The 111,469-nt window shown below is 69.1% G+C and carries 115 protein-coding genes and 4 pseudogenes (2 of these 119 cut by a window edge); 67 read left to right on the top strand and 52 right to left on the bottom strand.

Translation table 11 applies throughout. The features are described from left to right. The 3 genes from FHX42_RS17690 to FHX42_RS17700 form a co-directional block, all read left to right on the top strand. A protein-coding gene (locus FHX42_RS17690) for an SDR family NAD(P)-dependent oxidoreductase (protein ID WP_182545525.1) crosses the window boundary here: on the top strand, positions 1-273 show its 3' end. The gene continues 486 nt to the left of window position 1, outside the view; 273 of the gene's 759 nt are visible here — the last part of the coding sequence; its start codon lies beyond the left edge, outside the window; its stop codon occupies positions 271-273. 119 nt (positions 274-392) lie between these two features. Then, positions 393-617: a hypothetical protein gene (locus FHX42_RS17695; RefSeq protein ID WP_182545526.1), complete on the top strand. Its 225-nt coding sequence runs from the start codon at positions 393-395 to the stop codon at positions 615-617. Positions 618-729: 112 nt separating this feature from the next. Then, positions 730-2,067, top strand: coding sequence for a GntP family permease (locus FHX42_RS17700; RefSeq protein WP_182545527.1), 1,338 nt, complete (start codon positions 730-732; stop codon positions 2,065-2,067). Here the strand turns inward: FHX42_RS17700 and FHX42_RS17705 are convergent. Beyond that, positions 1,995-3,497, bottom strand: a complete 1,503-nt coding sequence (locus FHX42_RS17705; RefSeq protein ID WP_182545528.1) for an AAA-type ATPase lid domain-containing protein — start codon at positions 3,495-3,497, stop codon at positions 1,995-1,997. The two genes, FHX42_RS17700 and FHX42_RS17705, sit on opposite strands and share 73 nt — an antisense overlap. Before the next feature lie 173 nt (positions 3,498-3,670). On the opposite strand from FHX42_RS17705, the gene FHX42_RS17710 reads away from it, so the two are divergent. Continuing rightward, a complete protein-coding gene (locus FHX42_RS17710) occupies positions 3,671-4,393 on the top strand; it encodes an iron-sulfur cluster assembly protein (RefSeq protein WP_235987451.1) in 723 nt (240 codons plus the stop codon). A gap of 96 nt (positions 4,394-4,489) precedes the next feature. Next, positions 4,490-4,975, top strand: a complete 486-nt coding sequence (locus tag FHX42_RS17715; RefSeq protein ID WP_182545529.1) for a hypothetical protein — start codon at positions 4,490-4,492, stop codon at positions 4,973-4,975. Positions 4,976-5,014: 39 nt separating this feature from the next. Here FHX42_RS17715 and FHX42_RS17720 read toward each other — a convergent pair whose 3' ends face one another. From FHX42_RS17720 to FHX42_RS17730, 3 genes are all read right to left on the bottom strand, one after another. Then, complete coding sequence (locus FHX42_RS17720) at positions 5,015-5,635, bottom strand: TlpA family protein disulfide reductase (RefSeq protein ID WP_182545530.1); 621 nt, start codon at positions 5,633-5,635, stop codon at positions 5,015-5,017. A gap of 47 nt (positions 5,636-5,682) precedes the next feature. Then, a complete protein-coding gene (locus tag FHX42_RS17725) occupies positions 5,683-6,075 on the bottom strand; it encodes a DUF5313 family protein (protein ID WP_182545531.1) in 393 nt (130 codons plus the stop codon). Between the two features lie 133 nt (positions 6,076-6,208). Next, entirely contained in the window at positions 6,209-7,192 is a 984-nt protein-coding gene (locus FHX42_RS17730) for an LLM class flavin-dependent oxidoreductase (protein WP_182545532.1), read from the bottom strand. Between the two features lie 207 nt (positions 7,193-7,399). Here FHX42_RS17730 and FHX42_RS17735 point away from each other — a divergent pair, with 207 nt between their 5' ends. Further along, positions 7,400-8,278, top strand: coding sequence for an oxygenase MpaB family protein (locus FHX42_RS17735; RefSeq protein WP_220480513.1), 879 nt, complete (start codon positions 7,400-7,402; stop codon positions 8,276-8,278). Between the two features lie 112 nt (positions 8,279-8,390). Here FHX42_RS17735 and FHX42_RS17740 read toward each other — a convergent pair whose 3' ends face one another. The 6 genes from FHX42_RS17740 to FHX42_RS17765 all read right to left on the bottom strand — a co-directional run bounded on the left by FHX42_RS17740 (position 8,391) and on the right by FHX42_RS17765 (position 13,522). Continuing rightward, positions 8,391-9,158 carry a dienelactone hydrolase family protein gene (locus FHX42_RS17740; protein WP_182545533.1) on the bottom strand — a complete coding sequence of 256 codons (768 nt, stop codon included), beginning with the start codon at positions 9,156-9,158 and terminating at the stop codon, positions 8,391-8,393. A 164-nt stretch (positions 9,159-9,322) separates the two neighbouring features. Then, positions 9,323-10,210, bottom strand: coding sequence for an NAD(P)H-binding protein (locus FHX42_RS17745; RefSeq protein WP_182545534.1), 888 nt, complete (start codon positions 10,208-10,210; stop codon positions 9,323-9,325). A 168-nt stretch (positions 10,211-10,378) separates the two neighbouring features. Further along, on the bottom strand, positions 10,379-11,386 hold the full coding sequence (locus FHX42_RS17750; RefSeq protein ID WP_182545535.1) for an alcohol dehydrogenase catalytic domain-containing protein: 1,008 nt from the start codon (positions 11,384-11,386) through the stop codon (positions 10,379-10,381). Positions 11,387-11,570: 184 nt separating this feature from the next. Next, positions 11,571-12,188: a DUF1707 SHOCT-like domain-containing protein gene (locus FHX42_RS17755; RefSeq protein WP_182545536.1), complete on the bottom strand. Its 618-nt coding sequence runs from the start codon at positions 12,186-12,188 to the stop codon at positions 11,571-11,573. Positions 12,189-12,312: 124 nt separating this feature from the next. After that, positions 12,313-12,705, bottom strand: coding sequence for a DUF2267 domain-containing protein (locus tag FHX42_RS17760; protein ID WP_182545537.1), 393 nt, complete (start codon positions 12,703-12,705; stop codon positions 12,313-12,315). Between the two features lie 421 nt (positions 12,706-13,126). Then, positions 13,127-13,522: a hypothetical protein gene (locus tag FHX42_RS17765; RefSeq protein WP_182545538.1), complete on the bottom strand. Its 396-nt coding sequence runs from the start codon at positions 13,520-13,522 to the stop codon at positions 13,127-13,129. Positions 13,523-13,968: 446 nt separating this feature from the next. Between FHX42_RS17765 and FHX42_RS17770 the strand changes: the two genes are divergently transcribed. The 3 genes from FHX42_RS17770 to FHX42_RS17780 all read left to right on the top strand — a co-directional run bounded on the left by FHX42_RS17770 (position 13,969) and on the right by FHX42_RS17780 (position 15,827). Further along, positions 13,969-14,211 (top strand): hypothetical protein, encoded by a 243-nt coding sequence (locus tag FHX42_RS17770; RefSeq protein ID WP_182545539.1) that lies wholly within the window; start codon positions 13,969-13,971, stop codon positions 14,209-14,211. A gap of 158 nt (positions 14,212-14,369) precedes the next feature. Then, the gene (locus FHX42_RS17775) at positions 14,370-14,954 is read left to right on the top strand and encodes a GNAT family N-acetyltransferase (protein WP_328796347.1); all 585 of its coding nucleotides are present in this window, start codon (positions 14,370-14,372) and stop codon (positions 14,952-14,954) included. Between the two features lie 18 nt (positions 14,955-14,972). After that, entirely contained in the window at positions 14,973-15,827 is an 855-nt protein-coding gene (locus FHX42_RS17780; RefSeq protein WP_182545540.1) for a MaoC family dehydratase N-terminal domain-containing protein, read from the top strand. 3 nt (positions 15,828-15,830) lie between these two features. On the opposite strand, the gene FHX42_RS17785 is transcribed toward FHX42_RS17780, so the two are convergent. Both FHX42_RS17785 and FHX42_RS17790 read right to left on the bottom strand, forming a co-directional pair. After that, complete coding sequence (locus FHX42_RS17785; protein ID WP_182545541.1) at positions 15,831-16,079, bottom strand: hypothetical protein; 249 nt, start codon at positions 16,077-16,079, stop codon at positions 15,831-15,833. A 105-nt stretch (positions 16,080-16,184) separates the two neighbouring features. After that, positions 16,185-16,460: a GMC oxidoreductase gene (locus FHX42_RS17790; protein ID WP_182545542.1), complete on the bottom strand. Its 276-nt coding sequence runs from the start codon at positions 16,458-16,460 to the stop codon at positions 16,185-16,187. Between the two features lie 71 nt (positions 16,461-16,531). Here FHX42_RS17790 and FHX42_RS17795 point away from each other — a divergent pair, with 71 nt between their 5' ends. Further along, entirely contained in the window at positions 16,532-17,287 is a 756-nt protein-coding gene (locus FHX42_RS17795) for a GNAT family N-acetyltransferase (RefSeq protein WP_182545543.1), read from the top strand. Here the strand turns inward: FHX42_RS17795 and FHX42_RS17800 are convergent. Continuing rightward, a complete protein-coding gene (locus FHX42_RS17800; protein ID WP_182545544.1) occupies positions 17,275-17,952 on the bottom strand; it encodes an HAD family hydrolase in 678 nt (225 codons plus the stop codon). The two genes, FHX42_RS17795 and FHX42_RS17800, sit on opposite strands and share 13 nt — an antisense overlap. A 274-nt stretch (positions 17,953-18,226) precedes the next feature. Between FHX42_RS17800 and FHX42_RS17805 the strand changes: the two genes are divergently transcribed. The 4 genes from FHX42_RS17805 to FHX42_RS17820 all read left to right on the top strand — a co-directional run bounded on the left by FHX42_RS17805 (position 18,227) and on the right by FHX42_RS17820 (position 22,494). After that, a complete protein-coding gene (locus FHX42_RS17805) occupies positions 18,227-19,186 on the top strand; it encodes a glutathione S-transferase family protein (RefSeq protein ID WP_328796411.1) in 960 nt (319 codons plus the stop codon). An 85-nt stretch (positions 19,187-19,271) separates the two neighbouring features. After that, positions 19,272-19,931 (top strand): diguanylate cyclase/phosphodiesterase, encoded by a 660-nt coding sequence (locus FHX42_RS17810; protein WP_235987452.1) that lies wholly within the window; start codon positions 19,272-19,274, stop codon positions 19,929-19,931. A 167-nt stretch (positions 19,932-20,098) separates the two neighbouring features. Beyond that, positions 20,099-20,908 (top strand): ABC transporter ATP-binding protein, encoded by an 810-nt coding sequence (locus FHX42_RS17815; protein WP_328796351.1) that lies wholly within the window; start codon positions 20,099-20,101, stop codon positions 20,906-20,908. Next, positions 20,893-22,494, top strand: coding sequence for a hypothetical protein (locus tag FHX42_RS17820; protein ID WP_182545546.1), 1,602 nt, complete (start codon positions 20,893-20,895; stop codon positions 22,492-22,494). Before FHX42_RS17815 ends, FHX42_RS17820 begins: the two co-directional genes overlap by 16 nt. A gap of 96 nt (positions 22,495-22,590) precedes the next feature. Here FHX42_RS17820 and FHX42_RS17825 read toward each other — a convergent pair whose 3' ends face one another. Further along, positions 22,591-23,904, bottom strand: coding sequence for a hemolysin family protein (locus FHX42_RS17825; protein WP_182545547.1), 1,314 nt, complete (start codon positions 23,902-23,904; stop codon positions 22,591-22,593). A 133-nt stretch (positions 23,905-24,037) separates the two neighbouring features. On the opposite strand from FHX42_RS17825, the gene FHX42_RS17830 reads away from it, so the two are divergent. Beyond that, positions 24,038-25,462 carry an MFS transporter gene (locus FHX42_RS17830; protein WP_182545548.1) on the top strand — a complete coding sequence of 475 codons (1,425 nt, stop codon included), beginning with the start codon at positions 24,038-24,040 and terminating at the stop codon, positions 25,460-25,462. A 10-nt stretch (positions 25,463-25,472) separates the two neighbouring features. On the opposite strand, the gene FHX42_RS17835 is transcribed toward FHX42_RS17830, so the two are convergent. Both FHX42_RS17835 and FHX42_RS17840 read right to left on the bottom strand, forming a co-directional pair. Beyond that, on the bottom strand, positions 25,473-26,432 hold the full coding sequence (locus FHX42_RS17835; protein WP_182545549.1) for a threonine/serine dehydratase: 960 nt from the start codon (positions 26,430-26,432) through the stop codon (positions 25,473-25,475). Next, a complete protein-coding gene (locus FHX42_RS17840; RefSeq protein ID WP_182545771.1) occupies positions 26,429-26,791 on the bottom strand; it encodes a hypothetical protein in 363 nt (120 codons plus the stop codon). The genes FHX42_RS17835 and FHX42_RS17840 overlap by 4 nt, the downstream gene beginning before the upstream one ends. Between FHX42_RS17840 and FHX42_RS17845 the strand changes: the two genes are divergently transcribed. The 8 genes from FHX42_RS17845 (at position 26,718) to FHX42_RS17870 (ending at position 32,518) form a co-directional block, all read left to right on the top strand. Then, entirely contained in the window at positions 26,718-28,061 is a 1,344-nt protein-coding gene (locus FHX42_RS17845; RefSeq protein WP_182545550.1) for an MFS transporter, read from the top strand. The genes FHX42_RS17840 and FHX42_RS17845 overlap by 74 nt on opposite strands. 51 nt (positions 28,062-28,112) lie before the next feature. After that, positions 28,113-30,014 (top strand): helix-turn-helix domain-containing protein, encoded by a 1,902-nt coding sequence (locus tag FHX42_RS17850; protein ID WP_182545551.1) that lies wholly within the window; start codon positions 28,113-28,115, stop codon positions 30,012-30,014. 174 nt (positions 30,015-30,188) lie between these two features. Further along, a complete protein-coding gene (locus FHX42_RS17855) occupies positions 30,189-30,563 on the top strand; it encodes a hypothetical protein (RefSeq protein WP_220480516.1) in 375 nt (124 codons plus the stop codon). Beyond that, entirely contained in the window at positions 30,560-30,724 is a 165-nt protein-coding gene (locus FHX42_RS25975; protein WP_220480517.1) for a hypothetical protein, read from the top strand. The genes FHX42_RS17855 and FHX42_RS25975 overlap by 4 nt, the downstream gene beginning before the upstream one ends. Before the next feature lie 90 nt (positions 30,725-30,814). Beyond that, entirely contained in the window at positions 30,815-31,087 is a 273-nt protein-coding gene (locus FHX42_RS25980; protein ID WP_220480518.1) for a hypothetical protein, read from the top strand. Beyond that, complete coding sequence (locus FHX42_RS25985; RefSeq protein ID WP_220480519.1) at positions 31,021-31,488, top strand: hypothetical protein; 468 nt, start codon at positions 31,021-31,023, stop codon at positions 31,486-31,488. The genes FHX42_RS25980 and FHX42_RS25985 overlap by 67 nt, the downstream gene beginning before the upstream one ends. Positions 31,489-31,502: 14 nt before the next feature. After that, the gene (locus FHX42_RS17865) at positions 31,503-31,991 is read left to right on the top strand and encodes a hypothetical protein (RefSeq protein WP_182545552.1); all 489 of its coding nucleotides are present in this window, start codon (positions 31,503-31,505) and stop codon (positions 31,989-31,991) included. Continuing rightward, entirely contained in the window at positions 31,988-32,518 is a 531-nt protein-coding gene (locus FHX42_RS17870; RefSeq protein ID WP_182545553.1) for a DUF3558 family protein, read from the top strand. The genes FHX42_RS17865 and FHX42_RS17870 overlap by 4 nt, the downstream gene beginning before the upstream one ends. A gap of 388 nt (positions 32,519-32,906) precedes the next feature. Here the strand turns inward: FHX42_RS17870 and FHX42_RS17875 are convergent, their stop codons facing one another. After that, positions 32,907-33,134 carry a hypothetical protein gene (locus FHX42_RS17875; protein WP_182545772.1) on the bottom strand — a complete coding sequence of 76 codons (228 nt, stop codon included), beginning with the start codon at positions 33,132-33,134 and terminating at the stop codon, positions 32,907-32,909. A 123-nt stretch (positions 33,135-33,257) separates the two neighbouring features. Here FHX42_RS17875 and FHX42_RS26755 point away from each other — a divergent pair. The 4 genes and pseudogenes from FHX42_RS26755 to FHX42_RS17890 form a co-directional block, all read left to right on the top strand. Continuing rightward, a pseudogene (locus FHX42_RS26755) lies at positions 33,258-33,458 on the top strand (helix-turn-helix domain-containing protein); the annotation flags it as partial. Between the two features lie 63 nt (positions 33,459-33,521). Further along, entirely contained in the window at positions 33,522-34,103 is a 582-nt protein-coding gene (locus FHX42_RS17880; protein ID WP_235987524.1) for a DUF5753 domain-containing protein, read from the top strand. Continuing rightward, positions 34,100-34,297, top strand: a complete 198-nt coding sequence (locus tag FHX42_RS17885; protein ID WP_182545554.1) for a DUF397 domain-containing protein — start codon at positions 34,100-34,102, stop codon at positions 34,295-34,297. Before FHX42_RS17880 ends, FHX42_RS17885 begins: the two co-directional genes overlap by 4 nt. Before the next feature lie 184 nt (positions 34,298-34,481). Next, positions 34,482-34,814, top strand: a complete 333-nt coding sequence (locus tag FHX42_RS17890) for a putative quinol monooxygenase (protein WP_182545555.1) — start codon at positions 34,482-34,484, stop codon at positions 34,812-34,814. Between the two features lie 118 nt (positions 34,815-34,932). Here the strand turns inward: FHX42_RS17890 and FHX42_RS17895 are convergent, their stop codons facing one another. Further along, positions 34,933-35,580, bottom strand: coding sequence for a TetR family transcriptional regulator (locus tag FHX42_RS17895; protein ID WP_182545556.1), 648 nt, complete (start codon positions 35,578-35,580; stop codon positions 34,933-34,935). A 242-nt stretch (positions 35,581-35,822) separates the two neighbouring features. Between FHX42_RS17895 and FHX42_RS17900 the strand changes: the two genes are divergently transcribed. The 4 genes from FHX42_RS17900 (at position 35,823) to FHX42_RS17915 (ending at position 39,121) form a co-directional block, all read left to right on the top strand. Further along, positions 35,823-36,044, top strand: a complete 222-nt coding sequence (locus FHX42_RS17900; protein WP_182545557.1) for a hypothetical protein — start codon at positions 35,823-35,825, stop codon at positions 36,042-36,044. A 362-nt stretch (positions 36,045-36,406) separates the two neighbouring features. Then, positions 36,407-37,162: an SDR family NAD(P)-dependent oxidoreductase gene (locus tag FHX42_RS17905; protein WP_182545558.1), complete on the top strand. Its 756-nt coding sequence runs from the start codon at positions 36,407-36,409 to the stop codon at positions 37,160-37,162. Positions 37,163-37,259: 97 nt separating this feature from the next. After that, the gene (locus FHX42_RS17910) at positions 37,260-38,261 is read left to right on the top strand and encodes an aldo/keto reductase (protein ID WP_182545559.1); all 1,002 of its coding nucleotides are present in this window, start codon (positions 37,260-37,262) and stop codon (positions 38,259-38,261) included. A 23-nt stretch (positions 38,262-38,284) separates the two neighbouring features. Next, positions 38,285-39,121, top strand: a complete 837-nt coding sequence (locus FHX42_RS17915) for an amidohydrolase family protein (protein ID WP_328796412.1) — start codon at positions 38,285-38,287, stop codon at positions 39,119-39,121. 29 nt (positions 39,122-39,150) lie between these two features. On the opposite strand, the gene FHX42_RS17920 is transcribed toward FHX42_RS17915, so the two are convergent. Both FHX42_RS17920 and FHX42_RS17925 read right to left on the bottom strand, forming a co-directional pair. Further along, positions 39,151-39,969 (bottom strand): SAM-dependent methyltransferase, encoded by an 819-nt coding sequence (locus tag FHX42_RS17920; protein ID WP_328796360.1) that lies wholly within the window; start codon positions 39,967-39,969, stop codon positions 39,151-39,153. A 176-nt stretch (positions 39,970-40,145) separates the two neighbouring features. Beyond that, positions 40,146-41,042, bottom strand: a complete 897-nt coding sequence (locus FHX42_RS17925) for a LysR family transcriptional regulator (protein WP_220480520.1) — start codon at positions 41,040-41,042, stop codon at positions 40,146-40,148. A 139-nt stretch (positions 41,043-41,181) separates the two neighbouring features. Here FHX42_RS17925 and FHX42_RS17930 point away from each other — a divergent pair, with 139 nt between their 5' ends. The 4 genes from FHX42_RS17930 (at position 41,182) to FHX42_RS17945 (ending at position 44,385) form a co-directional block, all read left to right on the top strand. Beyond that, positions 41,182-42,198: an aldo/keto reductase gene (locus FHX42_RS17930; RefSeq protein ID WP_182545562.1), complete on the top strand. Its 1,017-nt coding sequence runs from the start codon at positions 41,182-41,184 to the stop codon at positions 42,196-42,198. Between the two features lie 180 nt (positions 42,199-42,378). Next, a complete protein-coding gene (locus FHX42_RS17935; RefSeq protein ID WP_182545563.1) occupies positions 42,379-43,182 on the top strand; it encodes a thioesterase family protein in 804 nt (267 codons plus the stop codon). Between the two features lie 116 nt (positions 43,183-43,298). After that, complete coding sequence (locus tag FHX42_RS17940) at positions 43,299-43,946, top strand: cyclase family protein (protein ID WP_182545564.1); 648 nt, start codon at positions 43,299-43,301, stop codon at positions 43,944-43,946. 73 nt (positions 43,947-44,019) lie between these two features. After that, the gene (locus FHX42_RS17945) at positions 44,020-44,385 is read left to right on the top strand and encodes a hypothetical protein (RefSeq protein WP_182545565.1); all 366 of its coding nucleotides are present in this window, start codon (positions 44,020-44,022) and stop codon (positions 44,383-44,385) included. A 42-nt stretch (positions 44,386-44,427) separates the two neighbouring features. Here FHX42_RS17945 and FHX42_RS17950 read toward each other — a convergent pair whose 3' ends face one another. From FHX42_RS17950 to FHX42_RS17965, 4 genes are all read right to left on the bottom strand, one after another. Continuing rightward, a complete protein-coding gene (locus FHX42_RS17950) occupies positions 44,428-45,486 on the bottom strand; it encodes a zinc-dependent alcohol dehydrogenase family protein (protein ID WP_182545566.1) in 1,059 nt (352 codons plus the stop codon). Positions 45,487-45,564: 78 nt separating this feature from the next. Beyond that, a complete protein-coding gene (locus tag FHX42_RS17955) occupies positions 45,565-45,735 on the bottom strand; it encodes a hypothetical protein (RefSeq protein ID WP_182545567.1) in 171 nt (56 codons plus the stop codon). A gap of 77 nt (positions 45,736-45,812) precedes the next feature. Further along, positions 45,813-46,613 (bottom strand): alpha/beta fold hydrolase, encoded by an 801-nt coding sequence (locus FHX42_RS17960; RefSeq protein WP_182545568.1) that lies wholly within the window; start codon positions 46,611-46,613, stop codon positions 45,813-45,815. Between the two features lie 108 nt (positions 46,614-46,721). Beyond that, on the bottom strand, positions 46,722-47,567 hold the full coding sequence (locus FHX42_RS17965) for a helix-turn-helix transcriptional regulator (RefSeq protein WP_182545569.1): 846 nt from the start codon (positions 47,565-47,567) through the stop codon (positions 46,722-46,724). 99 nt (positions 47,568-47,666) lie between these two features. Between FHX42_RS17965 and FHX42_RS17970 the strand changes: the two genes are divergently transcribed. From FHX42_RS17970 to FHX42_RS17985, 4 genes are all read left to right on the top strand, one after another. Then, the gene (locus FHX42_RS17970) at positions 47,667-49,373 is read left to right on the top strand and encodes an AMP-binding protein (protein ID WP_182545570.1); all 1,707 of its coding nucleotides are present in this window, start codon (positions 47,667-47,669) and stop codon (positions 49,371-49,373) included. Between the two features lie 25 nt (positions 49,374-49,398). Further along, positions 49,399-50,202, top strand: coding sequence for an enoyl-CoA hydratase/isomerase family protein (locus FHX42_RS17975; RefSeq protein WP_182545571.1), 804 nt, complete (start codon positions 49,399-49,401; stop codon positions 50,200-50,202). A gap of 186 nt (positions 50,203-50,388) precedes the next feature. Then, the gene (locus FHX42_RS17980) at positions 50,389-50,646 is read left to right on the top strand and encodes a hypothetical protein (RefSeq protein WP_182545572.1); all 258 of its coding nucleotides are present in this window, start codon (positions 50,389-50,391) and stop codon (positions 50,644-50,646) included. A 27-nt stretch (positions 50,647-50,673) separates the two neighbouring features. Further along, on the top strand, positions 50,674-51,666 hold the full coding sequence (locus FHX42_RS17985) for an aldo/keto reductase (protein WP_182545573.1): 993 nt from the start codon (positions 50,674-50,676) through the stop codon (positions 51,664-51,666). 22 nt (positions 51,667-51,688) lie between these two features. On the opposite strand, the gene FHX42_RS17990 is transcribed toward FHX42_RS17985, so the two are convergent. Next, on the bottom strand, positions 51,689-52,864 hold the full coding sequence (locus FHX42_RS17990) for an alcohol dehydrogenase catalytic domain-containing protein (RefSeq protein ID WP_182545574.1): 1,176 nt from the start codon (positions 52,862-52,864) through the stop codon (positions 51,689-51,691). Positions 52,865-53,001: 137 nt separating this feature from the next. Between FHX42_RS17990 and FHX42_RS17995 the strand changes: the two genes are divergently transcribed. Beyond that, a complete protein-coding gene (locus FHX42_RS17995) occupies positions 53,002-53,922 on the top strand; it encodes a haloalkane dehalogenase (protein ID WP_182545575.1) in 921 nt (306 codons plus the stop codon). A 27-nt stretch (positions 53,923-53,949) separates the two neighbouring features. On the opposite strand, the gene FHX42_RS18000 is transcribed toward FHX42_RS17995, so the two are convergent. Both FHX42_RS18000 and FHX42_RS18005 read right to left on the bottom strand, forming a co-directional pair. Beyond that, positions 53,950-54,627: an acetate uptake transporter family protein gene (locus FHX42_RS18000; protein WP_182545576.1), complete on the bottom strand. Its 678-nt coding sequence runs from the start codon at positions 54,625-54,627 to the stop codon at positions 53,950-53,952. Between the two features lie 284 nt (positions 54,628-54,911). Beyond that, on the bottom strand, positions 54,912-57,626 hold the full coding sequence (locus FHX42_RS18005) for a glycoside hydrolase family 3 protein (RefSeq protein ID WP_328796365.1): 2,715 nt from the start codon (positions 57,624-57,626) through the stop codon (positions 54,912-54,914). Between the two features lie 588 nt (positions 57,627-58,214). Here FHX42_RS18005 and FHX42_RS18010 point away from each other — a divergent pair. Next, on the top strand, positions 58,215-58,910 hold the full coding sequence (locus FHX42_RS18010) for a GH12 family glycosyl hydrolase domain-containing protein (RefSeq protein WP_182545577.1): 696 nt from the start codon (positions 58,215-58,217) through the stop codon (positions 58,908-58,910). 62 nt (positions 58,911-58,972) lie between these two features. Here the strand turns inward: FHX42_RS18010 and FHX42_RS27465 are convergent, their stop codons facing one another. From FHX42_RS27465 to FHX42_RS27135, 3 genes and pseudogenes are all read right to left on the bottom strand, one after another. After that, the gene (locus tag FHX42_RS27465; RefSeq protein ID WP_328796413.1) at positions 58,973-59,467 is read right to left on the bottom strand and encodes a fumarylacetoacetate hydrolase family protein; all 495 of its coding nucleotides are present in this window, start codon (positions 59,465-59,467) and stop codon (positions 58,973-58,975) included. Positions 59,468-59,552: 85 nt separating this feature from the next. Beyond that, positions 59,553-60,059 (bottom strand): annotated as a pseudogene (locus tag FHX42_RS27470) (amidohydrolase family protein); the annotation flags it as partial. 47 nt (positions 60,060-60,106) lie between these two features. Next, on the bottom strand, positions 60,107-60,427 hold the full coding sequence (locus tag FHX42_RS27135; protein ID WP_182545773.1) for an amidohydrolase family protein: 321 nt from the start codon (positions 60,425-60,427) through the stop codon (positions 60,107-60,109). Between the two features lie 30 nt (positions 60,428-60,457). On the opposite strand from FHX42_RS27135, the gene FHX42_RS27140 reads away from it, so the two are divergent. Next, positions 60,458-60,586 (top strand): hypothetical protein, encoded by a 129-nt coding sequence (locus FHX42_RS27140; RefSeq protein WP_268898407.1) that lies wholly within the window; start codon positions 60,458-60,460, stop codon positions 60,584-60,586. 105 nt (positions 60,587-60,691) lie between these two features. Further along, complete coding sequence (locus FHX42_RS18025; RefSeq protein WP_328796368.1) at positions 60,692-61,372, top strand: LysR substrate-binding domain-containing protein; 681 nt, start codon at positions 60,692-60,694, stop codon at positions 61,370-61,372. Positions 61,373-61,447: 75 nt separating this feature from the next. Here the strand turns inward: FHX42_RS18025 and FHX42_RS18030 are convergent, their stop codons facing one another. The 6 genes from FHX42_RS18030 to FHX42_RS18055 form a co-directional block, all read right to left on the bottom strand. Further along, positions 61,448-61,960 carry a DinB family protein gene (locus FHX42_RS18030; RefSeq protein ID WP_182545578.1) on the bottom strand — a complete coding sequence of 171 codons (513 nt, stop codon included), beginning with the start codon at positions 61,958-61,960 and terminating at the stop codon, positions 61,448-61,450. A 160-nt stretch (positions 61,961-62,120) separates the two neighbouring features. Beyond that, entirely contained in the window at positions 62,121-62,570 is a 450-nt protein-coding gene (locus tag FHX42_RS18035; RefSeq protein ID WP_182545579.1) for a nuclear transport factor 2 family protein, read from the bottom strand. A gap of 153 nt (positions 62,571-62,723) precedes the next feature. Beyond that, the gene (locus tag FHX42_RS18040; RefSeq protein ID WP_182545580.1) at positions 62,724-64,265 is read right to left on the bottom strand and encodes an FAD-dependent oxidoreductase; all 1,542 of its coding nucleotides are present in this window, start codon (positions 64,263-64,265) and stop codon (positions 62,724-62,726) included. A gap of 4 nt (positions 64,266-64,269) precedes the next feature. Beyond that, on the bottom strand, positions 64,270-65,187 hold the full coding sequence (locus tag FHX42_RS18045; protein WP_182545581.1) for an AurF N-oxygenase family protein: 918 nt from the start codon (positions 65,185-65,187) through the stop codon (positions 64,270-64,272). 199 nt (positions 65,188-65,386) lie between these two features. Then, a complete protein-coding gene (locus FHX42_RS18050; protein WP_182545582.1) occupies positions 65,387-66,502 on the bottom strand; it encodes an Rv2578c family radical SAM protein in 1,116 nt (371 codons plus the stop codon). Positions 66,503-66,857: 355 nt separating this feature from the next. Next, on the bottom strand, positions 66,858-67,466 hold the full coding sequence (locus FHX42_RS18055) for a lytic polysaccharide monooxygenase auxiliary activity family 9 protein (protein ID WP_182545583.1): 609 nt from the start codon (positions 67,464-67,466) through the stop codon (positions 66,858-66,860). 508 nt (positions 67,467-67,974) lie between these two features. Here FHX42_RS18055 and FHX42_RS18060 point away from each other — a divergent pair. Beyond that, positions 67,975-69,186 (top strand): annotated as a pseudogene (locus FHX42_RS18060) (erythromycin esterase family protein). Between the two features lie 242 nt (positions 69,187-69,428). On the opposite strand, the gene FHX42_RS18065 reads toward FHX42_RS18060, so the two are convergent. Then, complete coding sequence (locus tag FHX42_RS18065; protein ID WP_182545584.1) at positions 69,429-69,830, bottom strand: four-helix bundle copper-binding protein; 402 nt, start codon at positions 69,828-69,830, stop codon at positions 69,429-69,431. 523 nt (positions 69,831-70,353) lie between these two features. Next, a complete protein-coding gene (locus tag FHX42_RS18070; protein WP_182545585.1) occupies positions 70,354-70,755 on the bottom strand; it encodes a VOC family protein in 402 nt (133 codons plus the stop codon). 874 nt (positions 70,756-71,629) lie between these two features. Between FHX42_RS18070 and FHX42_RS18075 the strand changes: the two genes are divergently transcribed. Genes FHX42_RS18075 through FHX42_RS18085 form a run of 3 tightly spaced genes read left to right on the top strand, consistent with a single transcriptional unit; the run spans position 71,630 to position 74,932 of the window. Further along, a complete protein-coding gene (locus tag FHX42_RS18075; protein WP_182545586.1) occupies positions 71,630-72,880 on the top strand; it encodes an iron-containing alcohol dehydrogenase in 1,251 nt (416 codons plus the stop codon). Between the two features lie 8 nt (positions 72,881-72,888). Continuing rightward, positions 72,889-74,256 carry a MadS family sensor histidine kinase gene (locus FHX42_RS18080; RefSeq protein WP_182545587.1) on the top strand — a complete coding sequence of 456 codons (1,368 nt, stop codon included), beginning with the start codon at positions 72,889-72,891 and terminating at the stop codon, positions 74,254-74,256. Continuing rightward, complete coding sequence (locus FHX42_RS18085; RefSeq protein ID WP_182545588.1) at positions 74,249-74,932, top strand: MadR family response regulator transcription factor; 684 nt, start codon at positions 74,249-74,251, stop codon at positions 74,930-74,932. The genes FHX42_RS18080 and FHX42_RS18085 overlap by 8 nt, the downstream gene beginning before the upstream one ends. A 92-nt stretch (positions 74,933-75,024) precedes the next feature. On the opposite strand, the gene mftM is transcribed toward FHX42_RS18085, so the two are convergent. The 4 genes from mftM to mdo form a co-directional block, all read right to left on the bottom strand. Next, a complete protein-coding gene (gene mftM / locus FHX42_RS18090) occupies positions 75,025-75,945 on the bottom strand; it encodes a mycofactocin oligosaccharide methyltransferase MftM (protein WP_328796372.1) in 921 nt (306 codons plus the stop codon). Beyond that, a complete protein-coding gene (locus tag FHX42_RS18095; RefSeq protein WP_182545590.1) occupies positions 75,942-77,462 on the bottom strand; it encodes a VWA domain-containing protein in 1,521 nt (506 codons plus the stop codon). The genes mftM and FHX42_RS18095 overlap by 4 nt, the downstream gene beginning before the upstream one ends. A 10-nt stretch (positions 77,463-77,472) precedes the next feature. After that, complete coding sequence (locus FHX42_RS18100) at positions 77,473-78,621, bottom strand: AAA family ATPase (protein WP_182545591.1); 1,149 nt, start codon at positions 78,619-78,621, stop codon at positions 77,473-77,475. A gap of 83 nt (positions 78,622-78,704) precedes the next feature. After that, positions 78,705-79,997, bottom strand: a complete 1,293-nt coding sequence (gene mdo, locus FHX42_RS18105) for an NDMA-dependent methanol dehydrogenase (RefSeq protein WP_182545592.1) — start codon at positions 79,995-79,997, stop codon at positions 78,705-78,707. 403 nt (positions 79,998-80,400) lie between these two features. Between mdo and mftA the strand changes: the two genes are divergently transcribed. The 7 genes from mftA (at position 80,401) to mftF (ending at position 86,389) form a co-directional block, all read left to right on the top strand. Continuing rightward, the gene (mftA, locus tag FHX42_RS18110; protein ID WP_182545593.1) at positions 80,401-80,505 is read left to right on the top strand and encodes a mycofactocin precursor MftA; all 105 of its coding nucleotides are present in this window, start codon (positions 80,401-80,403) and stop codon (positions 80,503-80,505) included. Further along, positions 80,495-80,809: a mycofactocin biosynthesis chaperone MftB gene (gene mftB / locus FHX42_RS18115; protein WP_220480583.1), complete on the top strand. Its 315-nt coding sequence runs from the start codon at positions 80,495-80,497 to the stop codon at positions 80,807-80,809. Before mftA ends, mftB begins: the two co-directional genes overlap by 11 nt. Positions 80,810-80,892: 83 nt before the next feature. Continuing rightward, positions 80,893-82,068: a mycofactocin radical SAM maturase gene (mftC, locus tag FHX42_RS18120; protein WP_220480565.1), complete on the top strand. Its 1,176-nt coding sequence runs from the start codon at positions 80,893-80,895 to the stop codon at positions 82,066-82,068. A gap of 53 nt (positions 82,069-82,121) precedes the next feature. Then, positions 82,122-83,318 (top strand): pre-mycofactocin synthase MftD, encoded by a 1,197-nt coding sequence (gene mftD / locus FHX42_RS18125; RefSeq protein ID WP_182545595.1) that lies wholly within the window; start codon positions 82,122-82,124, stop codon positions 83,316-83,318. A gap of 90 nt (positions 83,319-83,408) precedes the next feature. Continuing rightward, positions 83,409-84,134, top strand: a complete 726-nt coding sequence (gene mftE, locus FHX42_RS18130) for a mycofactocin biosynthesis peptidyl-dipeptidase MftE (protein ID WP_182545596.1) — start codon at positions 83,409-83,411, stop codon at positions 84,132-84,134. Between the two features lie 96 nt (positions 84,135-84,230). Next, positions 84,231-85,019: a mycofactocin-coupled SDR family oxidoreductase gene (locus tag FHX42_RS18135; protein ID WP_182545597.1), complete on the top strand. Its 789-nt coding sequence runs from the start codon at positions 84,231-84,233 to the stop codon at positions 85,017-85,019. Further along, positions 85,016-86,389 carry a mycofactocin biosynthesis glycosyltransferase MftF gene (mftF, locus tag FHX42_RS18140; RefSeq protein ID WP_182545598.1) on the top strand — a complete coding sequence of 458 codons (1,374 nt, stop codon included), beginning with the start codon at positions 85,016-85,018 and terminating at the stop codon, positions 86,387-86,389. The genes FHX42_RS18135 and mftF overlap by 4 nt, the downstream gene beginning before the upstream one ends. Before the next feature lie 141 nt (positions 86,390-86,530). On the opposite strand, the gene FHX42_RS18145 is transcribed toward mftF, so the two are convergent. Both FHX42_RS18145 and FHX42_RS18150 read right to left on the bottom strand, forming a co-directional pair. Next, complete coding sequence (locus FHX42_RS18145; RefSeq protein WP_182545599.1) at positions 86,531-88,213, bottom strand: class I adenylate-forming enzyme family protein; 1,683 nt, start codon at positions 88,211-88,213, stop codon at positions 86,531-86,533. Between the two features lie 8 nt (positions 88,214-88,221). Further along, positions 88,222-89,199: a cyclase family protein gene (locus FHX42_RS18150; RefSeq protein ID WP_182545600.1), complete on the bottom strand. Its 978-nt coding sequence runs from the start codon at positions 89,197-89,199 to the stop codon at positions 88,222-88,224. A gap of 189 nt (positions 89,200-89,388) precedes the next feature. On the opposite strand from FHX42_RS18150, the gene FHX42_RS27475 reads away from it, so the two are divergent. The 4 genes from FHX42_RS27475 to FHX42_RS18170 all read left to right on the top strand — a co-directional run bounded on the left by FHX42_RS27475 (position 89,389) and on the right by FHX42_RS18170 (position 93,422). Then, the gene (locus tag FHX42_RS27475; protein WP_328796379.1) at positions 89,389-90,306 is read left to right on the top strand and encodes a TetR family transcriptional regulator; all 918 of its coding nucleotides are present in this window, start codon (positions 89,389-89,391) and stop codon (positions 90,304-90,306) included. 229 nt (positions 90,307-90,535) lie between these two features. Beyond that, complete coding sequence (locus tag FHX42_RS18160; protein WP_182545754.1) at positions 90,536-91,813, top strand: hydroxyacid-oxoacid transhydrogenase; 1,278 nt, start codon at positions 90,536-90,538, stop codon at positions 91,811-91,813. A gap of 136 nt (positions 91,814-91,949) precedes the next feature. Continuing rightward, positions 91,950-92,654 (top strand): mycothiol-dependent nitroreductase Rv2466c family protein, encoded by a 705-nt coding sequence (locus FHX42_RS18165; protein ID WP_182545601.1) that lies wholly within the window; start codon positions 91,950-91,952, stop codon positions 92,652-92,654. 24 nt (positions 92,655-92,678) lie between these two features. Beyond that, entirely contained in the window at positions 92,679-93,422 is a 744-nt protein-coding gene (locus FHX42_RS18170; RefSeq protein ID WP_182545602.1) for a YwaF family protein, read from the top strand. Here FHX42_RS18170 and FHX42_RS18175 read toward each other — a convergent pair whose 3' ends face one another. Beyond that, positions 93,423-94,493: a DUF4185 domain-containing protein gene (locus tag FHX42_RS18175; protein WP_182545603.1), complete on the bottom strand. Its 1,071-nt coding sequence runs from the start codon at positions 94,491-94,493 to the stop codon at positions 93,423-93,425. Between the two features lie 439 nt (positions 94,494-94,932). Here FHX42_RS18175 and FHX42_RS18180 point away from each other — a divergent pair, with 439 nt between their 5' ends. Continuing rightward, positions 94,933-95,733 carry an SAM-dependent methyltransferase gene (locus tag FHX42_RS18180; protein ID WP_182545604.1) on the top strand — a complete coding sequence of 267 codons (801 nt, stop codon included), beginning with the start codon at positions 94,933-94,935 and terminating at the stop codon, positions 95,731-95,733. Positions 95,734-95,758: 25 nt separating this feature from the next. On the opposite strand, the gene FHX42_RS18185 is transcribed toward FHX42_RS18180, so the two are convergent. Both FHX42_RS18185 and FHX42_RS18190 read right to left on the bottom strand, forming a co-directional pair. Then, the gene (locus tag FHX42_RS18185) at positions 95,759-96,211 is read right to left on the bottom strand and encodes a RidA family protein (protein WP_182545605.1); all 453 of its coding nucleotides are present in this window, start codon (positions 96,209-96,211) and stop codon (positions 95,759-95,761) included. 5 nt (positions 96,212-96,216) lie between these two features. Beyond that, positions 96,217-97,383: an alpha-hydroxy-acid oxidizing protein gene (locus tag FHX42_RS18190; protein WP_182545606.1), complete on the bottom strand. Its 1,167-nt coding sequence runs from the start codon at positions 97,381-97,383 to the stop codon at positions 96,217-96,219. A gap of 226 nt (positions 97,384-97,609) precedes the next feature. Between FHX42_RS18190 and FHX42_RS18195 the strand changes: the two genes are divergently transcribed. From FHX42_RS18195 to FHX42_RS18215, 5 genes are all read left to right on the top strand, one after another. Then, positions 97,610-98,623, top strand: coding sequence for a LacI family DNA-binding transcriptional regulator (locus FHX42_RS18195; protein ID WP_182545607.1), 1,014 nt, complete (start codon positions 97,610-97,612; stop codon positions 98,621-98,623). Positions 98,624-98,751: 128 nt separating this feature from the next. Beyond that, entirely contained in the window at positions 98,752-99,990 is a 1,239-nt protein-coding gene (locus tag FHX42_RS18200; protein WP_328796381.1) for a sugar ABC transporter substrate-binding protein, read from the top strand. 23 nt (positions 99,991-100,013) lie between these two features. Further along, positions 100,014-100,976, top strand: coding sequence for a carbohydrate ABC transporter permease (locus tag FHX42_RS18205; RefSeq protein ID WP_182545609.1), 963 nt, complete (start codon positions 100,014-100,016; stop codon positions 100,974-100,976). Then, positions 100,976-101,794: a carbohydrate ABC transporter permease gene (locus FHX42_RS18210; RefSeq protein WP_182545610.1), complete on the top strand. Its 819-nt coding sequence runs from the start codon at positions 100,976-100,978 to the stop codon at positions 101,792-101,794. The genes FHX42_RS18205 and FHX42_RS18210 overlap by 1 nt, the downstream gene beginning before the upstream one ends. A 78-nt stretch (positions 101,795-101,872) precedes the next feature. Further along, positions 101,873-103,906, top strand: coding sequence for a glycoside hydrolase family 31 protein (locus FHX42_RS18215; RefSeq protein WP_182545611.1), 2,034 nt, complete (start codon positions 101,873-101,875; stop codon positions 103,904-103,906). Here the strand turns inward: FHX42_RS18215 and tnpA are convergent. Beyond that, positions 103,856-104,274: pseudogene (tnpA, locus tag FHX42_RS18220) on the bottom strand (IS200/IS605 family transposase). The gene FHX42_RS18215 and the pseudogene tnpA overlap by 51 nt on opposite strands. 44 nt (positions 104,275-104,318) lie before the next feature. On the opposite strand from tnpA, the gene FHX42_RS18225 reads away from it, so the two are divergent. Continuing rightward, complete coding sequence (locus FHX42_RS18225; protein ID WP_182545612.1) at positions 104,319-105,554, top strand: RNA-guided endonuclease InsQ/TnpB family protein; 1,236 nt, start codon at positions 104,319-104,321, stop codon at positions 105,552-105,554. Positions 105,555-105,656: 102 nt separating this feature from the next. Here the strand turns inward: FHX42_RS18225 and FHX42_RS18230 are convergent, their stop codons facing one another. The 3 genes from FHX42_RS18230 to FHX42_RS18240 form a co-directional block, all read right to left on the bottom strand. Then, positions 105,657-106,862, bottom strand: coding sequence for an MFS transporter (locus tag FHX42_RS18230; RefSeq protein WP_182545613.1), 1,206 nt, complete (start codon positions 106,860-106,862; stop codon positions 105,657-105,659). 93 nt (positions 106,863-106,955) lie between these two features. After that, the gene (locus FHX42_RS18235; RefSeq protein ID WP_182545614.1) at positions 106,956-107,993 is read right to left on the bottom strand and encodes an NADH:ubiquinone reductase (Na(+)-transporting) subunit F; all 1,038 of its coding nucleotides are present in this window, start codon (positions 107,991-107,993) and stop codon (positions 106,956-106,958) included. Positions 107,994-108,052: 59 nt separating this feature from the next. Beyond that, on the bottom strand, positions 108,053-109,273 hold the full coding sequence (locus tag FHX42_RS18240; protein WP_220480521.1) for a cytochrome P450: 1,221 nt from the start codon (positions 109,271-109,273) through the stop codon (positions 108,053-108,055). Between FHX42_RS18240 and FHX42_RS18245 the strand changes: the two genes are divergently transcribed. Both FHX42_RS18245 and FHX42_RS18250 read left to right on the top strand, forming a co-directional pair. Next, positions 109,266-109,403 carry a hypothetical protein gene (locus FHX42_RS18245; protein WP_182545615.1) on the top strand — a complete coding sequence of 46 codons (138 nt, stop codon included), beginning with the start codon at positions 109,266-109,268 and terminating at the stop codon, positions 109,401-109,403. The genes FHX42_RS18240 and FHX42_RS18245 overlap by 8 nt on opposite strands. Positions 109,404-109,566: 163 nt before the next feature. After that, the gene (locus FHX42_RS18250) at positions 109,567-110,520 is read left to right on the top strand and encodes an AraC family transcriptional regulator (protein WP_328796384.1); all 954 of its coding nucleotides are present in this window, start codon (positions 109,567-109,569) and stop codon (positions 110,518-110,520) included. 47 nt (positions 110,521-110,567) lie between these two features. Here the strand turns inward: FHX42_RS18250 and FHX42_RS18255 are convergent, their stop codons facing one another. Next, positions 110,568-111,469, bottom strand: the 3' portion of a protein-coding gene (locus tag FHX42_RS18255) for a GAF domain-containing protein (RefSeq protein WP_182545616.1). Its footprint extends 583 nt past the window's final position; only the last 902 of its 1,485 coding nucleotides appear in the window; the start codon falls outside the window, past its right edge — the gene reads right to left on this strand; it ends in the stop codon at positions 110,568-110,570.

Consider the following 111,469-nt stretch of genomic DNA (forward strand, 5'->3'; position numbering starts at 1 on the left):
GCGGCGCTGCTGGGCTTCTCCCGCGCGCTGGCGCGTGAGCTCGGGCCCTCGGGCGTGACGGTCAACTCCGTGGCACCCGGCCTGGTGGACACCGACATCACCGCGGGCAAGCTCGTCCCGGAGCGCAAGGAGGCCATGGTCGCCGACATCCCGACGGGGCGCGCCGGCACCGTCGCCGACGTCGCCGACGTCATCACCTTCCTGTGCCGCCCGGAATCCAGCTACCTCACCGGGGTCACCTACGACATCAACGGCGGATCGCACATTCACTGAAGTCGGGTGATTCGGACGAATTGTTCGTGGTGCGTCCACGCTGCACCGATCTCGATAAATCCCGGCGGGAAACAGCGGTCGCTTTTCGCGACCGAGAGGCGGGGGCCGATAGTCGGCGGATGGTGTTCGAGACTCCGGCGGTGCGTTCCGAGAAGGTGACCGCCGTGGAAATCCTCGCGGATGGCGTGCTCTTGATCGCACTTTCCTCGCAGGCAGAACAAGTTGCTGACCAGCACGGACCAATGACCGCCATGAACACGGCCTCGTCGTCGACGAACCGCGGTATCAACTCCGCCGATCACGACTCACGACAACGAGTCCCCGTCACGGGGAACACGGGCTGAAATCCCGTCATTCACGCCGGAATCAACCCGCTTCGCGTTCACCGCCGCAATCCCGGCGGTGGCAACATTGTTCACCCGCCTCGACGTCGAGGCTCACGGAAAGACACGCGGTATGTCTGATTCACTCATATTGCTGCACACCGCTCTCGCGGTGGTCGGCATCGTGCTGCTGATTGTCGTGGCACGCATCAATCCGGTGATCGTCCTGGTACTGGGTTCGCTGTACCTCGGACTGGCCACCGGCCTCGGGTTCGAGGAAACCACCACGGCCGTCGCCGAGGGATTCGGCGATCTCATGACGGACGTGGGGCTGATCATCGGATTCGGGGTCCTGCTCGGTTCGCTGCTGTCCACGACGGGAACGTTGCAGCGCATCGTCGAATTGTTCCTCCGGATCTGCGGGCGCGGCAAATCGCCGTACGTGCTCGGTGTGGCCTCCGGCGTCGTGTTTCCGGCGATCTACTTCGACGTGGCGCTGGTGATGCTGGCGCCGATCGCCAGTTCGGTGGCCGCTCGTACCGGTGTCGGGATCGCCGTGGTCGGTGGTGCCCTGGCGATCGGCCTCGAGGTCGGACTGCTCATGGTGCTGCCCGGAGCCGCTGCGCTGGCCGGTGCCGGAGCCCTGAACGTACCGCTGTCGACGATGCTGTTGTTCGGGATCCCGGTGGGCGTCGTGGCCATCGTCGTCGGTGTGTTCCTGCACAGCGTCCTGATGCGGCGGACCTGGGATCCCTCCAAGGACGAGAGCACCAACAACGGCGGCGTGGACGGCATGACCGTTGCCGAGGCCGAGCAGCCGCGCCGTCGTCTTCCCCTGCCGGTGATGCTGTTGCCGGTCCTGGTGCCCCTGGCGCTGATCGTGCTCGGCACCGTCGCCGAGACGGCCGAGCTGAGCAGCGGCCTGATCGGTTTTCTGTCCGACCCGGTCGTGGCCCTGCTGATCGGTCTGCTGCTCGCCTGCGCGATGACCGTGTACATGCTCTCGCGCGATGCCGTGGAGAAGGCGTTGAGCAAGGGGGCGGCGACCAGCGGGACCATCCTGCTGTTCACCGGTGTGGCCGGTTCGCTGGGGGAAGTGATCAGCCGAACCGGCATCGGCGACATCATCTCCGGCCTGTTCCAGACGAGTTCGTTGTCCCCGTTGCTGCTGGCGTGGGTCGTGGCGGCACTGCTGCGCCTCGCGCAGGGATCGGGATCGGTCGCCGCGATCACGGCGGCCACCCTGCTGGCACCGGTCGTGGGAGGGCTGGACGCGGCCGCCGTCCTCGTGCTTCTCGCCGCGGCGGCCGGGGCGAGTTTCGGCGGGCACGTCAGCGACAACACGTTCTGGATGTTTCGCACCCTGCTGGGCCTCTCCACGCGAGGAGCCTTCCAGGTCTACACCGTGTCCCAGTCGATCATGTCGGTCGTCGCGCTGGTCGTGGTGCTCGGACTCGGCGTGTTCGTGTGAGCCCTCGGCCGGTCGGGGACGCGTATGCCGTACTGCGTGATCTTGCGGTAGATCGTCGCTCGGCTCATGCCGAGGACCTCCGCGGTACGGGTGACCGTCGTTCCCGGCTCGGCCAGGCAGCGCACGATCTCGTCGCGCTCGAGGGTCTCGATCCGGGACAGCGTGCGGGTCGGCCCGCACAGCACCTCGGGAGCCAGGTGTCGGACGTCCACGACATCGCTCCTGGCCGCCGCCTCCAGGACGACTCGGCGGAGCTGCTCGACGTTGTCCGGCCAGTGGTAGGCGCGCAACGCGCGCACCGCCGCCGGGGTGAACCGGATCTCGCGGCTGCGGGCCCGCTCGGCGAGGTGCTCGGCCAGCGGGAGAACGTCGTTCGGCCGTCGCCGCAGCGGCGACAGCTCCACCACCGTGTCGACGTGCGGGGTCAACGCCTCCGGGATCGTCGCCGCCCCACGTGCGGTGACGGTGAGTGGTCGCCGCGTTTGCGCCGCGACGATCCCGGCGAGTTCGGTCGCGCCCCACGACGGCAGGGCGTCCACCCCGGCGGCGATGACCCCGGTGTTGTCCTTGGCCAGTTCGGGAGTCCACAGCGCGAGCCACGACTCGATCTCGCGCGGGTCCGGTGGCCGGGCGTGGAGGATCCGACCGTGCGGCTGCGCGCGTCGGAGCGCCGTGACCAGCAGCGCGGTCTTGCCGACTCCCGGTTCCCCGGCGACGCCGACCGACAGTCCCTCGGCCAGCGCCGCTTCGACCTCGGTCAGCGCGGCTCGCCACGTCTCCGACAGCTCCGGCGCGGACCCGGAACGTGCCGCGGAGACCCGGAAGACCTCGCCGCGCGGGGTGGGGCGTGGTTCCACACCGGAACCGCGGGCCCGCATCAACGCCGAGGTGTGCCCGGCCGCGGTCTTCGCCAGGGCCAGCAGCAGGTTCGCGGACCGCTGTGACCAGGTGGTCAGGTTGACGCTGCCGAGCAGCCACCCGTGCACGGGATCCAGGACCGGCACGGCCGCGCAGGTGTACTCCCACAGTCCGGTGCAGTAGTGTTCGTCGCCGCGGACCAGGGACGGCATCCGGTCGGCCAGCGCGAGGCCGAGTCCGTTGGTGCCGGCTTCCCGCTCGGAGAAGGCGAACCCGGGAGCGAGGTAAGTCCGGTCGAGGGCTCTGATCAGCGTGCGGTCGTGGCAGGTCCGGTCGAGCACGTGACCGTCGTGGTCGGTCAACATCAGACTGACCGGTTCGTTCGCGAGCGTTTCGTCCAGATCGTCCAGGACTCGCCGGCCGCACTGGAAGAACAGCGACTCGTCGTCGACGGCACCGGTGTAGACCGGATGGACCTCTTCCAGTGGTGCCCCGTAGTGCCGGCTGCGCTGCCAGGACGCGGACAGTCGTGGTGCGGAGGCGACCGGCGTGCCGCCCGCGTACTCGTCCATTCGCGCACCTCTCCTCGGCTCCACCGTGCCCGCACCAACTGTGACACAAGCGTTACATAAGGTGATGACCCCGTGTCTCAAATTGAGACGCGCGATCTCCCCGCGGTCGGGAGTCGGCTGTCTATCCTCTCCCACCGGATGCGCCGAGAGCGCCACGTGGAAAGGAGGCGGCGATGCATTCCGAGAGCGGCGACTCCTGCTTCACCGGCGATGCTCGCCTCGCGGTGTGGGACGCTCGATCGAGCCGCGCACCGCGGCGGTGGTCGGGCATGCGGATTCCCGAGCAGGATGTCCTCGTCGCGCTCGGTGCCGTTGTCGATCCCGAGCGCAACGAACCGATCACCGATCTCGACTTCGTCCGTTCGCTCGAGGTCGACGGTGGCCGGGTCACCGTGCACCTGTGGTTGCCGACCTCGTTCTGCGCGCCGAACCTCGCCTACCTGACGGCCTCGGACGTCAAGGACGTGCTCACCGACCTGTCGTGGACCCGTGCGGTCACCGTCGAGCTCGACGACCACCACGACTCCGAGGTGATCAACCGCGGGCTCGCTGCCGATGCCGGTCACCGTGGCGCGCTCGGCGCCGACGAGCTGCTGCTCATGTTCCGTCGCAAGGCCCACGCCGCCGCGCTGGAACGGGTGCTGATCGGGATGCTGCGTGCCGATCCGGGCATCGCCGAGACCGAACTGCACCGCGTCACCATCGCCGACCTGCCCGCTGGCGGCGCCACCCGCGCCCTGTTGCGTCGTCGCGCCGCCCTCGGGCTGGGGAGCGGCGGCGCGTTGCCGGTGCTGGTCGACGAGAACGGCAGGCCGTACCAGGCCGGGGAGATCCCCCTGTGGTTGCGACGGGCGCGCTTTGCCCGCGTCCCGGCAGGCAGTAGTTCCCGTTTCTGATGTCCTGGTGTCGGCAGCCGCGGCGCGCTGTCACGGCAGGGCGCTTTCCCGAGGGGTCGAACACGATTCCGGAAAACACCGTTACACTCCGTGCCCATGCGGACCGTCGCGCGAACACTGAATCGCTCCGAAGCGTCGTTGCCGGTGATGGTCGTGGCCGGGGCGGTGCTGGCCACGTGGACCGTGCTGGCGGTGTTCCTGGCGGGCGCGGTGATCCGGGCGGTTCCGGGAGGTGGCTCTGTCGGTCCCGGTGCGCTGCTCGACATAGGTGGTCTGGCTCCGCTGGTGGCCGCGCTCGTCGTCCTCGTCGGTGTCCCGATCGCGCTGCTCACCGAACGGCTGTGCCGCGGTACCGGTACCGGCGTGCTCCTGGCGGCGTTCGTGGTCGCCGGCCTCGTCGCCGGAGCCGCCACGTCGCTGCTGATCACCGGCGGAGTCCTGCACCAGTTCCTGTGGCTGGCCGCCGGAGCCGCCGTGCTCGGTCGCGCGGGGGCGGGGCCGCTGGCCACTCGTCCTCCACTGCTGGGACTGGTTGTCCTGCTCACCGTTGCGGCCACCGTGGGCAGCGCGCTCCTGCGCTGACAATTCCGTCCGCTGTGGAGTGCGCTCGCGGCTGAGCGGCTACTGGGTGTGCTCGGCGGCGATGCGGCGCACGGTCGGCAGCAGTTGCTCGCTCAGCACCGTTCCCAGAAAGACGGCCGCCACGCGGTGCTCGCGATCGAGCACGATCGTCAGCGGTGTCGTCGACAGCGGGACCCCGTCCAGGGCCAACAGCGCACGTCCCGCTGGATCGTATACAGAGGGATAGGGGACGTGGAAGTTGCGCAGGAAGTCGGTAGCGGCATCCCGATCGTCGTTGACGTTGATGCCGAGGAACCGGACGCCGTCGTCGCGGGTTTTCCGGGCGACCTCCTTCAGGTCGTCGGCCTCGGAGCGGCAGGGGCCGCACCATGTCGCCCAGGTGTTCAGCACGACGACGCGCCCGCGGTATCGCCGCACTGCCACCGTCTCCTTCGCAGCGGTGACCCTGCTACCGGAGGTACGGCCGATCGTGCCGCGCTCGGCGGGCTCGTAGAACAGCTTCGACTTGCCACCCGGCGAAACGAACGTGAACGTCCCGCCGCGATCCGCGCTCGCGCCGCTGCACCCACTCAGCGACAGCGCACCCGCGAGGACCACGACCACGACTCGTACTCCCGCGGTGACCGAACGACCCCGGAATCTTCGCGACAGCGACGACATGTCCTGAGCCTGGTGGTTACCCCGGCGGATCGGGGCTTCCGAGTCGATCAGTCGTTTCCCCGGCGGTAGATCGCGGCGTAGCGCGCGGCCTGATCGGGGTTGAGCATGCCGCGGTCCTCCTCCCGCGTCCTGCGTCCGGTTCCCACGGAATAGCCGTGCTTGGCCAGCCGGTGCTCGGCCGTTTCGTACATCCCCGAGACCGAATAGAACAGGCCCATGAGCACGCCGCCCAGCAAGGACATGGCCAGCAGCCACAGTGGCCCGGGAACGAGCAGGAAGAGCAGGCCGGGCGACATCTGCACCAGTGCCCTGAGCAGGTACCGCAGTATCCACGTGCGGCAGGTCAGGTCGTGCAGGACCCACTCGCGGCACCGGTCGGGAAGCCGGCCACCGTAGGCGTACCAGATCCATTGGAACGGATTCGGTCGCTTTCCCGACATGCCTCTCATCCTCGCACAGGCGCCGCAGCCGGTGCGGACGACCGGCTGCGGCGGTGCCGTCATCGGACCGTCATCGCTGGTCAGTGGTCTGATCGAACGATGCTGAGGATCACTCGCGAGTTCGCCGCGGCGGTCAGGCGGGGGTCATCCCGCTGACCTCGGCCAGCAGCTCGAAGGACCGCAGCCAGGCGTCCCGCTCGGGGGCCATCGAGGTGACCATCAGTTCGTCGGCCTGGGCGTGCTTGGCGAAACCGGCCAGGTAGTCCTTGACCTCTTCCGGGGTTCCGACGCCGGAGTAGGTCAGCATCTGCCGGGCCTGCTGCCCGGCCGGGGACTCCAGGGCGTCGTCGGCCTCCTCCCGCGTGAGGTTCCGGCGGGTGAGCAGCCGGAGCCTGCTGCGCTTGGCGGCCTGGAACTGCTCCCGCGCCCGCTCCTCGGTGTCGGCCGCGATGATGTTGACGCCGGCGATGACGTGCGGCTCCCGCAGCTGCTCGGAGGGGGTGAACTGGCGCCGGTAGGTCGCCACGGCGTCCTCCAGCGCGTTCGGCGCGAAGTGCGACGCGAACGAGTAGGGGAGCCCGAGGGCGGCTGCGAGCTTGGCCCCGAACAGCGACGATCCGAGGATGTACAGCGGCACGCCGGTGCCCTTGCCCGGCACGGCCTCGACTCCCTGGATCAGGGATTTCTCGCCGAGGTAGCCCTGCAGCTCCTGCACGTCCTGCGGGAAGGCCTCCGCTGCCGCCTGGTCGCGGCGCAACGCCCGGATGGTCTGCTGGTCACTACCGGGGGCTCGCCCGAGGCCGAGGTCGATGCGTCCGGGATGCAGGGTTTCCAGGGTGCCGAACTGCTCGGCGATGGTCAGCGGAGCGTGGTTGGGGAGCATGACGCCGCCGGCCCCGACGCGGATCGACCGGGTGTGCGCGGCGATGTGCCCGATGAGCACGCTCGTCGCCGAGGAGGCGATGCGCGGCATGTTGTGATGTTCGGCGTACCAGATGCGCCGGTAACCCCACTGCTCGGCTCGCTGCGCCAGGTCGATGCTGGCCCGCAGGCTGTCGTTCGCCGTTTCACCCTGACCGATGTTGGCGAGGTCGAGAATGGACAGTGGGACATCCATGGACGTCGAACCCTTTCGCTCGGGCGATACAGTACGCGCTGTACTGTTGCTCTGGTCAACCGAACGAACGCGCTGCTCGCGGCGACTATTCCCGGCGTTGCCGGGATCACTCCGTCACCGGGTCGTGCCGCACGATCGGCGGCTGGAGGGGACCGGAGGTCGGATTCTAGGATTCGTGCGTCTCCACGGTGGGAAAGGAGACCCAGGGTGACCGCCACCGCAGACCGTTCGTTCCGGCGCCCGGGCTCCGACGACGGGCTGTTCGGTCCGGACTCGGTGACCTGGCGCATCCACACCGACCCGGCGATGTGGATCGCGGCGTTCAGCGCGCTCGCGCTCCAGTCCCTGCACCCCCGGACGATGTGGGGGACCTACCAGAACTCGGCGCTGTTCCGGCGCCGCGAAGCGCTCGCCCGCCTGTTCCGCACCGCCGACTTCGTCGCCACTCGAACCTTCGGCAGCAGCGAAGAGGTCCGCGAGACCGGCGCCAGGGTTCGCCGCATCCACGCCGCGATCACCGGTGTCGACGAGCGCACCGGGGAGCGGTTCCCCGTCGACGACGCGGAGAACCTCCTGTGGGTGCATTGCGCCGAGGTCTACCCGTACCTGCTCGTCGCCCGCGCCTGCGGGATCTGCCGCACCGACGCCGAAGCCGACGCGTACCTCGACGAGCAGCGCCGGTCCGCCGCCCTCGTGGGTCTCGACCCCGAGCGTGTTCCCGGGTCGGTGGCCGAGATGACGGAGTACTTCCGACGGATGCGGCCCGAGCTGCGGCTGACCACCAGCGCGCGCCGGGGCATTCTGATGTGGCTGAACACCCCAGCTCCGAGGCGCCTCGCCGCGCTGCGGCTCGTGTACCCGTTCCTCGGGATGCTCGGGATCGGGTTGCTGCCCGGGTGGGCACGCAGGTTGTACGCCCTGTCCGGGGAGGGCGCCGCTGGTCGGGCGCTGGAGGCCGTGATGGTGCGGGTGGCGCGTGTGACGCGGGCGGTCATGGTGCGGCTGCCCGAGCGCTACACCGGTACCGCGGAGCAGGTCCGACGGATCCGGCGAGCCAAGCGGATCATGCGGGAACGTCGGAACTGAGAGCACGAGCCATCTCCGCGACAGCGCGTGCTGCCGCGGAGATCGAACCCGGGGCGTGCCGCAGTGGACTCCGAAGCGACGGGGTCCACAGCGCGACGACGAGCGCGGTCGGTTACGAACCCGCTTGGAGCGTGCGGTCGAGGAGGTCCCGGAGGGCCTTCCAGTGGCGCTCGGTGGCGTCGGAGTCGTAGGAGGCGGTGTCGGCCTGGGTGAAACCGTGCTGGGCGCCGGTGTACACTTCGCTGCGGTAACGCACCCCCGCTGTCGTGAGCGCGTTGTCGAGGCGTTCGATCTGTTCGGGCGGTAGCGCGTGATCCTGGTCGGCGTGGCCGAAGTAGAGCTCCGCGGTGATGCGGTCGGCGAGCAGGTGCGGGCTGTCGGCGGCATCGGAGGCCAGGTTCCCACCGTGGAAACCGGCCGCGGCGGCGACGCGGTCGGGGTAGGTACCGGCGGTGCGCAGCGCCAGGGCGGCGCCCATGCAGTAGCCGGTGACACCGACCTTTCCTCCGGTGGTCCGCGGGGAGGCGTCCAGCCAGTCCAGGTACGCCTCGGCGTCGCGCATCGCCAGCTCGGGCGTCAGCGACTGCATGATCGGACCGATCCGCTCGAAGATCTCCGGACGTTGGGCGGGATCGATGAACTCGGGCAGTTCGACCACCGGTGCTCGTCCGTGACGGTAGAAGACGTTGGGCACCAGCACGGTGTAACCGGCCGCGGCGAGGCGGTCGGCCATCTCCTTCAGGTGGGCACGCACCCCGAACGCGTCCATGTAGAACAGGACCGCGGGATGGGAGCCGGAGTCGTCCGGACGGGCCAGGTAGGCGTCGGCGACGCCGTCGGCGGTGGGGATCTCCACGGAAGTTCCGGACACGGTGGTCATGGGCACTTCTCCTCGTGCTGCGGGTCTGTCGACTGCGGCAGCACGTCGGGACGTGGTGTCGCAGTGGTCTTCGGTCCGGAGAACGGACCGCGCTGATCATTCTTGCACGCGGTCGCGGTCTCTCGGGTGGGAGACGACGAGCTTGCCGTCCGCCCGCGGTGTGATCACCAGGCCGTCTTCGGGGAGGGCCACCACCCGGATTCGGTGATCGGCGTGGCCGGCGATCCGGTGAGTCGGGGGACGACGTCGGTGACCGCGGACAACTCGCCGCCGGCGATGGCCTGGTACCAGGAGATCCAGGCTTCGATCTGCTCACCGCTGATGCCCAGCCGCCACCGCCGCGCGAAGGCCTCCTCCAGGGTCTCGGCCTCGTAGCGGTAGGGCCTGCCGGTGGCCGTGGCGATCCGGGGCACGGCTTCGTCGAGGGTGAGGGCTTCCGGGCCGGTGACGTCGAGAACGGCCCCGTCGTGGTCGGTGCTGTCGCCGAGGGCGACGTTGGTGATCGCTGCCGCGATGTCGTCGTGGGTGACGAAGGCGACCCGGCCGCTTTCGGGACCGCTGCCTCCGGGGCCGCGGATGACGAACTCCTCGTCGGCGAGGGCGGCCGGTGTGGAGGCGTAGAAGCCGGACCGGAAGGTCGTGTGCCGCACCCCGGACAGGTCCAGGAACTGCTCGGTCAGCCAGTGGTCGCGGGCGTTGCGGTAGGTCGCGGTCGGGCCGGCACCGATCAGCGACACGTACAGCACCCGGTCGATGCCGACCTCCATGCCGGCCTGCACGGCGCTGGCGTGCTCCTCCAGCCGCTTGCCCGTCGGGTGCGAGGAGATCAGCACGAGGGTCGAGGCACCCGCGAGCGCGGTGCGCATGGCCGCGGTGTCCTCGTAGGTGGCCGGACCGCGGTGCTGGGCCCCGGGAAGGTCGGGCAGCCGCGAGGGGTCACGTGCGACGAGCAGCTGGGACGCGCCGCGGTCGGCGAGCCGGGCCGCGATCCGGCTGCCGAGCGCTCCGGTGGCTCCGGTGACCGCCACGGTGGCGAGGTTCTGCTCTGCCATGGTTGCTCCTCTCCTTGAAACCACTGCGGACGGGACTTTTCGTCGGTCGGCGAGTGGTGTCGCCGCTCACGGGGTTCCCGGCCGTGGGGCTCGGATCTCGTGGTGATCCGGGATGCCGTTCGTCGGGCGGGCGGCTGGTGGCCGGAGTGCTCCCGACCCCTGCCACGTTCAAGGGTGCAGGACGGATCGTCCGGCGATGGCGCCGGACCGCAGTCGGGTGAGCACGTCGTTGACCTCGGACAGGGGAGCGGTTTCGGCGACCGTGGGGTCGAGGACGCCCGTCGCGGCCAGGTCGAGGGCTCGTTCGAGCTCCTCGCGGGTGTTGCTGACCGAGGTGAGCACGCGCGTTTCCGGCACGACCATGTCCAGCGGGCTGAGCTCGACGCGGTCGAAGCTGTAGCCGATGTAGACCAGGGCACCGCCGCGGTCCAGGCAACCGAGGGCCTGGGTGCCGGACTCGCGGGTTCCGACGAGTTCGAACACCGCCTGGGCACCTCCGGTGGTTCGCTGCACCCGCTGCGCGGTGTCCCCGGCCGTGGCGTCCACGGTGGTCGAGGCGCCGTGGTACTCGGCCAACCGCAGTTTTCCGGGGGAGCGGCCGACGGCGACCACGTGGACGCCCGCGTGGACGAGGATCTGCACCAGGGCGAGCCCGACTCCACCGACCCCGTACACCACGGCTGTGTCACCGGCCCTCAGGCCGGCGGTGTCGGCGGCGTGCAGGGCTGTGGTGGCGCTGCAGCACAGCGGTGCGGCTTCCCTCGTGCTCAGGGCGTCGGGGATTCGGACGAGCGCGCTGGTGGGGACCCGCACGTAGTCCGCGAAGCCACCGTCGGTGGCGAAGGCCAGGAAGCCGAGCGGTCGTTCGCAGATGTTCTCCCGGCCGTCGCGGCAGAACCGGCAGGAGCGGCACGGGTGGAAGTACTGCACCGCCACCCGGTCGCCGGGTTCGAAGCCGGCCTCGTCACCGACCTCGGCGACGACTCCGGCGACCTCGTGCCCGAGCGTGGTCGGAGTGCCGGCCGGTGTCAGCAGCCCGTCGAGGAAGTGCAGTTCGGTTCCGCACACGCCCGCCGCCTCGACCCGCACCAGCACCTGACCGGTACTCGGTCGCGGCGTGTCCACCTCTTCCAGCCGGAGCGGTTCGTTCGGTGCGTGGAACCTGGCGGCACGCATCACAGGGCCTCCTGCTCATCGGGTTCTCGCCGGTCGTCTCGCATCGCGGCGGCGGTGATCATCAGCTGCTTGACCGACGTCGCCGGCCCCGTGATGGTCGAGTGTGCACGACCCCGAACACGAGAAATCGACCACGGTCGGGCCGAAGTGACAGGAGTCTCGAAGCCTCGTCCGCGTACTGCGGCTAGGAGCGGCCGAAGAGCTTACGGCGCCGTCGGGGGTGACGCACGACGATGGAACCCATCCCGGCACGGGACACGATATGAATGTGCGGGGTCTCTTGCCGGGCGGGGGCCGTGGTGTAGTCGTGGACCGGTTCGATGCCCGGTGTCGCTTTCTCGGTGGTGATCGCGTGTCCCTCGGGCACGATCAGTTCGATGCCGGACAGGTTGGGGCGTGCGTCCACGGTCAACTCGTCGTTGGCGAACTCGGCCTCGGAAAAGTCCAGTTCGACCTCACCTCGCCCGGCACTGGCGATGATGCGGCGGGGCACCTTCCACCGGCCGTGACGGCGTGCCTTGCGCAGCGCGGCCGTGATGTGCAGCGTCTCCGGAACGGTGTGCTCGGCGACCGTGCGTTCTTCGGGTTGTTGACTGCCCGGTAGGTCGGCCAGCAGCTGTTCCAGCTCGTTGTAGTCACGGGCCTGGTGGGTGCGGGCCAGGCGGTTTTCCAGCTCCTCGGTGTCGAGTCGGCCCTGCCCGGCGGCGTTGGCCAGTGCACGCGCGATCGTTTCCCGGTCGTGTCGGGAAACGATTCCCTGCTGGTCCTGCGCGGTGTTCTCCTCGTGTGGCGTGTCCGTCATGGTCACTCCCGGAACCGTCCTCGGAATCTCGGCCCTGTGATCGGCCTCGTTGAGTCGGCCCGCGCTCCCGTGGCGCTGAACGGTTCACCGCGGACGAAGCGGTGGCGCGGGGCCGCGGGGGTCGTCATGTCAGCTCGGGGTGGTCGAACAACGGCGCGTAGCCACTCGGAAGCTGACTGAGCAGCTGGTTGAGCTCACCACCGGTGATCCCCTCGGCCAGCGTGGTCAGGACCGCACTGGCGTCCCAGCGGGCGGCTTCGGTGCTGGCGGTTCCGAGCTGCCTGGAGACCTCGCGCAGGAAATCCTCGATGCCCACCTGCACACCGCCGCTGTCCGCCTGAACGGTCAGCACCCCGGAGACCTGATCGGGTACCTGGGCGGCGAGGTCCTCGGCCTCCCCACCCCCCAGGCGCACACCCAGCACGGCCAGCACGACGCGTACGACGCGCTCGGTCTCCTCGCGCGTGTCGTACTCGCCGCTGTCGCGGACCCGTGCCAGCAACTCGTCGTGTTTCACCGCTCACCTTCCCCCGGCTCGTCTCCCGGTTCGGACAAGGACTCGGAGCGCGTGCTCGACCCCGAAACTTGATGTCCCGGAACACTCTGTTCCTACCCGGCTGCGACAGCGCGACAAACACGGCGCCACCACCGCGCGATCGGACGGTGGTGGCGCCGTGGAGGTGCGAAGCACGTTCGCGGAGCTGTGTCGTTGTGGTCAACCGGTGTGTTCGGCGTCCGGTGAGACCCGACAACGGGCGCCGCAGGCGTGGCAGACCAATAGGTCGGTGAGTCCGCGGGCGAACTCGTGCGGGCTGTCCTCCTCCAAGGCGTGTTGTCCGCAAACCCGGCAAGCCGGCCCCGTGGGCGGCGCCGGCGATGTTTCGGTCCTGAGCGAGGACAGGTACTCACGGGGATGAGGGATCATCAGCGGGCTCCTTTCAGTCGGGTGGTTGCCGCGGGCGTGGGGTGGTCTCGGCCCTGAGGTGCTCCACCGTGGGGAGGCGTCCGATACGGCCGCTCTCGGGTGTGGCTGTCACGACCTCGTCGACCGAACCGGCGTAGGTGAACCGGTCGGAGACCTCGATCAGTCCCAGAAGGCGCTCCACCGCGGGACTGGAGATCACTCGCAGGTGTTTACCGTGAATCCAGTGCCGGGTGGCGGCCTCCAGCAGGGCGACGGCACCCGTGGTGCCCGGAAGCTCACCGCCGACAGATCCGGCACCGCGCGGAGTCGGACCAGTCGTCGACGAGTCGGGAATCGACCACAGCGGGACCGTCCCGCCTCGTTCCTCGCTCGCGGCCAGTGACTTCCGCGCGAGGAACCGGCTGTTCACCCAACCAGCTCACGAATCAGAGTAGCAAAAAGTCCGACGTGGACAAGCCCGTGGAGGTGATGGCTCGGTCACACTGCAGTATGAGAATGGGTACTCTGCGTAGTTGGGTGGCCTGCGCCGGGTGCGGATCGACGCACCACCCGCGATGTCGACAGTCCCGCCTGCACCATGGGCCGGGCCGCCGAGGTGCACGGAGTCGCCCCGGCCGCCCGCGTGCGCGAAATGCTCGACGAGAGCGGGACGAGCATGCTGGTGGTAGCTTGCCGGCTGGCCAGGTTGGAAGCCGACCTGCACGCTGCCCACCAACGCATAGCCGAACTCGAAGAGCATTCCCCGGGCAGGCATCGACTGACCCGTGCTGCTGTCCGCGCCCGCACGACCGACCGGTTTCGCGACCGCACACGAGCACCGCCGCTCCGGAGCCGACACGGGAAAGGAGTCCGCCGATGATGCGCCACCGCCGTGAGGACACGGGGTTCGAGCCCGCTGCCGAAGCCCCGCCCACCGATGTCGTCGAGCAGCACCAACCGACCGACCCGCTCGATCTCGCCGAGACCGGGACCTCTCCGGCCGCGCCCCTGGAGGCCGATCCCGCCGACGCCGCCGAACAGGACGAGATCGTCGCCTTCGACGACGAGCTCCGCACCGAGGGCTCCGCGACCGGGTCCGGACCGGAAGGGCCCGTCTGAGCCACCGGTCACCGGAAAGCGGTGAGTTCGAAGGTCACCGGCGTGCTCTTCTCGGCGGCGACGTCGGGGCTGCGGTGGCTGGACGATGTAGCGGAGTGATCGCCGGACTGCTCGGAAATCGTTGGACACGCCGCGGATTGCGCGGCGAGTATCCGTCGGTGACTGATGCAGCTGATCGCCGGGGACCGATCGCCCGGAGCCCGAAGCGTGTCCGCTTCGCCGTGCTGTCCGGCGAAACGATGTCCGCTCTGCTGGGTGGAGACCTGGCCGAAGCCGGTAGAACGGCCGGGATCGCGCTGCCCGAGTACTTCGCGACCGACAGAGCACGGTGGCTGTGGCGGTTTCGGCTCGATCAGATGGCCACCGATCCCGGCCGTGCGCGGTGGATGGCGCGGCAGGCGGTCGTCGGCGACGAGGGACTCGTCGTCGGGCACGCCGGATTTCACGGACCGCCCGACGAGGTCGGCGTGGTCGAGATCGGCTACTCCGTCGCTCCCGACTTCCGCCGCCGGGGCTACGCCCGGCCCGCACTGATCGAGTTGTTGCGGCGGGTCGCTGCCGAACCTGCGGTCAAGACCGTGCGGGCGGCGATCAGTCCCGACAATGTGGCCTCCCTGGCCACGATCTCGGGCTTCGGTTTCGCCGAGGTCGGAGAGCAGTGGGACGAGGAGGACGGCCTCGAACTCGCCTTCGAGGTCGTGTCCCCGGGCGGCGCGGGCTTCGGTTTCGCCGATCGTGCCTGAACCGGGAGAGGAGGAGCGGTGTCTGACCTCGAAGCGTCACTGAAGGGGTGGGATCCCGACCCGGTGACCAGCAGCGATGCGCTGTCGCCCGACCCGGCCCTGGCGCTGGCGGCGGTGCTGGAGACGCCGCGGCCCTTCCTCGTCGACGGGGAGCTCCCCCCGCTGTGGCACTGGGTGTACTTCCTGGATTGGCCGGCGCACGGTGACCTCGGCGCGGACGGGCACCCCGCGCACGGACGTTTTCTCCCACCGGTTCCGAACCGGCGGCGCATGTTCGCGGGCGGGCGGCTGACGATCACCCGACCGCTCCGGGTGGACGGTGTCGCCGAACGGACCTCGTCGTTGTCGCACGTGGCCGTCAAACGCGGTCGCTCCGGGGAGATGGTCTTCGTTACGGTCCGCAGCGAGTTCCGGCAGGAGGGCGGCCTCCGGATGGTCGAGGAGCAGGACTACGTCTACCGCTCGGGGGAAAGCGAGACCAGGAGTTCGTACGCCACGGCGCCGCGGCAGTGGCCGGAGGCCGCGGCCGCCTGGCAGCAGCGTTTCACCGGCGACTCGGTGCGACTGTTCCGGTTCAGTGCCCTGACCGCCAACGCGCACCGCATTCACTACGACGAGCCGTACGCGCGCGAGGTCGAGCGCTATCCGGGACTGGTGGTGCACGGTCCGCTGCTGGCGATGCTGATGACCGAACTGGCACGCCGGAATCGTGCCGAGTCGCCGATCTCGACGGTGGATTACCGGCTGCGCCGTCCCGTGTTCGCCGGAACACCCACCCTGGTGACCGGTACTCCTGACGAGGACTCCGCCGAGATGACCGTGCTGTCCGCTCCGGACACGGTCGTCGCGCAGGCGAAGGTGGGTTTCGCCTGACCGTCAGGTCGGGAAGTCCTCGAACCCTCCGTGGAAGGTGGCCGCGCGCTGGGCGGCCTGCTCCCGCTGCCGCCAACGTCGTGCGATCTCGACGGCTCCGTCCCGTTCGGCACGCTCGGCACCCCAGCGGGCCAGGGTGGCGCACTCGTCCCACAGGCGTACTCGCTCGACGACGTCGGTCTGCGCGGTGGCCTGGTCCGCCACGTGGTGATAACTCGCTTCCAGCTGCGTGCACCATTCCGGACGTGTCATCGTCGTCTGCTCCCGTCCGCGTGTCCTCGGCGGTGAACCGGGCACCGCCGCGCCACGATTATCGAACTTGCGTTCGATTAGCGTGGAAGCATCGACACGTCGCAGTCAAGAATTTTCCGAGTCCATCCCTCGAACGAGGTAATTTCCCGAGAAGCGGACGAAGAACACACCCGCTCGCTGCGACGCCCCGACTTCGTGTCGTCGGTTTTCCCGACCTTCCGACCGGTGCTCGCGTAGCGCTCGCCGCGCGTGTCGGGCGCAGTGTTCGGCCAGGGCCATGATGGTGGGGGCGGTGTCGGCGGCGGGCAGGGTCGGCATGGCGGAGGTGTCGATGACGTGCAGACCTTCGACGCCGTGAACGGCCCCGGCCGGTGATACCACCGCTCGCGGACTGGTAACCGCTGACGGTCTGCCGCACCATCTCGGCGAGCCCTTCGAACGGAGGAGAGCCGGTGCTGGTCGACCCGGAGACGGTGCAAGGTCTGCAGGAGCGAGTGGGCAGGGCGCTGCCCGCCGAGCACGTCGAGTACGTCGGTGACTGGTGGCTGCGCCGTTCGGTGAGCTCCTCCTGGTGGGTGGGAACGGTGCTGCCGCACGGCTCGGCCGGTCGCGAGGAGCTGATGGGCGGGATCGCGGTGGCCGAGAGGTTCTACGCGGACTTCGGGGTGGCGACGAGGTTCCAGATCAGTCCGGGTGCGTGCCCGGGCGACCTCGATCCGGTCCTGGCGGAGCGCGGCTACCGTCGCCACAGTCCGATGTCACTGCGTACGGCCTCACCCGAGGAGGTCCGGGCGCGGGCACGACCGGGAGGGCTGAGGATCCAGCTGAACGAAGTCCCGACGACGGCGTGGTTCGACGTCTGGTACGCCGTCGGCGGCCGTGGCAGCGATCCCCGGGCCGAGTGGGACATGCTCCGCCGGGTGGATCGACCGAGCGTGTACGCCAGTGCGCTGCGCGGAGACGAGGTCGTTGCGGTGGGCCGCTCGGTCGTCGACGACGGTTGGGCGGGAGTGTTCAGCATGGCGACCCTCCCGCGGGCACGGGGTGAGGGCGCGGCCCGCGACGTGCTGGTCTCCCTGGCCGACTGGGCGAGCAGCCGAGGAGCGGACGGCATGTACCTCCAGGTCGACGGCGGCAACGACCCGGCGCTGCGCCTCTACGGCAGCACGGGGTTCACCGAGGTGTGCGGCTACCACTACCGCGGCTGAGGGGCCTCGGTGGCCTCGGACAGGGGCGTGTCGTCCAGGGCGTTGATCAGCTCCGGAAGGGATTCGAACACGGTGTCGGCGCCCGCGTCGGTGAGTTCGGCGACGGAGAAACCGCCGGTCCGCACGGCCACGGTCGGTACGTCGAGCTTCGCGGCGGCGCGGCAGTCCCACACCGAGTCGCCGACGAGGACGGCCGAGGTTCCTCCGACCTTGGCCAGCGCGGCGTGGATCAGGTCGGGGGCCGGTTTGGTGCGCTCGACGTCGTCCGAGGTGACCCGCGCGTCGGCGACGCTGTGAGCCTCGATCAGCGAGAGGGAGCGCTCGGCGTGGGCGCTCAACCCCGAGGTGGCCAGCGCGAGGCGAAAACCCCGGCTCCTGACGTCGGCGAGGAGGCGGTGCGCGTCTCCGAGCGGACGGACTTCGGCGAGGAGAGCGTCGAACTCGTCCGTGTGCGCCGCCCGGAGCGCGGAACCGTGTTCGCGTTCGATCCGGTCACCGGCGACGTGGGACACCAGTTGGTCCCCACCCATGCCGACCGCCCGGTGGAGGTGCCAGATCGGCAGGGTGATGTCGAAGCGGCGGAAGGCGCGGAACCAGGCCAGGGCGTGGTGGTAGTTGGTGTCGACGAGCGTTCCGTCGACGTCGAAGATCGCGGTGTCGGGCACGGGAGCCTCCGGCGCGGGCGAAGCTTCGCACTTTCGGCCAGCGTATCCGTTCCGCTGCCGGTGCGCAGGTACGTGGGAGCGCCAAAGCACGGCGGTTCTTCCCGATCCCCGGGCGAGTCGTGGGTTCGCGAAGTGGTCGGTCGCGGAGGACCGACGTAGGCTCGCACGTGTGAGCGAGACTTCCAAGACCGCACCGAGCACCGAAAGCACCGAGCGCGGCCAGGACGGGGACCACTCGGCCAGGGGTGGGGAGTACACCCGCGACACCAACTACATCGCGACCCGTGTCACAGCCGACGGGCGCGACGGCTTTCCCGTCGAGCCCGGCCGGTACCGGCTGATCGCCGCGCGGGCCTGCCCGTGGGCGAACCGGGCGGTCATCGTTCGGCGGTTGCTCGGGCTGGAGGACGCGATCTCGCTCGGCCTCGCGGGTCCGACGCACGACTCCCGGTCGTGGACGTTCGACCTCGATCCCGGTGGGCGCGACCCGGTCCTGGGGATCGAGCGCCTGCGGGAGGCGTACTTCCGGCGCGACCCGAACTACTCGCGGGGGATCACGGTCCCCGCGCTCGTGGACACCGCGACGGGCGCGGTGGCGACGAACGACTTCGCGCAGCTCACGATCGACCTGTCGGAGCAGTGGAGCGACCATCAGCGCGAGGGTGCTCCCGACCTGCTGCCCGCCGAGCACCGGGACGAGATCGACGCGATCAACCAGCGCGTGTTCACCGAGGTGAACAACGGCGTGTACCGGTGCGGCTTCGCGGGGGGCCAGGCCGCCCACGAGGAGGCGTACGAGCGCCTGTGGACCGCGCTCGACTGGCTGGAGGAGCGCCTGAGCGACCGGCGCTACCTCGTCGGCGACTCGATCACGGAGGCCGACGTGCGCCTGTTCCCCACCCTGGTGCGCTTCGACGCCGTCTACCACGGGCACTTCAAGTGCAACCGCAACAAGCTCACGGAGCTGCCCGCGCTGTGGGCGTACGCGCGGGACCTGTTCCAGACCCCCGGATTCGGGGACACGGTGGACTTCCAGCAGATCAAGGAGCACTACTACCTCGTCCACCGCGACATCAATCCCACCGGGATCGTTCCCGTCGGACCCGACCTGTCCGGATGGGTCGCACCGCACGGGCGCGAGGCGCTCGGCGGACGACCGTTCGGGCACGGCACACCACCCGGCCCCGTCAACGAGAACGAGCGGGTGGAGCCGGCGCACACTCCGCTGCCCTGATCGGATCGCGCCTTCCCTGCGGGCTGCCACGGCGTGTGCCAGTGTGCCGGAGAGGTGTTTCGTTCCTGGTCAGGAAGGCGATGTGATGCGTCGAGCTCCCTTGTCCGGTTTGCGGCGGGCCGTGGGCCCGCCGCGGCGGCAACCACGTCCCCTGCGGATCCCGCACCGCGCCGTCGACGTCGAGAGCGCGACGCTGCGCTACCTGCTGTACGGACTGCTGCCGGCCTGGTTCGTTCCGGCGGTGCTGGACTGGTACCAGCACCGACGCACCGACATCGAGCACACGGCGGGCACGCGGGAGTCCCTGATCCACGCGCTGATGATGACCGAGGTCGGCGTCCCGGTCATGGTGGCCCTGACCTGCGAGATCAACCCGCTGGTGCTGACGCTGATCGCGGCCGCGATCGCGGCCCACGAGGCCACGGCCCTGTGGGACGTGTCCACGGCGGTCGACAGCGGACGCGACGTGCGTCCGTGGGAGCAGCACATCCACAGCTTCCTGGAGTCGATGCCGTTCATGACGAGTTCGGCGTTGCTGTGCCTGCACTGGGAGCAGGTGCGGGCGCTGCTGGAGCAGGCCGATCACCCGCGGGCCTGGCACCTGCGGTGGAAGGCCCGTCCGCTGCCGAAGGGATATCTCGCCGCGGTCGGCGCGGCCATCACCTCGGCCATCGTCCTGCCCTACGGTGAGGAACTCCAGCGCTGCCTCAAAGCCTCCCGAAGCCCACGTCCGGTCCCGGCATAACCCGCGACCGGCGCCGCCTCGGCGCGTCCCCGGGTGGTGCGGCCGTGACGCATCCCCGATACGGATCTCCGAAAACCAGCCCCTGTGGGGGTGCCGGGCGCGATAGCCTTCCCCGGGAGATCAATCCTGCGGGGAGAGGACCGCGCCGACGGCATGGGAGTGAGAGCGTGACCGAGTTTTCCGGTGGGCCGGAGCTGATATCCGACGGGGAGGCACCCGCCACCGCCACCGCGTTGCGGTTGTCCGGGTTGTACAAGGTGTTCGGTTCCACGACGGCCGTGGATCACGTGAACCTGGAGGTGCCGAGCGGCTCGTTCTTCGGGCTCGTCGGCCCGAACGGTGCGGGAAAGACCACCGCGCTGTCCATGGCCGTAGGACTGCTGCGCCCCGACGGGGGCCGTGCCTCGATCTTCGATCACGACGTGTGGACGGACCCCACGCGGGCGAAGTCGTTGATCGGCGTGCTGCCGGACGGGCTCTCGGTGCCGGAACGGTTGACCGGCCGCGAGCTGCTGACCTACACCGGGCGGTTGCACGGTCTCCCCACGAGCGTCGTGACCCAGCGCGCCCAGGAACTGCTGAGCGTGCTGGAGCTCACCGACGCCGAGCGCACGATGATCATCGATTACTCGGCCGGGATGCGCAAGAAGATCGGGCTGGCGATGGCGCTGCTGCACGGTCCGCGGTTGCTGGTCCTCGACGAGCCCTTCGAGGCCGTCGACCCGGTCTCGGCGAGCACCATCCGCACCATCCTGGGGCGCTTCGTCGAGTCGGGGGGTGCCGTCGTGCTCTCCAGTCACGTGATGGCGCTGGTGGAGCAGCTGTGCACGCACGTCGCCGTGATCACCCAGGGGCGGGTCATGGCCGCCGGTGACGTCGATTCGGTGCGCGGGCAGCAGAGCCTGGAGCAGGCGTTCATGCACATCGTCGGTGGCGGCACCGGCGGCGGGGAGGGACTGTCGTGGCTGGCGTCCTGATCGCGATGAAGCTGCGCGTGCTCAGCCACTCGCTGCGCGGCGGTGCGCAGGTGGTGCCGCTGGTGCTGGGGGCCGTGTTCGGACTGATGCTGGCGCTGGTGAGCCTGTTGAGCGGGCTGGTCGAGTTCGTGCGGCCCGGTGCCGCGGTCGACCTGCTGTCCGCGCTGTTCGCGGTGTGGCTGATCGGCTGGGTGCTCGGTCCACTGGTGAGCGGTGGCGCGGACGATACGCTGCGCGCCGAGCACTTCAAGCTGCTGCCGATACCGCCGCGCGGACTCGCCCTCGGCTTGTTGGCCGCGAGCTTCGTCGGCGTTCCGGCGGTGGTGACGCTGCTCGCGTTCTCGGGCATGGTGGTCTACGGCGCGCAGCTCGGTGGGTTGCCGGCGCTGGTCGGTGCCGTGTTCGCCGTCCTGCTGCTGTTCGGCGTCGTGCTGCTGTCCCGGGTGCTGCTCGGCGCCGTCGGCGCGCTGATGAGCTCGCGCCGGGGCCGCGATCTCGGCATCATCATGGTGACACTGCTGGCCTTCTCCGGAGTGGCGTTCAACTACGCGGCGAACACCCTCGCTCCCGCCGTCATCGAAGGTCGAGCCACCGGGCTGATAAGCGTGTTGCACGCATTGCCGAGCGGCTGGGGGCCGGTCGCGGTGCGCGCGGCGGCCGCGGGGAACTGGATCCTGGTGTTCGGCTTGGGACTCGGCCTCGTGGCGTTGATCGCGGTGCTGCTCGCGCTCTACGGGAAGCTGCTGACCCGCCGCACCACCGTCGCGGTCTCCTCCGGAAGCGGACCGAGCCGCACCGAGTCGCGCCGTGGGGCGCTCCGCGGTCTGTTGCCCGACACGCCGATCGGTGCGGTCACGGGCAAGGAGCTGCGACTGTGGTGGAGGGACAGCAGGCGCAGGATGATGCTGATCACCGGTGTCATCATCGGTGTGGTCATCATCGTCACGCCACGGATGAGCGCTCCGGAGTCCCAGTCCGGCGGTGCCGGGATGCTGCCCTACCTGGCGCTGTTCGTCGTGGCCTTCTGCTGCTTGCAGGCCGGCAATCTCTACGGTTTCGACGGCAGCGCGTTCTGGCACACGCTGTCCGTTCCGGGTGCGGTGCGGGCCGACGTGCGGGGTCGTCAGCTCGCGTGGTTGCTGGTCATCGGCCCGCTCGCCGTCCTGCTGGCCGTCGCGCTGCCGCTGATCACGGGTAGTCCCGGGGCGCTGGTGTGGATGTTCGGGCTGTTGCCGGTGCTGCTGGGCGCGGGGTCCGGGCTGGTGCTGCTGATGAGCGTGTTCGCCGCGTTCCCGATGCCCGATCAGCGCAAGAACTCCAATCCGCTCTCGGCGGGTGGTCGTCCCGGTTGCGCGCGGGGAGCTCTGCAGCTGGCCATGGGTGGTCTGCTCGTGCTCGTCGCGGTTCCCCCGGCCGCGCTGTTGATCGCGGGCACCGTCACCGACAGCGCGTTGCTGCGCTGGCTGGCGGTGCCGGTGGGGTTGGCCGTCGGCGCCGCCACGAGCTGGTGGTGGGGCGGGCTGGCGATCAACCGCTTGCGGGCGCGCGGCCCCGAGCTGCTCGCCGAAGTCGGCAAGACGCTCTGACCGGGGATTTCGGGCCGGGTCGTGGTCGTCGGCTCGGTGGCACCGTGGCTCCGGCCGAACACCGCGACAGGACGACATCGGTGTGGCCGATGCGCCCTACCGCGATTCGTCCTCGGGGTGCCGACGCAGGAGTACCGAACTGACGGTGGACCCGTCGTGGTCCTCGACCGTCGCCCGCCAGGAGCCGATCGCGAGGTCCTCTCCGGGATCGGGAACGCGGCCCGCCGTCTCGGTGAGGTAGCCGCCCAGGGTGGCCTCCCGGTGTTCGGCCACGTCGAGGTCGAGCTTGGTGCGAACCGCTTCGAGGGGCGCCGTGCCGGGGACGCGAACCGAGCCGTCGGACAACCGTTCGACGTCGCGTTGCTGTTCGGTGTCGTACTCGTCGCGGATGTCGCCGACGATCTGTTCGAGGATGTCCTCCAGGGTGAGGATGCCGACCGCGGTGCCGTGCTCGTTGTCCAGCAGGGCCATGTGCTGGCGCTGTTGTCGCAGTTCGGTGAGCAGCTCGTCGAGCAGCACGACCTCCGAGGTCCGAAAGATCGGGGTGGCCAGCTCGGAGAGCTCCGGGGGAGCGTCGTCGATCAGCGAACCGAGCAGGGACTGGACGTGGACGAAACCAGTGGCGGTGTCCAGGTCACCGGCGGGCTCGCACAACGGCAGCCGGGTGTGGCCGCTGCTCACGGCCGTGCGCGCGGCTTCGGTGAGCGGTTGCTCGGCGGTCAGTGTGCGAATCCGTGGGCGCGGAACCATCACCTCCCGCGCGCGGCGGTCGCCGAAGGAGAACACCCCTTCGGCGAAGACCCGCTCCTCGGGGTCGAGGATGCCCTCGCGTTCGCTCTGCCCGATCAGGGTGCGCAGCTCGGCCTCGGTGTGTGGCGAGTGACCGGCCTCGCTGGCCGGAGGGATTCCGAAGGGCTTGAGCACGGCGTTGCCCATGAGGTTGAGCAGGTCCACGACCGGCTTGGTCAGCAGGTAGATCACGCGCATCGGCGGAGCCAGCACCAGCCCGGTGCGTTCGGTCCGGGCGATCGCCAGGCTCTTCGGGGTCAGTTCGCCGAGCACGACGTGAAAGACCGACACGATGGCGTAGGCCAGGGCGAAGGCCAGGGCGGTCGCGGCGATGCCCAGCCACGTCCCCCCGCCGAACAGGGACTCCAGCGCGTGGGCCACGGCGGGCTCGGCCGTGATGCCCAGTCCGACGGAGCAGACGGTGATGCCCAGCTGGCACGCCGACAGGTACGCGTCGATGTGGCGCACCGCGTGCTGGAGGGAGCCCGATCCCCGCGCGCCGCGATCGACCAGGTCGTCGACCATCGTCGACCGGGCGCTGGTCACCGAGAACTCCACGGCCACGAAGAAGAAGTTGCCCGCCAACAGCAGTACGGCGGCCATCAGTTGCACGAGCTGCATGACAGCAGTGCTACCCGTGATCGGCGATCACTATGTTCCCCCCGCCCGCGGGTGCCGGAAGGCTCGGTGACCACGGATCGGGGCTCGTGGTCCCTTGTCGCAGTACGACCGTCACGGTGAGACGGTGTCACGGGTGACTCGCCCCGCCCGCTTTCTCCGCGCAGGTCCGCTGAGCTCGCCACCGGGCTGGTTGGTGCTGGCGAGCCTGCTGGTCGCGGACACGGTCTACGGATTCCAGCAGACCGCCATCACCCCGGCGCTTCCCGTGGTGCAGCGCGACTTCGGTGCTTCGCGGGAGTGGACCACCTGGGTGTTCTCCGGATACCTGATCACCGCCTCGGTGATGCCGATCTTCCTGGGCAAGATGGCCGACCGCTTCGGCGGCAGGCGGGTGTTCGTGGCCGCCCTGACGGTGTTCCTGCTGGGCAGCGTCACGGCGGCTGTGGCGCCCTCGATCGGGATGCTGGTACTGGGCCGGATCGTCCAGGGAGTGGGCGGGGTCGTGTTCCCGCTGAGCTTCTCCCTCGTCCGCGAGCACCTCCCGTACCGGCAGGTGCGCAGGGGGATCGGGATGCTGACCGGAGGATTCGGGCTCGGCGGGCTGGCCGGCTTCAGCCTGGGCGGGGTGATCACCGAGTTCGCCCACTGGCGGTGGGTGTTCGGGGTGGGGGTCATCGTGCTGGTGCTCGCGATCGGGCTGGTGTGGCTGGTCGTGCCCGCCGACTCGCCGCGCTCGACGGCGAGTCTGGACATTCCGGGGGCGGTGCTGCTCGGATGCACCATCGCGGCGCTGATCGTGGCCCTCACGGAGGGTCCGCAGCAGGGTTGGACCGCTCCGCCGGTGCTCGGCATGTTCCTGCTGATGGTGCTCGCCGCCTGCGGCTGGGTCGTTCGCGAGCGGCGCACCAGCGAGCCGCTGATGGATTTGCGCGTGGCGACCTCCCGGACGGTGCTGCTGACCAACATCGCCGCGCTGTTCGGCGGGTACGCCGTGTTCAGCGTCAACATCCTGCTGCCCTTCCTGCTGGAGGAGACCGCGGCAGGTCCCGCGCGGACGGGGTTCGGGCTGGCGGCGGGACCGCTGCTCGCCGGGATCGTGTTGCTGCCCCGCGCGCTGGGTCAGTCGGTCGGCGGGCCGATGACCGGCCCGCTCTCCCGACACCTCGGACCGGTCGCCGTCTTCGCGCTCGGCCTGCTGGCTCAGGCGGTCAGCACCCTCGGGATGGCTCTGTGGCGCGGGCAGACGTGGATGCTGATGCTCGAACTGGGCGGGCTGGGCCTGGGGTTCGGGATCAGCATCAGCGCGGCGGGCAGCATCGTGGCGCTGGCCACGGTCGCGCAGTCCGGCATCGCGACCGCGCTCAACTCGGTACTCCGGCGGGTCGGGGGTGCCGTCGGGGCGCAGATCGCCACGGCACTGCTGACCACGATCACTCTTCCCGGCAGTCACGTCCCGGCGCCCGTCGCCTTCACGGTCGCCTTTCTCGTGGCGGCGGGCTTGTCGCTGATCGGCGCCGGCTGCGCGTTCCTCGCCCTGCCACTGCGGCGAGGCGGTTGACCGCTCCCGGTCATCCGGAGCGGATGGGCTGGACGAGATCGGTGGGGTCGGTGTTGGCGCCGCAGAGGACGACGGCGATGCGTTCGCCCTCCCGGGGCCGGTAGGCACCGGAGAGCAGGGCGGCGAGGGCGGCTGCGGTGCCGTGCTCGACGACGAGGCGATGTCGTTCCCAGAGCAGAGTGCGTGCCGCGACGATGTCGTCGTCGTCGACGAGGACCGATTCGACGCCGGTCCGAGCCGCCACCGCGTGGGCGATGTCGCCCAGGCGGCTGGCCCCCAGGGAGTCGGCGGCGACCCCGGAGACCTCCGCGTCGACCGGTTCACCGGCGGCCAGGGCCGCGTCGAGGGTGGGGGCGGTGCGGGGTTCGACGCCCACGACCCCGGAGTCCCCCTCCAGGGCGGCCGCGACCCCGGCCATGAGTCCGCCACCGCCGACGGCGAGCAGGACGGTGTCGAGCTCGCCGCGGGTCTGTTCGAGGAGTTCCCGGCCGAGGGTGCCCTGACCGGCGCAGATCTCGAGCTGATCGTAGGCGTGGCAGAACAGGGCGCCGGTCTCGGCGGCGTGCTGGGTGGCGGCCTCGTAGGCGTCGGCGTACTTCCGGCCAGCTCGTACGACGTTGGCGCCGAGCTCGTCCAGTTTGGTCACTTTCACCGCCGGTGCGGTTTCCGGGACGTACACCTGCGCGGGAACACCGTGCTGCGCGGCGGCGTGGGCCACGGCCAGGCCCGCGTTGCCCCCGGAAGCGGTCACCACCCCCGCGTCGGTCAGGTGTCCTTCCTCGGCCGCGGCCAGGATGCGGTTGAACGCACCGCGTGCCTTGAACGAGCCGGTGTGCTGCAGCTGCTCGAGCTTGAGCCAGACCTTCGCCGCGGGCGCGAACGTCGCCGGATCGGCTTCGACCAGCGGAGTCGTGCGGAGATGGTCGTGGACACGAGTGGCGGCGGCTGCGACGTCGGACGGAAGGATCATGTTTCCAGCATGACCTCCACGAGGGCGTCGGCACCAGCGAGGTGGGGTGGGGATTTCGGAGCGGCGGTGATGTCGGAAGGACACACCTGTCTGCGTTCGAGTGTGTTCGGCATACACATAGGCGTGAGGGCTGTGAGGTGGCTAACGTGTCTCGGTATGTTCGAGGACTCCGCGACGAGCTCGGCGGTATCGCTCACGCCGTCGACCCGGACGAACCGGATGCCGTCGCGCCCCTGGAAGGGGTCCACGAGAACTCCCGAGCCTCCACGGAAAAAGCGGTGACCCATGAGCCACGGTGAAAACCCGCCACAACGCTCGATCGTTCGCATCGTGGGTGCGAGCATGATCGGTACGACCATCGAGTGGTACGACTTCTTCCTGTACGGCTCGGCCGCGGCCCTCGTGTTCAACGTGCTGTTCTTCCCCGCGGGCAGTCCGCTGGTCGGGACGCTGCTGGCGTTCTCCAGCTACGCGATCGGGTTCCTGTTCCGCCCGCTGGGCGGGTTGGTCTTCGGCCACTTCGGCGACAAGCTCGGCCGCAAGAAACTCCTGATCATCAGCCTGCTGATGATGGGCGGGTCGACGTTCGCGGTCGGACTGCTGCCCACCCACGCCACGATCGGCCTCGCCGCGCCGATCCTGCTGACCCTGCTGCGGGTCGTGCAGGGCTTCGCCCTCGGCGGCGAATGGGGCGGTGCCGTGCTCATCGTCTCCGAACACGGCGACAGCGCCCGGCGGGGGTTCTGGGCCTCCTGGCCGCAGGCGGGCGTGCCCTGCGGAAACCTGCTGGCCACCGCCGTGCTGGCGGTGTTGGCGACCGTGCAGTCCAACGAGGCCTTCCTCGCCTGGGGCTGGCGAATCCCGTTCCTGCTGTCGGGGCTGCTGGTGCTGGTCGGTCTGTGGATCCGGCTGTCGGTCAGCGAGTCGCCGGTGTTCACCGCCGCCGCCCGCAACGCCGAGCAGAGCACCGAGCCGGAACCGATGCCGATCGTGCGGGTGCTGCGCTACCAGTGGCGCGAGGTCCTGATCGCCTCGGGCGCCCGGTTCGCCGAGAACGTGTGCTACTACGTCATCACCGCGTTCGTCCTCACCTACATCACCACCTCCCTGCAGCTGCCGAAGAGCATGGCGCTCAACGCGGTGCTCATCGCCTCGGTGGTGCACTTCGCGGTCATTCCGATGTGGGGAGCGCTGTCGGACCGGATCGGACGCAAGCCCGTCTACCTGCTCGGATCGATCGGAACCGGGGTGTGGACCTTCGCGTTCTTCGGTCTGCTGGGTACGGAGTCCTTCGCGCTCATGACCCTGGCGATCACCGTCGGACTGATCCTGCACGGCGCCATGTACGGCCCGCAGGCCGCGTTCATGTCGGAACTGTTCGGCACCCGGGTGCGCTACTCGGGCGCCTCGATCGGGTACCAGCTCGCCTCGGTCGTGGCCGGAGGACTGGCACCCGCCATCGCCACGGCACTGCTGGCCGCCTTCGACAGCTGGCTGCCGATCGCGGTGTACGTGGCGCTGGGAGCGGTGCTGACCTCCACGGCCATCCTCTTCGCCACCGAAACCCGGGGCAGTTCCCTCGACGACTCCGACGCCGGTGAGAAACCGGGCGTTCCGGCGAGTCGGTGACGGCGAGCCCACCTCCCACCGAGGCCGTTCCGCGCTGCCACGATGAGCGGCATGGCGGACCCGGCGGAGTACCTGCTACGTCTGTTCGAGCTGCTCGCGGGGGACGGCACCGGTGAGGAGCTCGCGCAGGTCCCGGCCGCGGCGCGCAGGGCGGGCACCGACTCGGCGGAACTGTCCCGGATCGAGCAGGCCAGTGCCCTCGCGCTGCGGCTGCGGCACACGCTGACCGAGCGCCGTCGCCGCGAGGCCGAGCTGGAAGCCCTGTTCGACACCGCCGGTGACCTCGCGCGGGTCCGCGACGTGGACGCGGTCCTGCGCGCGATCGTGCACCGCTCCCGCAAGCTGCTGGGCACCCACGTCGCCTACCTCAGCCTCAACGACGACACCGCCGGGACCACCTACATGCAGGTCACCGACGGCTGCGTCTCGCCGCTGTTCCAGCGGGTGCGGTTGGGCATGGGCGAGGGCCTGGGCGGTCTCGTGGCGCAGCGGGTCCGGCCCTACGCCACCCCCTCCTACTTCGACGACGAGCGGTTCGACCACACCGAGGCCATCGACGCGGCCGTGCGCGACGAGCGGTTGGTCGCCATTCTCGGCGTCCCGCTCAAGGTCGGCGGCTCCGTGATCGGTGTGCTTTACGCGGCCGAACGCGCTCCGCGCGAGTTCTCCTCCGAGGAAGTGGCTCTGCTGGCATCGCTGGGTGACCATGCCGCGATCGCCATCGACACGGCGCGCCTGCTGGAGGAGACCCGCAGCGCCCTGGACGAGCTCAACACCGCGCACGAGACCATCCGCACCCACAACGAGGCGATGCTGCGTGCCGAACAGGCCCACGATCGGCTGACCGACCTGGTGTTGCGGGGCGGCAGCGTGTCCGACGTGGCGGGTGCGGTCTCCGAGGTGCTCGGTGGCGGCATCCTCGTCCACGACGCCGCGGGCACGGAGCTGGCCCGCATCGAGACCGAGTCGCTGCCCCCACCCGCCCCGGCCGTCCAGCGTTCGCGCACCAGCGGGCGAGCCGTGCCCCGGGAAGGATCCTGGATCTGCGCCGTGCTGGCCGGTCCCGAGCTGCTGGGCAGCCTCACCCTCGTCGGACGTGAGGAGATGGCCGATGCCGACCGGCGGCTGTTCGAGCGGGCCGGGGTCGTCACCGCCCTGCTGTTGCTGCTGCAGCGCTCGACCGCCGAGGCGGAGGACAAGGTGCGCGGGGCACTGGTCACCGACCTGCTCACCACCCCCGAGCGGGACCGGGCGAGCCTGCTCGCCCGTGCGCGGCGCATCGGCGTCGACCTCACCGCCGCCCACGCCGTGCTGACGGCGCACGCGGACGCGGTTCCCCGCGAGCGCCTGGCCGCCGCGGCCTCCCGTTACGCCACACGCGCCGGGGGGCTGGCGGGGACGCACGGCCAGCGCGTCGTGCTGGTGTTGCCGGTCGGCGACGCGGGCGCTGCCGCGAGCGCGGTCGCGCGGGAACTGCACACGACCCTGGGCAAACCGGTCACCGTCGGTGCGGCGGGGCCGTCCGAGGGCATCGACGCGCTCGTCGACACCCACGCCGAGTCCACCCGCTGTCTGGAAGCGATGTTCACGCTGGGCCGGTCCGGGGAGGGCGCGGCCCTGTCCGAGCTGGGATTCCTCGGGGTGCTGCTCGGGGATCGCGCCGACCTGGCCGGCTACGTCACCGACACGCTCGGTCCGCTGCTGGACTACGACGCCCGGCGGGGAACGGAGCTGGTGCGGACCCTCGAGACCTACTTCGCCTGCGGCGGCAATCTCACGCGCACCGGTCGGAGCCTGCACGTGCACGTCAACACCGTGACCCAGCGACTGGAGCGGATCGCGGCTCTGGTGGGGGAGGACTGGCACCGCCCGGAGCGCGCCCTGGAGATCCAACTCGCCCTGCGCCTGCACCGCCTGACGAAGACGAACACGCCAGCGGGAACACAACTTTAGGGAAAATTGTAAACCCCCAAGCCGCTTTTACCAGTTATTCCGGGATGTTGAGCCACCCGCGCGGTGCCTTCTTCGTTCCTGCGGTCAGCGAATCGGGGCGAACTTTGCAAACGGCCCCAGCCGTCCCAACCGGACTGCTAGCGTGCACCGACCGCAGACGATCAAGGAGCGAACATGACGGACAGCGGCGCGGGGTTCGCCGTCGACCTGTATCGCTTGGACAAGGTCGCCAAGGACTACCTGCCGACGGTGGCCGGTGTCTACGACAGCGCGATCGGCAAGTGCCAGGGTGGGGAAGCGGCGCTGGGTGAGATGTCCAAGGTGCCGGATCAGTTCCACGGCTCAGGCGGTCCGGTGTCCAGTGCGTACGGTCAGTTGAACGGCGCGATCGTCGACGTGTTGAAGTCGACCAAGACCAGCTTGGACGAGACGGCGAACGCTCTGCACGAGGCGGTGAGTCTGCATGCGGCTACCGATCAAGGCGCCGCGGACAGGATCGAACAGCTGATGCAGGAGAGGGGCACACCGAAGCCGGAGGGAACACCATGAGCTACGACCGGCTGATGCAGGACGCGAAGCAAATCGAGAAGAGCGCCGCTGAGGCGGAATATATCCAGCGGCTTCGTCTGGCTGGAAGGGCGGGGGCGATGGCCGTTGATCGAGGAGAAATAGAGGCGAAGTACGAGAATTGCGCTCAACCTCTGTTCTAGCCGTTCGCTCGGATTCCCGATCCGAGTTCGTGTCAAGGGTTGATCGGCGATTTGCACAGTGCCATGAGTTCGCTCTCCCAGAATGCGCACATGACAGACCCGATCTCCGGGAAGCCTATCGGTGCGAACGCGGATATGGAAGAGATCGGGACGGCGGCCGACAGTCTGAACGGTTGGAGTGGTGCGGCCGCGCATGCGTTCAAGACCAAGTTCCTCGATCCGTTTCCCGCGATTGCAAGTAACCGGCTTCTTCTTCTGGGGATCATGAAAGGCGCGGTCGAAGCGGATCAGGAGCTGTGGATGAGCGCGCGCGAGGATATTGCCAATATTGCAAAAAAACACTTCATGCGCTGGACAACGTGAATAGTTGCAGCAAGGCCGATCTCGAGTTCACGTTGTCGGTGGTTAGCGCGGTGGCGGCGGTCGGGGCCATACCGTTCACCGCTGGTGCGTCGATGACCTTCGCGGTAGTGGGCGCGGCTTCAGCGGTGGGAGGTGCGGCACAGAAGGGTTACGAAGCGGTGGAGGGAAGTGGCGGGTCGGCGGAGCAGGTCGTGAGCTCGATGAAAGATGCGATCGACAAGCTCACCGGTCACATCAGCGAAAAGGAAGGTCAAATCGCCAAGGCGCTGAACGGTTATGCCGGCGAGGTCAATCAGCAGAAGAGCAAAGAGGATTCGCCCTTCGTTTCTGCGCGGCCGAAGCTTGCCGGTATGGAAGGAACCGAGCTGACCAGCAGCGCAGGTGTCTGTGGTCACGATTAGGAGGAACGAGAAAAGTGGGTGAGCTGGCCGAACGGTTGGACGGCATTCGAGTGCGGGTGAATGCCCCGGGCGCGGACATCAAAGCCGAGCTGAACAACCGCACCGATTTCACGCTCTCGTTCGGTGAGAGCGTGTACGAGTTCATCGATGAGCGTGCCTTGGAGCGGGCGCTGGCGAGTCTGGCTCGCCTGTTGTACGCGGGGTGGCAGCGGCAGTACCGGGAGGCGATCAGTGATACAGGATTGGACATTGATCCGAACGATCAGCACGACTTCAATTTCCAGGAGGAGTGCCGCGCGGTTGAGTCGTACGGCGAGTCCGGCGACGGCCGCGTTGCGTTGTCCGTTGTAGGCATGGACGAATTCACCGCGCAGATCAAGCGTGGTACTCAACGTGAGCTGCGTGAAAGTGAATTCGCCGCGCGGGCCACCGAGGCCGCCGCCCTTTTGGTCGAGGATTACCAGGTAAAGACGAGTGAGTTGAAGGTGCGGTACTACGGATGATCGGGCGTGCGTTGCGGGTCGCTGCTGTGTTGATGGTGAGTCTTGGGTTGGTGGCGGCGTGTGGTTCCTCGGACAGGCCCCGCGAGCTGTCGATGGGTGATGTGAAACCGTGCGACCTGATCTCCCAGTCCTCCTTTCAGCAGATACAGGTAAGCACGGAATCGCAGAAGCTTGATTCCGTACCGGGTGTCGATACGGAAGGGAACACCTGTTTTTATCGCTTGCGCACCGGAAACACTGTGTACGTCAGCGCGATAACGAATCATGGAATCGACCGATGGACGAACAGTTCGTTCGAAGATGCGAGGTCCCAAGACATTCCCCGTGTTCAGGGGTTTCGCGCGATCAAGGTGTGGTTCGACAGCGACCGTCCGGACCCGGACCACAAGTGCAGGATCTACGTTGACGTGGCGGGCGGTCAGTCGCTGAGAGTCGAGGTTGGCGAAACCGTCAATGAGGAGGATCCACCGACCTGCGACACGGCGCGCCGGTTCGCCGAAGCGGCGATGAAGTCACTCGCCCACTGATCGCGGTTGGTTTGAGCTGCGTCGATATCTAGTGAGAAGTGGCGGCGAGAGTCCCATGACGCCCGGGTGATGTCATGGGACTCTCACCGTCTGTAGCTTGCTGGTTTGGGCCCTGTGACCAGGTGTGATGTGGGCACTCGGAACCGGAGTCACGGTTTCGCGCGGAACTGGCGAGACTCTGCGTCCAGGTCGTGGCTCGGCCAGGCCGGGACGAGCGTCCGTCGTCGCGTGGGGGCGTTGGGGATCCTGTGTCGGCCCGTACCGGGACGGCAGCATGGTCGTGCGCAGGAGCGAGGTCCTCTTGCTGCCTTGTCCTCCCCGATCGCTGCGTGCCACAGCCAGATTCCGAGGGCGAGGGATGCTGTGATCACCGCGATCCGGACCACCATCAGCGGGGTCGTGATCGTTCCTCGGTGGCCGGGGATGTTCCGGTGCAGGTTTCCTCGTGGGGGTCGAGGATCGCGTCGTCGGGTTCGTAGTGCCCGCACCGGTAGCACGAGTGCGACAGCCGGTGGTTGTGCTGCTCCCGCGTCTCGTCGGGACGGCGCTCCATGTGCGAACGCCACCCCGGCCGGTAGACCCTGACTCCCGGTTCGATCTCCACGTGCCGACCCATCACTGTCTCCTGTCACTTCTGGTGCTTGTGGTTCTGTACCAGCTTGATCAACGGAACCAGAGGAGGCAATGCCTCGTTCGAGTGATCCTTGATCTCAGTGCACATCCGCTTATGCTGTGGTGCATGGCTGGTACCACCCCGAAGGCGAGAGCTCTTGGCGCTGAGCTCCGAGCTGCCCGCGAGGCGGCAGGTCTTGGCTTGCGTCAGTTGGCCACGCAGCTCGAAACGTCGCACGCGACGGTGTCGCGATGGGAGAACGGGCAACGAGCTCCGAAGCCGGAGGAGGTTACTGCCTACCTCGCCAAAGTGGGTGGCTCCGCCGGGCAGCGGGAGCAGCTGGCGGAACTGGCGAGGAACCCGGAAGGAGCGCACTGGTTGTCCGTGGGGATGCCGGAACAGCACCGGCAGCTCGCGGCCCTGCTGGAGATCGAGCGGGAATCGACCCGGCTCATCACTGTCTCGCCGCTGCTGATTCCGGGCCTTCTCCAGACGGCGGAGTACGCGCGCGGGATCATGACGGCTGGCGGTGTGCCGACTTCCGAGATCGACACGCGGGTCGCGGTTCGACTGGGGCGTCGCGATGCCATCAACCGCAAGGATCCCGCACAGCTACGCGCCTTCATCGGTGAGGCGGTGCTCAACCAGTTGATCGGTAGTCCCGAAATCATGCTCGATCAACTTCGGGAGTTACTGAAGTACGCGGATCAGGCCAATGTGGAAATTCGGGTCATTCCCGCTCGCTGTGGATGGCATCCGGGGTTGGAGGGTCCGTTCGATCTCGTCGGGTTCGACGACCGAACCTCCGTCGTGCATCTGGAGAACCGGGTGTCCGGGCTCTTCCTGCACGAGCTTGACGAGGTAAAAGCCTATGAAAGCGCCCTGGATAGAGTGCAGGAGGTGGCGATGAGCCCGGAGGGCTCGGTCGAGCTCATCGCCGATGTCATCAACAGGATGGAGACGACATCATGACGGTACCGCAGTCCCCGGACAACTGGCGTAAGTCCAGTCGGAGCACGAACACTTCCAACTGCGTCGAGGTCGGGCGGGTCGCCGCCGGTGCGGCGGTGCGCGACACCAAGGATCGCGGCGCCGGTTATTTCACCACCACCGGTGCGCAGTGGTCGGCGTTCGTGGCCGCGATCAAGGCCGAGCGCTTCACCTGATAGGGATGGGGTGCTCGGCTCCGCGTCCGGGGCCGACCACCGTCGGCACGGGTATCGTCGTCGAGGACGATCTCGCCCTTTCAGCGGGTGAGCTCGCTGCCGACAGCCAGTGTGCCGGGCCGCGGCGCGTCTTCGGACGTGCCCGCGAAGCACCGAAAAACCGACCCATCGACCGAGGACCATCATGATCTTCATTACCGCCAAGTTCGACGTCCGGCCCGAGTACGCCGACCAGTGGCCCGAGATCGTCCGGGACTTCACCGAGGCCGTCCGCGCCGAGCCGGGCTGCCTGTGGTTCGACTGGTCCCGCAGCGTCGAGGACTCGGCGCAGTACGTGCTGGTCGAGGCCTTCCGCGACGGGGACGCGGGCGCGGCCCACGTCCAGTCCGATCACTTCAGGGCCGCTCAGCAGAAGCTGCCGCAGTACCTGGTCCGGACTCCCCGGGTCGTCAACACCTCGGTCGACCAGGACGACTGGGACCTGCTCGGCGAGATGGAGGTACCGGAGCGCGGCTGAGCCGCCGGAGTCCTCGGTGGACGGTGCTGCGCACCGTCCACGCCACTCGCTCCCGGGAAGCTCAGTGATCACCACGGGTGACGGGGGGTGTCGCGTTGGTCGAAGACCTCCGACGCGGTCAGTCCCGGGAGACGGGAGCCAGCCACAGCCCGGTGATCGCGTCGATCAGGCCCGTGCCCGCCTCGTACCAGCCGGCCCGTGGTGTGGGGGTGCCCTCGGCGAGGGCGCGTTCCCGCTCGGCGCACATGTGCACCATCAACTGGCTGGCCATGTCGTAGCGTTCGGCCTGCACCTCGGACGGCAGCTCGGGCAGGCATCGGTCGAGGCCCTCCAGGACCTGGTGCAGCGACGGCGCGCTCAGCGCCTCGTCGACCATGATGTCGCGCAGGGCCGGGTCGGTCATCACCTGCGCGCCGAACCGGGCGAACCACGTGGGGTTGCCCAGCGCCGCCAGGTGATCGGTGGTCGGGCGCACCAGGCAGCTCACCCAGTCACGCACGTCCGCGGTGTCGCCGACCTGCTCCACCATCCGCACGCGCAGTTGTTCGGTCGGCTCGGCGTGCCGGTGCGCGATCGCCTGCACGAGCTCGGCCTTGGTGCCGAAGTGGTAGCCGACTGCCGCGTTGTTGCCCTGCCCGGCGGCCTCGCTGATGTGGCGGTTGGACACGGCGTACACGCCGTGCTCGGCGAACAGCTGCTCCGCGGTGGTCAGGATCCGCTGCCGCGTCGCGGTGGCTCGCTCTTCCCGGGCCGTCCTACTTGCCATGATCACCACCGTACCGGGAGTTCTCGGAGCCCACCGACGGTAAGGCCCTCCGTTCCGCTCCAGTGTCTCCGGGCCGGGAGTCGGGCGGTTCGTCCACCTGTTCGCTGTCGGCACGGTACACCGCGCATTCTCCTCGAAACCGACCTCGGGGACGAGAGCAGTCGACCATCCCTGTTAGGTTCAGTCAATCAACTGACTTAATAATGTGGTCGCACGTACCCGTTCCCCGCGGAGGTCGCCCCGTGTCCCAAGCTCCGGTTCGCCCCGATGCCACCGGGCGATCCGCTCCGTCGCGGCCGACCACCGTCGTCGTGGTGCTCGCCCTGTCGGGCATCGTCGCCGCGCTGATCGTCTTCACCATCGCCGCCTCCCTCTCCCGGCACACCCCGGAGGCCGCTGCGGCGAAGCACTCCGGCGCTGCGACGTCCCCCTCGCCCGCCGAGGGCGTCGAACAGCGCGGCTGAGCGATGTTTTCCTGTCGGGCCGTTCGGCTGAAAGGTACCTCCCGGCATCGTGGTGGTCGTGGTGAACGGACCGTTCGGGCGGTGTGAGTGCCAAAACGGTCCGTTCACCCTTTGGGACAGTGGTCCGGACCCTGACGACGACCCCGGCCGGAAAACCTCGCTGAGCGTTTCCGGGCGCGGCACCGAGCTTTTCGCCGGATCGGTCCGGAGGATTGCTGCGTTCGGGGGTAGGAATTGCGGATTCCGCCGGGCGAGAATACGTCGGTCGGCCGAGCGGTGAGTTCCTCGTCCCCGTGATGTGATGACGGGGAGGACGGCTACCGCCCGTTCGGCCGCCGAGCCCGATCGCGAAGGGACCGTTGATGAGCAAACCCGACTTCGAGGGTCTGGCCGCCGTGGTGACCGGGGGTGGTTCCGGGATCGGGCTCGCGGTGGCGTCCACGCTCGCCGATCGCGGAGCCGCTGTCGCGTGCCTGGACGTCGATCCCTCCGGCGCCCCGGCCGGAGCGCTGGGGGTGTCCTGCGACGTCACCGACGAGCACGCGGTGACCGAGGCCGTCGAGCACGTGGTTCGACGGCTGGGCGGTTTGGACGTGCTGGTCAACAACGCGGGAATCGGAGCCCAGGGGTCCGTCGAGTCCAACTCCTACGAGGAGTGGAACCGGGTCTTCGACGTCAACGTGCTCGGCCTCGTCCGGGCGACGCGGGCGTGCCTGCCGCACCTGCGCGCGTCCGCGTCCGCCGCGATCGTCAACACGTGCTCGATCGCGGCGACCGCCGGGCTGCCCCAGCGCGCCCTGTACAGCGCCAGCAAGGGCGCGGTGCAGTCGCTGACCCTGGCCATGGCCGCCGATCACGTGACGGAAGGCGTCCGGGTCAACTGCGTCAATCCGGGCACGGTGGACACTCCCTGGGTGCGCAGGCTGCTGTCGACCGCGGCCGACCCGGAGGACGAGCTCCGGGCCCTGCGGGCGCGCCAACCCACGGGCCGGCTCGTCACGGCCGAGGAGGTGGCCGGGGCCGTGGCCTACCTGGCCGGCCCGGATGCCGGAGCCACCACGGGCACGGTGCTGGCGGTCGACGGCGGTATGAACGGGTTGCGACTGCGGAACGAGTGACGCGCGCCCGGAGGACGGTGACCCGGAGGTCTCCGATGAAACGAAGCGCCCCGCGCACCGAGCTCGGATTCGACGGGGAGTCGGCGGGGGAGTCGTCGTGAACCCGGTTCGACTGGGCCGGTCCGGGGTGTTCGTCAGCGCACTCGGCTTCGGGAGCGCGGCGATCGGCAACCTGTACCGGGCGGTGGACGAGGAGACCGCTTTCGACGCCGTGCGAGCGGCCTGGGACGCGGGAGTCCGCTACTTCGACACCGCACCGCACTACGGGCTCGGCCTTGCCGAACGCAGGCTCGGCCGCGTCCTCGCCGAGCTGGGCCGCGACGAAGCCGTGGTCTCGACCAAGGTCGGCAGACTGCTCGTGCCCACCCCGAACCCACGCGGTCGCCGTGACGACGCCGGTTTCGACGTTCCCGCCGACCACGAGCGGCACTGGGACTTCAGCGCGGACGGAGTCCGGCGATCGCTGGAGTCCAGCCTGCGGCGGCTCGGCACGGACCACGTCGACGTGGTCCTGCTCCACGATCCCGACGACCACTGGAACCAGGCCGTCGAGGAGGCGTACCCGGCCCTGCACGAGTTGCGTCATCAGGGGGTGATCGGCGCGATCGGGGTCGGGATGAACCAGGTGCGGATGCTGGAGCGCTTCGTCGTCGAGACCGACGTCGACGCGGTGATGCTCGCCGGGCGCTACACCCTGCTCGACCAGTCCGCGCTGGAGGGCATGTTACCCGCGTGTCGGCGGCGCGACGTCTCCGTGCTCGCGGCGGGAGTCTTCAACGGAGGACTGCTCGCCGTGGACGATCCTCCCGCGGACGCGATGTACGACTACGCGACGGCGCCGGAGGAGATCCGCGCCCGGGCACGGCGCATCGCCGAGGTGGCGCAGCGGTACCGGGTGAGCCTGCCCCAGGCGGCGTTGGCCTTCGCGGCGGGACATCCTGCGGTGGCCGGCGTCGTCGTGGGTGCCCGCTCGGGCGAGGAGATCACCCGCGATGCCGCTCTCCTCGCCCGGGGAGTTCCCGGCGAACTGTGGCGCGAGCTCCGTGAACGGGGACTGCTCCGCGCGGACGCTCCTTTGCCGGGAAGTGCCGCGCAGTGACGGGAGGAGGTATCGCCACGATGATCGTCGACGCGCACCATCACCTGCTGGATCCCGCGGCGCGGGAGTACCCCTGGATGGTCGGCCCCGCGGCGGCCCTGCGCCGCCGCTGCACGGTGGACGAGCTGCGGCACGAGGCCGGGGCGGTCGGGGTGGACCGGACGGTGCTGGTGCAGACGGTCGCCGATCTCGACGAGACCCGGGAGTTTCTGGCGGTCGCCGACGGCAGTGGTGGCCCGGTGGCCGGAGTCGTCGGGTGGGTCGATCTGACCGCTCCGGACCTGGACGAGACCCTGGCGGGATTGCGCGCGGCTCCTGGTGGCGAGCGGCTCGTCGGCATACGGCACCAGGTCCACGACGAACCGGATCCCGACTGGCTGACCCGGCCCGACGTGCTGCGGGGCCTCGCGACGCTCGCGGAGCACGGCCTCGCCTACGACCTGCTGGTCCGGGTGCGGGAGCTGCCCGCCGCCCTGCGGGCGGCACGGTCGCTCGAGTCCCTGCGGTTCGTCGTCGACCACGCCGCGAAACCCGACATCGCCAGTGGTGCCGTCCGGCCGTGGGCGGACGGGATGGCCGAACTGGCCGCACTGCCCAACGTCACGTGCAAGCTCTCCGGACTGGTCACGGAGGCGTCCTGGCGCACGTGGACCGTGGCGGACCTGCACCCCTACGTCACCGAGCTGCTCGAGTCGTTCGGCCCGGCACGGTTGCTGTTCGGCTCCGACTGGCCGGTGTGCACCCTGGCCGCGACGTACTCCGAGGTTCTCGACGCCGCACGCCGGTGCCTGTCGGCGCTGTCTCCCGCGGAGTCCGCGGCCGTGTTCGGGGGCAACGCGATCGACGTCTACCGGATGTGACAGCGCTCCGCGTCACGCACGCGGCGCCGTCAGGCGGGGCGTCGTGGGAGGATGCCGACTCCGGCGTAGCCGTTGGACCGGAGCGCTTCGTCGTCGCTGATCGGTTCGGTGGGGCGCCACTGGGCGCTGGGCACGATGCCGGGTTCCATGAGCTCGTAGCCGGAGAAGATCTCGGCGACCTCCTGCCGGGTGCGCCAGTGCACGTGCGGGGTGGAGGTCTGGGCCATGACGGACTCGATGCCGGCCTTTTCCTCGGCGGTCATCCGCAGGACCGCGCCGTTGGAGATGACCAGGGCGCTGCCGGGGGAGCAGGCGTCGCGGTAGGTGCTCATGATCCCGAGGGCGTCGGCGTTGTCGATGATGTCCAGGATCGCCACGGTCAGCACCGCCACCGGCCGGGTGAAGTCCAGCAGTCCGGCCACGCCGGACGCGTTCAGCACGGAGTGCGGCTGCCGCAGGTCGGCCTGGGTGACCGTGACGCGCGGGTCGTCGCCGATCAGGTGGCGGGCGTGATGGACGGCGACGGACTCGATGTCGACGTAGGCGATCCGGGCGTCGGGATTGTGCTGGTGGGCGATTTCGTGGACGTTGCCCACGGTCGGTACGCCGGATCCCAGGTCGAGGAACTGGTCGATGCCCATCTCGGTCAGGGTGGTCACGGCGCGGCCGAGGAACGCGCGGTTGATCCGGGACCAGGCGAGGTTGCCGGGGTAGACCCGGAGGAACTCCTCGGCGGCGTCGCGGTCGACGGCGAAGTTGGCCGCGCCGCCGAGGAAGTAGTCGTACATCCGGGCGATGTTCGGGGTGGTGAGATCCACCTCGGAGGGGTCCGGCTGTGGCTCGTTCACGATGCGCCCCTTTCCTGGAGATCACGTCCGATGTCGCAGTCTGTCACTCGGCGGCCCGGCGAGAAACCGCTGCGGTCGAGTCTAGGAGCACCCGGCTTCGACCGTGGGGGACCTCGCGAAGGCGCACCGAGGTCGGGGCCACCTGTGCCACACCTCGGACGGCACCGTGTCGTCGGTCACTCCCGGGTCAGCGTGTCCAGCAGGAGGTGGCGGAACTCCGTGACGAGGGGGCGCAGGTCGACGTGGTGCCAGGCGCCCCACAGCCGTACCGAGGAGGTGTACCAGGGCAGGTCGCGCAGGACGACTTCGGCGGGGGTGCCGCGCAGCATGCTTCGCTGGATCAGTGCCATGCCCAGTCCCGAGGCGACCAGGCCGAGCGCGGCGAGCGGCTCCGGGGCCGTCATGCGGATGTCCGGCGTGAAACCGGCCTCGACGCAGGAGGTCAGCAGGTCCCCCGAGGTGTCGGAGGAGCCCGTGTCACCGACCCGGATCCAGGCTTGTCCGTCCAGGTCGTCCGGGGTGATCTCGTCCGGCCGGGCCAGGGGGTGCTGTGCCGGCAGGGCGAGGACGAGGGGGTCGTGCAGCACGAGCGTGCTGTTCAGGACGGGGTCGTCGGCGGCGGGAGGGGCGTCCACCAGGGCGAGGTCCAGGCTCCGCTGTCGGAGTCCTTCGAGCTGCTCGGTCGCCGACAGGTTGTACAGCGCGACGTGCACCTCGGACCGGTCCTGGCGCAGTTCGCGGAGAGCCCGGGGCAGCACGTCCGCGTGCAGGGCATGAGCCACGTAGCCCAGGCACAGACCACCGGCCTCGCCGCGTCCGAGGCGCTGGCCCAGTGACTCCAGGCGCTCGGCGTGCTGCAACAGCGCCCGCGCCTCGGTGCGGAAGACCCGGCCGTCGGCGGTCAGCCGGATCCGCTGCTGGCTGCGCTCGAACAGGGTCAGCCCCAGGTGCTTTTCCAGTTCGGCGATCCGGCGGCTCAGCGGTGACTGGGAGATGTGCAGCTGCTCGGCCGCTTGCCCGACGTGCTCGGTCTCGGCGACCGTGACGAAGTAGCGCAGCTGGCGCAGATCCAACAATTCAGACCCTCACGGACTTAACTGTCGCTTAGTGTGTCTTGGACAAGCATACTAAGGCTCCCTAGCGTCGGTGGTGGAGAACGCCCGGGGAACACGTCCCCGGGCACGCCAACACCGACGTCGACAAGGAGCACGTGTGAGCATCCGGTCGCTGGTACCCGGTGGAGTTCTCGGATTCGGTGCGGCACCCGTGGGCAACATGTTCCGCGCCGTCTCCGACGAGGACGCCGCCGCGACCGTCGAGGCCGCCTGGAACAACGGGATCCGGTACTACGACACCGCGCCGGTCTACGGCGCCGGCCTGTCGGAGATCCGCCTCGGCCGGGAACTGGCCCGGCACGAGCGTTCCGAGTACGTGGTCAGCACCAAGGTCGGACGCGTCGTCGAGGAACAGCTCGAGGAACCGGCCGAGCGCGATCCGGGTGAGAAGGGCGGTCTGTTCGCGCACGGCCGCAAGAACAGGGTGCGCGACGACTACACCTACGACGGCACCATGCGCGCGGTCGAGGACAGCCTGCAGCGGTTGCGGATCGATCGGATCGACATCGCGTGGGTGCACGACGTCTCGCCGGACTTCCACGGCGACGACTGGATCGACGCCTTCGCCACGGCCCGCACCGGAGCGTTCCGCGCTCTGACGCGGTTGCGGGAGGAGAACGTCATCGGTGGTTGGGGACTGGGGGTGAACACCGTCGAGCCGTGCGAGCTGACCCTGGGACTGGACGAACCGCGTCCGGACGCCTTCCTGCTGGCCGGGCGCTACACGTTGTTCGACCACGCGCACGCTCTCCAGCGGCTGCTGCCGAGCTGCCTGGAGCGCGACGTCGACCTCGTGGTGGGCGGCCCGTTCAACTCCGGCGTCCTGGCCGGTGGGCAGCACTTCGAGTACCAGCGGGCCTCTCCCGAGGTCCTGGACCGGGTGGAGCACCTGCGCCGCGTCGCCGAGAAGCACGAGGTGGATCTGAGGTCCGCCGCGCTGCGGTTCTCGTTGGCGCACCCGGCCGTGGCGGCCACGATCCCGGGCATGTCCCGCCCCGAGCGCGTCGCCGAGAACCTCGACTTGCTGAAGGCGCCGATTCCCGAGGAGTTCTGGCGAACGCTGCGCGAGGAGAACCTGGTGGCCCCGCAAGCCCCGCTTCCCGGCGGAGCCTGAGCGCGAGCACCACGTCGATCCCGGGCCGGCCGCGCGCTCCCGTCGGCCCGGGATCCTTCTCGCCGGAGCGGGGCCTTCCGGGTGCTCGGGTGCTCCTGGGGCGGGCACCGTCCGCTGCGTCCTCCTCGCCAATACCCTGGAGCCCCAGATCATCGCGCTGATCCAGGAAGAGGACCTCCGTTGACCAACGCATCCGAGCGCAGGCCCGGTTACTTCGAGCGACTCGGCACGCACCGCTTTCGGCCGACCGCCCACGCCGTCGGGGCGTGGCGCGGCGACGAACAGCACTTCAGCCCGCTGGGCGGCCTCATCGTCCACGCGATCGAGCGCGTGCGTGCGAGCGAGCAGCGTCCCGACATGATGATCAGCCGCATCAGCTGCGACATCCTGGGTCGCATCGCCCTCGACGAGTTCGACGTCCACGTGGAGACGCTCCGGGCGGGCCGCACCATCGAACTGGTGGAAGCCACCGTGGTCATCTCTCAGCGGCCCGTGGTCAGGGCCCGCGTGTGGCTTCTGGCGGCACAGGACACCAGCACCGTCGCCGGTGGCGACCCCGACCCGTTGCAGCACCCCGAGTCGTTGCAGCCCTGGAACATGAGCTCCCTGTGGCCCGGCGGGTACATCGCCTCCCTGGACGTCCGGCCCGTCGGGCCGCCCCAGCCCGGACGTACCGCGGCGTGGGTGTCGACCCCCGTCGAACTCGTGGCCGGCGAGTCGGCGAGTCCCCTGGCCTCCTACGTCGCGCTCGTCGACACGGCCAACGGCATCGCCGTGCGGCAGGAACCGACCAAGTGGATGTTTCCCAACGTCGACCTGTCGGTCCACCTCCACCGCCTGCCGGAGGGCCGGTGGACCGGACTCGACACCAGCGTCGTCTTCGGCAGCCACGGCCAGGGCGTCACCAGCACCGTCCTGCACGACACCCGGGGGGCACTCGGCCAGGCGGAGCAGATCCTCACCGTCCGCCCCCTGGAGTCGTAGAAGTCCCGTCCGCGGCGGGGAGTCCTCCGGAGTCCTTCGAGGGGTGATCAGTCGCTTCCTCGGTCCCGTTTCGAAAACACGGTTGTCAGGTGAACCGCGTCTGCGATGATCGACTCATGCGCCTGGTGGACCTGAGCCATGTCATCGACGACGGAATGGTCACGTACCCGGGGCTGCCGGGCCCGGAGATCTCGGCCCATCTCGGCTTCGACGAGTCGCACGAGCACTACTCGGCCGGCACGGAGTTCGCGATCGGACGGATCGACATGGTGGCCAACACCGGCACCTACCTGGACACTCCCGCGCACCGCTTCCGCGCCGGGCACGATCTGCACCAGTTGCCCCTGGACCGCTGCGCGATGCTGCCCGCCCTCGTCGTCGAGGGCGGTGGCGCGATCGGTGCCGAGGAGTTCGACGGGGTCACCGTCGAGGGCTGCGCCGTCCTGCTGCGCACCGGCTGGGACCGGCACTGGGGCACGGCCCGGTACGGCGAGTCCGACCACCCGCACCTGACCGGAGCCGGGGCCCGGAGCCTGGTCGCCGGTGGAGCCGCGCTCGTCGGCATCGACGCGGTCAACATCGACGACACCAGCACCGGCGAACGACCCGCGCACACGGTCCTGCTGGAGGCCGGGACCCCGGTCGTGGAGCATCTGACCGGATTGGACGCGTTGCCCGCCACCGGAGCCCACTTCACGGCGGTGCCGCCGCGCATCCGGGGACTCGCCACCTTCCCCGTGCGGGCCTTCGCGGCCGTCCCGTGACCGGTCGTTGCAGGTCGGGAAAGCCGGAGCTCGATGATCACTGCGGAGCGGACGGAGGCGCTAAACTCCCGACATGCCGGTATCCGCGTCCACCCGCGAGCGCAGCAGGGTCTTCCTGGACGAGGACGGCGAGATCCGGTACCTCTTTCCCGCCGAGGTGTGGCCGAGCGCGAAGCCGAGCGTTCTCGTCGTCGTGAGCCGCGAGGCGATCACCGTGCTGTCCACGGGACTCTGGAGCCGTCGGAAACCGAAGTCGGTGCTGGCGAGGCTGCCGCGCGAGACCGTGCTGGGGCCGGTGGACACCCACCTGACACCGTCTTTCACCGTAGAGGGGATCGACTACGAGCTGGACGAGGAGTACGTCGCCGTCGTCCACGCCGCGGACGCGGAGATCACGCGCTCGGGCGGGATACCCCCGGACCCCTTTCCGGACGTGTGACCCGATCTGCGGATCGCCCCTCGGTCACCGAGGACGCCGCCGTCACCGTACGGAGCGGCCGACGTCGACCACGGTGATGCCGCTGTGGGAGGAAACCGGCTCGTTCATAGCCACCAGGGCGGCGGGAACGTCCTCGAGCCCGATGCGCCGGCCGATGAGCCGCTCGAGGTCGAGTCCGGAACCGGTGACGAGTCGGAGCATGTCCGGGTATTCGTGGGCCTGGAGGCCGTGGGTGCCGACGATGTGCAGTTCCCGGTCGATCACGAGGTGCATGGGAACGGGGGCCGGCCCCTGCGCCGGGGGCATCAACCCGAGCTGGACGTGGGTACCACGGGTGCGCAGCGAGGAGACCGACGCGGCGCAGGTGGTGGGGTGGCCGACGCAGTCCAGGGACAAGTGCGCGCCGCCACCGGTGATCTCGTGGACGGCCTCGGCCGTGTCGGGGGTGTCGCTGCTGTTGACCGTGACCGTCGCCCCCAGGTCGGCGGCGTGGTCGAGCGCTTCGGGGGAGAGGTCGATGGCGACGACTTTCGCTCCGGCCGCGGCGGCGAGCATGACCGCCGAGATCCCGGCACCGCCGCATCCGTGCACCGCGACCCACTGCCCCGCCCGCACCTGTCCCTGGCGAAGCAGCGCGCGGAAGGCCGTGGCGAACCGGCATCCCAGCGCGGCCGCGGTCGCCGAGTCGAGGTGATCGGGGAGAGCGACGAGATTGCTGCCGGCCCGCTCGACGGCCACTCTCTCGGCGAAGGAACCCCAGTGGGTGGCGCCCGGCTGGAACTGGCGCTCGCAGACGTGCTGATGACCCGCGGCGCACTGCTGGCACACCCCGCACGCGCACACGAACGGCACCGTGACCCGATCGCCGGGGCTCCAGCCGTGAACCCGGGGACCCACCGCCGAGACCCGGCCCGCGAGTTCGTGCCCGGCCACGTGCGGCAGGGCGACGCCGGGATCGTGCCCCTGCCAGATGTGCCAGTCGCTGCGGCACACCCCGGTGGCCTCGACCGCGATCACCACCCCGTCCGCCGCCGGTACCGGGTCGGGCACGGTGCGCAGCTGCGGTGGTGTCCCGAACTCGTCGATCACGACAGCACGCATCCCGGTTTCCCTCCGACGTCGGCGTCACGGCACCGGAAGCCTAACCGCCGGACCACCGGCGACGGCGTGCTCGGTGGGTCAGGACCCCAGCAGCCGGGCGAGGAACGAGCCGATGCGGCTCACCCTGCGGGCTCGGAGGTTTCCGACGACACCGTGGACCTCCCACTGCTGGCCGCATTCGGGGCAGTGCCACAGGCCCATGTCGGACATGTCGGGAACGCACGGGTGCCCACGTCGTCCGCGTCTCATGCGCGCACCTTCCACCGGGCCGCTTTCTCGTCAGAGTAGCCGGGGAGTCCGTCGATGTCGCGGTCCCTCCGCTCCCCTCACCATCCGCCCTCGGCCAGTGCGGCGGACAGCCGCGGGGCGACCAGGTCCGTCGTCGCCAAGGCGCTGATGTGGTCCTGGTCGTCGAGCTCGATGACCTCGAAACCGAGGGTGCGCAGTTCGTCGGCGTGCTCGGCGACGCGACGGGCGATGGCGGCGCCTCCGGTGTAGTCGTACATGCGGCACTCCGGCTCGCAGTCCCGGCTGCCGTACCAGAGGATCTTAGGCCCGGCCAGCGCCGCCAGGGCCGCACGGTCGTCGCGCTCGTCCCACTCGCGGTAGAGCAGCCGGTCGACGTGGTGGCCGTCAGCCTTGGCCTGTTCCCCGGTGAGTAGGAACGCGCTGCGGGCGCCCTCCACGCAGCCGAGCCAGTACGCGCAGTCCGCGAGCAGTGGGAAGCCGCCGACCATCAGGCCCTTCGCGCGGTCGGTGAACGGGACGAGGAAGCCGGCCATCGCCGCCATCCCGGAGTACCCGGCCAGGACGAAGTCGTCGACGTCGGCCGCGTTCGCGACGGTGTGCAGGTCGGAGATCTCCGTGTCGGTCGGGTAGCGGGTGCAGGACGCGGCGTCCCACGGGCCGCCAGCCCGGTCCTCGGGGCCGGCGGCGACGTCGTTCTCCGACTCCATCAGCCCCACGAGGCGGCGCGGTTTGTAGCGGACGACGCGGTACCGGTCCGACAGCGCGGCGGCCAACGTCGCGAACTCGCCGCGCAACCGGGCGGGGAAGACGAGCGCCGGCCCGTCCCCCGTGGTCTCGTGCCACAGCTTGAATCCATCGTCAGCAGTGGTAATCGGCACTCCGCCCCTCCCGTGATCGATATGTCGGGGAGCAGGCTACCGACGGCCAGTTGTTGCTCGTACGAGGTTTCCACCCCCCACCGCGAAGCAGGCCACTGCGCGAGACCCTCAGGGCAGCAATCCCGCTTTCCGGGCGGCAGCGACGGCTTCGGTCCTGTTGCGACAGTCCAGTTTGATCATGGCGCTGCGGAGGTAGCTCTTCACGGTTTCGGGAAGCAGCCCCAAGCTCGTCGCCGCGTCGGCGTTGGTGCAGCCGAGCGCCACGCATGCCAGGACGTCGAGCTCGCGCGGCGAGAGGGTGACGGAGCCGGTGCGGTTCGGCCGCTCCAGTGAGGTTCCGAGGTGCTCGGCGACTCCCCGCACGCGCTCGCGCACCTCCGGCTGCGTCGTTTGCTGCGCGATCACGCGCAGCTGCGCATAAGCTTCCCGAACCTGCTCCCGCTCGGTGCCGGAGAGCTCGGATCGGGGTTGGTCGCTGTGCAACTGCGCCACCCGGTGCTCGACCTCGTCGCGGACGACGAGCTCCTGCTCGAGCTCGCGAGCGACGGCGGTGCCCTGGTCGAGCACGCGTTCCGCCACGGGCGCGGCGTGGCGAAGACCCGCGTAGAGGACCGCGCGGACCGTCCCGCGAACGATGACGGGGACCGAGATGAGGGACTGCAACCGCTCGGCGGCCACCGCGGAGTCGTACTCGTGGGTGATGACCGGCGTGTTCGGGTAGTCCGGCACGGCGATAGGCTGCGCGACTGTGACCACCTTGCCGCCCAGTCCCGTGCCGGGGCGCACGCTCAGTCCTTGCAGCGATGTCGTCCGGGCCCCCACCAGGTCGCTGAGCAGCAGGTGATGAGTCGGCAGCACCGGACCGCCGAAGGCCATGGGCAGTGCGGTGGTGCGCGCCAGGTCCCGCAGCGCGGTCCGGATCCTGGCTCGCTCGTCCGGCACGGTAGTCGTCATCGCCCGCCTCCCCTCGGCACTCACCCCCGAAAGAGGGTAGTGGCTTGTGTCACTGAATGCGCATCATATCGGCCGCGACGCACCACATGAGGAGGTACGGTGACGACTCCGACCGCCACGACGGCATTCCGCTCCGCCCGTGACTACCTGCTTGCCCAGCGCGAGAACTACGAGGAGGCAAGGCGCGGGTTCGAGTGGCCGGAACTCGGTGCGTTCAACTGGGCGCTGGACTGGTTCGACGAGATCGCGCGCGACAACGACCGGCCGGCCCTGTGGATCGTCGAGGAGACGGGCGAGGAGCAGCGCGTCTCCTTCGCGGAGATGTCCCGGCGTTCCAACCGGGTCGCCAACTGGTTGCGGGACCGCGGTGTTCGCCGGGGCGACCGGCTCGTGCTCATGCTCGGCAACCAGCTCGAGCTGTGGGAGACGATGCTGGCCGCCATGAAGCTCGGCGCGATCGTGATCCCGGCGACCACCCAGCTCGCCCCGGCCGACCTGCGCGACCGGATCGATCGCGGACGGGCCAGGCACGTGGTCGTCGGCGCGAGCGAGACGCACAAGTTCGACGAGGTCGCCGGCGACTACACGCGCATCGCGGTCGGCGATCCGGTCGAGGGGTGGTGGAACTACCACGACTCCGAGGGGAGCTCCTCCCACTTCGAGCCCGACGGTCGGACGGGGGCCGACGACACCTTCCTGCTCTACTTCACCTCCGGCACCACCGCCAAGGCGAAGCTGGTCGAGCACACTCACGCGTCCTACCCGGTGGGCCACCTCTCCACGATGTTCTGGATCGGGTTGGAGCCCGGCGACGTCCACCTCAACATCTCCTCGCCGGGGTGGGCCAAGCACGCCTGGAGCAACATCTTCGCGCCCTGGAACGCCGAGGCGTGCGTGTTCATCCACAACTACGCTCGCTTCGACGCGAAGCGGCTGATGGCCGAGATGCAGCGGTGCGGGGTCACGAGCTTCTGCGCCCCGCCCACCGTGTGGCGCATGCTCATCCAGTCCGACCTCTCCGGGCTCGACACTCCTCCGTCCAAGGCACTGGGAGCGGGCGAACCACTCAACCCCGAGATCATCGACCAGGTGCGCAAGGCGTGGGGCGTGACCATCAGGGACGGATTCGGGCAGACCGAGACCACCGTGCAGATCGCGAATCCCCCCGGCCACGCCCTCAAACCCGGTTCGATGGGCAAGCCCATGCCGGGGTACCGGGTGCGGCTCATCGACACCACGACGGGGCAACCGGGCGACGAGGGGGAGATCTGCCTGGACCTCGACCCGCGGCCGCTCGGGCTGATGAGCGGATACCACGACGACGAGCAGCGCACCGCCGAGGTCATGCGCGACGGGTACTACCACACCGGCGACGTCGGCTTCCGCGATTCCGACGGCTACATCACCTACGTCGGGCGCTCCGACGACCTGTTCAAGGCCTCCGACTACCGCATCTCGCCCTTCGAGCTGGAGAGCGTGCTGCTCGAGCACGACGCCGTCGCCGAAGCGGCCGTCGTCCCCTCACCCGACTCGCTGCGCTTGGCCGTGCCCAAGGCTTACGTCGTGACGGCCGCGGGGCACGCGCCCGATGCCGATACGGCCCGGTCCATCCTGGGTTTCGCCCGCGAGCACCTCGCCCCCTACAAGCGGATCCGGCGACTCGAGTTCTCCGAGCTCCCCAAGACCATCTCCGGCAAGATCCGCCGAGTCGAACTCCGCGGTCAGGAGACCGAGAAGCATCCCGACGACGACGCCAAACCGGCCGGTGAGTACAGCGACGCCGACTTTCCCGGACTGCGCGGCTGAGCCCGACCACGGGAGGAACGACACCATGACCTCCGAACTCGTGTCGTGCACCGTCGACGACGGCATCGCCGTCGTGACGTTGAACGATCCGCCGATGAACCTGACGACGCGCGAGCTCACCCGGCAGCTCCACGGTGTGGTCAGTCGTCTCGCCGCCGACGACGAGGTCCGCGTGGTGGTGGTGACCGGTGCCGGTGACACGGCGTTCAACGCGGGGTCGGACATCAAGGAGTTTCCCGCGTTGATCGACGCCGGTGACGTCGTGGAGCGGAAGACGGCGTTCGAGAACGAGACGTTCGGGTTGCTGGCCGCGCTCGACAAACCCACCATCGCCGCCCTGAACGGTCTCGCCTACGGGGGCGGGCTCGAACTGGCGGTGTGCTGCGACGTGATCGTGGCCGATGCGGGCGTCACGGTGTCGTTGCCGGAGGTGAAGCTGGGTGTGATCCCCTCCTCCGGTGGGCCGGTGCGCGTGGCGCGGCGCATCGGCCCGGCTCGCACCAAGGGGATGATGTTCTTCGGCGATCCGGTCTCCGTGGAGACGGCCTCGGAGTGGGGACTGGTCAACCGGGTGGTCGCCCGTGGCGAGGCGCTGTCCACGGCGCGGGAGATGGCACGGCGGCTGACTCGTTTACCGGCCACGGCGCTGGGCCTGTGCAAGCAGGCGGTGGAGTACGCCGCCGATCACGACGAGCAGGAGTCGATCCGAGCCCTGCTCGCCCTGTCCGAGCGGGCGTTCGCCACCGAGGACGCGCGTGAAGGAGTGCGGGCCTTCCTCGCCAAGGACACGCCGCGCTTCACCCACGACCGCGCTCGTTCGGAAGAGTGAGGTCGCGGCCCCGCTCCTGCCCGGTAGCGCGCGCTTCCTGTGCTAACCGTTCATCCTGCAGCTCATCGGACGACGGTGCGTACGTGCTCGGCGTGCCGTCACCTCATCGGGTGGTCGAGGATTAGACGCGGTTGCGACGGGCAATGACTCCGGTGTTGGCAGTGCGGCGAGCAATGGAGAGTGCTGATGTTGGGTAAGCTGTCCGATGCCGGTGTGACCTCGGAGATGATGTTCACCGCCGGCTTCGCCTCGATCGGAGCGAGCTTCGTGTCCTGGATGGTTTCCGCGAAGGGCAAGAAGGAGGCGCTGGACCGGTCGGACAGGTGGGGGATCTTCATCGGCGAGTGGGCGCCGACCTTCTTCGCGCTCGGCGTGGGGCTCCGCCTGGAGGAGGACGGTCGCCGCGGTGGTGTGGCGAAGCTGGCGAGCAGGATGACCGGCTGAGGTCGCGTAGCGCGAGGAGTCTTCCGGATGGAACAGCGTCGTTTGGGAGGTCAGGGCCTCGTGGTCCCCTCCCAGGGGCTGGGGTGCATGGGCATGAGCTTCGCCTACGGGCGGAGTGACGACGCGGAATCGAGCGCGACGATCCGTCGCGCGCTCGACCTGGGCGTGACCTTCCTGGACACGGCGGACGTGTACGGCCCCGGTACCAACGAGGAGCTCGTGGGGGCCGCGATTCGCGGTCGCCGGGACGAGGTCGTGCTGGCGACCAAGTTCGGCAACGAGATCGACAACGACGGTCAGCGGGCCGGGCGGGTCAACGGGCAGCCCGACTACGTCCGCCGCTCGATCGACGCCTCGCTGCGTCGCCTCGGGGTCGACCACGTCGACCTGTACTACCAGCACCGGGTGGACCCCGAGGTGCCGATCGAGGACACCTGGGGTGCGCTGGCCGAGCAGGTCCAGGCGGGCAAGGTCCGCTTCCTGGGGCTCTCCGAGGCGTCCGGGGAGTCGATCCGCAAGGCCCACGCCACGCACCCGGTCTCGGCGCTGCAGACCGAGTACTCCCTGTTCAGCCGGGAGCCGGAGGAGACCGGTCTGCTGGAGACGGTTCGGGAGCTGGGCATCGGGTTCGTCGCGTACTCCCCGCTGGGACGCGGTTTCCTGTCCGGCAGGATCCGCAGCGTCGACGACCTGCCCGCCGACGACTGGCGGCGCACCGCTCCGCGTTTTCGGGGCGAGAACTTCGACCGCAATCTCCAGGTGGTCGACCGGGTCCGTGAACTCGCCGCGTCCAAGGGCGTCACGAGCTCCCAGCTCGCCCTGGCCTGGGTGCTGGCGCAGGGTGCCGATGTCGTACCGATCCCGGGCACCAAGCGGCGCGGATACCTGGAGGAGAACGTCGTCGCTTCGGAGGTCACGTTCACCGAGCGGGACCTCGCCTCGATCGACGAGGTCGCACCGCGCGGTGTCGCGGCCGGCCCGCGCTACGACGAACAGGGCATGCGCACCGTGGACGTCTGAACCGGCGGGCCGGCTCGCCGGCTCAGGTCATGCCCTCCAGCGCGACCTTGACCCAGCCGGGCTGCTGCTCGTCGAACACCCGGTAGGCCTCGATCGCGTCGGTCACCGGCTCCTGGCGGGTGACGACGTTCGACGGGTCGATCACGCCGGAGGCGACCATGTCGAGCAGCTCGGGGATCAGCGGGCGGTGGTTGCAGTTGCCCAGGTGCACGGTCAGGTTGCGGTTCATCGCCGAGCCGATCGGCCACGCGTCGAAGCCGGCCGGGTAGACGCCGATCACGCCGATGGTGCCGGCCTTGGCGACACCGCTGACGGCCCACCGGGCGGCCTGCGACGGGAGGGTGCCGTAGTGCCAGGTGGGAGCTTCACCCCCGGCCGCGGCGCGCTGCTCGGACTCGCTGGTCTCGCTCTCCGGCCCCGGGTAGGCGTCGACGCCTACCGCGTCGATCACCCGGTCCGGCCCCACGCCGTTGGTCAGTTCCCGCATGGTCTCCACCGGGTCCTCGCGGGAGAAGTCGATGGGGTCGGCGTGCTGGCGCCGCGCCGTCTCCAGCCGGTCGGGCACCTGGTCGACGGCCAGCACCCGCCCGGCGCCGAGCTTGAACGCCGAGGTGATCGCGAGCTGACCCACCGGCCCGCACCCGAACACCGCCACCGTGTCTCCCCGGGTGACCTCGGCGAGCTTCGCGCCGAACCAGCCGGTGGGCAGCACGTCCGAACAGATGATCGCCTGCTCGTCGATGACCTGATCGGGGATGGGCACGAGGTTGGCGCCGGCCCACGGTACCCGGACGTAGCCGGCCTGCATCCCGTCGAAGGGGCCGGCGGGTTCCGGACCGCCGAAGATGGCGGTTCCGCCGAGGTGCCCGTGCGGATTGGCCCGGTCGCACTGGGCGCTGTAGCCGGCGCGGCAGTACGTGCAGGCTCCGCAGCAGAGCGTCGAGGGCACCACGACCCGGTCACCGGGGCGGAAGTTGCGGACGTCGTCGCCGACCTCCTCGACGACTCCGACGCCTTCGTGGCCGAGGATCGTGCCGTCGACCATGCCCGGGAACGTCCCGCGGATCATGTGCAGGTCGGTGCCGCAGATCGCGCTCATCGTCAGGCGCACGATCGCGTCACCGCGGTCCCGGATTCCGGGGTCGGCGACGTTGTCGAGCGAGATCTTGCCCCGATCGTGCCACACTACGGCTTTCATGCTCGGCTCCTCTTCTCGCGTTGACGGGCTCTGTCCCCGACTACCCGTCGGAGGAGCTCGGCAATCGAGGAGTCGATGCCCCGGTGGGAACTCGGCCGTGATGGACTCCCGCAGGTGGCGGCTAGTAGCGTCCGATCATGCGTGTTTTGCGAACGCCCGATGAGTACTTCGCCGGGCTCGTCGACTTCGAGTACCAGCCGCGGTACGCCGAGGTCGGCGACCAGGACGGCGGCACCCTGCGCATGGCCTACGTGGCCGAGGGCCCCGAGGACGGGCCGGTGGTGCTGCTGTTGCACGGAGAACCGAGCTGGTCGTTCCTCTACCGCGAGGTCATTCCGGTGCTGGTCGGTGCGGGACTCCGCGTCGTGGCCCCCGACCTGGTCGGGTTCGGGCGCTCCGACAAACCCTCCGAGATCGACGATCACAGTTACGCCCGCCACGTCGAGTGGGTGCGACAGCTGGTCTTCGACGAACTGGATCTGCAGCGCGTCACGGTGGTGGGCCAGGACTGGGGTGGACTGATCGGGCTGCGTCTGCTCGCCGAGCATCAGCACCGCTTCGCCGGAGCGGTGGCCGCCAACACCGGGGTGCCGACCGGTGACCACGACATGCCCGAGGTGTGGTGGCGGTTCCGGCGGACCGTCGAGAGTGCCGAGACCCTGGATGTCGGGCGGCTCGTGCACGGTGGCTGCCGGAATCCGTTGTCCTCCGCGACTCGTGCCGCCTACGACGCGCCGTTTCCCGGTGAGGAGTACAAGGCCGGTCCGCGGGCCATGCCCGCGCTGGTGCCGACTCGTCCCGACGACCCGGCCACCGCGGCCAACCGGGCAGCGTGGGAGGTGCTGGAACGCAGCGAGCTCCCCTTCCTCACGGCCTTCAGCGACAGCGATCCGATCACCGCCGCGATGGGGCCCGTGCTGCGTGGCAGCATCCCCGGTGCCGCGGGGATCGAGCACCCCACCGTCACCGACGCGGGCCACTTCCTCCAGGAGGACGCCGGTACCCGGCTCGGCCGGATCATGGCGGAGTTCGTCCACAGTCACCGGAGCGCTTCCTGACCCGCGGTCGGGGAGCGGGGCCTCCGCTCAGAGCTGTTGGCGGACACCGGGTTCCTGCGGCAGGCGTCGGAACTGGTCGGCCAGTTCGGAGTCGAGTGCCCGCCGGGCCGAGCCGCCGCGGAAGACCGGCAGGACCGTGCGCTGCCGGACGTCCTCGATCAGGAAGGCGGTGCCCGCGTACAGCGACAGTACGAACAGGAGGAGCGCGGCCACCCCGCCGGCCACGCCCACCGCGTACGGGGCTCCCAGCTGGAGGGCGGCCGCCAGTCCGGCCCGGATCGCCGACACCGACAGCACGAGTGCGATCAGGCGTTTGCCCAGGCTCGCCGCGATCGCCAGCGGGATCAGCGTGATCGCGAACGCCGCCAGGAACAGGCCGACCGCGAAGCTGGTTCGCTCGTCGGGGAAGACGACGTGGAACAGGCCCAGCGCCACCCAGGACGTGGCGAACAGGCCCAGCGCGCCCGCGGCACCGGTGTCCCTGGCCAGGAATGCCAGGATCGCGGCCAACAGCTCCAGCGGGAAGACGAAGGCGGCCATCAGGATGCCGGCCACCCGGACATCCGGACCGTGTATCCACTGGAAGGCGATCCCGGCGAGCAGCACCATGCCGATGCCGAAGGAGAAGAAGCCCAGCGGGAGCGGGTTGCCGTAGGGACGAAGAGCGATGCGACCGGGCGACTGCTGCGGGGACGTGGAGGCCATGTCGCGGGATTACCCGGCTGTGCGTGGCTCGAAGCACGGGAGCACCTTCCCGTGCCCGGAGTTCCCGGTTTCGCGCGAAACCGGGAAACCACCCAACGTGGGTGAACGGTGACTTCTTCGGTCGTCGTGCCGCCGGTTCGCGGTGCGGCGTCCCCGGGCGACCACGAGTCGGTAGCGACGACGGAGTCGTTCCGGAGGCGTTGGTCCAGTGTCGACGGAAGCTCCCCCGGGCGTGATCGGACCGCGGTGACGAGCCGTCCGGACGACGGCGACCGCCCGGTCGCTCACCGCTCGATCCGGAAGGTGGCGAGGCTGGCCGGTCCCTCGAACACCAGGCAGACGTCCCGCCTGCCGTGCGCACCCGCCAGCGCCGACCGCACCGCGACGTAGCTGTGCTCGTCACCGGTGTCGGGCACGGTGAGCGCACCCAGCTCCCGTCCCGACGGGTCGCCGAGCCGGACCCCGATCCGGGACGAGCCGGCGGAGTCCTTGGCCACCAGCGCGGTGATCCCGCCCGTGCCGGCCCGGAGGTCGGCGTCGCGGAACCGGATCCAGCCGCCGCCCTCTCCGGCGGTGACCGCCGTACCGCTCTCCTTGCTCCGGTCGGTCAGCGTGATGTCCGAGTAGTCGTCGAAGGTCTCCGCGGCCGTCTCCCGGGACAGGTCCCTCGGCGGGATGGATTCGCCGAGTACCCGCAGCGTGCGCCGCTGCCGGATGTCGGCGCTGGAGGCACCGACGAGGAGGTCGTGCGTCGCCGCTTCGACCACCCACCGGCTGCGGGTGACGTCCCAGTGCGCGAGGTCGGCGGCGTGGAGCGTGAAGGTGACGGACTTGGTCTCACCGGGCTCCAACCGCACTCGCCGGAAGGCCCGCAACCGCCGGTGGGGTTGCGGGTCGCGGGACTGCCGCTGGTGGGTGTAGAGCTGGACCACCTCGTCCCCGGCCCGGTCGCCGGTGTTGCGGACCCGCGCGCTCACCCGTACTTCGTCGTGGTCGGTCACCACGGGTTTGCTCAGACTCATGTCGGTGTGGTCGAACCCGGTGTAGGACAGCCCGTGCCCGAACGGGTACAGCGGTGCCCCGGTGAAGTACTGGTAGGTCCGGCGCGCCTTGATGATGTCGTACTCGAGGATGCTCGGCAGGTCCTCGGCCGAGCGGTACCAGGTCTGCGTGAGTCGTCCGGCCGGGTTCGCCGCACCGAAGAGCACGTCGGCCAGCGCGTTGCCGGTTTCCGCTCCCGCGTGCGTGGTCCACACGATCGCGGGCACGTTGTCCTGCGCCCACGTGATCGTGGCCGGGTAGCTGTTCTCCAGCACCAGCACGGTGTTGCTGTTGGCCCGAAGCACCCGTTCGAGCAGCGCCTGTTGTGACGGAGCCAGACTCATGCTGTGCCGGTCGTCGGCCTCGCGGCCGTTGATGAGCGGCATGCTGCCCGCCACGACCACCACGACATCGGCCGCCCCGGCCACTTCGCTCGCCTCGTCGCTGCCGCTGCGCACCACCTCGCGGGTGAACGTGGTGGCCGAGTCCGGAGAGGAGGCGGCGACGGTCAGTCGCCCGTCGCTTTCGACCACCACGTACGTCCTGTCGCCGAACCACTCCTGCCGGGCGTCGTTGCCCGCGTACTCCAGCACGTGGCCCCCGCCGTGGGCGACCAGCTTGAACTGCTGTTGCACGTTCCAGCCGTTGGGCTGTTCGGCGTCGTTGACCAGCGCGCGGTCCGAGCCGCAGGAGACGACCTTGCCGTTGGACACGGCGCGCAGCGTCACGATGTCCTCGCCCCAGCCGAAGACGTCGAACCGCGTCCGGTCACCGGTGGCGGAGGTGACCGCCAGTGGCGCCGCATCCGGCGTGGCCGTGACGTGGCGGCCGTCCGGTGCCTTGAGCGCGATTCGGTCCACGCCCTCGCTCGAAGTCACCGTGGCGTTCGCGCCGAGCTTGGCCGTGATGCCGCGCAGCGGTGTCACCTCGTAGGGCAGTGCCCCGGAGTACCAGTCGGTGTAGAGCGTGTCGGAGAGCTGGCCGATGACGGCGACCCGGCGATTCCGGTCGCGCTCCAACGGCAGGGTGCCGTGGTCGTTCTTCAGCAGCACGATCGCCTGCGTCGCGGTCTCCCTGGCCAGCGCGCGATGGTCGGGGCTGTCCACGGCCTCCTTGCCGATCCGCCCGTACGGACCGCCGTTCGGGTCGAACTCGCCGAGGCGGAACCGCACGCTGAGGACGTGGCGCACCGCTTCGTCCACGTCCGACTCGGCGAGCAGGCCCTCGGCGAGCGCGGTGTTGATCGCGGTGATCGTCTCGCCGGAGTCGGTGTCGTCGACGGTGAAGCTGTCCAGTCCGGCCTTGAGGATCGCCGCGTCGGCTTCCGGCTGGGTCGCGTGGTAATGCTGGCTGTTCGTGAGGTTGTTCGGGCCACCGGCGTCGGTGACGTGGAACAGCGTTCGTGTCGCCCAGGAGCGCAGCAGCTCGTCGAAGTCGTGGTGGACGGTCATCGGTCTGCCGTTGACCAGGTTGTACGACGACATCGCACCGGTGACCGCATCGGCCGACAGGGCGGGCTTGAACGCCGCGTCGTCGTACTCGTGCTTGACGCGGGGCGGCAGCATCGTCGACGTGGTGGTGCGGTGGCTCTCGTTGTTGTAGCCCACGTAGTGCTTGACCACGGGCGCGGCACGCAGGTGATCGAGGTCCTCGCCCTGGATGCCCCGCCCGTATGCGGTGGAGATCGCACCGGTGAGGTGCGGGTCCTCGGAGTAGCCCTCCTCGTTGCGGCCCCACCTCGGGTCGCGCAGCAGGTTCACCACCGGTGTCCACAGTTGCAGACTCCAGAGGGCGGGGTTCTCCGAGTGGAAGCCGCGCGCCTCGGTACCGACGGCCCCGCCGACGCGCTCGACCAGTTCGGGATTCCACGTGCTGGCCAGGCCGAGTGCCTGCGGAAACACCGTGGCCGTCGCGGTGACCACCGCACCGCCGTCGGTCTTGTCGGTGGTCCACGCCACGCCGTGCAGTGCTTCGGTTCCGGTCTTGAACTCGGCGAGGCCGACCGGGGGACGGCCGGCTGGTACTGGTGCAGTAAGGCGACCTTCTCGTCGAGAGTGAGTCTGCGCAGCAGGTCCTCGACCCGTACGTCCACCGGGAGCGCGGAATCACCGAAGGCGGCGGCTTCGGCCGTGGCGAACCGGGACGGCGTCGGCGCCAGTGCCGGAGCGACCGCGGCACCGGCGGCCAGGGAGAGCAAGCGGCGACGGGAAAACGAATTCGACGGTACGGAACGCATGGACGCAAACCACCTCCGAAAGTGTCGAAAATTCGTCGAAACGCTTCGACACTCATTCGACTGCTCCGCTCCCACGAGGAGCACGATGAGCGAGACCCTGGCATCGTTCCACTGTCGGAGTCAATGATTTTTCCTCGAACGGACGCACTCGTGGAACATCGGTGTCGGGATCCTTGTGTTCGTCGCCGAGCCGTCCTAACGTCGATCGATCGGAAGTGTCGATGCGCTTCGATTCACCGAGTTTTCCCGGTCCGGTCGAAAGCGATCGACCGCGATCGGGTGAACGAGAAGAGATCGGAAGGTGAGTGACGTGCGATTACCGACTCGCTGGGCGACAGTGCTGCTGACCTTACTCGTGGCGCTCGGCTTGAGCGCCACCGCGGCCAACGCGGCCGTGTGGTCGTCCTCGGACAAGTGGGCCACCTGGTCCGACGGTGGATACACGGTGCGCAACAACATCTGGGACAGTGGTGCCGGACCGCAGACGATCTGGGCGAACTCCTACGGCAACTGGGGCGTCTCGGCCGATCACCCCGACACCGGTGGAGTCAAGGCCTATCCGCACTCGGGAAGGATCATCGACAAGAGGCTCAGCGAGCTGAACAGTCTGAAGAGCAGTTTCGACGTCAGCGTGCCCGCGGACGGATCCTATGCCACCGCCTACGACATCTGGTGCGACGACTACGGTTACGAGATCATGCTGTGGGCGAACCAGAACGGTCCGGTCGGCCCCATCGGTTCCCAGCGGGCCACCGTCTCCGTCGGTGGCCACAGTTGGGACGTGTACAAGGGATCGAACGGGTCGAACGCGGTGTTCTCCTTCGTCCGGAACGGGGACGCGAATGCCGGAACCGTGGACATCAAGGCGGTGCTGAACTGGATCGCCGATCGTGGTTGGTTCAGTGACGACGTGTCGGTGCAGGACGTTCAGTTCGGATTCGAGATCACCTCATCCAGCGGGGGGCTCGAGTTCGTCAGCAACAGTTATTCGGTGACCTCGAGCTGAGGTGAATTTCGGAAGTGGTGTGCGCCCGGCCGGACCCGGGGGTCACGGCCGGGCGCACCGTTTCACGCCCGCGACCGGCACCGGGCGCGAGGTAGCGGAGCCGGGCCAGTGCCGGTGACGACGGTGTTGGAAACGGTGCCGATGCCCTGCGCGGTGAGGGTGACGGTGTCGCCGGGTCTCAGCGGTGGCGGGTCCTGGCGTCCGCGCTCGCCCCACAGTTCGGCCAGGCGGCCGCCGTTGCCGCAAGTTCCGGAGCCGAGCACGTCACCGGGACGGATCCGGGTGCCTCGTGAGGCGTAGGCGGCCATCTCCTCGAACGTCCAGCTCATGCTGGACAGCAGGTCCGTGCCGACGGTTTCCCCGTTGAGCTCGGCGGTGAGCTCCAGGCGCAGGAAGCCGTCGGTGTCGCGGTGCGGTTCCAGTTCGTCGGCGCTGACCAGGAAAGGGCCGAGGGTGCCCGCGGTGTCCTTGCCCTTGCAGGGACCGAGACCCACCTGCATCTCGGTGGACTGCAGGTCGCGGGCGGACCAGTCGTTGAAGATCGCGTAGCCGACGATGTGCTCGCGTGCTCGCTCGGGTGTGAGGTCCTCGCCCTCGCGCGCCCACGACGGCGGCCACCTCGAGTTCGAAGTCCAGGGCGTCCGAGCCGGGCGGCACGGGCACCTCGTCGTGGGGGCCGATGACCGAGTGCGGGTTCGTGAAGTAGAAGGTCGGGGCGGCGTACCAGGCGTCCGGCACCCCGGCCGTGCCGTCGACGCTGCGGCGCACGCCCTCGACGTGCTCCTCGAAGGTCAGGAAGTCCCGGATCGTCGTGGGGTCGAGGGGCGGCAGCAGGCGTACTCGGGACGTGTGGAGTCCGTCCGGAGCCTCCGCGGCGGCTCCGGCCTCCAGCAACGCGTCGAGTCCGCCACCGGAGCGGATCAGTTCCCGGAGCACGCCCGGGTCGTGGACCAGCGAGTCGAACCGGAGGCGTCGCAGGTAGCTGCTGGGCGGATGCGCGCAGTGCGCGCGGGCGTCGGTGCGGGTCCACCAGGCGTGGTCGGAGCGGCCGATGTGGGTGGGCAGATAGCCGCCACCGTGCGCGGCGACGACCTTCAGCTCCGGGTGGCGGTCCAGAACACCGGAGAAGATCAGGTGGGAGAGCGCCACCGCGTTCTCGGTGGGCTGACCGACCGTGTTGGACAGGTACTACTGGTTCAGCCGCTCGTCGAGGTGCAACCGAAGGGATGGAGGAACAGGATCGCCCCGGTTTCCTCGGCGCGCGCCCAGAACGGTTCGTAGGCCGGATCGGACAGCTCGCGGCCCGGTGCGTGGCTGGAGAGCTCCACTCCGAGCAGGCCGAGGTCGAGGGCGTGCTCCAGCAACCGGACCGTCGACTCGGGGTGTTGCAGCGGGACCAGCCCGAGCCCGCGGAGCCGTTCGGGCGCCGACGCGCAGTGCGAGGCGGTGGACTCGTTGGCCAGCCGGTGCGCTCGCACCGCGAGCTGCTCGTCGGCCCAGTAGTGGTAGTGCTGCATGCGTCGTATTCGTGGGATGGATGATTATCGGTGAACCTGGACGCACTCGACCTCAACCTGGTGCCGGTCCTGCGAGCGCTGCTGGGGGAGCGCAACGTCACCAGAGCGGGCAGCAGGGTCGGGCTGAGCCAGCCCGCGACCAGTGCCGCGCTGGCGTGACTGCGCCGCCCCTCCGACGACGACCTGCTGTCCCGGTCGGGCAACAACTACCGCCTGACCCCGCTGGGCGCGACCCTGCTGGACCGGGTCGCTTCGGCCCACGACGTGCTGGAGCGGTTGTTCGACACGCACAACCTCTTCGACCCCGCCACGGCCGACACCGAGTTCACCTTCACCACCTCGGACTACGCGCTGACGGTCTTCGGTGAACCCCTCTCCCGCGCGGTCCACGCCGAAGCCCCCGGCGTGCGGCTGCGCTTCCACCAGATCACCGTGCCCGCCGTGGACGACATCGGAGCCACCCTCGCCGGCACCGACGGGCTGTTCATGCCGCACGGATACCTCGCCGGCTACCCTTCGGTCGACCTCTACGAGGACCGCTGGTCGTGCATGGTCGCCGCGGACAACGCCGGAGTCGATGAGCACCTCACCCGAGAGCATCTCGCCCGGCTGCCCTGGGTGGTGCTGCACCACCGGCCCACCGACTACGCGCCCGCCCTGCGGCAACTGACCATCCTGGGCGTCGAGCCCCACGTCGACGTCGTCGTGGAGAACTTCCAGTCCATGCCGTTCCTCGTGGCGGGCACCGACCGGATCGCGCTCATCCAGGAACGCCTCGCACGCAAGATCGCGCCCGCCGCCGAGGTCCGGCTGCTGGAATGCCCGTTCGAGGTCGTACCGGTCAAGGAGGCGATGCGGTGGCACCCCACCCACCGCCAGGACGCACGTCACCAGTGGCTGCGGGACATCGTCGCGCGGGTGGGCGATCAGGTCACGGCTCATTAGCGGCGCGCGGAAGGCACGGTGCCGAGCCGTACCGCCGCTCTCGTCGCGCACCGGCCGGACCGAGGGACGAGAGCATCACACGCCGGTCGCGCCGTCGATGCGTTCGCGGATGAGGTCGGCGTGACCGTTGTGGCGGGCGTATTCGCCGATCATGTGCAGGTGGATCCACCGCAGGGTGACTTCGCCGCCCATGAACGGACTGGTTCGTTCCGGATCCAGACCGGCGCAGTTGGCCCGGGCGCGGGTGACCTCGTTCTCCCAGGTCGCTTGGGCGTCCTCGAACGTGATGTCGGCGGAGAGGTCGAACCCGCCGTCGCGATCGTGGGGATCGGCCTGCGGGTCGTGGATCGGTGGGGCTTGCTCACCCGTCAGCACGCGACGGAACCAGTTCCGCTCGACTTCGGCCATGTGCTGGACGAGACCGAGCAAGGTCAGCGGTGAAGGTGGCGCGGAGGTGCTGCGGAGCTGCTCGTTCGTGAGCCCTTCGCACTTCACGAGCAGCGTGGCCCGTTGGAAGTCGAGCCAGCCCTCCAGCGTGGTGCGCTCATCGGCCTTGAGCGGTGGCGTCGTGCGATCGGTGGTCGTCATGAGCGTAGATCATGCCATCGGGTTCGACGCGATCTCGCCGTGGCGCCCCTGGGCACGGATCGGCGCGGTCGGTCGGCGGGCCACCGCCCGTGAACGGACCGGTTCGTTCCGGACCCGGACCGGTGCGGTCGGGCGCGAAAGGCCTCCTCGCTCGCGCTCGTCACCGTAGCGGGAGTTCGGCGTCCTGCTCCTGCTGAGCGCGGGGACCGAAGACGCGCCGCTCCGTTTCGGTGATGGGGATGTCGTTGATGCTGGATTCCCGTCGGCTCATCAGCCCGTCGGGGGCGAACTCCCACAGTTCGTTGCCGTAACTGCGCCACCACTGTCCTGCCGCGTCGTGGCACTCGTACTGGTAGCGCACCGCGATCCGGTTGTCGCGGAAGGCCCACAGCTCCTTGCGCAGGGCGTAGTCCTGCTCGCGGCTCCACTTTTGGCGCAGGAACTCCACGATCTCCTCGCGGCCGGTGAGGAACCGGTCGCGGTTGCGCCACACGGAGTCCTTTGTGTAGGCCAGCGCGACCCGCTCGGGATCGCAGGTGTTCCAGGCGTCCTCGGCGGCCTGGACCTTGTCGCGCGCGGACTGTTCGTCGAACGGCGGTCGTGGTGTCACGGTTCGCTCCTCGTCGGTGGTCCCGTGGCGAGAACGATCGTTCTCGGTGTGTCGACCATCGTAGAGAACGATCGCTCTCGATCGCGGCCCACGGGCTGCCGGCGTGGACGAGGTCCGCGTCGTTCCGGCTGTCACACCGCCACGACGACGCGTTCACCGGCGGGAGGCGCGTTTCGAGCGTCGCCGGAGGCGGCGCGAGGCCAGCGTGGCGAAGGCCTTGTAGTTGCGACGTGGCCGGGGAAGTCGACCCGCGATGGCGTCGTCGAGCAAGGAGCCGACGGTTTCCCGAGCGCAGACCTTGTTGGTGCCGATACCTCCCGAGGGGCCACGCTTGATCCAGCCCACGACGTAGGTCCCCGGGCGTTCGTTCACACGTCCGCCCGTGTGGGGGATGGTCCCGGACTCCTCGTCGAAGGGCAGACCGTGGAGCCGAGTCCCGCGATAACCGACCGCCCGGATCATCCGACCGGCTCTGATCTCCACGTCGTCGGTGCTTCCGGTGACCCGGAGTCCGCGGACCTCCGTGTCGCCGACGAGTTCGACGGGCGCGGAGTGGAAGCGGAGCACGACGCGACGGTGTCCGTGCTCCGGTGGCACGGACCAGTCGACGGCCTCGCGCGGGAGGCCCTGAAGCAGCCCGGCCTTGTCGTCGGGATCCGCCGCGTCGATGGTGTGCCCGATTCGCGGGTCGTGGGAGTCCACCGTCAGCTCGACGCCCTCCAGCTGCGTGATCCCGAGCAGCTCGGGGCGGGTGTAGGCGGCCGTCTCGGGGCCGCGACGTCCGAGGAGCACCACCTCGCGGACCTTGCTCGACCGGAGCTTGGCGAGAACCGCGGGGGCGATCGTGGTGTCCTCCAGCGTGCTCGGGTCCGTGGTCAGGATCCGGGCCGCGTCGAGGGCGACGTTGCCGGTGCCGACGACGACCACCCGCTCGGCCGAGAGATCGATCGCGTCGGCCGAGACGTCCGGGTGGTCGTTGTACCAGGCCACCACCGTCGTCGCCGCGACGCTGCCGGTCAGGTCCTCGCCGCGGATGTCGAGCCGACGCGCGGACGAGGCCCCCACAGCGTAGATCACGGCGTCGTGGTGCGCGGTCAGTTCGTCGATGGTGACGTCTTTTCCGACCTCGAGGCCCAGGTGCATCTTGAGCCGGGGGTGGGTGTGGAAGCGGGCGAACGTCTCGCTGATCTGCTTCGTCGAGAGGTGATCGGGTGCGACGCCGTACCGCACGAGTCCGCCGGCCTCCGGCAGCCGGTCGATCAGGGTGACCCGTGCGTTCGTGTTCAGCAGCAGGTCCTCCACGGCGTACATCCCCGCGGGGCCGGTCCCCACGACCGCGATGTCGAGCGGCGCGAAGTCGCTGGGGATGCTGCGGTCGAAGACCGGCTGGCTCCAGCTGTGGAAGTTCGGCCCCGGGGCGGGTTCGTTCGACGGCTGCGGCTGGTCCGCGTAGTAGTCGGCGTTGACCTGGGCGTAGGCCTGGAGCGGCCCGGTCAGGTTCTCCACCGGGAAGATCGCGCCGACCGGGCACGCGTCCGCGCAGGCACCGCAGTCGATGCACGTCTGCGGATCGACGTAGAGCATCTCGGTCGTGCCGAAGTCCGGTTCGTCGGGCCTCGGGTGGATGCAGTTGACCGGGCAGACCGACACGCACGAGGCGTCGCTGCAGCAGGTTTGGGTGATCGCGTACGCCATGGGATCAGATGAGGTTCGCGCGCTTGTAGAACCACGTCGAGGCCTTGGTGAGCAACCCGGCCGAGCTGAGGAACTCCATGAGCCCCGAGCAGCTCGAGCGCAGCAGCGACTTGTGGTGTTCGTTGTTCTTCGCCTCCCGCACGGCCCGCTTGGAGTCGAGTCCGGCGTTGGCGTAGACCTTCTTGCTCACCATGCTCGTGACGATGAAGTACGACACGATCGAGATGACCAGGGCGTTGATCTGGCGGCGCGGCCGGCTCGCGTTGGCGAGCCGTTCCCGGGTCTCCTCCCGGGCGAACTTCATGTGCCGCGACTCCTCGACGACGTGGATGTTGTTGATGGTCCGGACGAACGGAGCGACCCGCTCGTCCCGCATCCAGTCCCGCTGCATGACGTCGAGGACCTCCTCGGCGACCAGGATCGCGGCGTAGGCCGCCTCCCCGAAGGCGAGGGCCTTGAACGCGCGGCCGAGCTCGATCACGACGCGGTGCGGGCGGTACGAGGGGGCGCGGAGCTTCGCGGCACCCCGCGCGAACATGATGGAATGCCGGCATTCGTCGGCGATCTCGGTCAACGCCCACTGGAAAGCGGGATCGGTCGGGTCCTTGGCGTAGAAGTCCCGCAGCACCATCTGCTGCAGAATCATCTCGAACCAGATGCCGGTGCTCGCCACCGAGGCGGCTTCCTGGCGCGTGAGCTCACGCCGTTGGTCCGGTGTCATTTCGTCCCAGTACGACGTTCCGTACAAGGTGCTCCACTCCGGACTCGCGCCGTGGAAGTCGGTGTCGAGCGGCGTCTCCCAGTCGACTTCCTGGGTGGGGTCGTAGGAGAGGGCCTCGGACGAGTCCAGCAACCTGCGAGCGACATCCTGGCGGTCGGAGTGTGTCGGTGCCGTTTCGGATCCGGTAGTGGCACTGGTCATGGGGTCCCCCTTGGTGAGGCGACGAGGTTACCAGGAGGTAACTGTTACTGGTGGTAACAGTGCATCGGCCGTACCGGCCGGGTCAAGACTTCCGGGGCGATCGCCGAAAAATCTCCGGATATGAAGTTCGCCTACCCGTAAGAGGGAGTCGGGAGCGCCGAGATCGTCGCCATCGGGCGAATCCCGAGCACAATTCGTTTCAGTAGGCCGAGGAAGGGGGAGTGGTGGACGCGGTTTCGTCGCCGAAGAGGGAGAGTTGGTGCTGTCGCCGCGTCCGCTCGGCGGGCCGCTCCGCGGTGGAGTTCCGGGAGCCGGAGGCGGTGTCGTGCGTGGTCGGTCCGTGGCGTCGCTTCGCTTCGTCGACCAGGGCCAGCACCTCGTCGCTGTAGGTCTTCGACGGGTACGAGCCCGCTCCGTACAGGCGGGCGTACAGCGGCACCAGGTGTGGGTGCCGCCGTTGCAGCCAGGCTCGGTACCACTCCCGCGCGCCGGGGCGCAGGTGCAGCATCAACGGTGTCACGTCGGACGCACCCGCTCCGGCCAGCGCGGCCACCGTCTCTTCGAGCTGCTGCGGCGCGTCGCTGAGGCCGGGCAGGATCGGTGCCATCAGCACCGAACAGCCCACTCCCGCCTCGGCGAACCGGCGCACCACGTCCAAACGGCGCCGCGGTGACGGTGTTCCCGGCTCCACGTCGCGCCACAGCTCCTCGTCGACCGAACCGATCGACACCGCCACCGAGACCTCGGCACGTCGTGCCGCCTGGCTGATCAGCTCCAGGTCCCGCAGGATCAACGTCCCCTTCGTCAGGATGGAGAACGGGTTCGCCCGGTCACGCAACGCGGTCAGGATCCGGGGCATCAGCCGGTACCGGCCCTCCGCGCGCTGATACGGGTCCGTGTTCGTGCCCATGGCCACCGGCTCGCCCGTCCACTTCGGACTGGCCAGTTCGCGGCGCACGAGCTCGCCCGCGTTGACCTTCACCACGATCTTCGAGTCGAAGTCGTGGCCCGAGTCCAGCTCCAGGTACTCGTGCGAGCGCCGCGCGAAGCAGTACACGCAGGCGTGGGCGCACCCGCGGTACGGGTTGACGGTCCAGCGGAAGGGAACGTGGGAGCCCCCGGGAACCCGGTTGATGATCGACTTGGCTCGGATCTCGATGGCCAGGGCCTCGTCGGTTCCCGGTGCGATGGCCTCGGCGCTCGGCTCCGCCAGTCCGGCGCGCCCGGTTCCCGCGTCGACGGCATCGGGTCGCGGCAGGTCCAGGGGCAGTGCCTCGTGCTCGGCGGCGATCACTCGCTGGTTCTCCCACCTCATGCCTTGAGTCGAACACAGGTTCGATCGCTTGTCCAGTCGTTTCCGGGGGCGTCGGGGCCGGATCGGTGCGATCACGCGCGGCGAGCTCGTCGGGTCGGTGTTGTCGGCCGTCTGCGGTGGGGGATGTTCGTGCTTGAGCCGGGGCCGCTGAAGAAGGTGCCTCGTGGAGAGCTTTCTCGGGAACGAGCGGGGTTCGAAAGCATTGGACTTTTTCGCGCTCCCCCGAGGAGGCCGGCGAACAATGATCGGGGAGAAGTCGCTTCCGGAAGCGTTCCGGGATTATCGGCGGTCGCCGAACGGCAGCCGGAAATTTCCCCGGGTAGGGCCCCGGTGCAGGGGCCCTACCCGGGGGAGGTCAACCGAAGTCGACGTCGGAGCAGGAGTAGAAGGCGTTTCCGGTGTTGGCGATCTCCCAGGCGGCGAAGATCATGTGCCTGCCCTTCTTGTCCGCGGGAAGGGTGATCTCGTGGGTGACGGTGGCCGCCGGCTTCTTGCCCCCGAGGCCGACCTGGTGGAACGGGGCCGGCTCCAGCTGGTCGCGGGTGAGGGGCTTGCTCGGGTCCCAGCCGTTTTTGGTGACGAAGTACCGGAACGACTCGGTCGAGTGCGCCGCGGTGATCTTCCACCGGAACGACACCTGCTGCCCGGCCTGAACCCGCGTAGCGGGCCACTTGCCGCCGCGCTGGTCGTCGAGGGCGGCGAAGCGGTCGTTGCCACCGCTGCACAGGTGTCCGTCGGCCGGGCCACCCCGGGGGAAGTCGCCCGGGCCCTCGACGCTCTGCGGCTCCCACCGGATCGCGCCGCAGCCGGTCACCGTGCCGTCGGCGCACAGCGCCTGCCGGCTCGGGGGGTCCTGGGTGAAGCCGTGCGCCTGCGCCGCACCGGCCGTCACGATCGGCATCGCCATCGTCGCCAGCCCGAACAGGGCGGTCCCGATCGTGCGGTTCGCCCGCTTGGTGAGCATGCGTGTTCCTTTCGGGGTTCGTTAGAACATGAAGATCAATCATGTTTGTCGGGGAAGCTCAGCTTAGATCCTCCGAGTGGGGGTGCGATACCCGTGACGAGCGGAATCACCGAATCGGCAAGTTTCGTTACTCGTCGTTTTCGTCGTTTGGTCGTCGAATACAAAACCAGCCGTGATGTCCGTCGATCTTTTGTAGGACGCACACGACGAATATTCCTTTTCGGGGGCGGGAGGTCGGTACCGCTTCTCCCGGACGGCGACCGCGACCGCGTCTCCGCGTGCCGGGACGATTGCGGAACCGCCGCCGGCGGGTACATCGGGGGAGCGAGCCGACGCGACCCGCGGCGAAGGGCGCGGAAACCGGCCGAGGCGGAACAACCGATGCGGTCGAGGGGCGAGGATGACCAGTACGGAAACGACCGGGCGGATCCAGCGGGAAGCGTGGCCGCTGCGTGAGCCCGGTGACCTGGATCCACTGCTGGACGAGGTGGGCTCGGCCCGAGTGGTCATGGTGGGGGAAGCCTCGCACGGCACCTCGGAGTTCTATCGCTGGCGCGCGGAGCTCACTCGACGCCTGGTGGCCGAGAAGGGGTTCTCGTTCGTCGCCGTCGAGGGGGACTGGCCGGACTGCCACACCGTGCACCGCAGCGTGGTCGGAGCGGCCGGTGCACCGGAGGATCCGCGCGAGGCTCTGAACGCCTTCGCCCGCTGGCCGACGTGGATGTGGGCCAACGAGGAGGTCGTGGAGTTCGCGCGGTGGCTCCGTGCCCACAACCGGGGACTGGCGCGGCAGGACCGAGTCGGCTTCCACGGACTGGACGTCTACAACCTGTGGGACTCGCTGCGTGCGGTGCTGGCTTACGTGGCCGAGCACGAGCCGGATCACCTGCCGGCCGCGCGCGAAGCGCTGCGCTGCTTCGAGCCCTACGGCGAGAGCCCGCAGTCCTACGCGCTGGCGAGCCGGATGGTGCCGGAGAGCTGTGAGGCGGAGGTCGTCGCGCTGTTGCGGGACGTGCGGGCGGCCCGGGGCGGTTCGCAGTCCGACGCGGGTGCCCTGGAGGAGCGGTTCATCGCCGAGCAGAACGCGGAGGTCGCCGCCGGTGCGGAGCGCTACTACCGGGCCATGGTCAGCGGTGGAGCCGAGTCGTGAAACGTCCGGGACGCCCACATGGTCGACACGCTGGATCGGCTGCTCGACCAGTACGGGCCGGAACCCAAGGCCGTCGTGTGGGAGCACAACACCCACGTCGGCGACGCCAGGGCCACCGACATGTCCGCGGCCGGAATGGTCAGCACCGGGCAGTTGGTGCGTGAGCGCCACGCCGACGACGGCGTTCTGCTGATCGGTTCCGCCACTCACCGGGGAAGCGTCATCGCCTCGGACAGCTGGAACGGCCCGGTTCGTCGGATGCCCGTGCCCCCGGCCCGCCCGGGCAGTCTGGAAACCCTGTTGCACGAGGCGCGCGACGGTGCCGACGCCCTGTTCGTCTTCCCCACCGACCAGGAGGACAGGAACGGGTGGCTGCGGCAGGTGCTCGATCACCGGGCGGTCGGCGTGATCTTCCAGCCGGACGTCGAGCGCTGGGGCAACTACGTCCCCACCGTTCCGGGGCGCCGCTACGACGCGCTGCTGTACTGCGATCGCACCACCGCGCTGAGCCCGCTGCACCCGGTGGAACGGGCGGATACCGAGCCGGAGGCCTTCCCGAGCGGCGACTGAAAACCTCGCGGACTCCGCGGTCCCCGCAGGACCTGCGTGAGGCGGAGCGAGGAGCTGAGAACTTCGGGTTCGTCACGAGCTCGACCGTGGAGGGACGGCCGTCGGGTACGAGTGGGACACGGCCCTCCCATCGCAGCGGGAACGGGGCAGCCGACCGGCGCGCGGACGCCCCGGACCGCGTGATCCGCCATGACCGGAGGAAGGAGCCCGGGGGCCGGGCTCCTTCGACGCTCGAGAACGGATCAGCTGATCGTTTCGAGCAGGGACTGGCAGGCTCGGGCGCAGCGCTGGCATTCCTCGGCGCAGATACGGCAGTGTGCGTGCATGTTCGCGTGCTGCTCGCACTGGTCACCGCAACTGGAGCAGGCCTGGATGCAGGCCTGCAGCTGCGCGCGGGTGATGTTGGCGTCGTAACCGGTGTGGCGGGACAGGACGCGAGCGGTGGTGTCGCAGATGTCGGCGCAGTCGAGGTTGCTGCGGACGCACTTGCGCAGCTGATCCACTTTTTGTTCGCTCAGGCAGGCGTCGGCGCAGGCGGTGCAGGACTGGGCACACTGGACCGCGGCCTGTACGGCGTCGGCGAGCAGGGACCGATCGATGTTGACCTCACCCGGGTAGGTGTCGATCATTTCCCGTACGGGCATGGTGCTCCTCCTTCGAACTCGGTTGTCGATGGAATACCCGGATCGCCGGCCCGGTATTCGCCCGTGTGAGGAAGATCGTCCGGCGCTCTCGGTCGAGGCCGCCCCGCCACGCCGTGCCCCGACGGCTCTCGGCCGCCAGCACCGCACCTCGATCCCGGGGGAGACGCTGACGAGCGCACGGGCAAGTGGTGATCAATGCCGCTGCGGTGACCGTTCCCGCGGCAGGGGATCTCCGGAGAAGGCCGGGACCACGCGAGCGGTGGCGATCGGTACGAGCATTCGACTTCACGAGCACGTGCCTGCCCACCACCGACAAGGGGAGCGTGCCCGCGCCGGACTCTTGCCCGGAGCTGGTGGTCTGCTCCACGCGGTGGCGATGACGTGCGCGGGCTGGAGCGACGGACCAGAGGGGAGGCATCGGGCTTTCCGCACGACGGTCGCCGGGTGGTGCGCTGGGAGGGACTGCCCTCCGGGCTGTGAGCGCGATCCCGTGATTCCGGGCGAACCATCGGTGGTCGCCGGGTCACCCGGCGGGCGGTGCGAAGAACTCCAGGGCGATGTTGTCCGGGTCGCGGAAGGACACTCCCGAGCCGTAGTGCGCGTCGACGATCCCGCCGTGGGCGATGCCGAGTTCGTCGAGTCGGGAGCACCACCGCTCCAGCTCAGCGCGGTTCGCGCACGCGAAGGCGATGTGGTCCAGCCCGGGGCGGCGTTCGTCGAAGGGTGCGTCCCCACCGGCGGGGTGGCTGTGCAAGCCGAACAGCTGCCCACCGCCCAGCGCGAACACAGTGTGGTGGAAACCGCCCTTCGGCTCGTCCTCGTCGAGCACGGGTTCGGTTCCGAAAAGGGCGCTGTACCACCGCACGCTGCGCGACAGCTCCGTCACGGTGATCGCGGCATGAGTGATCGGTGGAAATGAAGTCATGAATCCAGTGCTCCTCGCGGAATGGCTTGCGTTGCGGGTCGTGCGAGGAACCCCATCCGGGGCCTCTTCGAGCGGATCCGCCGCTTTCTGAAAGAACCTCTCGTTCCTGCGTCGGCAGTGCCTCATCGGATCTCAGGAGCACGACCGGGATCGTAGAGCTCTTTCGGCCTGTCGGCAATGCTCCGATCGTATGACCTGTCACTTCGACGGATCGTCGCGATCGAGGGCGAGGAGTCCCGGACAACACAGCGGGCCACAGGGTCGCGACAGTTTTTTTCGGTTTCTCCGGTGTCCATGTCGAAGAACCGGGCCGTCCTGGCGCTTCCTCCGCCACGGATGGACGCTGACGGCCAACGAATGGTGGTTCGGTGTGGGGCCTCGGTCACGTGAGACGTGCGAGGAGCCGGGAACCACGCGGTCGACTACCCGTCCGATCGGGCAGGTCGATGTGGCGATCAGGATAGTTAAGGGCGGATGCGGCGGCGATTACCATCCGGAGGGACGCGCGTCCGACGATCGGGTGGTTGGGATCACGTCTGCAGAAGGAGCCGCCGTGGAACGTCGTGCTGTTGAGCGGACACCTCCAGGTGTCGGCGACCTGTCCCGGCGGTGACCGCGCGAAACCTCCACGAAGTGGAACTGATGAGGTGCTTGCGGGATGGGCGATGATGTGTGCCGGGACGGGTCGGACGTGACCGATGACGAGATCCACCGCGTGCACGGCGCGGCCGACCTCACCCTGGTGGAGGAGCGCGTTCGGCGTGGCGGTCCCCCTTGAGCAGTTCGGACCGGTACGCGACGTCATCGATCCAGGAACCGCTTTTTGAGCACGACGATGTAATTTGGAGCACGTAGTCGTCTCGGAGGGAACATCATGACTGGACTTCGTCCGAGAGTGGACGACTCCGACGTCGAGACGATCACCGAACAGCTCAGTGGTCCGAACCGCTTCGCGGGTTCGACCGGCCCGAAGACCTCGCAGCTCGCGAAGTTCCACGCGCCCGAGATCGTGTTCGGCCCGGAATCGCTGTCCGAGCTCGGGCACAGCGCGGGACGTCTGGGCGCCCGCCGCCCTTTTCTGGTCACCGACCCGGGCGTGGTCGAGGCCGGCTGGGTTTTCGAAGCGTGCGAGCATCTCCGCTCCGTCGGCCTGTCGCCCGTGGTCTGGGACGAGCTCACGCCCAATCCGAAGGACTACGAGGTGCAGGCTGCGTACGCCGAGTACGTGGAAACCGGGAGCGACGTGATCATCGCGGTCGGTGGCGGCTCGTGCGTCGACGCGGCCAAGGGAGTGGCCATCCTCTCGGGAAACGGAGGTCACATCCTGAGCTACGAGGGCGTGGACGAGGTGGTCAAACCGATCCCGCCCCTGGTCATGGTTCCGTCCACATCCGGTACCGGGGCCGATGTCTCGCAGTTCTGCGTCGTGACCGATACGGCCGAATCGACCAAGGTCACGATCATCAGCCGCACCCTGGTTCCCGAGATCTCGATCATCGACCCGCGGTTGTTGACCACCATGCCGGAGTGGCTCAACGCCGCCACCGGACTCGATGCGCTCACCCACGCGGTCGAGGCCTACGTGTCTCGGGCGCACAACCCGCTCACCGATCACCACGCACTGCACGCCGTCGGCCTCGTGACGAGGAACCTCCTGCACACGTTGATCGAACCGCTCCAGGTGCAGGCGAGGTCGGCGATGGCGCAGGGGGCGTTGGAAGCGGGCATGGCCTTCACCAACGCGATCCTCGGGGCAACGCACGCGATGAGTCATCAGGTGGGTGGTTTGCTCGACGCTCCGCACGGCGTGATCAACGGGATCCTGCTGCCGCATGTCATCCGGTTCAACGCCGCGCGGGATCCGGGGCGCTACAGTCCGCTGGCGTCGGCGGCGGGGATCGACACCGATCGGGTGCCCAGCGACGAGGTCGCCGACCGGCTCGCCGATCGCGTCCGCGAACTGGCCGATTCGGTTGGTGTCCCCCGTGGTTTGCGGAGTCTGGGGGTGGGCGAGCACAACGTCGGCCATCTCGCCCGCACGTCTCTGCGCGACGCCTGCTTGGCCACGAACCCGCGCGAAATGAACCAAGGGGAGATCGAACAGCTGTTCCGCAGCGCCATGTGAGGCTATCGTTGTCCAGCTTTCCACGCCAGGAGGATCCGGCCACGCTCGGTGAGCTGACCGGGGTTCGCTCCAGCAAGCACTCCTTCTATCCGGAGTACCGTCGGTCCAACGAACGCCTCGCACATACCGTGCAGGCGCTCGACGAGATCTCCCGAGCGCTGGTGCGCTCGGCCGAAGGGCCACGTGCGCTGGTGGAGGCGGTCGTCACGGCCGCTTCCGAGCACCTGCACGCGCAATGGGTGCTACTCGCGGTGTCGGACGGGACTCTGAGCGGTATGCGGCCCGGCCATCTGCTCTACTTCCACGGGGAACTCATCGACCGAGAGGACGAGCTGCCCTCCGAAGTGCGCGAATACTTGCATGTGGTGCGCACGCGACCGTCGGAGCTCGAGCCTTGTTCGGAGGGCACGGGTCGGGTGCGGGCACCGATGATGTTGGAGGACGAACCCGTCGGAGGCATCGTGGCGCTGGCCGGGGAGGACGTGCACGTCGCCGACACCGATTTGGCGATCATGCGGGTACTCGCCAACCAGGCCGCGGTGGCACTGTACAACTCGCACCTGTTCCACACGGCCGCGCAACTGCGTGGACGGGCGGACCAACTCAACGAGGAGGCTTCGCGGCAGGCCAAGCACCTCGTCGAGAGCCGGGCCGAACTCGAACAGGTGCAGCGCAGGCTGACGGCGGCGATCCAGCGTCAGGTGATCGACGAGGAACGGCATCGGATCGCGCGGGAACTGCACGACAGCGTGTCTCAGGCGGTGCTCAGCGCCGGGATGATCGTCGAGGTCTGCCGGTCGGAGCTGGAAGGACTGGACGGTCCGGCCGCGGAGGTCGCCCAGCGCCTGTTTCCGGCCAAGGAGCTGACGCAGCAGGCGGTGTCCCAGTTGCGCTCGGCGATCTATGCCCTGCACAACGCCGCCGACGAAGTTCCGGGTTCGCTCCCCGTGCTGCTCGAGCGGCTGTCGCACGTGCACCTGCCCACCGACGTCGAGGTGACGGTGCGCATCGAGGGCGACGCGATTCCGTTGCCGTCGACGATCGAGCACTCGATGCTGCGCCTGACCGGTGAGGCGCTGTTCAACACCGCGACGCACTCCGATGCGGACCGAGCGTTGGTGCACTTGTCGTACGAGGTGGGCCGGGTGGTGCTTTCCGTCGCCGACGACGGCAACGGTGATCCGGAGAAGCTTCGGCGATCCCTGAGGTTCGCGAGCACGAGCGAGTTCAGCGGGAACCACTGTGGGTTGGTGAACATGTCGGGACGTGCCGAGGAGATGGGGGGGCGATTGGACATACGGCGAGCTGAGCTGGGCGGTGTGCTCGTGTGGCTGGAAGTGCCGCTGCCGTTGACGGAGAGGGAGCTCGATGATTGAGGCCACGAGCCGCAAGAGGGGGGCGTACGACGCCGGCTCGGCCGGCGAGGTGCGGATCATGCTGGTCGACGACCACGCCATCGTCCGGCAGGGCCTGCGCGCCGTCCTGGAACGCGAGCACGATCTCGTCGTGGTCGGTGAAGCGTCCACCGCCGACGAGGCGTTGGCGTTCGTGGGTCGGTGCGAACCGGTGGTCGTGCTGCTCGACCTCAAGCTCTCCTCCGGTGACGACACCGAGGGACTGCAGCTGTGCGAGGAGCTGACCCGGTCCCACGAGTCGCTCGAAGTGCTCGTGCTCACCACGTTCCTGGAGGACAAGCTCGTCGTCGAGGCTCTGCAGCGGGGTGCGCGGGGATACGTCGTGAAGGACGTCGACACCACCGAGCTGGTGCACTCGATCCGCGCGGTGGCGCGCAAGGAGACCGCGTTCGACTCGAGGTCGGCGGCGGCCATGGCGCATTCGATCAGCAATCCGGAGAGTTCGCCGGACCTCACCTCTCGGGAGCTGCGTGTGCTCGACCTGTTGGCGCGCGGGCTGAGCAACCGCGAAATCGGCGGGGAGCTCTACATCTCGGAGACGACCGTGAAGTTCCACGTGCGCAACATCATGCGCAAGCTCTCGGTGTCCAGCAGGGCCGAGGCCGTCTACACCGCGAGCAAGAGCGGGTTGATATGAGGCCGCGGGGGAGAGGTCCGGCGCGCCGCGGTCCGGCGTTCGGGGAGTGATGCGTGAAGCGGGGTCCGGGAGGAACGGCGGAGTCCGAGCGCTCAGGTGCGACTGAGCACGAGCCAGCCGCCGTGGTGCTCTTCGGTCCGGAACGGATGGCCGGTGCCGAGCCCCAGCGCGTGCAGCGCGGCCGGATCGAAGGTGCGGAGGTGGCCGTAGGCCATGGTCGGTTCGGTTTCGAAGGGAACCGCGACGACCACCTTGTGACGGGCGAGCCGTAGCGCTTCTGCCAGCACGGCCGCACCGTGCTGCGGTTCCAGGTGTTCGAGCAGGTGCACGGCGACGACGGTGTCGACAGCACCGTCGGGCAGCGGGACCCGTGCCCCGTCGCAGACCAGCGTGCCCAGCGAAAGTCCGCGGCGGCGCGCCATGCTGCGCAGCAGCTCCACCGTCCCCGCGTTGATGTCGGAGGCGATGACCTCGGTGTTCGTGCGCTCGGCCAGCAGCATCGACAGGAACCCGAAGCAGGAACCCAGTTCGAGGACCCGCCCTTCCGGAACGAGTTCCGAGGTTCGACGGTAGACCGGGACGATCTCGTCGATGGAGGAGCAGTGCTCGCGGGGTTCTTGCGACCACTGCAGGCGGATGCGGTCGAGCGTGTTGCCGTAGAACAGCGACCACGCTTCAACAGGATCGTCCACGGTGGTCTTCACGACTCCGGTGAACACTCGTTCGAACACCTCGGCGCCGCTGAGCCATCCCGGTGCGAACAGCTCGTCGGCGAGCAGGCCGGCGAGCTCGTTGCCGAGGTCGTGGGGACGCATACCGTGGCTGACCTGGAGCCGATCCCCGTTGCGGCGCAAGCAGAAGTGCCGAGTGCTGGTCACCGGCTTCGGGGAGCTGTTCCGGTCCACCGCTGTGCGCCGTACGACCTCCACGAGTCCGTCCGAGTAGTAACCGGGTGCGTCCGCGGCGAACGCGTCGATCGATTCCCCGATGGGCAAGGAGCGCGACTTGGTCACAGTCCGGTCACCTCCGTGGCCATTCGGTCCGCGGTGCGGCGCAGTCCGGTCAGGTCCCGCACCACCTGCACGCGATCGCAGTGCTCGGCGTAGTGCGGCAGGTCGCATCCCCCCAGCCCCCACGAGTAGCGGGGCTCCGGGGTGAGCCAGATGAGCTCCTTGCACATCCGCGATATCTCCTCCAACGCCGGGAGGTTCGGCGGCAAACCGTTGTTGCGACCGTCGCCCAGGACGACGACCGTGGTGCGCCGGTCGAGCGCTCCGCGGAACTCGTCGAGGAAATCGCCGAACACCTGGCCGTAATCGGAGTCGGCGTCGACGTCGAGGGTGTGTCCGTCGAAGATCAGTCCGAGCGCGTGTTCGGCCGGATGCGCGCTGAACAGCGAGGTGGTCTCGGCGACTTCGGCGACGAAGGCGAAACTGCGCACCTTCCGGAACTGGTTCTGCAGACCGTGCACCAGGTGGAGGGTGAACCGGGCGGTGGCGCGCACCGACAGACTCACGTCGGCGAGCACGATCAGCCGCGGTTTGTCCTCGGTGCGGCGCACCGTGATCGGGCGGAACGGCACCCCGTCGAAGCGCATGTTGCGGCGCATGGTCCGGGCCGAGTCGATACGCCCCCGGGTGGAGACCACGCGGCGGCTGGTGAGCCCGCCGCGCAGGGTCTGCGCGAGCTGGTTCAGCGAATCCTCGAGTTCCTCGCGCTCGCCGTGGTCGATCCGGTCCAACACGGACGGATCGTTGAGTGCGCCGTCGGTGCGCTCTCCTGCGGCGAGCAGCCGCGCGATGTGTTGTTCCAGCGCTTCGGGCAGGTTCTTCAGCACCCCGGACAGCCGTTCGCGCAGCGCGGCGGCATCGTCGATGTCCCCGTCGTCCTGCCCGCCGTCGGGGTCGGTCAACGGGGAGAGCCAGCCCAGCAAAGCGTCCTGCTGCTGGTCGGTCAGGTCGGCGTCGATGCGGTGCGCGTTGGCCGACGACAACTCCCCGGGCGGCGGTGTGCCACCCATGCGGTCGGTTTCCAGCTGTACGTGGTCGCTGTTGCCGATGCCGGCCACGTCGTCCTGGGAGAGCACGAGCTCGTCCTCGGAGTCGGAGCTCATGTTGATCGGGTTCAGCTCCGGATGCGGGCTGTAGCGTTCGATGAGGTCGTTGTCGTCGAACAGCTCGCCGACTTCCGCGTCCGGGCTTTCCATGTCCGCGCGCGGCGGGCGCTGTTCCACATCGCCGAGGGTGAAATCCTCCAGAGCCGCGCCCGCCGCCCGCTCCGGCTCCTCATCGGTGTCCTCGACGGAGGCGGCCGGTGCCGCGACGAAGATGGCGGCGAACAGCTCGTCGAACACCGGATCGTCGCGCTGGTCCTTGATCAGCGCGCTGCGCAGCGTCTCCCGGAACACCGTGCGGTCGGCCAGCACCCCCGGTGCACACAGCCCGCGCAGCGCGTCGAGCACTTCGGAGACCGAGAGGCGCACACCGCGCGTCCGCAGCAGACGGGCGAAACGCAACACCGTGGACGTCATACCCGCTCCTTCACTCGTTCCCGCGGCGGCGGAACTTGGAGGTGAACGACCGTTCCCCCTGGCCGGCACTCACCCGTGGCGGCGCGGGGTGGCCGCCGTCGCCGGGCTGGCTGCGTTCCCCGTAGGTGCCGGGGCCGTGCCTCCCCGGTTCGTCCTTGGCGCTGCGCACCTCTCGGCCGTCCCGGTCGGCCGGACGGGCGGTGCCGGCGAGTGCCGCGCCGGCGGACGCGGGGCTTTCGCCTTTGACGAGCTCGTCCAGCTGCTCACGGGCGCGGGCGAGGTCCTTGTCGTACTTGAGCACCACCGACAGCGTGGATTCGAGTTCCTCGGTGCCGAGTTCGGCGATGCCCAGCACGGTCAGCGTGCGCGCCCAGTCGACCGCTTCCGAGATGCTCGGCGGTTTTCGCAGGTCCAGTTCACGCAAGCCGCGCACCACCTGCACCAGGTGCTCGGTCAGCGCGTCGCCGAGTCCGGTGCTCTTGGACCGGATGATCTCCAGTTCACGCTCGGCATCGGGGTAGTCGAGAAACAGGTGCAGGCAGCGACGCTTCAGCGCCGAGGACAGCTCGCGGGTGTTGTTCGAGGTCAGGACCACGTACGGCGGGTGCTGCGCGATGAAGGTGCCGAGTTCGGGTATGGAGATCTGCCCTTCGGCGAGGATTTCCAGCAGTACCGCTTCCAGCGCCTCGTCGGAGCGGTCGATCTCGTCGACGAGCAGCACCACCGGAGTCTCCGAGCGGATCGCTTCGAGCAGCGGCCGCGTGGACAGGAAGCGTTCGGAGAAGAACACGTCCTCGTGCGCACCGATCTCCTCGACCGCCCCGGCGATGTCGGTGGAGCTTCCGACGATCTCGCCGATCTTCTCCCGCAGCATCTGGGTGTAGAGCATCTGCTTGCCGTAGTCCCACTCGTACAGGGCCCGGCTCTCGTCCTGCCCCTCGTAGCACTGCAGCCGCACCATGCGCCGCCCGGTGGTCTCGGCCAGGGCGCGGGCGAGTTCGGTTTTGCCGACGCCGGCGGGGCCTTCCAGCAGCACGGGCTTTTCGAGCCGGGTCTGCAGGTACACGGTGGTGGCCAGTCTGCGGTCGGCCAGATAGCCGACCTCGGCCAGGCTGCTGATGGTGTGCTCGACGGAGTCGAAGCTCGGCGTGGGACTCACGGACTCGCCTTTCCACGTGGTTTCCGGTAGGGCGGACCGGCGCCCGCCCGGCTGCTGCGGGCGGGCGCCGGTGGCGGGTGCTGTCAGGTCAGCAGGTCGTCGAGATCGCCGTTGAACGCGTGCTCCACGACCGGGCGCACCGTTTCGAAGGTGGTTTCCTTCGGATTGCCGGGCGTGCAGCTGTCCCCGAGGATGTGCTGCGACACGCGGTCCACGTCGTCCTTGTCGCCCTTGATCGTGGTCCGCTTCTCGTAGAACTTCGTGGGGCCCTGACCGAGCCGGTTCTTCTCGTGGGTTTCCTGGTTGATGTCGGTGAACTTCTCCGTGATTCCCACGTCGCGCAGCAGCCGGACCGCGGCGGCCACGGCGGCGTCGGCGGCCTTCACGTCGTTCATCCCCGTGGTGTCCACGCCGAGCGCCTCGGCGAGCTTGGCGTACTGCTTGTAGGCCACCGGCAGGTTCCAGGCCCACACGCGCGGCAGCGCGATCGCGTTGTTCAACCCGTGGTGGGTGTCGTAGAAGGCGCTGACCGCGTGCGAGATCGAGTGCACCACGCCGAGGCCACCGGAGTTGAACGCCTGCCCGGCGATGTACTGGGCGTACATCATGCCCTCGCGGGCGGCCAGGTTCTGCCCGTTCCACGTGGCGGTGCGCAGATGCTCACCCACGAGTTCGGCGGCGTGGCGCGCTTGCCCCAGGGCGGGGGTGAAGTCGAGCCGGGCGACGTAGGGCTCGGAGGCGTGCGCGAGGACGTCGAAACCGCACTGCGCGGTGAAGTGGGTGGGCAGGTCGTAGTACAGCACCGGATCATCGATGGCCAGCGTGGTCACCGAGTGGTCGTCGAAGGCGACGTACTTGTGCGGGTTGTCCGGGTCGGTGGTGGTGTCGGTGATGACGTAGGCCCACGAGGTCTCCGAACCGGTGCCTGCCGTGGTGGACACGGCGATGTGCGGCGGGTTCTTGGAGTTCTCGCTCTTGTTGAAGCCCTCGAACTCGTTGACGTTGCGCCCGTCGTGGGCCACCGAGATCCGCGCGCCCTTGCACGCGTCGTGCGAGGAACCACCGCCGATGGAGACGAATCCGTCGCACTTGTTCTCCTGGTAGAGCTGCACCGAATCCATGACGTTGTAGTCCTTCGGATTCGACTCCACCTTGTCGTACAGGACCGGTTCGAGCCCGTGGTACTTCAGCGACTCGAAGATCTTGTGCACGATGTCGGTTCCGCGCAGTCCGGAGGTCATCACCAGCGGGCGGCGCATCCCGATGTTGAGGGCCTCCGGGCCGATCATCTCGTGTGATCCCGGACCGAGCAGTGCCCGGGGCATCGGGTGGAACTCCTTGAGCGGGAAGGGCTTGAACAGCTCTTCTACCTGCATTCGTTTTCCTCTCGTCGCACGTCCGGTGTTCGCCTTCGCGAATTCCTCGCCGGTTTCCGTGATTCGAATCACTCGAGAGGGACGGTAGGGCGGTTCGTCGGCGGTGCGGAAGGCATCGCGACCGGAACCGCCGAGTCGGTGAGTCAGGAATGCCCGACCGGTCCGGCGGGGGACTGACCGAACGGAGGGGATTCGGCGTCCGGACACCGTTCGGCGGATCGCCCCGGAGGGCGTTTTCACTGCTCCGGCTGCTTCTCGGACGAACGGGACAGTGCCCTACCTGACTGAACGGACGGGGAGGTGACGACCGTTGGCACGGCGACCGGCCACCGTGTCCCGGGCTAGCTTCGGTGGCGTCGGTGCGAACCACGTCACACCGCTCGATGGATCAGGAGGACGTGCGATGAGTGAGCAGAACGATTCCGAGCAGCCGGCGCCCGAGGACGTCGCCGCTGAGGACCTCCTCGTCGAGGAGGTCTCGATCGACGGGATGTGCGGTGTCTACTGAGGCCCGCTCCTCCGGGGTCGCGGCGGCCCCGGAGGAGCCCGCCCCGGTGTTCGACCCGGACGGTCCCTACCGGCTGAGCCCGAACGTGTCATTGCGCCCCGAACGCTTCGGGGCGCTGGCCTACCACTTCGGCACCCGCAAACTCTCGTTCATGAAAACGCCGCAACTGGTCGAGATCGTGCGGGAACTGACCCGGCACCCCTCGGCCCGGTCGGCCGTGAGCCACCTGTCCGGGGCCGAGCAGACGAGCTACCTCAAGGCCCTGGCCTCGCTGGCGCACGCGGGCATGATCGTGCCCGCGTGAACGCCGTTCCCCTCGCAGCAGCCGCGAAAGGTCGATGCATGAACGCGCCCTTGAAGACCAGCACCGCCAACACCTCGGAAGTTCTGCCCCTGGTCGAGCAGTTCAAGTACGGACTGGACTCGCCGATCTGTTTGACCTGGGAGTGGACGTACGCCTGCAATCTGTCCTGCGCGCACTGCCTGTCGGCGTCCGGGCGGCGCGATCCGGACGAGTTGAGCACCGACGAGATCAAAGCGGTGATCGACGAGCTGGAGCGGATGCAGGTCTTCTACGTCAACGTCGGTGGTGGAGAGCCGACCGTGCGCCCGGACTTCTGGGAGCTGGTCGCCTACGCCGTCGAGCACAACGTGGGCATCAAGTTCTCCACCAACGGCTACCGGATCGACGAGGAACACGCCCGGTGGCTGGCCGCGACCGACTACGTGGACGTGCAGATCTCGCTGGACGGCGCCACGCCGGAGGTCAACGACGCGGTGCGCGGGCCCGGTTCGTACGACACGGCGATGGCCGCGATGGCCAACCTGTACGCGGCCGGGATGCGCGGTTTCAAGATCTCGGTGGTGATGACCAGCCAGAACATCGACCAGCTCGACGAGTTCAAACGCATCGCCGACGGGTTCGAAGCGCAGCTGCGCATCACCCGGCTGCGCCCCTCGGGCCGCGGCGCGGACGTGTGGGACGAGCTGCACCCGAGTGCGGAGCAGCAGTGGACGATCTACCGGTGGTTGCTGGACCACGGTGACGAGGTGCTCACCGGTGACTCGTTCTTCCACCTCAACGCGCTGGGATCGGAACCGCTGCCGGGGCTGAATCTGTGCGGCGCCGGGCGCGTGGTGTGCCTGATCGACCCGGTCGGCGACGTCTACGCCTGCCCGTTCGCCATTCACGACGCGTTCCACGGGGGCAATGTCCGCGAGGCGGGATTCGGAGCCGTGTGGTGGGATTCCGAGCTGTTCAACGAGCTGCGCCAGCCCCAAACGGGTGGGGCGTGCCTCTCGTGCTCGGCCTACGACGCTTGCCAGGGTGGTTGCATGGCCGCGAAGTTCTTCACCGGACTTCCGCTGGACGGGCCGGACCCCGAGTGCGTCAAGGGGCACGGCGAGGCGGCGCTGGCCGAGGTCGACGCGGAGCGGACACCGCGCCCCGCGCAGGACCACTCCAAGCCCAGCGCGAAGCAGCAGCAGGTGCTGCTGGGGCTGCCCGCGCTGCGCCGGCCGGACCGCGCCTGCGACGAGAGCCCGCTGGCGGGCATGACCTGAAGCCGGGCCGCCCGCCCGCGCTACTCCGACTAGTCAGGAAAGGAAGGCTTCCCATGGGTAGCGGCTGGTTCGAAACCGTGGCCGAGGCACAGCGCAGAGCGCGCAAACGGCTGCCGTGGTCGGTGTACGGAGCGCTCGTCGCCGGTTCGGAGAAGGGGGTGACACTGGAGGACAACCAGGCGGCCTTCGCTCAACTGGGCTTCGCCCCGCATGTCGCGGGACTGCACTACGAGCGGGAGCTGAGCACCACGGTGATGGGCCAGCCGCTCTCGTTCCCGGCGTTCATCTCCCCGACCGGGGTGCAGGCGGTGCACCCCGACGGGGAAGTGGCCGTGGCCCGCGCGGCCGCGAACCGCGGCACCGTCATGGGTCTGAGCGGATTCGCGAGCAAACCCGTCGAAGAGGTCGTGCCGGCGAACCCGCAGACCTTCTTCCAGACCTACTGGGTCGGCAGTCGCGACGACATCGAACGGCGGATGCGGCGCGCCCGGGAGGCGGGCGCGGTCGGTTTGATCGCCACGACCGACTGGTCGTTCTCGCACGGGCGCGACTGGGGAAGCCCCCCCATTCCGGAGCGGATGGACCTGCGCACGATGCTCAAGCACGTACCGCAGGCGCTGACGCATCCGCGCTGGTTCGCCGAGTTCGCCAAAAGGCGCCGGATTCCGGATCTGAAGGTGCCGAACATGCGGGAGCAGGAGGGGGCCGAGGCACCGACGTTCTTCGGCGCCTACGGCAAGTGGATGTTCACGCCCCCGCCGAGTTGGGACGACATCCGCTGGATGGCCGAGCAGTGGGACGGGCCGTTCATGCTCAAGGGCGTCGGACGCGTCGACGACGCCAAACGCGCCGTCGACGCCGGAGTCACCGCGATCTCCGTGTCCAACCACGGGGGCAACAACCTCGACAGCACACCCGCGCCCATCCGCACCCTGCCGCGCATCGCCGACGCGGTCGGCGACCAGGTGGAGGTGGTGCTCGACGGCGGCGTCCGCCGCGGTAGCGACGTGGTCAAGGCGCTCGCGCTGGGCGCCAAGGCCGTCATGATCGGCCGGGCCTACCTGTGGGGGCTGGCGGCCAACGGGCAGGCAGGTGTGGAGAACGTCCTCGACATCCTCCGCGGCGGCGCCGACTCGGCGTTGATGGGCCTGGGCAAGTCCTCGGTGCACGAGCTCGACCGTTCCGATGTGGTCGTTCCGCCCGACTTCGAGAGCGGGTTCGGGGGAGTGGAAACCGTCGGGGCCGGCTGAGGTGCTCCCGAAAGGCGCCCGGCCCCGGCCCCGGCCCCGGCCCCGGCGCCGAGCGGACGTCGTCGTACGCATTCCCCGGGGGAGCGAGTGATGAGCTTGTTGGCGGAGCGGTCCTGGAGCGATCTCGTCGACCGGCGCCCCACGGTCCTGCTTCCTCTCGGCGCGTGTGAACAGCACGGACCGCACCTTCCCCTGGACACCGACTCGGTGATCGCGGGGGAGGTGGCCGAGCGGGCTGTTTCGAGGCTGTCGGGCGAGATCGACGCGCTCCTCGCCCCGGCCCAGCCGTACGCCGCCAGCGGGGAGCACGAGGGCTTTCCCGGAACCGTCTCCATAGGGCACCGCGCTTTGACGTTGCTGCTGGTGGAACTCGGGCGATCGATGAGCCGATGGGCGCACAAGCTCGTCGTCGTCAACGGCCACGGGGGTAACCACGCGAGTGTCGAGGCGGCCGTATCGGGGCTTCGCCGGGAGGGGCGGGACGTGGCGTGGTGGCAGTGCGGTGTCAGCGGTGGTGATGCGCACGCCGGTCGCACAGAGACGTCGTTGATGTGCGCTCTGCGTCGCGATTCGGTCCGCGTGGAGCACGCTCGTGAGGGCCGGACCGAGCCGCTTCGAGAGTTGATGCCCGAGCTCACCGCGAAGGGGGTGGTCGGGGTGAGCTCGAACGGAGTTCTCGGTGACCCGGTGGGGAGCTCCGCCGCGGAGGGGGCGGGCGCACTGGCGCGCATGGTCGAGCAGCTCGCCACGGCGGTGGCGGAATGGCAGGTCGAGGACGGGTTCCTGCGAAGCGCTTCCCGAGGAACGAACTCGTGACCTGTCGATGATGGTGAGCACGCGGTACGAGTCAGCACGAGCTCGGGCCACCACGACCCGTGGCTCCACGAGTGCTGTCGCGTGAGGAGGAGCTCGATGACTGAACCGAGGGTGGCCATGGTCACCGGTGCCGCGCGCGGTATCGGTGCGGCGGTGGTCCGGCGGCTGGCCGGAACCGGCTGGCGCGTGGTGGCCGTCGACCGGTGCGCCGACGACCCGCGTGTCGACTACCCGCTGGCGACCGAGGACCAGCTCGCCGAACTCGCGCGGGAGTACCCGGGGAAGGTGGTCGAGGCCGTCGTGGACGTGCAGGACCCCGAGGCGCTGCGCGAGGCGGTGTCCTGGACCGAGGAGCGCTTCGGCGGACTCGACGCGGCCGTCGGGGCCGCCGCGTTGATGGCGGGTGGAAAACCGTTCTGGGAGGCCGACGAGTCCGAGTGGGACGTGTTGTTCTCGACCGGTGTCTCCGGAGTCGCCAATCTGGCGCGTACCGCGATTCCGGCCCTGCTCCGGCGACCGCAGCCGCGCAGCGGCCGCTTCGTGGCCCTTGCCTCGGCGGCGGCGCACCGCGGTCTGTGGCGACTGAGTTCCTACAACGCGGCCAAGCACGCCGTTGTGGGGCTGGTGCGCGGCCTCGCGACCGATCTGCGTGGTACGGGTGTCTGCGCGACGGCGGTCTCACCGGGTTCCACGCGGACCGACATGCTCGATGCGACGGCAGGCCTCTACGGACTGTCCGATGTCGAGGAGTTCGCTCAGCACCAGCTCAGCGAACGTCTGCTCGACCCCGACGAGGTGGCCGCGGCGGTGTGCTTCCTGTGCTCGCCGGAAGCTTCCGCGGTCACGGGCACCGTCGTCCACGCCGATGGGGGGTTCACCGCATGAGTGCTCACGAGGAGTCCGACGAGTCGTTGCCGGAGGGGACGCTCCTGAGACCGGACGACTCGGTGCGTCGATTCGTGCACGGCAGGGTGCTGATAGGTGGTTCACCGCTGCGGCTCCTCCGGTTCGGAACGTGGAGTGCGCGGCTTTTCGATCGTTGGGTCGGTGGCGAGCCGGTCGGTGGGAACGCGCGGGAGCGGCAGCTGGCCCGGCGGTTGCTCGAGGCCGGCCTGGTTCACCCCGAACCACCGGGGGGACGATTCGGTCCCGCTGACGCCACTCTCGTGTCTCCCGTGAAGGATGACCCGGCGGGAGTGCGTCGCCTGCTGGCCGCTACCGGTGAGCTCGCCGAGCGGCTCGTCATCGACGACGGCTCCGCCGAACCGCTCCCCGAAGCCGTGCTGCGCGACGAGAATCCGCTGGGTCCCGCGGCGGCTCGCAACGCAGGGTGGCGACTCGCGCGAACCGAGCTGGTCGCCTTCGTCGATTCCGATGCCGTACCCGGGACGGGATGGCTGGACGCGGTGCTTCCGCTGTTCGCCGATCCGAAGGTGGCGGCCGTCGCACCGCGAATTCTCAGCGGTCCGGGCGATGCGTCCGTCGCGCGCTACGAGGAGGACCGATCCAGCTTGGACCTCGGCGACCGGCCCGCGCTCGTGCGCCCGATGAGCCGGGTGAGTTACGTGCCCAGTGCCGCGCTCGTCGTGCGCCGGAGCGTTCTCGCCGAGCTGGGTGGTTTCGACGAGCGGCTGCGCTTCGGCGAGGACGTGGACCTCGTGTGGCGGATGATCGAGAGGGGACACGTCGTGCGGTACCAACCGGAGTCGGTCGTGCGGCACGCCTCGCGCACGGGCCTGCTGCCGTGGATGCGGCAGCGATTCGACTACGGTACTTCCGCGGCACCACTGTCCACGCGGCATCCCGGACTGCTCAGCTGCGCGAAAGTGTCGCGTTGGAGCGCGATCTCGTGGGGGTTGCTGTTTTCGGGGCGTCCCGCGGCCTCCCTGGCGACAGCGGTGGTGACAGCCGCGCTGTTCCCCCGCAAACTTCGTGGTCGGGGGATCCCCACCGCGGAGGCGTTGCGGCTGGCCGGGTGGGGGCATCTGGGGGCCGGAAGGATTCTCGCCGAGGCCGTTCGGCGCACCTGGTGGCCGCTCGCGCTCGCCGCCGCGTTGTTCGGCGTCAGAGCGCGCATCGTGGTGCTGGCCGCGCTGCTTCCCTGCTTCGCCGAATCGAGGGGCAGGACTCCCGGTTGGCTCGCCCTGCGCGTACTCGATGATCTGGCGTACGGAGCCGGTGTGTGGGTGGGGTGCGCGAGAGAACGCAACCTGGACCCGCTGCGTCCCCGATTCACGGACGACTCCTTGCGGTGAATCGGTTGCTCGGGATCCGCTCTCGCGGTTCCCGAGCGAGTCGGAGGAACTCGGCCCGGAAGGGATGGGGTCTCCCCTCCGCGCGGCGGGTCGGGGCGTTCGGCGCGAAGTCCGGCCCCGACCCGCGACGGGATTTCGGTACTACGCGCGATCGAGCCGTTCGCGCTCCCCGGATTGGTGGGAACGCAGTTCGCGGCGCAGGATCTTGCCGGTCATCGTCTTGGGCAGCTCGTCGAGGACGAGGACCTCCCGGGGATACTTGTAAGCCGCCATGCGCTGCTCGCAGAACTCGATGAGCTCGGCCTGGTCGGCGTGGTGGTCGTCCCGCAAACTGACGAAGGCCCGGACCGTCTCGCCCCGGTAGGGATCGACCGCACCGACCACGGCTGCCTCGCGCACGGCCGGGTGCTCGTAGAGCACGTCCTCGACCTCCCGGGGCCACACCTTGTAGCCGCTGGCGTTGATCTGGTCCTTCTTGCGATCTACCAGGTAGAACCACCCGTCGTCGTCCATGTATCCGACGTCGCCGGTGTGCAGGCGTCCGCGCGGCATGGCCCGGGCGGTCTCCTCCGGGTTGCCCCAGTAGCCCGGAACGACCTGGGGACCGGAGGTGACGATCTCGCCGACCTCGCCGACGGGGAGCTCGGCACCCTCGTCGTCGACGATGCGCGCGATCGTGTTGTAGATCGGAACACCGACGGACAGCGCCCCGGAGCGCGGGTCTACCGGAGCGTGGGAACCGAACGGCACACCGAGCGCGGGGGAGTTCGTCTCGGTCAGCCCGTAGAAGTTGTGGACGTAGTGTCCGAAGCGCTCCCGGAACCGCTGCACGGTGGAGGGAGGGATGGGAGCGCCGCCGGAGTAGATCCTGGTCAACGTGGACATCTGCTCGGAACGCACCTCGGAGGAGTTCATCAGCGCGATGAACACGGTGATCGAACCGATGGTGAAACTCGCCCGGTGCTCGGCGACGGCCTCGGCGACCACGCCGGTGTCGAAGCGATGCGTCAGCACCAGCGGACAGGGGTTGAGCAGGGCGACCGCGATGTGCCCGATCAGTCCGGTGATGTGGAACAGGGGCGCCACACCGAGCACGACGTCGTCTTCGCCGACGTGGCACCACCGCTGGTAGGTGTGGGCGTTGAAGGCGACGTTGCGGTGGGTGTTCATCGCTCCCTTGGGAGGACCCGTGGTTCCCGAGGTGTAGGTCAGGATCGCCACGTCGTCGGGGTCGACGTCCACCGGCCGCGGCGCGCGTCCGCGACCGTGCTCGATCAGTTCGCTCATGTCCTCGGCACCCTCGGGAGTCCCCCGGCGCGCCTCGCCGAACGCCCGGGGGTCGTCGCGAGTTTGGTACTCCAGCTCCGACGTGGTGATCACCAGCCGGACCTCGGTCTCGCCCACGACGTCACGCGCCGTGTCGTACAGTCCTTCGAGGCAGACGAGCGTCGTCGCGCCGGAGTCGGTGAGCAGCGTGAACAGTTCGCGGTGCTTGTTCATCGGGTTGACGGACACCGCCACCGCCCCGAGCTTCCACACCGCCAGCAGGGTGATCACGAACTGCGGGACGTTCTGCAGGTACACGGCGACCCTGCCGCCCCGGGACACGCCGCGTTCGCCGAGGGCGACGGCGAGAGCGTCGGCCATGTCGTCCAGTTCGGACACGGTGATCGCGGCGTCGAAGTAGCGGATCGCGTCCCGGTCGGGCGCACGCCGGACCGAGTCGTGCCACAGGTCGGTCATCGTCGAGCGCTCGACGTCGAGATCGGCGGGTTGGCCCGTCTCGTAGCGGTCGAGCCAGGGCCGGGTTTCGGGAACACCCATGTCTCCTCCTACCGGATCACGACGGGGTTGACCGGTGCGCCGGTTCCTTCGACCACCTTCAGCGGTGCCGCCGTGTACAGGAAGCTCCACCGCCCGTCGGCCGCGCAGGCCGCGGCGAGGTCGTCCAGCCAGCACACCTCGGTCAGCACCAGGCCGAGGTTGCGCATCAGCGCGCAGTGCAGCGGCAGCATCGCGCCGGACTCGGGATCCTTGGTCACCTCGTTGGCGATGGTGTCGGTGACCAGATTCGGGATCTCCGCGTGCTGGAACCACTCGACGAGTTCCCGGGAGTGGGTCAGGCCGGGTTCGCAGAAGTCCGCGTAGAACTCCTCCTCGGTCGTGGTGTACCAGTAGGGGACGAAACCGGTCCGGATCAGCAGGATGTCGTGCTTCTCGATCGTCACGCCCTGGGCGCGGGCGGCTTCCTGGAGATCACGATGGTCGAAGGTCTCCCCCTTGGCCAGGTGCTCCTTGCCGCGATGACGGGCCATGTCGATGAGGACGCCGCGACCGGCCACGCCCTTCTCCGCGATGGGCAGCACGGAAGCCTTGTCCAGGCCGCCGACGGTCGTCTCGGCGTCGTAGCCGTTCCAGATCCTGTCGTCGTACCAGACGTGCCCGAGCGCGTCGTACTGCGTGGAGCCCTGCAGGAAGATCCTGGCGACGTCGTCGGCGTAGTGCAGGCCACCGGGAAAGTCCGGCGCCGTCCCGTCGGCGTCCGGGGCCCAGGACCCCTCGTCGAGGATGTTCTCCCGCTCGATGCTCTTGCGCCCCGGAAAGACCGGATCGCCCTTCGGGTGCCCCATCTGCGTCTGCAGGGTGAACGTCTCGCCGGTGCGGATGTGCCGGACGCCGCGAAGCACTTCCGCGTCGTCCAGGTAGTTCAGACATCCCAGCTCGTCGTCGGGTCCCCACTTGCCCCAGTTCGTCGGGGCGTCGGTACCGAGTACTTCGCGCATCGGAGGAGTCGGTTGCGTATCCGTCATCGGATCTCCTAGTCACCTGGGACCGATCGATCGATCGCCCGTGCTGTGATTCAATTCTCATGGTGCGGATAATGTGTTTTCACTGTCAATACAGCACAGGGCGCTGAACGAACCGAATCACGAGATCGCCGAACGGATGTGTTTAGCTGTGACGAACAGAAAATCCATTGGTCCAGGTGGAGGAGCGGCGTGAGAGCGAACTCGACGAACTCGGAGCGGGCGGAGCGGATCAGCGGCACGCAGGTGCGCCGAGCGCGGTTGTCGCACGGCTCGTCGCTGCGGCGACTCGCCACGGCGGTGGGGGTGAGTCCGGCGACGCTGAGCCAGGTCGAGAACGGCAGGACCCGGCTCAGCGTGGGACGGCTGGGACGGATCGCCGAGGCGCTGGAAACGACCCCGCAGCAGATCCTGGCCCTGCCCCCGGAGGCGGAAAGTCCGCCGGAGGCCTCCTCCGCTCGCGGTCCGCGCCGCAAGCACCGCGGCGAGCGAACCGCTCCGGAGCGGAACTGGAGGCACTACCCTCCGCTGGAGTTCTCCCCCGTCCTGGCGGCGGCCCTGGCCGAGTTCCTCCGCGCCGGCTACCACGGGACTTCGGTCCGCGACATCGCTCGTCGCAGCGGGTTGTCGGTATCCGGTCTCTACCACCACTACGTCAGCAAGCAGGACATGCTCCGCACCGTCCTCGAACTCACCATGAACGAGCTGCTGCTGCGCTCCCGGGAAGCCCGTGCGCAGGGGAGTGGTCCGGTGGAACGCTTCGCGCTGCTCGTCGAGTGCCTGGCACTGTTCCACACCCACCGCCACGAACTCGGTTTCGTCGGGGCGAGCGAGATGCGCAGCCTCGAAGCGGACAACCGGGTCTCGATCGCGGCCATGCGCAACGCGCAGCAGTGCATGGTCGACGAGGAGGTGGAAGCCGCCGTCGAGCAGGGACTTTTCCACAACAGCAGTCCGCACGAGGCCTCCAGGGCGGTCGTGACGATGTGCACGGCGCTACCGCAGTGGTTCCGTCTCGACGGGCCGCTCTCCCCCGAGCGGATCGCCGAGTGCTACGTCGAGTTCGCGTTGGACCTGATGCGGTACCGCTCCGACGGTTCCGGCGGGTGAGTGCGGCGGTGTCCCGGCCCGGCGGTCTTTGACATGTGGTCCGACGCGTATCAGGCTGTTGCCCGTTCCCGGCCGATGCGGCGCGAGAAGGCGCGCACGATGTCGCTGCGCGGCATCCGAGCGCACCGGTGCCGAAGTGATTTTCGGGCACGATCCCGGGCAGGCGGCCAAGCTGCCGTTCACGCCCGAGCCCCCTGCTCCCGAGCGGTTCGAGGAAGGTTCGCAGCGGATGACCGAGTACCAGCACGAGACGGTGTTCACCTGGGGCGCCACGCCGCTGAAGTTCGGCACCGGTGCCGCCGACGAGATCGGGTTCGACCTGGCGCAACAGGGCGCCGGGCGGGTACTGATCGTCACCGATCCGGAGATCGCGGCCAGCGGAGTACCGCAGCGGGTGGCCGAAGCGGCCGAGAACGGTGGTCTCGAGGTGGAGATCTACGATCAGGTGCACGTCGAGCCGACCGACGAGAGCGTCACCGCCGCCGTCGAGTTCGCGCGGCGGTCCACCTGGGACGGTTTCGTCGGGGTGGGCGGCGGATCGTCCATCGACACCGCCAAGGCCGTCAACCTGATGACCACGTACCCGGCGGAGCTCTACGACTACGTCAACGCACCGATCGGGAAGGGCAGGGCGCCGGACGGGCCGCTCAAACCCCTGATCGCGGTCCCCACCACGGCGGGTACCGGCGCGGAGACGACTCCGGTGTGCATCATGGACCTGCTGGCGCACCGGGTGAAGTCCGGTATCAGCCACCCGCGGCTGCGGCCGACCATGGCCGTCATCGACCCGCTGCTGACGCTGCCGATGCCGCCCGAGGTCACCGCGGCCAGCGGGATGGACGTGCTCTGCCACGCGCTGGAGTCCTACACGGCCAAGCCGTATCACTCCTTCGCGCGGCACCGGCCCGAGACCCGGGTCGCCTACTGCGGCTCGAACCCGATCTCGGACGCGTGGGCCGAGCACGCACTCGAGTTGATCTCCCGGTCGTTCCGCAGGGCCGTGCTCAACGGTGGTGACCTCGAGGCGCGCACCGACATGATGCTGGCCGCGACGTTCGCCGGCATGGGCTTCGGCAACGCGGGAGTGCACATCCCGCACGCCTGCGCTTATCCGATCGCCGGTCGGGTGCGGGAGTACCGGCCCCACAACTACCCGCAGGACGAGGCGCTGGTGCCGCACGGCGAGTCGGTGTCGCTGACGGCACCGGCCGCGTTCGAGCACACCTTCCCCGCCGATCCGCGGCGGCACCTGAAGGCCGCCGAGCTGCTCGATCCGACGGCGCCGAAGACCGACGAACCCGCCCGCCAACTGCCCGCTGTGCTGACGAGACTGATGCGCGACATCGACGTTCCCAACGGCATCGGCGCCGTCGGATTCACCGAGTCGGACATCCCGGAGCTGGTGGAGGGCGCACTCAAGCAGCAGCGGCTGCTGACCATCTCGCCGCGACCCGTCGACGCGATGGGCTTGGAAACCGTCTTCAGGGCCTCGTTGGAGAACTGGTGAGCGCGAAGCGGATCCACGACCACGAGTGCGTTGACGGCCACCGCTTCGAGGCTGCGGAAGTGCCTCGAACTGTCCGGCCACGCGCGGCGCACCCGGGGACGTGTGCGGCCGGTCGGTGAGCGGGTACTCGAAGAGCATGAGTACGGATCTCGAATTCTTCTTCGACCCGGTATGCCCGTTCTGCTGGGTCACCTCCCGCTGGGTGATCGAGGCGTCGAGGCAGCGCCCGCTCGAGGTGCGCTGGCGTCCCCTGTCGTTGGCGATCCTCAACGAGGAGACCAGCTACGAGGAGCGCAAGAAGGCCGCTCCCGAGTATCCCGACAGTCATCAGCGGGGGCTGGAGATGTTGCGGGTGGTCCACGCCGCCCGCGAGACCGCCGGTTCCGGGTGCGTCGGCGATCTCTACACCGCGCTGGGCGAGCTGGTGTGGAACTCCGAGGCGCCGGAGGGCGACGATTTCAACGCGGTGATGCACGAGATGGCCCGTCAGCGTGACCTGCGCCCGGCGCTCGAACGGGTCGGTCTGCCCGCCGACCTCGCCGACGCCGCCACCGAGGAGGCTCGCGACGCGGACCTGCGCGACGAGACCCGGGAGGCCACGGACCGCTGCGGCGGCGGGGTCGGCACCCCGATCCTGTCCTTCGCGCCCCCGGACGGTCCGGCGCTGTTCGGACCGGTCATCGACTCCGTCCCGACCGGCGACGAGGCGCTGCGCCTGTGGGACGCGGTGGAAACGCTCGCGAGGTGGCGGGGTTTCGCCGAGCTCAAGCGCAGTCTGCGCTCGTTCCCCGAGACCCCGCTGACGGCGAAACTCGCCCGCACCGACACCGGGGTGCGCTGACCGGCTCGGTACTACGCTGGGGCGATGGAGTTGCTCCGGCCGGAGCGAACGTTCGAGCCGTACAGCACGTCGCACTGGATCCTGATCGCTCTGATCGTCGGCGGTGCGTTGGCGATGGCGCTGGCCGGGCGCCGCTACCGGCACGTCGCCGCGGTCCGGACGCACGCGCGGGTGTTCGCCGTGGTGATCGTGGTACTGCTCCTGCCGGTGCTGATCCACCGGAGCGTCCCACCGCGGTGGGAGCTGTCCCACTCGCTGCCGCTGCACCTGTGCGACCTGGCGTGGATGGTCGCCGCCTACGCGCTGTGGAGCGGACAGCAGTGGGCGTATGCCGCGACGTACTACTGGGGGCTCACGCTGACCCCGCAAGCCGTGATCACCCCGGCGTTGGACGCTCCGGGATTTCCGCACGTCGACTTCCTCGAGTTCTGGGCGCAGCACCTGCTGGTCATCTGGGCGGCCGCCTACCTGACCTGGGGTGTGGGCAGGCGGCCGGGCTGGCGCGACTATCGGAGCGCGGTGGCCGTCACCCTCGTGTGGATGGCCGTGACGCTGGCGTTCAACGCGGCGGCGGGCACCAACTACGGATTCCTCAGCAGGAAACCGGACCATCCGTCCATGTTGGACCTGCTGGGGGAATGGCCGTGGTACCTGGCCGTCGAGGTCGCGGTCGGAATGGCGGGGTGGGCGCTGGTGACCTGGCCGTGGACCCGGCGGCGTCCTCCGGAGGGCCGGTCCTCCGGAGGGCCGGAGCCCTCGCCCCGCTGATCACCGGCCCGGCCCGATGTAGGACTTGAGCGTGTCGGTGAGGCGGTCGCGGAGGCGCTTCGGCTCGGAGGGCTCCGGATGGGTGCTCGCCTCGGTGAAGGCGCTGCCGGCGAACTGCATCACCCGGTAGGGCCAGTTGCGCTGGGTGTTCCACTGGCTGACCACCAGGTGCAGGTCGTCCGGGGTCGATCCGGGAACGACGTAGCCACCGTAGAGCTGGGCGACGTGCCCGCCGACGTGGTCCTCGCGATCCCACGCTCCGCCCCGCAGCACCGTGGTCCGTGGTGCCTCGTAAAGGTTCGAGGTGGGGTGTCGGAGGCTCATGACGTCGATGCGGTAGTTGCCCGCGTCGAAGAGGACCAGCAGCCACCGGTCACCGAGGGGGCGCAGGCACAGCTCGCCGTAGGCGCCGGCCAACGCGATCGTCGGCGGGTTGCCCCACGCCCACTCGCCGTCCCGGAATCCCCATCCCTCCCACGCCCCGGGCTCGGTGACGCGGTCGGCGGGCACGCGCTGCAGGACGAGGCCGTGGCTGCGCTGGAACCCGGTGGAGAAGGCGTAGACGTAGCCGTCGTCGCCCCGGGCCCAGGTCAGCATCTGGAACAGTCCGCCGAGGTGGTCGCCGGGCCAGGTCGTGCCGGTGTGGTGCCAGGTCTCGCCGTTGTCGGTCGAGCGGTGCACCTCGGTCCAGTGGACGTTGCCGAGCCCCTCGCACACCATCACGTGCAGGTACATCTCGTCGCCGATCGTGATGACGTCGGTCGGCAGCACGGTGCTGACCCGCCGCCCGTGGATCACCGAGTCGTGGTGGTAGGGCAGCGCCTGCTCGGCGTAGGTACCGGCGCCGGTCGAACCGGTCCACTCGATGCCCGTCCCGACGGTCGTCGGGTCCGCGAAGAGCACGATCGGCGACCGCCATCCGGGGCCGCCCACGCCCGCCCGCTCGAAGGTGTCGCCGAGCACCGCAACCAGCCGCCCGTCCGGAGCGGTCGTCATGGCCCCCAGGTCGGTACCACCGATCCCGAAGTGGTCCGTGTGCCCCGGACCGGTCAGATCCTTCACCTTGCGCATCGCCGTCACTTCCTTCCCAGGCGCACCTGCGGCTCCGGTGTTCGTGTCGACTCGGCGAAGGCCGATGTCCCGCCACCGACTGTAGGTTCCGCCCGCCGCATGGAGCACATCCAGGGCGGTCCGCTCCGGCCAGGAGGAAGCGTCAGGTGGGACGCGGCGGAGAGCGCGCGGCTCCCTCCCGGTCGAATCCGCCGAACGGTGGCGATTCGCCACGATCGATCACGTGGAGCATCGGCCCGCCGATGTGGGCCAGTACCAGCCGCCGGAGACCGCGGGAGCGCGCCTTTTCCGCCGTGCCGAGGACATCGTCGCGCTCGGAGCCGTCACCCGTCGTGGGGCTCGCAGGTTCGAATCCGCTTCGCCGGAGCGGCGGGGGATCTTGTGGTGATCACTACGCTGGGAGGGTCATCACCTTACTGGGCGCAGCCGAGGAGCGAGCATGGGATCACGGGAGCAGTGGGTACCGGCCGACGTCGACGTGGGCACGCCGAGCGCGGCCCGGCTGTACGACTACTACCTCGGTGGGGGGTACAACTTCGCCGCGGACCGGGAGCTGGCCCAGCGCATCTTCGAGGTCTTTCCGCAGATGCCGCACCTGGCCCGGGCCAATCGGAACTTCCTGCGCCGGGCGGTGACGTACCTGGCCGAGCAGGGCGTCGACCAGTTCCTCGACATCGGCTGCGGGTTGCCCAGCGGAGGCGCGGTGCACGAGATCGCCGGTCGGCACAATCCCCGGTCACGGGTGGTCTACGTCGACAACGAACCGGTCGCCGTGGCCCACAGCGAGCTCATGCTCGACGGCCTCGACACCGCCACGGTGGTGCAGGCGGACCTGACCGAGCCGGATGCGATCTTTCGGTCGCCCGCCGTCCGCGAGCTGCTGGACCCGTCCCGGCCGATGGCCGTGCTGCTGGTGGCCGTCATGCACTTCGTCGGCGACGAGCAGGACCCGAGCGGGATCCTGCGCGCCTACCGCGAGTGGATGCCCGCCGGCAGTTCGCTGGTGTTCTCCCACGTCTCCGGCGATACCCTGCCCGACGTCACGCGGGCCGCCGAGCTGTACCGCAACTCCCAGAACCCGGCCTACCTGCGCGGTTACGACGAGATCGCCGCGATGCTGGACGGGTTCACCCTGGTGGACCCCGGCCTGGTGTTCGTGCCCGCCTGGCGTCCCGACGAACCCGGTGACGCCGACGGCGCCGAGCAGTGCTCGTTCTACGGCGCCGTCGGCACGGTGTGACCCGGAGAAGGCGGCTCGTGCCCGGCTATTCGACCACCGCCGCGACGGCTTCGATCTCCACCAGCTGGTCCTCGTAGCCGAGGACCGTGACTCCCGTGAGCGTGCTGGGGACGTCGTGGCTGCCGAAGGCGTCGCGCACGACCTGCCACGCGGTCACCAGATCGGCCCGCGACGTCGACGCGACGAGCACGCGAGTGCTGACGACGTCCTCGAGCGAGGCACCGGCTTCCGCGAGCGCGGTACGCATGTTCTCGACGGCCTTCGCCGCCTGGCCACCGTGGTCGCCCACCGCGGCGGTCGTGCCGTCCTCGTTGAGCGGGCAGGCACCCGCGAGGAAGATCAACCGGGCATCGGCCGGCGCCGTGGCGGCGTAGGCGTACTCGGCGATGTCGGAAAGAGCGTCGGAGCGGATGAGAGTCACGGCTCGATCCGGCTGTGGATCTCCTCGGGCGGGAGCGCGGTCGTTCGGTTCGGGCATCGTCGTCAGCGGACCTCTCGGAGCGATCCCCGGGTCAGGGAGGCGACGTCGGGATAGCCGTCGATCGCCATGGTCAGGTCGGTCTCGGCCAGCAGGCAGCGCAGCACGTGCTCGACTCCGGCGGCGCCGCCGACCGCCATCCCGTAGGCGTACGGGCGACCGACGCCGACGGCCGTCGCGCCGAGCGCGAGTGCCTTGACCACGTCGGCTCCGGTGCGCACGCCGGAGTCGAAGATCACCGGAACGTCGCCGGCGGCGTCGACGACCTCGGGAAGCACGTCGAGCGCGGGCAGGCCGCCGTTGGCTTGGCGCCCACCGTGGTTGGAGCAGTAGACGCCGTCGACACCGCCGTCGACGGCGCGGCGGACGTCCTCGGGGTCGCAGATCCCCTTCAGCAGCAGCGGCAGATCGGTCAGCGAGCGCAACCAGGCGAGATCGTCCCAGGTCAGCTTCGGGTTTCCGAAGGTCGTCGCCCACCGCATGGTGGCCGCCTCCGGATCCCGCTCCGGGGAAGCGTCGAGGTGGGACCGAAACACCGGGTCGGTGAAGTAGTTGGCCAGGCACAGCCCCTTCAGCTGCGGGAAACTGGCGAGGGAGAGGTCGCGGGGGCGCCATCCCAGGGTCAGGGTGTCCAGCGTGACCACGATGCCGGCGTATCCGGCCGCCTCCGCGCGCCGGACGAAGCTCTCGGTGAGTTCGCGGTCGTCGGGCGGGTACAGCTGGAAGTAGCCCGGGGTGTCGCCGAGCGCGGCGGCGACGTCCTCGAGCGGGTCCTGCATCAGCGTCGAGACGACGGCGGGGACACCGGTGGCCGCCGCTGCCCGGGCCGTCGCGAGGTCGCCGTGTCCTTCGGCGTCGCACAGGCCGATCACGCCGACCGGGGCCATCATCAGCGGTGTCGGCAGGCTCGTCCCGAGCAGGTCCGCGGTGAGGTCGCGCTGGGCGGCACCGGCGAGCATCCGGGGCATCAGCCCCCAGCGGTCGAAGGAGGCGACGTTGGCCCGCTGGGTCCGCTCGTCACCGGCACCGCCCGCGACGTAGGACCACAGCTGCGCCGACATGACCTCCTCGGCGCCGCGTTCCAGGTCCTCGAAGGACACGGGCAGTTCGGGGAGTTTTCCCGACAGCCCGTCGAGATAGATCCGTAGCTGGTAGTCGCCGTAGTTGGCCATTCGCTCCTCGCTCCTCGCGCGGCACCGAGTGATGACACGGTTCCGCGCGAAACCACTCCAACGCAACCATGTCACCGAACTCGGACTCGTCACATCGGAGAGAAGAATGTCCGAAAGCGGTGGTGGTCGACCCACGAGCGCATTGACGTGGTGCCGATCACACCCTAGGCTTCGCGTCGAAGCGCTTCGAAGAGGAGCGCCCGACAAGATCAGACGAGAATCACGCATGCCCACCATCGCGGACGTCGCCCGACACGCCCAGGTATCACCGAGCACCGTGTCCTACGTGCTCAGTGGTAAGCGTTCCATCTCGGAAGACACCCGGGAACGTGTCCAGAGCAGCATCCGGGAGTTGGGCTATCACCCGCACGCCGGGGCACGGGCGCTGGCCAGCAGCCGCACCAGTGTGATCGCGCTGGTGCTGCCGTTGCGCAGCGACATGTACGTGCCCGTGCTGATGCAGTTCGCCGTGTCCGTGGTGACCGCCGCGCGGGCGCACGGTCACGACGTGCTGCTGCTGACCAATGACGAGGGCCCGGAGGGACTGCGCCGCGTCACCGACGGGGCGCAGGTCGACGCGCTCATCGTGATGGACGTCGAACTCGACGATCCACGCGTTCCCGTGCTGGACGAGCTGGGACTGCCCGCGGTGCTGATCGGGGTTCCCGCCGATCCGGGGCGGCTGACCTGCATCGACCTGGATTTCTCCGCCACGGGGCGCTGCTGCGTGGAGCACCTTGCCGAACTCGGGCACCGGGAGACCGTACTGATCGGGCACCCCGGCCCCGTCTACCAGCGCGGCACCGGCTTCGCGCAACGCACCATCGAGGGGTACAGGGAGGCGTCCCTCGATCGGGGTCTCGATTCGGCGGTGTATCCGTGTGGTCATTCCTACGACGAGGTCCACGCCGTGCTCAGCCGCGTCTTCGCGGAGCATCCCGAGGTCACCGGCCTGATCGTGCACAACGAGCCGGCCCAGGGAGTGCTGCTGGACGTGCTGCGCCGGCTGGGGAAGCGCGTTCCCGAGGACCTGTCCGTGGTGGCGATCTGCCCGGAGGGCACGGCCGAGGCGGCCTCGACCCCGTTGAGCGCGGTGCCCATTCCCGCCTCGGCCATCGGGCAGCGGGCGGTCGAGGCGGTGATGGGCAAGCTCGTCGAAGCGCGAGCGGAGGACGGCTCCACGCTGCTGACCCCCCAGCTGACGGTGCGGGCGAGCAGCGCGGCGGTACGACGCGACTGACAAGAAGACGACGGAATCGGAAGAAGGTGGCAACGATGCGGTTGTCCGCCAGATTTGTCGAAGCGATTCGACAGTTTCGCTTACGCCCGGATCGACGAGAACGATCCGCCGGCTCCGCGGTGCGGGATGTGCCCACCCGGGTGCGCGGACTCTACCGAGGACCGTTTCGCCTCGCCGCCGTCGCTCTGGCGGTGGCTCTCGTCGCGGCCGGGTGCGGGGGAGGGGGGCGCTCCCGGGATCCGAACGTCGTGGTCGAGCTCGACCACTACACCAGCGCTGCGGCCAGTCGGCAGTTCGACGCGCTGCTCGAGCGCTGCGCCGGGCGATTCGACCTGCGCGTCCAGCGGCAGAACGTGCCCGTGGACCAGCTGATGCCCAAGGTGCTGCGGGACGCCACCGCGCACTCGCTGCCGGACCTGCTGTTCGTGGACAACCCGGACCTGCAGACGGTCGCCAAGACCGGAGCCCTGACCGAGCTGAGCCTGTACGGCCTCGACGGCCGGGGGTACTTCCCCGGAATCGTCGAGGCCGGCAGCTACCGGGGAAAGCTCTACGGACTGGCACCCGGGGTGAACGGGCTCGCGCTGATCTACAACCGCACCCTGTTCGAGCGAGCGGGGCTGGAGCCGCCGGAGACCTGGCGGGAGCTGGAGCGGGCGGCGGAGGAACTGACCCGGGGATCGACCCACGGGATCGCGTTCTCGGCGATCGCCTCCGAGGAGGGCACCTGGCAGTTCGAGCCGTTCCTGTGGAGCAACGGCGGTGAACTCACCGACCTGAGATCCCCGAGGGCGGTGGAGGCGTTGAAGTTCTGGTCCGGGCTGGTCGACAGCGGGGTGGCCTCGCGGTCGGTGGTCAACTGGAACCAGAACGACGTCACCGACCGCTTCGTCAGCGGCCACGCCGCCATGATGATCAACGGGTCCTGGACGTTGTCCACCCTGGACGAGGAGGGGGTGAACTACGGCGTCGTTCCGATTCCGACACCCTCCAGGGACATCGCCCCGCAGGTGCCGCTCGGCGGCGAGATCGGCGTGATCCCGGAGACCACTCCGCGGCGACAGGCCGACGCCGCGCGCGTGCTGGGCTGCATGTTGGAGAAGGAGACCATGCTGGAGTGGTCGACCCAGCACGCCTACGTGCCCGCGCGAGTGGAAGCGGCCGCGCAGTACGCCGAGGACGTTCCGGCGATGCGGCCGTTCGTGGAGGAAGTGGCCACGGGGCGGGCGCGCACGGCCGAACTGGGCCCCCGCTACCGGGCGGTCTCGCAGGCGCTGGCCGACGCGATCCAGGCCACGATCGCGGGCGCGACCAGCCCCGAGAAAGCACTGGAGCGGGCCGCGCGCGTCGCCGGGTCCGAGGGCTGACGAAGGGTTGAGTGGGTGTTGTCATGACGACGGCAAGTACGGAACCGACCGCGAGTGGGCCCCTGTCGACTCGCGGTCGCCGCCGGGGCGGTGGTGGGCGGGAGCGACTGGTCCGCTGGAGCTTCGTCCTGCCGGTGGTGGTCTTTCTCCTGCTGTTCTTCTGCTATCCGATCGTTCGCAACCTGATGATGAGTTTCCAGGAGTGGACCGTGGCCTCGTTCTACGAGGCCGGTTCCCCCTTCGTGGGCCTGGACAACTACGTCGATGTCGTCACCGATCCGGTCTTCGGCACCGCCGTGCTGAACACGGTCCTGTTCACCGTGGGATCGCTGCTGTTCCAGTTCGTGCTCGGGCTGGGCCTGGCCGCGTTCTTCCAGCGGCACTTCCCGCTCAGCGGGGTGCTGCGCGGTTTGCTGCTGCTGCCGTGGCTGCTGCCGCTGGTGGTTTCCGGTGCGGTGTTCCGCTGGATCTACGACGAGGGATTCGGGGTGCTCAACCAGCTGCTGCTGGGGCTGCACCTGGTCGGGGACCCGATCCCCTGGCTGTCCAGCACCGACCACGCGCTGCCCGCGGCGATCATCGCCAACATCTGGGTGGGCGTGCCGTTCAACCTGGTCATCCTCTACAGCGGACTCCAGGCCGTCCCCACCTCGCTGTACGAGGCGGCGGCCCTGGACGGTGCCGGTCCGTGGCAGCGCTTCCGCAAGATCACCCTGCCGCTGCTGCGGCCGGTCATCGCCATCGTGCTGATGCTGGGGTTGATCTACACGCTCAAGGTCTTCGACCTGATCATGATTCTCACCGGTGGTGGTCCGGCCAACGCCACCGAGACGCTGACCACCTGGTCGTTCGCGTTGTCGTTCGAGGAGTTCGACTTCGGAGAGGGAGCAGCGGTCGGCAACATCCTCATCGCGGTCGCGCTGGTGTTCGCGCTGCTCTACCTGCGCTCCATCCGCGACTCGTTCCGCAGGGAAGGGGAGAGCTGATGCCCACCGCACAGCGCGTGACCAACACAGCCGTCGGCGTCGTGCTGGTACTCGTCTTCCTGGCCCCGGTGTACTGGATGATCAACGTGTCGTTGCAGAGCAGCGCGGCGTTGCTGCGCACGCCTCCCGCGTGGTTCCCGGCCGACCCCACCTGGAGCGGCTACGCCGAGGCCGTGCGCACCCAGGGGGACAACCTGCTCACCAGCCTGGTGATCGCGCTGGGCACGGTGGTGTTCACCCTGCTGTTGAGCGCACCGGCCGCCTACGCGCTGGCCCGGTTCCGGCTGCGGGGCACGCTGGCACTGGTGCTGGTCGTGCTGCTGGTGCAGATGGTGCCCGGCATCGTGATGGCCAACTCGCTCTACCCGGTCTTCAGCCAGCTCGGGCTGCTGGACAGCTACGTAGGCATGATCCTCGCCGACTCCACGCTGACCGTTCCGTTCGCGGTCCTGATCCTGCGGACCTTCATGAGCGGGGTCCCCAAGGAGCTGATCGAGGCCGGTTACGTCGACGGCGCCGGTCAGTGGCGCACCTTCGGATCCGTCGTGGTGCCGGTGTGTCGCAATGCGCTGATCACCGCCGGGTTGTTCAGCTTCCTGTTCGCCTGGGCCGACTTCCTGTTCGCGGTCAGCTTCACCACCGGCAACACCCTCCAGCCGATCACGGTGGGGATCTACCGCTTCGTCGGGAACCAGACCACGAACTGGAACGGCGTCATGGCCACCGCGGTACTGGCCTCGATCCCGGCGGCGATCCTGCTGCTGACCGCGCAGCGCTACGTGGCGGCGGGCATCACCGGAGGAGGAGTCAAGGACTGACGATCCGGCGCGATGCCGCGCCGGCCGAGGAGCCCACAGGTCGTTCACCCGTCATCGGATCGACAGGAGGCAGTGGTCATGCACGGTGCTCGTGAGAACGCCGGAGCGTTGGAGTGGAGCTCCGGTCAGGAAGCAGTGCGGATCGAACCGTGGGGCGCGGACAGCCTGCGAGTGCGCGCCGGGTTCGCCCCGCTGCTCGACGACCTTCCCGGCGCGCTCGGGGAGCGGCCCGCGAGCGCGGACGCACCCGTGATCGACGTCGACGATTCCGGCGCGCGGATCACCCACGGCGAGCTGACCGCGGAGGTCGACTCGGAGGGGATGCTGCGCTTCGTCCGAAGCACCGGCGGAGCGGAGTTGTTGGCCGAGCAGCCGGCGCACTTCTGGTGGCCGGGACCGCGGCTCTACGCACCCAGTTCGGGACGAAGCCGCCGACTGGAGCAGTGCTTCCGCGCCTACGGGGGAGAGCGGATCTACGGGCTCGGGCAGCACACCCACGGGCGGTTGGACCAGAAGGGAACCGTGCTGGACCTCGTGCAGCGCAACGCCGAGGTCTCCGTCCCGTTCCTGGTCTCCAGCCGGGGATACGGGTTCCTGTGGAACAACCCCGCCGTGGGGCGGGCGGAGTTCGCCCACAACGGAACCCGGTGGGTGGCCGACAGCGCACGGCAGATCGACTACTGGGTCACCACCGGCTCGGCACCGGACGAACTGCTCGAACACTACGCCGCGGCCACCGGCCGTCCCCCGATGCTTCCGGAGTGGGCCGCCGGGTTCTGGCAGAGCAAACTGCGCTACCGCTCGCAGGAGGAGCTGCTGGAGGTCGTCCGGGAGTACCGGCGTCGCGAACTACCGTTGTCGGTGATCGTCTCGGACTTCTTCCACTGGACGCATCTCGGGGACTGGCGGTTCGATCCGGCCGAGTACCCGGACCCGGCCGCCATGATGCGCGAGCTCGACGAGGCCGGTGTCCGGTTGATGGTCTCCGTCTGGCCCTCGGTCAACCCGTTGAGCGAGAACTTCGACCGGATGCGGCAGGAGGGGCTGCTGGTCGAGACCGAAGCCGGGGTGCCGTACCACGCGCCGTGGCGGGACAAGGGGTTCGACGTGGAGATGCCCGTGGCCTTCTACGACGCGACGAATCCGCGGGCACGTCGTTACGTCTGGGACCGGGTGCGGGAGAACTACTACGACCTCGGTGTGCGGGTGTGGTGGCTGGACGCCTGCGAGCCGGAGATCCGACCCGGCACCCCGGAGAACCTGCGGTTCGCGGAGGGCCCGGGGCAGGAGGTGTTCAACCTGTACCCGTTGCGCCACGTCCGGGGTTTCCACGACGGTATGCGTGCCGAGGGGGAGACCGAGATCGTCTCGTTGTGCCGGTCGGCCTGGGCGGGCAGCCAGCACTACGGCGCCGCCCTGTGGTCCGGTGACATCGACGCCACGTTCGAGTCGCTGCGGGGGCAGTTGCGTGCCGGCCTGAACGTCGCGCTGTCCGGGATTCCCTGGTGGACCACCGACATCGGCGGATTCCACGGGGGCGACCCGGAGTCGGAGTACTTCCGGGAGCTGGTCGTGCGCTGGTTCCAGTACGGAGTGTTCTGTCCGTTGTTCCGGCTGCACGGTAATCGCGACCCGCGCACGGAGCTGGGGCCGGAGATGACCGGTGGCCCCAACGAGGTGTGGTCGTTCGGAGCGGCGGCCTACGAGCGGATTCGTGAGATGTTGCTGCTGCGGGAACGGCTCCGCCCGTACCTGATGGAGCAGATGCGGCTCGCCCACGAGCGCGGTCTTCCGCCGATGCGTCCGCTGTTCGTCGACTTCCCCGCCGACGAGGGGGCCTGGGAGGTCGACGACGAGTTCCTGCTCGGTCCCGATGTGCTGGTCGCCCCGGTCACCGAGTACGGCTCGCGGCAGCGGTCGGTGTACCTGCCGGCCGGTACCGGATGGGTCGGGGCGTGGGACGGGAGCACCGTCGCCGGTGGCACCACCGTGACGGTGGACGCGCCGCTGGAGACCGTCCCGGTGTTCCTGCGCGAAGGCGCCACCGGCCGTGAGGCTGGTTCACCGGGAGGGGTGGGTCTGCTGTTCGACGTACTTCCGCACAACCGATAGCGGCGCGCCGCCGACTGATCCGGCGAAGTACGAGCCGGACCAGAGCCGCACCCCTTTCCAGTAGGTAACTCGTAAGTCCTCGAAATCCTTGCGTAGCAGACGAGACGAGACATCTTTGAAACTGTTGACCAACTTGGACAGAGTGACCTTCGGGGGAAGTTCACCAGCAGATGCACGTGGTTGTCCTCGCCGTGGAACTCGGCCAGTTCGGCCTCGAAGTCGGTACACACTCCGCGCATGATCTGTTCGCACCGGTCCAGGTAGGTGCTGGTGAACACCGGATGCCGGTACTTCGTGATGAAAACCAAGTGCGCGTGCATGGTGTACACGACGTGTCGACCAGTTCGGAAGTCGTTGTGATCTGTCATGAAGACAACTCCTACAATAGTGGACAGTGAGGAGGTGAGTAGCGATGCAACTGCGATATCGGTTCCGGCTGTACCCGGATGATGCCCAGCGGGCCGGGTTGGCGCAGACGTTCGGGAACGCGCGCGTGGTGTTCAACGACGCGATACGTGTCCGGCGGTACGCCTACCAGGCCGGGGAGAAGTACCCGTCCGGCACACAGTTGCAGAAGCGGCTCATCACCGACGCGAAACGCACCGCCGAACGCGAGTGGCTGGCGTATGCGCAGCACTCGGTGTTGCAGCAGGTCATTCGCGACTGCGACACGGCCTTCCGCAACTTCTTCGACTCGTTGTCCGGCAAACGCAAGGGGCGCCGGGTGGGCGCCCCTCGGTTCAAGTCCCGTAAGGATCGGCGTCAGGCTGTCCGGTTCCAACCGGATGGGTTTCGCGTGCTGGGTAACGGGAAACTCCGGTTGTCCAAGGTGGGCGACGTGAAGGTGGCCTGGTCGCGTGATCTGCCCAGTACCCCGAGTTCGGTCACGGTGGTCAAGACCGCCGACGAGCGGTACTTCGTGTCGTTCGTGGTGGAAACCGGCGACGACACCTTGCCCCCGGCAGTGGACGAGCACGGCCAGGAACACGAACTCGCCCTGGACCTGGGGTTGCACGCGTTCGCGGTGGACCAGCACGGAAACGCGATCGAGAACCCGAAGTTTCTGCGGCGCGCTGAGCGCAAACTCAAACGTGCCCAACGGGAGCTGTCTCGGAAACAGCGCGGCAGCAACAACCGGGACAAGGCTCGGCGGAAGGTGGCGCGGCAGCACGGCAAAGTGGCCGACACTCGGGCGGACTGGCTGCATCAGGAAACTACCAGGATCGTTCGCGAGAACCAAGCGATCTACCTGGAAGACCTGGCGGTGTCCGGTCTCGCCCGTACACGGCTGGCGAAGTCCGTGCACGACGCATCGTGGGGCGGGTTCCGCCGCATGGTGGAGTACAAAGCCGCCCGGCACGGGCGGGAACTGGTGGTCATCGACCGGTGGCTACCGACCAGCAAAACCTGCTCCGGCTGCGGCGTGGTTCAGCAGTCTGCGCCGTTGTCGATGCGCACGTTCGAGTGTGCCGCCTGCGGGCTGGTGCTGGACCGGGACACGAACGCAGCCAGGAACATCCTCGCCGCCGGACGGGCGGAGAGGCGAAACGCCTGTGGAGCCGACGTGAGACCTCCCAGCGAGGCGGTTGGCGTGGAAGCAGGAAGCAGCGGGAGCCCGCGAGGTAGTACCGCTCCGCACGCGGCATAGCCGCGTCGGAATCACCGCCCTTCAGGACGGTGAGCACGTCAACGTGGACCTGCGCGCGGAGGTGGAGTCGGTCGCCCGCGAGTGAGTCCGGCCGCGGTGCTGTCATTCGCGCATCAGGGATTTCGGGAGGGCGATCGCCAGCAGCGTCGATGCCAGGCTGAGCAGCGCGAGGATCCAGAAGACCGATTCGATGTTGCCGTCGTCGACCCGGAGACCGATCACCAGCACGAGCAGCGCGCCGATGCCGTTGGCCAGGCCCAGTGCGATCCCCGAGCCCATCGAGCGGTTCTCGGGGAAGATGTCCTGTCCGATGAGCACGGTGGTCGACGCGGTGAGGAACAGCGCCACGCCCAGTGCCGCGGCTGCGACCCACGCCCACGCGCCGGGCAGGTACACCACGAAGCCGATGAACCCGGAACTGCCGAGCGCCGAGGCCACCAGTACCGGTCGGCGTCCGAACCGGTCCGCCAGGTGCCCGCCCCACAGGTTGCCGACCACGCCGACGGTGACCATCGTCGTGATCACCGACGCCCCCTCCACCAGCGTTCCTCCGCGGGCCTGCCACATGAGGGGGATGAAGGTCGTCAGTCCGAAGATCGTCAGGGCGCGGATGCTGCGGTAGCCGATCAGCAGTGTCATCGGGGAGGCGTGCCTGCGCCACTGGATGGCCCGTCCCCGCTGTGGTGCCGCGGGCAACTTGGGTGCCGAGCGCAGCAGCATCGGAACGGTCGCCAGCCCGGGCAGCGCGATGATCCACAGGTAGGTCAGTCCGAAGTTCGCCGTGATGAGGCTGGCGACGGTGGGCCAGAGACCACGACCGAGCTCACCGCCCACGAGGAACACCGAGGTGAGGAACCCCCGTCTGCCCTGCAGCAGGCTGCGCACACCGGCGAGCGCGGGTGGGTGGAAGAACGCGTTGCCGACGCCGATGAGCAGCAGCAGCGCGATCAGCGCTCCCGTGGTGTGCACGAGCCCCACCAGACCGCCGGCCACGGAGCTGATCAGCAGCCCCGACACGACCAGGACGCGGCCCCCGATCCGGTCGGCGACCCAACCGGTCACCGGCTGCAGCGCCTGCCCGATGGTGAGCGCGGCGACGAGCACGCCCGCCATTCGCGCCGGCTGGTCCAGCGAGACCAGGATCGCCGGTAGTACTCCGGGCAGGTAGTTCGCCGCACCGTCGTTGAGCAGGTGCGCCCAGCTCAGTCCGAGCAGTCGCCACCGTCTGGTGACCGAATCGTCGGCCCGCTCGACCGAAGGGGGTGGTCCGGTGGGGTTCGTTCGTTCGGAGGTGGGCCGATCGGCCAACAGGATCGTCTCCTCGTAGACGCCGCGATACGGCCCGAGCCTCCTCCCGGACGAGGGCGCGCGGCGATCAGGGGCGCCGTGGAGTGGGTAACGTCACCGCGCTCCGGCGAAGTTGTCGGAGGCGTCCGGGAACTCCTCGCGGAAGATCCTGCGAGGGGCCATGCGCCGTCGTTTGAGCGCCTTCACGCCAGCTTCGATCATCCCCGGTGGGCCGCACAGGTAGGCGCTGAGTCCCTTGCAGGAAGCGAAGTCGTCGAGCACCACATCGGTGACCGCGCCCATCGCGCCGTCCCACTGCTGCTCGCTCAGACAGGGGCGGTAGGTGAACCGCTCGTGGTGCTGCTCCAGCTCGCGGAAGAACTCCGCGTCGTAGAGGTCCCGCTGCTCGCGGCCACCGTGGTACAGGTACAGCGGTGGTGCCGATTCACCGGCGAGCACGTGGCGCACGATCGACGTCAACGGAGCCAGCCCGGTACCACCGGCGATCATGATGGCCGCTCCCCCCGATGGGGGATTGCTCCCGAAGTCACCGAGCGGGCCCTTGAGCTCGACGCGGTCCCCCGGGCGCAGTCCGGCGAACATCCACCCGTCGGTGGCGACACCACCCGGGGTGCGTTTGACGTGGAACTCCAGCCGGTCGGAGCGCGACGGCGGGTTGGCCATGGAGTACTGGCGGGACACCTCGGTGCCGGGAACCCGGATCTCGGCGTACTGGCCGGCGTTGAAGCCCATCGGTTCGTCGAGCTCGACGACCAGTCGCCGGACGTCGCGGGCGATGTCGTCGAGCAGCACCACGGTCCCGCCGTGGTCCCTGAGCGGATGTCGCGGCACGGCGTCCCCGGGATCCACCCGTTCGGCGGGCTCCAGCGCCAGGTCCGAGCACGGTGTGGCCTGGCAGCCCAGGGCGATCCCCGCGGCGCGCTCGTGGGACGTGAGCGTGTACTCCGACGAGTCGCGGTGGTCGACCTCGCCCTCGAGCACCCGCACCTTGCAGGTGCCGCAGGTTCCCTGGGTGCAGGAGTGCGGGAGCCAGATGTCGTCGCGCAGCAGCGCTTCGAGAACGGACTGGTCGGCGGGGCAGCGCGCGGACCTGTCCTGCGTGGTGATCCGTACTTCGTGGGTGTCGTTCATGGTGTCTCCTCGCTGTCCGGTGGCCGCTGTTCGTTGGCCGCTGTCCGGTGGTCGGGAAGTCACACCTCCCACGTCGCGTGCAGCTCCAGCGGGCTGCGAAAACCCCAGCCCCAGTAGTCGGTCTCGTGGGCGGTGTCGCGCTCGAGGTTGGGGATGGCCTCGAACAGCTCCTCCAACCCGATCCGCACGACCTCGGTGGCGAAGTAGGTACCGGCGCAGGCGTGCTTGCCCGCACCGAAGGCCAGGTTCGGGACAGGCGTGCGGTCCAGGTCGTACCGGGACGGGTCGTCGTGGTCGTTCTCGTCGTGGTTGGCCGAGCCGTAGGACATCATGACCACCGAACCGGCAGGCAGCTCGACGCCGCCGATGGTCATGTCCTTGGTGCTGCGTCTCGCGGTGGCCGACCAGATGGGCGAGGTCCAGCGCACGGCTTCGGTGATCGCCCGGCGGATCAGCGACGGGTCGTCGATCACCCGCTCCAGCTGGTCGGGGCGGGTCGACAGCCCGGCGATGGTGGAGGCCATCGCGTGCCCGGGTTCCTGCATCGCGCCGAGCAGGTAGACGAACACGTTCGGGTAGAGGGTCTCGCGGTCGCGCACCTGTCCCTCGGGCATCCCGTCGTGCAACCAGTGCGACAGCGCGCTGTCGTCGGGTTCGACCGTCCACTCGTCCAGCAGCGGGTCGAGGACCTCGCGGATCTCGGCCTTGGCCTCGTCGCCGGGGACGAACCCCTCCGGATTGGCGAAGTCCCCGTCGTCGTCCACGCCCGCGTTGGTGAACGACACGTTGAGCTTGCGGAACCACTCCCGCAGCTTGTCCGAGCTCACCGACCGCAGGCCCATCAGGTCGCCGAGACTGCGGACGCTGACCGGTTCGCAGTACTGGGCGACCAGATCGGCGTGGCCGTCGTCGTCGAACTGCTCCAGGTAGTGGCGTGCGATGGGACGCGCCAGACCGTCGACGTAGCGGTCGACCTCACTGGGCTGCAGGCCGGGGTCGACCATGGCGCGCAGCTCGTCGTGCTGCTTGCCGTTGGCGTCGAGCACCGCCGGTTCCCCGAAGGTGCGTCGGCCCGCGGGAGCGATGACGCCCTCGAAGTCCCCGTCGTTGGCCCCGGCGATGTGTCGGCACATCTCCTTGGTGGAGGCCACGTGGCAACCGAGTGCCGGGACGTAGGCCAGCGGGGCTTCGGCCCGCAGCCGCTCGTAGTACGGGTACGGGTTCCGCTCGAGCTCCTCCATCGTGATGTCGGCGATCCAGTTCGGAGTCGTGGTGATCATCGAGTCCTCCGTGCGCGTGGTTCGAAGAGTCGGGGCCGAAGCCGCGGGTGGCTCGGCCGAGTTGCCGGGCGACGGTGTCCTCTCCGCCGTTGCCCTCGGTGCGGTGTTGACGCAGGACGACACCACGTGACCGGGCGGCCGTCGATCCGGTGAGCGCGAGCGAGGTACGCATTGCGCGGAAAACCGGGATCGGGCTCTTTCCACGTCTTCCTGTGACGGGAACCACTGCGGTTGAATGTCGTCGACGTGGTCGTACCGAGCGCGGGAACTCGAGCTACAGAGGAGGCGACACGGTGAGAACGTCCTCCGAGGGCATCAGCACGATGGACACGCGCGACTGGAACGAGGCCGCCAGGGCCGTCTCGGGCGCCTACTTCCCGCACGAGCTGACGTCGTTGTCGTCCGACGGGCGGCTCGACCTGTCCATGCGCACCGTCGATCTCGGACCGGTCACCGTCGGGCGGCTGGGATGGGGCGCCGACGTCGCCATCGAGTGCGACTATCCGAACGCCTACGAGGTGAACATGCCGCTGTCCGGCCGTCTCGAATCGGTGCACGGCAGCAGGGAGGTCGTCTCCGGCGCTGGGCAGGGGACGATCTTCCCGCCGAACACCGCGACCCCCATCACCCGCTGGTCCCGGGACTGCGCGGTCGTCGGGGTGAAGTTCGACCAGGGCTGCCTCGAGCGGGAGAGGGAGCGGGTGCTGGCCTCCCGGGGGCCGGGTACGAGTTCGCTGCCGGACCGGTTGGAGGGCCGGACGGCGGAGACCCGGAGCTGGTTGCACTTCGTGCGAATGCTGTCAGCCGACCTGGTGCACATGAGCGAGCTGCTCAACAGCGACCTGATCCGAGGGCAGATCTCCGGCGCGATCACGACCGGGTTCCTCCTCGCGGTGAGCCCGGACTGCGAGACCGCGCCGGTCGCCCGCCCCCGCATCGTCAACCGCGTGCTGGACCAGCTGCACGACGACCCCGCGCGGGCGTGGACGGTCGCCGACATGGCGACGGTGGCGGGGGTCAGCGTGCGACGCCTGCAGGAGGGGTTCCGGGAGTACGTCGGAAAGACTCCGCTGTCCTGCCTCCGGGACATCCGCCTCGCCCGCGCCCACGACGAGCTCGAACTCGCCGACGACTCGGTCACAGTCACCGAGGTCGCCACCCGGTGGGGATTCACCCACACCGGCAGGTTCGCCGCGGCATACCGACGCAACTACGGTGTGTCCCCGTCCGAGTCCCTGCGCTCCTGACACATCCCTGCACTCCTGAAACCGGCGACTGCGCTCGGCGCCAGAGCTCAGGACTCGTCCTCGAGCAGTCGGTGGATGCGGGTCTCGACCGTGCTGCGCCGGGACGATCCGCCGGGCAGCAGCGTGCGCAGCCGTTCGAGGATCTCCAGGTCGTCCTGCCCGTGTCCGGTGCCGCAGTAGTTCCAGAGGTGCTCGGTGGTGCCGTGGTTGAGCAGCGCCTCGCGCACGGCGACGAGGAGCTCCTCGCGCTCCTGCCGGATCCTGGGGGACTCCGATCGGGGCAGCAGGAGCCCGTGGTGCTCGTCGAGCGCCGCGTTGACGTCGCCGGAGTGCAGCGCTTCGCGCAGTGCGCCGAAGTCGCTGGTCACATCGGCGGTGATCCGGTAGGGCCTGGTCCGCAGCACCTGGGGGTGCACGCAGTTGCGGAGGCGGTGGATCTCCGCCCGGACGGTCGTGGGATTGCCCTGCTCGCCGTGCAGCAGCAGCGTGAGCTGCTCGGCGGTGAGTCCCGCGGGATGCATGGCCAGCAACGCGAGGATCTCGGCATGGCGCAGGGTCAGTTCCTGCCGACGCCCGTCCACGGTCGCGGTGGGAACGCCGTCCTCGAGCAGGGAGAGGGCCAGCAGCGGACGCGGGGCGGGTTCGGGCGTCCGCTGTCGTGCGCGCAGCAGATACCCCTCGGGCAGTGGTTCGAGCTCGGCTTCGGTGCCGTCGTCCAGCAGGACGAACCCTTCGGCACCGTCGAGCGGGATCCGGCGGCCCGGAGTGAGCCACTGGCGGGGTTCGCAGCTGAGCACGCGCCCGCTGGAGCTCAGCAGCGCACCCGGCTGTCCTCCCAGGCGAGTCAGGTGGTGCTCGTTGCGTGTCCGCACGGCCTCGTCTTGTTGGCTGGTCAGCAGCCGTAGTTGGCTCTCGACGAGGCGCGCGCTCGTGGTGACGAGCGACAGCA

This window comes from Halosaccharopolyspora lacisalsi, assembly GCF_014137975.1.
Lineage (GTDB): Bacteria > Actinomycetota > Actinomycetes > Mycobacteriales > Pseudonocardiaceae > Halosaccharopolyspora > Halosaccharopolyspora lacisalsi.

Bases quoted from the DNA above. Each gene is read 5' to 3' on its own strand.
- FHX42_RS18065 (WP_182545584.1), bottom strand. From the start codon at position 69,830: ATGCCCGTACGGGAAATGATCGACACCTACCCGGGTGAGGTCAACATC.
- FHX42_RS17885 (WP_182545554.1), top strand. From the start codon at position 34,100: ATGACGGTACCGCAGTCCCCGGACAACTGGCGTAAGTCCAGTCGGAGC.
- FHX42_RS17785 (WP_182545541.1), bottom strand. From the start codon at position 16,079: ATGACACGTCCGGAATGGTGCACGCAGCTGGAAGCGAGTTATCACCAC.
- FHX42_RS18165 (WP_182545601.1), top strand. From the start codon at position 91,950: ATGAGTACGGATCTCGAATTCTTCTTCGACCCGGTATGCCCGTTCTGC.
- FHX42_RS25980 (WP_220480518.1), top strand. From the start codon at position 30,815: ATGACAGACCCGATCTCCGGGAAGCCTATCGGTGCGAACGCGGATATG.
- FHX42_RS18235 (WP_182545614.1), bottom strand. From the start codon at position 107,993: ATGAACGACACCCACGAAGTACGGATCACCACGCAGGACAGGTCCGCG.
- FHX42_RS17695 (WP_182545526.1), top strand. From the start codon at position 393: ATGGTGTTCGAGACTCCGGCGGTGCGTTCCGAGAAGGTGACCGCCGTG.
- FHX42_RS17965 (WP_182545569.1), bottom strand. From the start codon at position 47,567: ATGACGACTACCGTGCCGGACGAGCGAGCCAGGATCCGGACCGCGCTG.
- FHX42_RS18095 (WP_182545590.1), bottom strand. From the start codon at position 77,462: ATGACGTCCACGGTGTTGCGTTTCGCCCGTCTGCTGCGGACGCGCGGT.
- FHX42_RS18070 (WP_182545585.1), bottom strand. From the start codon at position 70,755: ATGACTTCATTTCCACCGATCACTCATGCCGCGATCACCGTGACGGAG.
- FHX42_RS18075 (WP_182545586.1), top strand. From the start codon at position 71,630: ATGACTGGACTTCGTCCGAGAGTGGACGACTCCGACGTCGAGACGATC.
- FHX42_RS17975 (WP_182545571.1), top strand. From the start codon at position 49,399: ATGACCTCCGAACTCGTGTCGTGCACCGTCGACGACGGCATCGCCGTC.
- FHX42_RS18205 (WP_182545609.1), top strand. From the start codon at position 100,014: ATGACGACGGCAAGTACGGAACCGACCGCGAGTGGGCCCCTGTCGACT.
- FHX42_RS17940 (WP_182545564.1), top strand. From the start codon at position 43,299: ATGCGCCTGGTGGACCTGAGCCATGTCATCGACGACGGAATGGTCACG.
- FHX42_RS17945 (WP_182545565.1), top strand. From the start codon at position 44,020: ATGCCGGTATCCGCGTCCACCCGCGAGCGCAGCAGGGTCTTCCTGGAC.
- FHX42_RS17825 (WP_182545547.1), bottom strand. From the start codon at position 23,904: ATGCAGCTCGTGCAACTGATGGCCGCCGTACTGCTGTTGGCGGGCAAC.
- FHX42_RS18225 (WP_182545612.1), top strand. From the start codon at position 104,319: ATGCAACTGCGATATCGGTTCCGGCTGTACCCGGATGATGCCCAGCGG.
- FHX42_RS17740 (WP_182545533.1), bottom strand. From the start codon at position 9,158: ATGACCACCGTGTCCGGAACTTCCGTGGAGATCCCCACCGCCGACGGC.
- FHX42_RS18040 (WP_182545580.1), bottom strand. From the start codon at position 64,265: ATGGCGTACGCGATCACCCAAACCTGCTGCAGCGACGCCTCGTGCGTG.
- FHX42_RS17705 (WP_182545528.1), bottom strand. From the start codon at position 3,497: ATGGACGAGTACGCGGGCGGCACGCCGGTCGCCTCCGCACCACGACTG.
- mdo (WP_182545592.1), bottom strand. From the start codon at position 79,997: ATGCAGGTAGAAGAGCTGTTCAAGCCCTTCCCGCTCAAGGAGTTCCAC.
- FHX42_RS17980 (WP_182545572.1), top strand. From the start codon at position 50,389: ATGTTGGGTAAGCTGTCCGATGCCGGTGTGACCTCGGAGATGATGTTC.
- FHX42_RS17725 (WP_182545531.1), bottom strand. From the start codon at position 6,075: ATGTCGGGAAAGCGACCGAATCCGTTCCAATGGATCTGGTACGCCTAC.
- FHX42_RS17755 (WP_182545536.1), bottom strand. From the start codon at position 12,188: ATGACGGACACGCCACACGAGGAGAACACCGCGCAGGACCAGCAGGGA.
- mftD (WP_182545595.1), top strand. From the start codon at position 82,122: ATGGGTAGCGGCTGGTTCGAAACCGTGGCCGAGGCACAGCGCAGAGCG.
- FHX42_RS17835 (WP_182545549.1), bottom strand. From the start codon at position 26,432: ATGATCCTTCCGTCCGACGTCGCAGCCGCCGCCACTCGTGTCCACGAC.
- mftE (WP_182545596.1), top strand. From the start codon at position 83,409: ATGAGCTTGTTGGCGGAGCGGTCCTGGAGCGATCTCGTCGACCGGCGC.
- FHX42_RS17715 (WP_182545529.1), top strand. From the start codon at position 4,490: ATGCGGACCGTCGCGCGAACACTGAATCGCTCCGAAGCGTCGTTGCCG.
- FHX42_RS17750 (WP_182545535.1), bottom strand. From the start codon at position 11,386: ATGCGTGCCGCCAGGTTCCACGCACCGAACGAACCGCTCCGGCTGGAA.
- FHX42_RS17845 (WP_182545550.1), top strand. From the start codon at position 26,718: ATGAGCCACGGTGAAAACCCGCCACAACGCTCGATCGTTCGCATCGTG.
- FHX42_RS17855 (WP_220480516.1), top strand. From the start codon at position 30,189: ATGACGGACAGCGGCGCGGGGTTCGCCGTCGACCTGTATCGCTTGGAC.
- FHX42_RS17745 (WP_182545534.1), bottom strand. From the start codon at position 10,210: ATGGCAGAGCAGAACCTCGCCACCGTGGCGGTCACCGGAGCCACCGGA.
- FHX42_RS17810 (WP_235987452.1), top strand. From the start codon at position 19,272: ATGCGTCGAGCTCCCTTGTCCGGTTTGCGGCGGGCCGTGGGCCCGCCG.
- FHX42_RS27135 (WP_182545773.1), bottom strand. From the start codon at position 60,427: ATGCAGCACTACCACTACTGGGCCGACGAGCAGCTCGCGGTGCGAGCG.
- FHX42_RS17895 (WP_182545556.1), bottom strand. From the start codon at position 35,580: ATGGCAAGTAGGACGGCCCGGGAAGAGCGAGCCACCGCGACGCGGCAG.
- FHX42_RS18210 (WP_182545610.1), top strand. From the start codon at position 100,976: ATGCCCACCGCACAGCGCGTGACCAACACAGCCGTCGGCGTCGTGCTG.
- FHX42_RS17770 (WP_182545539.1), top strand. From the start codon at position 13,969: ATGATGCGCCACCGCCGTGAGGACACGGGGTTCGAGCCCGCTGCCGAA.
- FHX42_RS18055 (WP_182545583.1), bottom strand. From the start codon at position 67,466: ATGCTCACCAAGCGGGCGAACCGCACGATCGGGACCGCCCTGTTCGGG.
- FHX42_RS17995 (WP_182545575.1), top strand. From the start codon at position 53,002: ATGCGTGTTTTGCGAACGCCCGATGAGTACTTCGCCGGGCTCGTCGAC.
- FHX42_RS17990 (WP_182545574.1), bottom strand. From the start codon at position 52,864: ATGAAAGCCGTAGTGTGGCACGATCGGGGCAAGATCTCGCTCGACAAC.
- FHX42_RS18185 (WP_182545605.1), bottom strand. From the start codon at position 96,211: ATGCCCGAACCGAACGACCGCGCTCCCGCCCGAGGAGATCCACAGCCG.
- FHX42_RS18045 (WP_182545581.1), bottom strand. From the start codon at position 65,187: ATGACCAGTGCCACTACCGGATCCGAAACGGCACCGACACACTCCGAC.
- FHX42_RS17880 (WP_235987524.1), top strand. From the start codon at position 33,522: ATGCCGGAACAGCACCGGCAGCTCGCGGCCCTGCTGGAGATCGAGCGG.
- FHX42_RS25975 (WP_220480517.1), top strand. From the start codon at position 30,560: ATGAGCTACGACCGGCTGATGCAGGACGCGAAGCAAATCGAGAAGAGC.
- FHX42_RS18145 (WP_182545599.1), bottom strand. From the start codon at position 88,213: ATGGGTGTTCCCGAAACCCGGCCCTGGCTCGACCGCTACGAGACGGGC.
- FHX42_RS18160 (WP_182545754.1), top strand. From the start codon at position 90,536: ATGACCGAGTACCAGCACGAGACGGTGTTCACCTGGGGCGCCACGCCG.
- FHX42_RS17730 (WP_182545532.1), bottom strand. From the start codon at position 7,192: ATGGATGTCCCACTGTCCATTCTCGACCTCGCCAACATCGGTCAGGGT.
- FHX42_RS17950 (WP_182545566.1), bottom strand. From the start codon at position 45,486: ATGCGTGCTGTCGTGATCGACGAGTTCGGGACACCACCGCAGCTGCGC.
- FHX42_RS18170 (WP_182545602.1), top strand. From the start codon at position 92,679: ATGGAGTTGCTCCGGCCGGAGCGAACGTTCGAGCCGTACAGCACGTCG.
- FHX42_RS18085 (WP_182545588.1), top strand. From the start codon at position 74,249: ATGATTGAGGCCACGAGCCGCAAGAGGGGGGCGTACGACGCCGGCTCG.
- FHX42_RS17720 (WP_182545530.1), bottom strand. From the start codon at position 5,635: ATGTCGTCGCTGTCGCGAAGATTCCGGGGTCGTTCGGTCACCGCGGGA.
- FHX42_RS18050 (WP_182545582.1), bottom strand. From the start codon at position 66,502: ATGAGGTGGGAGAACCAGCGAGTGATCGCCGCCGAGCACGAGGCACTG.
- FHX42_RS18000 (WP_182545576.1), bottom strand. From the start codon at position 54,627: ATGGCCTCCACGTCCCCGCAGCAGTCGCCCGGTCGCATCGCTCTTCGT.
- FHX42_RS18190 (WP_182545606.1), bottom strand. From the start codon at position 97,383: ATGGCCAACTACGGCGACTACCAGCTACGGATCTATCTCGACGGGCTG.
- FHX42_RS18030 (WP_182545578.1), bottom strand. From the start codon at position 61,960: ATGACGACCACCGATCGCACGACGCCACCGCTCAAGGCCGATGAGCGC.
- FHX42_RS18215 (WP_182545611.1), top strand. From the start codon at position 101,873: ATGCACGGTGCTCGTGAGAACGCCGGAGCGTTGGAGTGGAGCTCCGGT.
- FHX42_RS18180 (WP_182545604.1), top strand. From the start codon at position 94,933: ATGGGATCACGGGAGCAGTGGGTACCGGCCGACGTCGACGTGGGCACG.
- FHX42_RS17905 (WP_182545558.1), top strand. From the start codon at position 36,407: ATGAGCAAACCCGACTTCGAGGGTCTGGCCGCCGTGGTGACCGGGGGT.
- FHX42_RS17840 (WP_182545771.1), bottom strand. From the start codon at position 26,791: ATGGTCGTACCGATCATGCTCGCACCCACGATGCGAACGATCGAGCGT.
- FHX42_RS17955 (WP_182545567.1), bottom strand. From the start codon at position 45,735: ATGAGACGCGGACGACGTGGGCACCCGTGCGTTCCCGACATGTCCGAC.
- FHX42_RS18175 (WP_182545603.1), bottom strand. From the start codon at position 94,493: ATGCGCAAGGTGAAGGATCTGACCGGTCCGGGGCACACGGACCACTTC.
- FHX42_RS18135 (WP_182545597.1), top strand. From the start codon at position 84,231: ATGACTGAACCGAGGGTGGCCATGGTCACCGGTGCCGCGCGCGGTATC.
- FHX42_RS18240 (WP_220480521.1), bottom strand. From the start codon at position 109,273: ATGATCACCACGACTCCGAACTGGATCGCCGACATCACGATGGAGGAG.
- FHX42_RS17710 (WP_235987451.1), top strand. From the start codon at position 3,671: ATGCATTCCGAGAGCGGCGACTCCTGCTTCACCGGCGATGCTCGCCTC.
- FHX42_RS17890 (WP_182545555.1), top strand. From the start codon at position 34,482: ATGATCTTCATTACCGCCAAGTTCGACGTCCGGCCCGAGTACGCCGAC.
- FHX42_RS18150 (WP_182545600.1), bottom strand. From the start codon at position 89,199: ATGACGGATACGCAACCGACTCCTCCGATGCGCGAAGTACTCGGTACC.
- FHX42_RS17985 (WP_182545573.1), top strand. From the start codon at position 50,674: ATGGAACAGCGTCGTTTGGGAGGTCAGGGCCTCGTGGTCCCCTCCCAG.
- FHX42_RS18195 (WP_182545607.1), top strand. From the start codon at position 97,610: ATGCCCACCATCGCGGACGTCGCCCGACACGCCCAGGTATCACCGAGC.
- FHX42_RS17875 (WP_182545772.1), bottom strand. From the start codon at position 33,134: ATGGGTCGGCACGTGGAGATCGAACCGGGAGTCAGGGTCTACCGGCCG.
- mftF (WP_182545598.1), top strand. From the start codon at position 85,016: ATGAGTGCTCACGAGGAGTCCGACGAGTCGTTGCCGGAGGGGACGCTC.
- FHX42_RS17850 (WP_182545551.1), top strand. From the start codon at position 28,113: ATGGCGGACCCGGCGGAGTACCTGCTACGTCTGTTCGAGCTGCTCGCG.
- FHX42_RS17870 (WP_182545553.1), top strand. From the start codon at position 31,988: ATGATCGGGCGTGCGTTGCGGGTCGCTGCTGTGTTGATGGTGAGTCTT.
- FHX42_RS17700 (WP_182545527.1), top strand. From the start codon at position 730: ATGTCTGATTCACTCATATTGCTGCACACCGCTCTCGCGGTGGTCGGC.
- mftA (WP_182545593.1), top strand. From the start codon at position 80,401: ATGAGTGAGCAGAACGATTCCGAGCAGCCGGCGCCCGAGGACGTCGCC.